Annotated in this window: 116 protein-coding genes and 3 pseudogenes (1 of these 119 only partly in view); 68 read left to right on the forward strand and 51 right to left on the reverse strand. The window is 69.6% G+C overall.

What is annotated here, in order from left to right; translation table 11 throughout:
- A pseudogene (locus tag ACFOWZ_RS03135) lies at nt 1–211 on the reverse strand (hypothetical protein); the annotation flags it as partial.
- Between the two features lie 543 nt (nt 212–754).
- On the opposite strand from ACFOWZ_RS03135, the gene ACFOWZ_RS03140 reads away from it, so the two are divergent.
- From ACFOWZ_RS03140 to ACFOWZ_RS03155, 4 genes are read left to right on the forward strand one after another with little or no spacing between them, the layout of a single operon-like run.
- Nucleotides 755–1,675: a TIGR01777 family oxidoreductase gene (locus ACFOWZ_RS03140; RefSeq protein ID WP_382368314.1), complete on the forward strand. Its 921-nt coding sequence runs from the start codon at nt 755–757 to the stop codon at nt 1,673–1,675.
- Between the two features lies 1 nt (nt 1,676).
- Nucleotides 1,677–1,928: a hypothetical protein gene (locus ACFOWZ_RS03145; RefSeq protein ID WP_382368317.1), complete on the forward strand. Its 252-nt coding sequence runs from the start codon at nt 1,677–1,679 to the stop codon at nt 1,926–1,928.
- Nucleotides 1,921–2,184: an SH3-like domain-containing protein gene (locus tag ACFOWZ_RS03150; RefSeq protein ID WP_382368320.1), complete on the forward strand. Its 264-nt coding sequence runs from the start codon at nt 1,921–1,923 to the stop codon at nt 2,182–2,184. The genes ACFOWZ_RS03145 and ACFOWZ_RS03150 overlap by 8 nt, the downstream gene beginning before the upstream one ends.
- On the forward strand, nt 2,177–2,767 hold the full coding sequence (locus ACFOWZ_RS03155; RefSeq protein ID WP_382368323.1) for a nitrile hydratase subunit alpha: 591 nt from the start codon (nt 2,177–2,179) through the stop codon (nt 2,765–2,767). Before ACFOWZ_RS03150 ends, ACFOWZ_RS03155 begins: the two co-directional genes overlap by 8 nt.
- Before the next feature lie 26 nt (nt 2,768–2,793).
- On the opposite strand, the gene ACFOWZ_RS03160 is transcribed toward ACFOWZ_RS03155, so the two are convergent.
- The 3 genes from ACFOWZ_RS03160 to ACFOWZ_RS03170 form a co-directional block, all read right to left on the reverse strand.
- On the reverse strand, nt 2,794–4,200 hold the full coding sequence (locus ACFOWZ_RS03160; RefSeq protein WP_382368326.1) for a serine hydrolase: 1,407 nt from the start codon (nt 4,198–4,200) through the stop codon (nt 2,794–2,796).
- 124 nt (nt 4,201–4,324) lie between these two features.
- Nucleotides 4,325–4,786 (reverse strand): hypothetical protein, encoded by a 462-nt coding sequence (locus ACFOWZ_RS03165; protein ID WP_382368329.1) that lies wholly within the window; start codon nt 4,784–4,786, stop codon nt 4,325–4,327.
- 58 nt (nt 4,787–4,844) lie between these two features.
- On the reverse strand, nt 4,845–6,530 hold the full coding sequence (locus ACFOWZ_RS03170) for a peroxidase family protein (RefSeq protein ID WP_382368332.1): 1,686 nt from the start codon (nt 6,528–6,530) through the stop codon (nt 4,845–4,847).
- A gap of 295 nt (nt 6,531–6,825) precedes the next feature.
- Here ACFOWZ_RS03170 and ACFOWZ_RS03175 point away from each other — a divergent pair, with 295 nt between their 5' ends.
- Nucleotides 6,826–7,149, forward strand: a complete 324-nt coding sequence (locus ACFOWZ_RS03175) for an STAS domain-containing protein (RefSeq protein ID WP_382368335.1) — start codon at nt 6,826–6,828, stop codon at nt 7,147–7,149.
- On the opposite strand, the gene ACFOWZ_RS03180 is transcribed toward ACFOWZ_RS03175, so the two are convergent.
- Nucleotides 7,146–7,697 carry a chorismate mutase gene (locus ACFOWZ_RS03180; protein WP_382368338.1) on the reverse strand — a complete coding sequence of 184 codons (552 nt, stop codon included), beginning with the start codon at nt 7,695–7,697 and terminating at the stop codon, nt 7,146–7,148. The genes ACFOWZ_RS03175 and ACFOWZ_RS03180 overlap by 4 nt on opposite strands.
- A 9-nt stretch (nt 7,698–7,706) precedes the next feature.
- Here ACFOWZ_RS03180 and ACFOWZ_RS03185 point away from each other — a divergent pair, with 9 nt between their 5' ends.
- Entirely contained in the window at nt 7,707–8,063 is a 357-nt protein-coding gene (locus tag ACFOWZ_RS03185; RefSeq protein WP_030473424.1) for an RNA-binding S4 domain-containing protein, read from the forward strand.
- Here the strand turns inward: ACFOWZ_RS03185 and ACFOWZ_RS03190 are convergent.
- Both ACFOWZ_RS03190 and ACFOWZ_RS03195 read right to left on the reverse strand, forming a co-directional pair.
- On the reverse strand, nt 8,052–8,918 hold the full coding sequence (locus ACFOWZ_RS03190; RefSeq protein ID WP_382368342.1) for an NAD-dependent protein deacetylase: 867 nt from the start codon (nt 8,916–8,918) through the stop codon (nt 8,052–8,054). The two genes, ACFOWZ_RS03185 and ACFOWZ_RS03190, sit on opposite strands and share 12 nt — an antisense overlap.
- A 1-nt stretch (nt 8,919) precedes the next feature.
- A complete protein-coding gene (locus ACFOWZ_RS03195; protein ID WP_382368345.1) occupies nt 8,920–10,617 on the reverse strand; it encodes a cellulase family glycosylhydrolase in 1,698 nt (565 codons plus the stop codon).
- 115 nt (nt 10,618–10,732) lie between these two features.
- Here ACFOWZ_RS03195 and ACFOWZ_RS03200 point away from each other — a divergent pair, with 115 nt between their 5' ends.
- Nucleotides 10,733–11,119 carry a GyrI-like domain-containing protein gene (locus tag ACFOWZ_RS03200; protein WP_382368348.1) on the forward strand — a complete coding sequence of 129 codons (387 nt, stop codon included), beginning with the start codon at nt 10,733–10,735 and terminating at the stop codon, nt 11,117–11,119.
- Here the strand turns inward: ACFOWZ_RS03200 and bla are convergent.
- Nucleotides 11,116–11,994: a class A beta-lactamase gene (gene bla, locus ACFOWZ_RS03205; RefSeq protein ID WP_382368351.1), complete on the reverse strand. Its 879-nt coding sequence runs from the start codon at nt 11,992–11,994 to the stop codon at nt 11,116–11,118. The two genes, ACFOWZ_RS03200 and bla, sit on opposite strands and share 4 nt — an antisense overlap.
- A 66-nt stretch (nt 11,995–12,060) precedes the next feature.
- Here bla and ACFOWZ_RS03210 point away from each other — a divergent pair, with 66 nt between their 5' ends.
- Together ACFOWZ_RS03210 and ACFOWZ_RS03215 are read left to right on the forward strand one after the other, a co-directional pair.
- Nucleotides 12,061–12,276: a hypothetical protein gene (locus ACFOWZ_RS03210; RefSeq protein WP_382368354.1), complete on the forward strand. Its 216-nt coding sequence runs from the start codon at nt 12,061–12,063 to the stop codon at nt 12,274–12,276.
- A gap of 27 nt (nt 12,277–12,303) precedes the next feature.
- Complete coding sequence (locus ACFOWZ_RS03215; protein WP_382368357.1) at nt 12,304–12,447, forward strand: hypothetical protein; 144 nt, start codon at nt 12,304–12,306, stop codon at nt 12,445–12,447.
- A 2-nt stretch (nt 12,448–12,449) separates the two neighbouring features.
- On the opposite strand, the gene ACFOWZ_RS03220 is transcribed toward ACFOWZ_RS03215, so the two are convergent.
- Nucleotides 12,450–12,839, reverse strand: coding sequence for a hypothetical protein (locus ACFOWZ_RS03220; RefSeq protein WP_382368360.1), 390 nt, complete (start codon nt 12,837–12,839; stop codon nt 12,450–12,452).
- A gap of 131 nt (nt 12,840–12,970) precedes the next feature.
- Between ACFOWZ_RS03220 and ACFOWZ_RS03225 the strand changes: the two genes are divergently transcribed.
- Both ACFOWZ_RS03225 and ACFOWZ_RS03230 read left to right on the forward strand, forming a co-directional pair.
- Nucleotides 12,971–13,762 (forward strand): class II glutamine amidotransferase, encoded by a 792-nt coding sequence (locus ACFOWZ_RS03225; RefSeq protein WP_382368363.1) that lies wholly within the window; start codon nt 12,971–12,973, stop codon nt 13,760–13,762.
- An 87-nt stretch (nt 13,763–13,849) separates the two neighbouring features.
- Nucleotides 13,850–14,437, forward strand: a complete 588-nt coding sequence (locus ACFOWZ_RS03230; protein WP_382368366.1) for a DUF4360 domain-containing protein — start codon at nt 13,850–13,852, stop codon at nt 14,435–14,437.
- Here ACFOWZ_RS03230 and ACFOWZ_RS03235 read toward each other — a convergent pair.
- Nucleotides 14,382–15,662: a glycosyltransferase 87 family protein gene (locus ACFOWZ_RS03235; RefSeq protein WP_382368369.1), complete on the reverse strand. Its 1,281-nt coding sequence runs from the start codon at nt 15,660–15,662 to the stop codon at nt 14,382–14,384. The genes ACFOWZ_RS03230 and ACFOWZ_RS03235 overlap by 56 nt on opposite strands.
- A gap of 141 nt (nt 15,663–15,803) precedes the next feature.
- Here ACFOWZ_RS03235 and ACFOWZ_RS03240 point away from each other — a divergent pair, with 141 nt between their 5' ends.
- Both ACFOWZ_RS03240 and ACFOWZ_RS03245 read left to right on the forward strand, forming a co-directional pair.
- Nucleotides 15,804–16,340 carry an RNA polymerase sigma factor gene (locus ACFOWZ_RS03240; protein ID WP_382368372.1) on the forward strand — a complete coding sequence of 179 codons (537 nt, stop codon included), beginning with the start codon at nt 15,804–15,806 and terminating at the stop codon, nt 16,338–16,340.
- A complete protein-coding gene (locus ACFOWZ_RS03245; protein WP_382368375.1) occupies nt 16,333–17,346 on the forward strand; it encodes a CU044_5270 family protein in 1,014 nt (337 codons plus the stop codon). The genes ACFOWZ_RS03240 and ACFOWZ_RS03245 overlap by 8 nt, the downstream gene beginning before the upstream one ends.
- On the opposite strand, the gene ACFOWZ_RS03250 is transcribed toward ACFOWZ_RS03245, so the two are convergent.
- Nucleotides 17,347–18,153 (reverse strand): hypothetical protein, encoded by an 807-nt coding sequence (locus tag ACFOWZ_RS03250; protein WP_382368378.1) that lies wholly within the window; start codon nt 18,151–18,153, stop codon nt 17,347–17,349.
- A 64-nt stretch (nt 18,154–18,217) separates the two neighbouring features.
- Between ACFOWZ_RS03250 and ACFOWZ_RS03255 the strand changes: the two genes are divergently transcribed.
- Complete coding sequence (locus ACFOWZ_RS03255) at nt 18,218–18,598, forward strand: cupin domain-containing protein (RefSeq protein ID WP_382368381.1); 381 nt, start codon at nt 18,218–18,220, stop codon at nt 18,596–18,598.
- A 33-nt stretch (nt 18,599–18,631) separates the two neighbouring features.
- Here the strand turns inward: ACFOWZ_RS03255 and ACFOWZ_RS03260 are convergent, their stop codons facing one another.
- Nucleotides 18,632–19,006 carry a hypothetical protein gene (locus tag ACFOWZ_RS03260; protein WP_382368384.1) on the reverse strand — a complete coding sequence of 125 codons (375 nt, stop codon included), beginning with the start codon at nt 19,004–19,006 and terminating at the stop codon, nt 18,632–18,634.
- The gene (locus tag ACFOWZ_RS03265; RefSeq protein WP_382368387.1) at nt 19,003–19,440 is read right to left on the reverse strand and encodes an FAD-dependent oxidoreductase; all 438 of its coding nucleotides are present in this window, start codon (nt 19,438–19,440) and stop codon (nt 19,003–19,005) included. The genes ACFOWZ_RS03260 and ACFOWZ_RS03265 overlap by 4 nt, the downstream gene beginning before the upstream one ends.
- Before the next feature lie 75 nt (nt 19,441–19,515).
- On the opposite strand from ACFOWZ_RS03265, the gene ACFOWZ_RS03270 reads away from it, so the two are divergent.
- The gene (locus ACFOWZ_RS03270) at nt 19,516–20,118 is read left to right on the forward strand and encodes a phosphoribosylanthranilate isomerase (RefSeq protein ID WP_382368390.1); all 603 of its coding nucleotides are present in this window, start codon (nt 19,516–19,518) and stop codon (nt 20,116–20,118) included.
- On the opposite strand, the gene ACFOWZ_RS03275 is transcribed toward ACFOWZ_RS03270, so the two are convergent.
- On the reverse strand, nt 20,106–20,465 hold the full coding sequence (locus ACFOWZ_RS03275) for a hypothetical protein (RefSeq protein WP_030473436.1): 360 nt from the start codon (nt 20,463–20,465) through the stop codon (nt 20,106–20,108). The two genes, ACFOWZ_RS03270 and ACFOWZ_RS03275, sit on opposite strands and share 13 nt — an antisense overlap.
- A 49-nt stretch (nt 20,466–20,514) precedes the next feature.
- Between ACFOWZ_RS03275 and ACFOWZ_RS03280 the strand changes: the two genes are divergently transcribed.
- The gene (locus tag ACFOWZ_RS03280) at nt 20,515–21,255 is read left to right on the forward strand and encodes a DeoR/GlpR family DNA-binding transcription regulator (protein ID WP_382368393.1); all 741 of its coding nucleotides are present in this window, start codon (nt 20,515–20,517) and stop codon (nt 21,253–21,255) included.
- Here ACFOWZ_RS03280 and ACFOWZ_RS03285 read toward each other — a convergent pair.
- Nucleotides 21,252–22,388 (reverse strand): HEAT repeat domain-containing protein, encoded by a 1,137-nt coding sequence (locus ACFOWZ_RS03285; protein WP_382368396.1) that lies wholly within the window; start codon nt 22,386–22,388, stop codon nt 21,252–21,254. The two genes, ACFOWZ_RS03280 and ACFOWZ_RS03285, sit on opposite strands and share 4 nt — an antisense overlap.
- A 60-nt stretch (nt 22,389–22,448) precedes the next feature.
- Here ACFOWZ_RS03285 and ACFOWZ_RS03290 point away from each other — a divergent pair, with 60 nt between their 5' ends.
- The gene (locus ACFOWZ_RS03290) at nt 22,449–23,756 is read left to right on the forward strand and encodes a cytochrome P450 (RefSeq protein WP_382368399.1); all 1,308 of its coding nucleotides are present in this window, start codon (nt 22,449–22,451) and stop codon (nt 23,754–23,756) included.
- A gap of 186 nt (nt 23,757–23,942) precedes the next feature.
- On the opposite strand, the gene ACFOWZ_RS03295 is transcribed toward ACFOWZ_RS03290, so the two are convergent.
- From ACFOWZ_RS03295 to ACFOWZ_RS03315, 5 genes are all read right to left on the reverse strand, one after another.
- Nucleotides 23,943–24,473 (reverse strand): MauE/DoxX family redox-associated membrane protein, encoded by a 531-nt coding sequence (locus ACFOWZ_RS03295; protein WP_382368402.1) that lies wholly within the window; start codon nt 24,471–24,473, stop codon nt 23,943–23,945.
- Between the two features lie 4 nt (nt 24,474–24,477).
- On the reverse strand, nt 24,478–24,897 hold the full coding sequence (locus ACFOWZ_RS03300; protein WP_382368410.1) for a S26 family signal peptidase: 420 nt from the start codon (nt 24,895–24,897) through the stop codon (nt 24,478–24,480).
- Entirely contained in the window at nt 24,894–26,726 is a 1,833-nt protein-coding gene (locus tag ACFOWZ_RS03305) for an ABC transporter ATP-binding protein (protein ID WP_382368413.1), read from the reverse strand. Before ACFOWZ_RS03305 ends, ACFOWZ_RS03300 begins: the two co-directional genes overlap by 4 nt.
- Nucleotides 26,723–27,238: a TlpA family protein disulfide reductase gene (locus tag ACFOWZ_RS03310; RefSeq protein ID WP_382368416.1), complete on the reverse strand. Its 516-nt coding sequence runs from the start codon at nt 27,236–27,238 to the stop codon at nt 26,723–26,725. Before ACFOWZ_RS03310 ends, ACFOWZ_RS03305 begins: the two co-directional genes overlap by 4 nt.
- Before the next feature lie 70 nt (nt 27,239–27,308).
- A complete protein-coding gene (locus tag ACFOWZ_RS03315; RefSeq protein WP_382368419.1) occupies nt 27,309–27,515 on the reverse strand; it encodes a hypothetical protein in 207 nt (68 codons plus the stop codon).
- A gap of 149 nt (nt 27,516–27,664) precedes the next feature.
- Between ACFOWZ_RS03315 and ACFOWZ_RS03320 the strand changes: the two genes are divergently transcribed.
- A complete protein-coding gene (locus tag ACFOWZ_RS03320) occupies nt 27,665–29,419 on the forward strand; it encodes an AfsR/SARP family transcriptional regulator (RefSeq protein WP_382368422.1) in 1,755 nt (584 codons plus the stop codon).
- Here the strand turns inward: ACFOWZ_RS03320 and ACFOWZ_RS03325 are convergent.
- Nucleotides 29,396–29,872, reverse strand: coding sequence for an amidohydrolase family protein (locus ACFOWZ_RS03325; protein ID WP_382368425.1), 477 nt, complete (start codon nt 29,870–29,872; stop codon nt 29,396–29,398). The genes ACFOWZ_RS03320 and ACFOWZ_RS03325 overlap by 24 nt on opposite strands.
- Nucleotides 29,873–29,948: 76 nt before the next feature.
- On the opposite strand from ACFOWZ_RS03325, the gene ACFOWZ_RS03330 reads away from it, so the two are divergent.
- The 7 genes from ACFOWZ_RS03330 (at nt 29,949) to ACFOWZ_RS03360 (ending at nt 38,598) form a co-directional block, all read left to right on the forward strand.
- Entirely contained in the window at nt 29,949–30,968 is a 1,020-nt protein-coding gene (locus ACFOWZ_RS03330) for an alpha/beta hydrolase (RefSeq protein WP_382368428.1), read from the forward strand.
- Between the two features lie 451 nt (nt 30,969–31,419).
- Nucleotides 31,420–32,616 (forward strand): HNH endonuclease signature motif containing protein, encoded by a 1,197-nt coding sequence (locus ACFOWZ_RS03335; RefSeq protein ID WP_382368431.1) that lies wholly within the window; start codon nt 31,420–31,422, stop codon nt 32,614–32,616.
- 954 nt (nt 32,617–33,570) lie between these two features.
- Entirely contained in the window at nt 33,571–35,286 is a 1,716-nt protein-coding gene (locus ACFOWZ_RS03340) for a S8 family peptidase (protein WP_382368434.1), read from the forward strand.
- A gap of 82 nt (nt 35,287–35,368) precedes the next feature.
- A complete protein-coding gene (locus tag ACFOWZ_RS03345) occupies nt 35,369–36,271 on the forward strand; it encodes a LysR family transcriptional regulator (protein WP_382368437.1) in 903 nt (300 codons plus the stop codon).
- A 76-nt stretch (nt 36,272–36,347) separates the two neighbouring features.
- Nucleotides 36,348–37,343, forward strand: coding sequence for a YeiH family protein (locus ACFOWZ_RS03350; protein ID WP_382368440.1), 996 nt, complete (start codon nt 36,348–36,350; stop codon nt 37,341–37,343).
- 17 nt (nt 37,344–37,360) lie between these two features.
- On the forward strand, nt 37,361–37,888 hold the full coding sequence (locus ACFOWZ_RS03355; protein WP_382368443.1) for a cysteine dioxygenase family protein: 528 nt from the start codon (nt 37,361–37,363) through the stop codon (nt 37,886–37,888).
- Between the two features lie 68 nt (nt 37,889–37,956).
- Nucleotides 37,957–38,598, forward strand: a complete 642-nt coding sequence (locus tag ACFOWZ_RS03360; protein WP_382368446.1) for a hypothetical protein — start codon at nt 37,957–37,959, stop codon at nt 38,596–38,598.
- On the opposite strand, the gene ACFOWZ_RS03365 is transcribed toward ACFOWZ_RS03360, so the two are convergent.
- Entirely contained in the window at nt 38,585–39,202 is a 618-nt protein-coding gene (locus ACFOWZ_RS03365) for a TetR/AcrR family transcriptional regulator (RefSeq protein ID WP_382368449.1), read from the reverse strand. The genes ACFOWZ_RS03360 and ACFOWZ_RS03365 overlap by 14 nt on opposite strands.
- Nucleotides 39,203–39,275: 73 nt before the next feature.
- Between ACFOWZ_RS03365 and ACFOWZ_RS03370 the strand changes: the two genes are divergently transcribed.
- From ACFOWZ_RS03370 to ACFOWZ_RS03400, 7 genes are read left to right on the forward strand one after another with little or no spacing between them, the layout of a single operon-like run.
- Nucleotides 39,276–39,941, forward strand: coding sequence for a 3'(2'),5'-bisphosphate nucleotidase CysQ (locus ACFOWZ_RS03370; protein WP_382368452.1), 666 nt, complete (start codon nt 39,276–39,278; stop codon nt 39,939–39,941).
- The gene (cysD, locus tag ACFOWZ_RS03375) at nt 39,938–40,825 is read left to right on the forward strand and encodes a sulfate adenylyltransferase subunit CysD (protein WP_382368455.1); all 888 of its coding nucleotides are present in this window, start codon (nt 39,938–39,940) and stop codon (nt 40,823–40,825) included. Before ACFOWZ_RS03370 ends, cysD begins: the two co-directional genes overlap by 4 nt.
- Entirely contained in the window at nt 40,825–42,600 is a 1,776-nt protein-coding gene (gene cysC, locus ACFOWZ_RS03380) for an adenylyl-sulfate kinase (RefSeq protein WP_382368458.1), read from the forward strand. Before cysD ends, cysC begins: the two co-directional genes overlap by 1 nt.
- 58 nt (nt 42,601–42,658) lie before the next feature.
- Nucleotides 42,659–43,714 carry a DUF1214 domain-containing protein gene (locus ACFOWZ_RS03385; RefSeq protein ID WP_382368461.1) on the forward strand — a complete coding sequence of 352 codons (1,056 nt, stop codon included), beginning with the start codon at nt 42,659–42,661 and terminating at the stop codon, nt 43,712–43,714.
- Nucleotides 43,711–44,859, forward strand: coding sequence for a sulfotransferase family protein (locus ACFOWZ_RS03390; RefSeq protein WP_382368464.1), 1,149 nt, complete (start codon nt 43,711–43,713; stop codon nt 44,857–44,859). The genes ACFOWZ_RS03385 and ACFOWZ_RS03390 overlap by 4 nt, the downstream gene beginning before the upstream one ends.
- Nucleotides 44,859–45,638 carry an SDR family oxidoreductase gene (locus ACFOWZ_RS03395; protein WP_382369093.1) on the forward strand — a complete coding sequence of 260 codons (780 nt, stop codon included), beginning with the start codon at nt 44,859–44,861 and terminating at the stop codon, nt 45,636–45,638. Before ACFOWZ_RS03390 ends, ACFOWZ_RS03395 begins: the two co-directional genes overlap by 1 nt.
- A complete protein-coding gene (locus tag ACFOWZ_RS03400) occupies nt 45,635–46,084 on the forward strand; it encodes an SRPBCC family protein (protein WP_382368467.1) in 450 nt (149 codons plus the stop codon). Before ACFOWZ_RS03395 ends, ACFOWZ_RS03400 begins: the two co-directional genes overlap by 4 nt.
- Before the next feature lie 76 nt (nt 46,085–46,160).
- On the opposite strand, the gene ACFOWZ_RS03405 is transcribed toward ACFOWZ_RS03400, so the two are convergent.
- From ACFOWZ_RS03405 to ACFOWZ_RS03415, 3 genes are all read right to left on the reverse strand, one after another.
- Nucleotides 46,161–46,490 carry a hypothetical protein gene (locus ACFOWZ_RS03405; protein WP_382368470.1) on the reverse strand — a complete coding sequence of 110 codons (330 nt, stop codon included), beginning with the start codon at nt 46,488–46,490 and terminating at the stop codon, nt 46,161–46,163.
- Between the two features lie 68 nt (nt 46,491–46,558).
- On the reverse strand, nt 46,559–47,212 hold the full coding sequence (locus ACFOWZ_RS03410) for a Crp/Fnr family transcriptional regulator (protein WP_382368473.1): 654 nt from the start codon (nt 47,210–47,212) through the stop codon (nt 46,559–46,561).
- 93 nt (nt 47,213–47,305) lie between these two features.
- Nucleotides 47,306–47,587: an acyl-CoA-like ligand-binding transcription factor gene (locus ACFOWZ_RS03415; RefSeq protein ID WP_382369096.1), complete on the reverse strand. Its 282-nt coding sequence runs from the start codon at nt 47,585–47,587 to the stop codon at nt 47,306–47,308.
- Between ACFOWZ_RS03415 and ACFOWZ_RS03420 the strand changes: the two are divergent.
- Nucleotides 47,588–47,863: pseudogene (locus ACFOWZ_RS03420) on the forward strand (tannase/feruloyl esterase family alpha/beta hydrolase); the annotation flags it as partial.
- A gap of 39 nt (nt 47,864–47,902) precedes the next feature.
- On the opposite strand, the gene ACFOWZ_RS03425 reads toward ACFOWZ_RS03420, so the two are convergent.
- Nucleotides 47,903–48,457: an EF-hand domain-containing protein gene (locus ACFOWZ_RS03425; RefSeq protein ID WP_382368476.1), complete on the reverse strand. Its 555-nt coding sequence runs from the start codon at nt 48,455–48,457 to the stop codon at nt 47,903–47,905.
- Nucleotides 48,458–48,581: 124 nt separating this feature from the next.
- Here ACFOWZ_RS03425 and map point away from each other — a divergent pair, with 124 nt between their 5' ends.
- Nucleotides 48,582–49,397 carry a type I methionyl aminopeptidase gene (gene map / locus ACFOWZ_RS03430; protein ID WP_382368479.1) on the forward strand — a complete coding sequence of 272 codons (816 nt, stop codon included), beginning with the start codon at nt 48,582–48,584 and terminating at the stop codon, nt 49,395–49,397.
- A gap of 58 nt (nt 49,398–49,455) precedes the next feature.
- Nucleotides 49,456–49,755 (forward strand): helix-turn-helix domain-containing protein, encoded by a 300-nt coding sequence (locus ACFOWZ_RS03435; RefSeq protein ID WP_382368482.1) that lies wholly within the window; start codon nt 49,456–49,458, stop codon nt 49,753–49,755.
- On the opposite strand, the gene ACFOWZ_RS03440 is transcribed toward ACFOWZ_RS03435, so the two are convergent.
- The 4 genes from ACFOWZ_RS03440 to ACFOWZ_RS03455 are packed head-to-tail and all read right to left on the reverse strand — an operon-like array spanning nt 49,687 to nt 52,961.
- Nucleotides 49,687–50,019: a S26 family signal peptidase gene (locus ACFOWZ_RS03440; RefSeq protein ID WP_382368485.1), complete on the reverse strand. Its 333-nt coding sequence runs from the start codon at nt 50,017–50,019 to the stop codon at nt 49,687–49,689. The two genes, ACFOWZ_RS03435 and ACFOWZ_RS03440, sit on opposite strands and share 69 nt — an antisense overlap.
- Complete coding sequence (locus tag ACFOWZ_RS03445) at nt 50,019–51,803, reverse strand: ABC transporter ATP-binding protein (protein ID WP_382368488.1); 1,785 nt, start codon at nt 51,801–51,803, stop codon at nt 50,019–50,021. Before ACFOWZ_RS03445 ends, ACFOWZ_RS03440 begins: the two co-directional genes overlap by 1 nt.
- Nucleotides 51,800–52,753, reverse strand: a complete 954-nt coding sequence (locus ACFOWZ_RS03450; RefSeq protein WP_382368491.1) for a TlpA family protein disulfide reductase — start codon at nt 52,751–52,753, stop codon at nt 51,800–51,802. The genes ACFOWZ_RS03445 and ACFOWZ_RS03450 overlap by 4 nt, the downstream gene beginning before the upstream one ends.
- A gap of 46 nt (nt 52,754–52,799) precedes the next feature.
- Nucleotides 52,800–52,961 (reverse strand): hypothetical protein, encoded by a 162-nt coding sequence (locus ACFOWZ_RS03455; protein ID WP_382368494.1) that lies wholly within the window; start codon nt 52,959–52,961, stop codon nt 52,800–52,802.
- A gap of 166 nt (nt 52,962–53,127) precedes the next feature.
- Between ACFOWZ_RS03455 and ACFOWZ_RS03460 the strand changes: the two genes are divergently transcribed.
- The gene (locus ACFOWZ_RS03460; RefSeq protein ID WP_382368497.1) at nt 53,128–55,584 is read left to right on the forward strand and encodes a tetratricopeptide repeat protein; all 2,457 of its coding nucleotides are present in this window, start codon (nt 53,128–53,130) and stop codon (nt 55,582–55,584) included.
- Here ACFOWZ_RS03460 and wecB read toward each other — a convergent pair.
- Complete coding sequence (wecB, locus tag ACFOWZ_RS03465; protein WP_382368500.1) at nt 55,581–56,702, reverse strand: non-hydrolyzing UDP-N-acetylglucosamine 2-epimerase; 1,122 nt, start codon at nt 56,700–56,702, stop codon at nt 55,581–55,583. The genes ACFOWZ_RS03460 and wecB overlap by 4 nt on opposite strands.
- 182 nt (nt 56,703–56,884) lie before the next feature.
- On the opposite strand from wecB, the gene ACFOWZ_RS03470 reads away from it, so the two are divergent.
- The 9 genes from ACFOWZ_RS03470 to ACFOWZ_RS03510 all read left to right on the forward strand — a co-directional run bounded on the left by ACFOWZ_RS03470 (nt 56,885) and on the right by ACFOWZ_RS03510 (nt 66,643).
- Nucleotides 56,885–57,712 (forward strand): hypothetical protein, encoded by an 828-nt coding sequence (locus ACFOWZ_RS03470; RefSeq protein WP_382368503.1) that lies wholly within the window; start codon nt 56,885–56,887, stop codon nt 57,710–57,712.
- A complete protein-coding gene (locus tag ACFOWZ_RS03475) occupies nt 57,709–58,653 on the forward strand; it encodes a polysaccharide deacetylase family protein (protein ID WP_382368506.1) in 945 nt (314 codons plus the stop codon). Before ACFOWZ_RS03470 ends, ACFOWZ_RS03475 begins: the two co-directional genes overlap by 4 nt.
- Nucleotides 58,644–59,807, forward strand: coding sequence for an O-antigen ligase family protein (locus ACFOWZ_RS03480; protein ID WP_382368509.1), 1,164 nt, complete (start codon nt 58,644–58,646; stop codon nt 59,805–59,807). The genes ACFOWZ_RS03475 and ACFOWZ_RS03480 overlap by 10 nt, the downstream gene beginning before the upstream one ends.
- Nucleotides 59,789–60,820, forward strand: coding sequence for a glycosyltransferase (locus ACFOWZ_RS03485; RefSeq protein ID WP_382368512.1), 1,032 nt, complete (start codon nt 59,789–59,791; stop codon nt 60,818–60,820). Before ACFOWZ_RS03480 ends, ACFOWZ_RS03485 begins: the two co-directional genes overlap by 19 nt.
- Nucleotides 60,817–61,665 (forward strand): hypothetical protein, encoded by an 849-nt coding sequence (locus tag ACFOWZ_RS03490; RefSeq protein WP_382368515.1) that lies wholly within the window; start codon nt 60,817–60,819, stop codon nt 61,663–61,665. Before ACFOWZ_RS03485 ends, ACFOWZ_RS03490 begins: the two co-directional genes overlap by 4 nt.
- Before the next feature lie 190 nt (nt 61,666–61,855).
- Nucleotides 61,856–63,097, forward strand: coding sequence for a glycosyltransferase family 87 protein (locus ACFOWZ_RS03495; protein WP_382368518.1), 1,242 nt, complete (start codon nt 61,856–61,858; stop codon nt 63,095–63,097).
- Complete coding sequence (locus ACFOWZ_RS03500) at nt 63,094–64,488, forward strand: oligosaccharide flippase family protein (RefSeq protein ID WP_382368521.1); 1,395 nt, start codon at nt 63,094–63,096, stop codon at nt 64,486–64,488. The genes ACFOWZ_RS03495 and ACFOWZ_RS03500 overlap by 4 nt, the downstream gene beginning before the upstream one ends.
- On the forward strand, nt 64,485–65,552 hold the full coding sequence (locus ACFOWZ_RS03505) for a glycosyltransferase (RefSeq protein ID WP_382368524.1): 1,068 nt from the start codon (nt 64,485–64,487) through the stop codon (nt 65,550–65,552). Before ACFOWZ_RS03500 ends, ACFOWZ_RS03505 begins: the two co-directional genes overlap by 4 nt.
- Entirely contained in the window at nt 65,549–66,643 is a 1,095-nt protein-coding gene (locus tag ACFOWZ_RS03510) for a glycosyltransferase family 4 protein (protein WP_382368527.1), read from the forward strand. Before ACFOWZ_RS03505 ends, ACFOWZ_RS03510 begins: the two co-directional genes overlap by 4 nt.
- On the opposite strand, the gene ACFOWZ_RS03515 is transcribed toward ACFOWZ_RS03510, so the two are convergent.
- The gene (locus ACFOWZ_RS03515; RefSeq protein WP_382368530.1) at nt 66,627–67,856 is read right to left on the reverse strand and encodes a putative glycoside hydrolase family 15 protein; all 1,230 of its coding nucleotides are present in this window, start codon (nt 67,854–67,856) and stop codon (nt 66,627–66,629) included. The two genes, ACFOWZ_RS03510 and ACFOWZ_RS03515, sit on opposite strands and share 17 nt — an antisense overlap.
- On the reverse strand, nt 67,838–69,157 hold the full coding sequence (locus ACFOWZ_RS03520) for a sugar transferase (protein WP_382368533.1): 1,320 nt from the start codon (nt 69,155–69,157) through the stop codon (nt 67,838–67,840). Before ACFOWZ_RS03520 ends, ACFOWZ_RS03515 begins: the two co-directional genes overlap by 19 nt.
- A 361-nt stretch (nt 69,158–69,518) precedes the next feature.
- Between ACFOWZ_RS03520 and ACFOWZ_RS03525 the strand changes: the two genes are divergently transcribed.
- The 5 genes from ACFOWZ_RS03525 (at nt 69,519) to ACFOWZ_RS03545 (ending at nt 75,438) form a co-directional block, all read left to right on the forward strand.
- Nucleotides 69,519–70,331: a glycosyltransferase gene (locus tag ACFOWZ_RS03525; protein WP_382368536.1), complete on the forward strand. Its 813-nt coding sequence runs from the start codon at nt 69,519–69,521 to the stop codon at nt 70,329–70,331.
- On the forward strand, nt 70,331–71,665 hold the full coding sequence (locus tag ACFOWZ_RS03530) for an NAD(P)/FAD-dependent oxidoreductase (RefSeq protein WP_382368539.1): 1,335 nt from the start codon (nt 70,331–70,333) through the stop codon (nt 71,663–71,665). The genes ACFOWZ_RS03525 and ACFOWZ_RS03530 overlap by 1 nt, the downstream gene beginning before the upstream one ends.
- Nucleotides 71,641–72,594 (forward strand): lysyl oxidase family protein, encoded by a 954-nt coding sequence (locus ACFOWZ_RS03535; RefSeq protein ID WP_382368542.1) that lies wholly within the window; start codon nt 71,641–71,643, stop codon nt 72,592–72,594. The genes ACFOWZ_RS03530 and ACFOWZ_RS03535 overlap by 25 nt, the downstream gene beginning before the upstream one ends.
- A 372-nt stretch (nt 72,595–72,966) precedes the next feature.
- A complete protein-coding gene (locus tag ACFOWZ_RS03540) occupies nt 72,967–74,067 on the forward strand; it encodes a tryptophan dimethylallyltransferase family protein (protein WP_382368545.1) in 1,101 nt (366 codons plus the stop codon).
- Nucleotides 74,068–74,079: 12 nt separating this feature from the next.
- Nucleotides 74,080–75,438: a tryptophanase gene (locus ACFOWZ_RS03545; protein ID WP_382368548.1), complete on the forward strand. Its 1,359-nt coding sequence runs from the start codon at nt 74,080–74,082 to the stop codon at nt 75,436–75,438.
- A 57-nt stretch (nt 75,439–75,495) separates the two neighbouring features.
- On the opposite strand, the gene ACFOWZ_RS03550 is transcribed toward ACFOWZ_RS03545, so the two are convergent.
- The 5 genes from ACFOWZ_RS03550 to ACFOWZ_RS03570 form a co-directional block, all read right to left on the reverse strand.
- The gene (locus ACFOWZ_RS03550; RefSeq protein WP_382368551.1) at nt 75,496–76,089 is read right to left on the reverse strand and encodes a GTP-binding protein; all 594 of its coding nucleotides are present in this window, start codon (nt 76,087–76,089) and stop codon (nt 75,496–75,498) included.
- A complete protein-coding gene (locus ACFOWZ_RS03555; protein ID WP_382368554.1) occupies nt 76,070–76,450 on the reverse strand; it encodes a DUF742 domain-containing protein in 381 nt (126 codons plus the stop codon). The genes ACFOWZ_RS03550 and ACFOWZ_RS03555 overlap by 20 nt, the downstream gene beginning before the upstream one ends.
- Complete coding sequence (locus ACFOWZ_RS03560; RefSeq protein WP_030468456.1) at nt 76,447–76,884, reverse strand: roadblock/LC7 domain-containing protein; 438 nt, start codon at nt 76,882–76,884, stop codon at nt 76,447–76,449. Before ACFOWZ_RS03560 ends, ACFOWZ_RS03555 begins: the two co-directional genes overlap by 4 nt.
- Nucleotides 76,885–76,913: 29 nt before the next feature.
- Complete coding sequence (locus tag ACFOWZ_RS03565) at nt 76,914–79,262, reverse strand: sensor histidine kinase (RefSeq protein WP_382368558.1); 2,349 nt, start codon at nt 79,260–79,262, stop codon at nt 76,914–76,916.
- A 387-nt stretch (nt 79,263–79,649) separates the two neighbouring features.
- Nucleotides 79,650–80,216, reverse strand: coding sequence for a GlxA family transcriptional regulator (locus ACFOWZ_RS03570; RefSeq protein ID WP_382368561.1), 567 nt, complete (start codon nt 80,214–80,216; stop codon nt 79,650–79,652).
- A 244-nt stretch (nt 80,217–80,460) separates the two neighbouring features.
- On the opposite strand from ACFOWZ_RS03570, the gene ACFOWZ_RS03575 reads away from it, so the two are divergent.
- From ACFOWZ_RS03575 to ACFOWZ_RS03600, 6 genes are all read left to right on the forward strand, one after another.
- Nucleotides 80,461–80,778, forward strand: a complete 318-nt coding sequence (locus ACFOWZ_RS03575) for a Rid family hydrolase (protein ID WP_382368564.1) — start codon at nt 80,461–80,463, stop codon at nt 80,776–80,778.
- A 20-nt stretch (nt 80,779–80,798) separates the two neighbouring features.
- Nucleotides 80,799–81,737, forward strand: a complete 939-nt coding sequence (locus ACFOWZ_RS03580) for an AraC family transcriptional regulator (RefSeq protein ID WP_382368567.1) — start codon at nt 80,799–80,801, stop codon at nt 81,735–81,737.
- A 38-nt stretch (nt 81,738–81,775) separates the two neighbouring features.
- The gene (locus ACFOWZ_RS03585) at nt 81,776–83,578 is read left to right on the forward strand and encodes an FAD-dependent oxidoreductase (protein WP_382368570.1); all 1,803 of its coding nucleotides are present in this window, start codon (nt 81,776–81,778) and stop codon (nt 83,576–83,578) included.
- Nucleotides 83,575–84,600: a maleylacetate reductase gene (locus tag ACFOWZ_RS03590; protein ID WP_382368573.1), complete on the forward strand. Its 1,026-nt coding sequence runs from the start codon at nt 83,575–83,577 to the stop codon at nt 84,598–84,600. Before ACFOWZ_RS03585 ends, ACFOWZ_RS03590 begins: the two co-directional genes overlap by 4 nt.
- The gene (locus ACFOWZ_RS03595) at nt 84,597–85,478 is read left to right on the forward strand and encodes a dioxygenase family protein (RefSeq protein ID WP_382368576.1); all 882 of its coding nucleotides are present in this window, start codon (nt 84,597–84,599) and stop codon (nt 85,476–85,478) included. Before ACFOWZ_RS03590 ends, ACFOWZ_RS03595 begins: the two co-directional genes overlap by 4 nt.
- A 183-nt stretch (nt 85,479–85,661) precedes the next feature.
- Entirely contained in the window at nt 85,662–86,669 is a 1,008-nt protein-coding gene (locus ACFOWZ_RS03600) for a LacI family DNA-binding transcriptional regulator (protein ID WP_382368579.1), read from the forward strand.
- Between the two features lie 118 nt (nt 86,670–86,787).
- Here the strand turns inward: ACFOWZ_RS03600 and ACFOWZ_RS03605 are convergent.
- Nucleotides 86,788–87,030 (reverse strand): annotated as a pseudogene (locus ACFOWZ_RS03605) (GntR family transcriptional regulator); the annotation flags it as partial.
- A 104-nt stretch (nt 87,031–87,134) separates the two neighbouring features.
- Here ACFOWZ_RS03605 and ACFOWZ_RS03610 point away from each other — a divergent pair.
- Both ACFOWZ_RS03610 and ACFOWZ_RS03615 read left to right on the forward strand, forming a co-directional pair.
- Nucleotides 87,135–88,526 (forward strand): fatty acid desaturase, encoded by a 1,392-nt coding sequence (locus ACFOWZ_RS03610; protein WP_382368582.1) that lies wholly within the window; start codon nt 87,135–87,137, stop codon nt 88,524–88,526.
- Nucleotides 88,523–89,080, forward strand: coding sequence for a TetR/AcrR family transcriptional regulator (locus tag ACFOWZ_RS03615; RefSeq protein ID WP_382368585.1), 558 nt, complete (start codon nt 88,523–88,525; stop codon nt 89,078–89,080). The genes ACFOWZ_RS03610 and ACFOWZ_RS03615 overlap by 4 nt, the downstream gene beginning before the upstream one ends.
- On the opposite strand, the gene ACFOWZ_RS03620 is transcribed toward ACFOWZ_RS03615, so the two are convergent.
- Nucleotides 89,077–89,487, reverse strand: coding sequence for a MarR family winged helix-turn-helix transcriptional regulator (locus ACFOWZ_RS03620; RefSeq protein ID WP_382368588.1), 411 nt, complete (start codon nt 89,485–89,487; stop codon nt 89,077–89,079). The genes ACFOWZ_RS03615 and ACFOWZ_RS03620 overlap by 4 nt on opposite strands.
- Nucleotides 89,488–89,542: 55 nt before the next feature.
- Between ACFOWZ_RS03620 and ACFOWZ_RS03625 the strand changes: the two genes are divergently transcribed.
- A complete protein-coding gene (locus tag ACFOWZ_RS03625; RefSeq protein WP_382368591.1) occupies nt 89,543–90,214 on the forward strand; it encodes an alpha/beta fold hydrolase in 672 nt (223 codons plus the stop codon).
- Here the strand turns inward: ACFOWZ_RS03625 and ACFOWZ_RS03630 are convergent.
- The 3 genes from ACFOWZ_RS03630 to ACFOWZ_RS03640 all read right to left on the reverse strand — a co-directional run bounded on the left by ACFOWZ_RS03630 (nt 90,211) and on the right by ACFOWZ_RS03640 (nt 93,206).
- Nucleotides 90,211–90,603 (reverse strand): hypothetical protein, encoded by a 393-nt coding sequence (locus ACFOWZ_RS03630; RefSeq protein WP_382368594.1) that lies wholly within the window; start codon nt 90,601–90,603, stop codon nt 90,211–90,213. The two genes, ACFOWZ_RS03625 and ACFOWZ_RS03630, sit on opposite strands and share 4 nt — an antisense overlap.
- Nucleotides 90,604–90,670: 67 nt before the next feature.
- Entirely contained in the window at nt 90,671–92,131 is a 1,461-nt protein-coding gene (gene crtI, locus ACFOWZ_RS03635; RefSeq protein WP_382369100.1) for a phytoene desaturase family protein, read from the reverse strand.
- Nucleotides 92,132–92,144: 13 nt separating this feature from the next.
- Complete coding sequence (locus ACFOWZ_RS03640) at nt 92,145–93,206, reverse strand: polyprenyl synthetase family protein (RefSeq protein ID WP_382369103.1); 1,062 nt, start codon at nt 93,204–93,206, stop codon at nt 92,145–92,147.
- Nucleotides 93,207–93,298: 92 nt separating this feature from the next.
- Between ACFOWZ_RS03640 and ACFOWZ_RS03645 the strand changes: the two genes are divergently transcribed.
- The 4 genes from ACFOWZ_RS03645 to ACFOWZ_RS03660 all read left to right on the forward strand — a co-directional run bounded on the left by ACFOWZ_RS03645 (nt 93,299) and on the right by ACFOWZ_RS03660 (nt 96,415).
- Nucleotides 93,299–94,225: a phytoene/squalene synthase family protein gene (locus tag ACFOWZ_RS03645; RefSeq protein WP_382368597.1), complete on the forward strand. Its 927-nt coding sequence runs from the start codon at nt 93,299–93,301 to the stop codon at nt 94,223–94,225.
- Between the two features lie 10 nt (nt 94,226–94,235).
- Nucleotides 94,236–95,192 carry a DUF5914 domain-containing protein gene (locus ACFOWZ_RS03650; RefSeq protein ID WP_382368600.1) on the forward strand — a complete coding sequence of 319 codons (957 nt, stop codon included), beginning with the start codon at nt 94,236–94,238 and terminating at the stop codon, nt 95,190–95,192.
- 81 nt (nt 95,193–95,273) lie between these two features.
- Nucleotides 95,274–95,561, forward strand: a complete 288-nt coding sequence (locus tag ACFOWZ_RS03655; RefSeq protein ID WP_030468480.1) for a WhiB family transcriptional regulator — start codon at nt 95,274–95,276, stop codon at nt 95,559–95,561.
- Nucleotides 95,558–96,415 (forward strand): MerR family transcriptional regulator, encoded by an 858-nt coding sequence (locus tag ACFOWZ_RS03660; RefSeq protein WP_382368603.1) that lies wholly within the window; start codon nt 95,558–95,560, stop codon nt 96,413–96,415. Before ACFOWZ_RS03655 ends, ACFOWZ_RS03660 begins: the two co-directional genes overlap by 4 nt.
- Here ACFOWZ_RS03660 and ACFOWZ_RS03665 read toward each other — a convergent pair.
- Genes ACFOWZ_RS03665 through ACFOWZ_RS03690 form a run of 6 tightly spaced genes read right to left on the reverse strand, consistent with a single transcriptional unit; the run spans nt 96,412 to nt 101,914 of the window.
- Nucleotides 96,412–97,854 (reverse strand): cryptochrome/photolyase family protein, encoded by a 1,443-nt coding sequence (locus ACFOWZ_RS03665; protein WP_382368606.1) that lies wholly within the window; start codon nt 97,852–97,854, stop codon nt 96,412–96,414. The genes ACFOWZ_RS03660 and ACFOWZ_RS03665 overlap by 4 nt on opposite strands.
- Nucleotides 97,851–99,050, reverse strand: coding sequence for an NAD(P)/FAD-dependent oxidoreductase (locus tag ACFOWZ_RS03670; RefSeq protein WP_382368609.1), 1,200 nt, complete (start codon nt 99,048–99,050; stop codon nt 97,851–97,853). The genes ACFOWZ_RS03665 and ACFOWZ_RS03670 overlap by 4 nt, the downstream gene beginning before the upstream one ends.
- 37 nt (nt 99,051–99,087) lie before the next feature.
- Nucleotides 99,088–100,611 (reverse strand): FAD-dependent oxidoreductase, encoded by a 1,524-nt coding sequence (locus tag ACFOWZ_RS03675; protein ID WP_382368612.1) that lies wholly within the window; start codon nt 100,609–100,611, stop codon nt 99,088–99,090.
- Nucleotides 100,608–101,291, reverse strand: a complete 684-nt coding sequence (locus ACFOWZ_RS03680; RefSeq protein ID WP_382368615.1) for a class I SAM-dependent methyltransferase — start codon at nt 101,289–101,291, stop codon at nt 100,608–100,610. Before ACFOWZ_RS03680 ends, ACFOWZ_RS03675 begins: the two co-directional genes overlap by 4 nt.
- Nucleotides 101,278–101,595: a lycopene cyclase domain-containing protein gene (locus ACFOWZ_RS03685; RefSeq protein WP_382368618.1), complete on the reverse strand. Its 318-nt coding sequence runs from the start codon at nt 101,593–101,595 to the stop codon at nt 101,278–101,280. Before ACFOWZ_RS03685 ends, ACFOWZ_RS03680 begins: the two co-directional genes overlap by 14 nt.
- Complete coding sequence (locus ACFOWZ_RS03690; RefSeq protein ID WP_382368621.1) at nt 101,588–101,914, reverse strand: lycopene cyclase domain-containing protein; 327 nt, start codon at nt 101,912–101,914, stop codon at nt 101,588–101,590. The genes ACFOWZ_RS03685 and ACFOWZ_RS03690 overlap by 8 nt, the downstream gene beginning before the upstream one ends.
- A gap of 184 nt (nt 101,915–102,098) precedes the next feature.
- On the opposite strand from ACFOWZ_RS03690, the gene ACFOWZ_RS03695 reads away from it, so the two are divergent.
- On the forward strand, nt 102,099–103,463 hold the full coding sequence (locus tag ACFOWZ_RS03695; protein WP_382368624.1) for an alpha-amylase: 1,365 nt from the start codon (nt 102,099–102,101) through the stop codon (nt 103,461–103,463).
- 62 nt (nt 103,464–103,525) lie between these two features.
- Here ACFOWZ_RS03695 and ACFOWZ_RS03700 read toward each other — a convergent pair whose 3' ends face one another.
- Entirely contained in the window at nt 103,526–104,557 is a 1,032-nt protein-coding gene (locus ACFOWZ_RS03700) for a LacI family DNA-binding transcriptional regulator (protein WP_382368627.1), read from the reverse strand.
- Between the two features lie 235 nt (nt 104,558–104,792).
- Here ACFOWZ_RS03700 and ACFOWZ_RS03705 point away from each other — a divergent pair, with 235 nt between their 5' ends.
- From ACFOWZ_RS03705 to ACFOWZ_RS03720, 4 genes are read left to right on the forward strand one after another with little or no spacing between them, the layout of a single operon-like run.
- On the forward strand, nt 104,793–106,049 hold the full coding sequence (locus ACFOWZ_RS03705) for an ABC transporter substrate-binding protein (protein ID WP_382368630.1): 1,257 nt from the start codon (nt 104,793–104,795) through the stop codon (nt 106,047–106,049).
- Between the two features lie 9 nt (nt 106,050–106,058).
- A complete protein-coding gene (locus tag ACFOWZ_RS03710) occupies nt 106,059–106,979 on the forward strand; it encodes a carbohydrate ABC transporter permease (protein WP_030468491.1) in 921 nt (306 codons plus the stop codon).
- 9 nt (nt 106,980–106,988) lie between these two features.
- The gene (locus ACFOWZ_RS03715) at nt 106,989–107,876 is read left to right on the forward strand and encodes a carbohydrate ABC transporter permease (RefSeq protein WP_382368633.1); all 888 of its coding nucleotides are present in this window, start codon (nt 106,989–106,991) and stop codon (nt 107,874–107,876) included.
- Nucleotides 107,877–107,895: 19 nt separating this feature from the next.
- Nucleotides 107,896–109,245 (forward strand): GH1 family beta-glucosidase, encoded by a 1,350-nt coding sequence (locus tag ACFOWZ_RS03720; RefSeq protein ID WP_382368636.1) that lies wholly within the window; start codon nt 107,896–107,898, stop codon nt 109,243–109,245.
- On the opposite strand, the gene ACFOWZ_RS03725 is transcribed toward ACFOWZ_RS03720, so the two are convergent.
- Nucleotides 109,223–110,118: the 3' portion of an SDR family NAD(P)-dependent oxidoreductase gene (locus tag ACFOWZ_RS03725; RefSeq protein ID WP_382368639.1), read on the reverse strand. 70 nt of this gene lie beyond the right edge of the window; only the last 896 of its 966 coding nucleotides appear in the window; its start codon lies beyond the right edge, outside the window — the gene reads right to left on this strand; its stop codon occupies nt 109,223–109,225. The genes ACFOWZ_RS03720 and ACFOWZ_RS03725 overlap by 23 nt on opposite strands.

Genomic DNA, 110,118 nt, shown 5'->3' on the forward strand with positions numbered 1-110,118 from the left:
CGATCCACCGCGTGGCGACATGCAGATCCCAGCGGACAACATGCCGCAACACCTGCGGCAGATTCCTGTACCCGAGTTCGCTCGCGGCCCCACGCCGATCCAATTCGGCGACGATCTGCAACGCGGCATTCTCCCGAACCCGGATTTCCGCCACCTCGTCGACGAGGCTGCGGAGCAGCTCGTCGGTGGAGAGGAGTCGGGTTTCGATCACGTGTTCTAATCTACCGCAAGATCACGAAAAGATAACGGGCAAAGCGGAACACGATAGGGTGAACAACCCAGCCGAGCAACGTGATCCCGCGAAGCCGCAGGCAAGCGGCGAGGGCGAAGCCGAGCCGAATCGGGCAATGCGAACGCGGGAAAGCGGTAATGAGGTGAGCCGACCAACAAACGCGACCACGCACGCGTGCGATTGGGGCTTGACTTTGGGTGCGAGGTGCTACGCTGGTTGGATCGGCCGGGCTCTTATTGCCCGGCTTTTTAAGGCCGATGAGCGCCTCGCAAGGGCCCCGAAGTCAAGCCCCAATCGCAATCGTCGCGAAGCGGCGATGAAATGACCCGGCTCGTCAGGACCTACGCAACCACCAACCCAAGGCGACACGACCAGCACAAGGTGACCACCCCGCTGGAACCCGCGCCGAACCACCTCAAGCCGACCCGCGCACGCCAACCCGCACACCCCAACGCACCCCCACCCCGCCAACCTGAAGCAACTCTCAGCAACCTCGCGGTTAGCTTCACGCGAGGGGGCGACATGAAGATCGTGATTCCAGGCGGCACCGGCCAGATCGGCACCGTGCTCCACCGCGCACTCACCGCAGCAGGCCACGAAGTGGTGATCATCAGCAGACACCAGGGCGTGCACTGGGACGGCAGGACGCTGGGCCCGTGGGCGGACGAGATCAACGGCGCCGACGTCGTGATCAACCTGGCCGGACGCAGCGTGAGCTGCCGGTACACGGCCGAGAACCTCCAGCAGATGATGCGTTCACGCATCGATTCGGCGAGGGTGGTGGGCGAGGCCATCGCAAAGGCGGAAACACCGCCCAAGGTCTGGCTGCAGATGAGCACGGCCACGATCTACGCGCATCGGTTCGACGCCGCGAACGACGAAGCCACAGGCGTCATCGGCGGCAGGGAAAAAGACGTGCCGGGGTACTGGGCGTACAGCGTCGAGATCGCCAAGCGCTGGGAGGCCGAGCTGAACGCGGCCGTCACGCCGCAGACTCGCAAGGTCGCGATGAGGGCGGCGATCGTGATGAGTCCTGATCGGGGTGGCGCGTTCGACTACCTGTCGTGGCTCGCGCGCCTCGGGCTCGGCGGGGCGGTTGCGGGTGGGCGGCAGTACGTGTCGTGGATTCACGACGACGACTTCGTGCGGGCGGTGGCCATGTTGATCAGGGAACCGGTTGAGGGGGCGGTCAACCTCGCTGCGCCCAATCCGTTGCCGCAGAGGGAGTTCATGCGGGAGTTGCGGAGGGCCTGGCGCAGGCCCGTCGGGTTGCCGGCCACCGCGTGGATGGCGGAGGTCGGGGCGTTCGCGATCAGGAGTGACACCGAGTTGCTGCTCAAGAGCCGGCGGGTGGTTCCTGGCAAGCTCACACGGGCCGGGTTCGAGTTCCACTTCCCGAACTGGCGGGAGGCGGCGCAGAATCTGGCTGAGCGCAGGAGGTGAGATGCCGAGGATCAACGACGTCGGCGGGGTGGACGGGTTCGGGCCGGTCGAGCAGGAGTTGGACGAGCCCGGGTTTCACGCTGACTGGGAGGCGCACGTGTTCGCCATGAACCGGGCGCTGATCGGGCGCGGCCTCTACAACCTGGACGAGTTCCGGGACGCCGTCGAGCGGACGATGTCGCACGAGTCGTCGTACTACGAGAACTGGTTCCGGGCCATTCAGACGCTGCTCACGGAGAAGGGCCATGTCTGAGCGCCGGAGAGGCGATCGAGTTCGGACGTCCACTGTGGACCCCGATCACCACACTCGGCTGCCTGCCTACGCGCGCGGGAAGACCGGCGTGGTCATCGGAACCGATGGTGTGCATCCGCTGGCGGATCTGAGAGCGCGGGGAATCGAGCAGCCGCAGCAGGTCTACCTGGTGCGGTTCACCGCGCAGGAGCTGTTCGGGCAGGGCGACCACAGCGTGACGCTGTCCCTTTGGGAGGAATACCTCAGCGATGAGTGACGACCACGACGACGCCCCGATCGCCGCGCGCGTGCGGGAGCTGGAAGCGATCCTCGAGGAGAAGGGGTTGCTCGACGCGGCCGAGCTGGACCGCGCGCTGGAGGCCTTCGCGCACAAGGCGAGCCCGGCCAACGGGTTCCGCGTGGTCGCGCGGGCGTGGGTCGACGACGACTTCAAGGCGAAGCTGCTGGAGAACGCGAACGAAGCGTTGCCCGCGGTCGGGTTGTCGATGGGCGGTGGGCTTCAGGTGCAACGGCTGCACGTCGTGGAGAACACGGAAAGCGTGCACAACGTCGTCGTGTGCACGCTCTGCAGCTGCTACCCGATCGCCCTGCTCGGGCCGTCTCCCACCTGGTACAAGAGCACGGCCTACCGGTCGAAGGTGGTGAGCCACCCGCGGGAGGTGCTGGAGCAGTTCGGGCTGGAGTTGCCCGCCGGCACGGAGATCCGGGTGTGGGACGCGAACGCCGAGTCGCGGTACATGGTGCTGCCGCGCAGGCCCGAGGGCACCGAGCACCTGAGCGAGGACGAACTCGCGAAAAGGGTGACGCGCAACGGGTTGATCGGCACCGCGGCCGTGTAGCACGACCGCGGTGCCGCAAACCCGAACTAGATGTTCTTCATGATGTTGTCGATCGCCTTGCCGAGCTGCGCGTACTTCTGCGTGTACAGCACCGGGTACACGCCGGGCGGGTCGGCCGGGCGGTTCGCGTCGACGTAGTCGGTGCCGAGGTTGCAGAACACCACGACGATGTAGTTGCGCTTGTCCTTGCCGCGGAACGACTTCACGATGCCCGCGTCGGAACCCGTGGTGTCGACCCAGCCGGTCTTGTGCGCGAAGGTCACCTCGGCGGCCTCGTTGCACGGGCGGACGTCGCGGTCGTAGACGGCGTCACCGACGGTCACGGTGCCGTCCGGCTTGATCCAGCGCGCCGGCACCTGCTGCGGGAGGCCCTGCACCGGGTAGTCGCGGCCGCACCAGTTCGGCGTGGACAGCATCTCGTTGTGGCCCTGGTCCGCCAGCGTGTCCTGGAAGAACTTCCGCGACGAGTACGAGAGCTCGTTGCGCGTGACCTGCTTGCCGCCGTCGGTCGTCCACAGCACGCCCGCGCCGCCGTTGACCAGCAGCAGGAGCTTCGCGGTGTCGAGACCGCTCATGTTCGAGCCGATCCAGCGGCCGCCGTTGCCCGGGATGGTGCCGGTGACCATCAGGGTGGGCATGCCGAGGTCGACGAACGTCTGGTTGACGTGGTCCCACGCGTTGAGGTCGTGGATCATCTTGATCAGCGCGCAGGTGGACTCGTTCTGCGACTTCGTGATCATCTCGTCGAAGTGCTGCCGGATCTTCTTCACCGACGGCCCGCCGCACGCCGCACGCACCGGGTTCGGGTCGTACACGTAGTCGGCGTCGAGGTCGACCTTGCCCTCGTCCGCGAGGCGCAGCACGCCGAAGCCCACCATCAGCTTCAGGACGGACGCCGGGTACGGCGAGGAGAAGTCGATCGCGGCGTTCTCGCGGCCGGCGAGCACGTCACGCGTGCCCTTGCCGCCGTTGGCGTCCCACTCGTCGTCGTCCCACCAGCGGTAGCGCACCTGGTCGGTGGACAGGCCCTTGTGCTTGACCGGCACCACCACACCGTTCGGGTACTGCGGGCTGAGCAGCACGTTCGCCACGGTCTTGGGCCGGCCGACCGGGTCGAGCTCGATGATCGCGGCGTCCATGTTCGGCGTCTGGTGCAACGGCTTGCCCGCGGCCAGTGCCATCCGCGCACGAGCCTTGTTCATCAGCTCGGCCGGCGACGCGTCGTACTTCTCCCGCGGACCCGCCGACCGCAGAGCGGCACCGCTCGCGGGCGGCGTCAGGTCGATCACGTCCTTGAAGTTCTGCGCGACGATCGCTTCGCGCAGACGTTCGGCCAGCCGGTGGGTGCCCTCTTCCGAGGCCACGGCCGGCGCCACGGCGGCACCCGTCAACGTGAGCGCCGTGCACAGCACGGTGAAACGCTTGAGTTTCATTGACTTCCCCAGTCGAAGTTGATCTGGCGAGAAGTTACCAGTGGCCCGTCCAGGGGTGAGAAAGCGCTCTCCACCGACCGTACGAAGGCGGGAGCCGCCCGACCCCGAGTCGAGCGGCTCCCGGTCATCGCACCCTCGGGTGCGATGAGGCGATGACCACCGCGGCGGCGACGGTCACCAGGTTCTTCAGGATGTACTGGGCTTCGAACGACGCCAGCAGCGGTCCGGACCACATCTCACCGGGGAACAACACCAGCGGTGTCGACACCAGCACGACGTGGCCGATCAGCAGGACCGCGCACGACCGGGGTGCGCGAAAACTCAGCAGAACCAGTGCGATCCCGATTTCGGTGATCGCGGCACTCAGTCTCGCCAAATCCCCGTGGACGATCCCGAACGTCAGCGCGGAAACCGTGCGTTCGACGAGATCCTGGGCAGGGCTGCCACCGGGAAAGAGCTTCAACACGCCGAACCAGAGGTACACGATCCCCAGTCCGATGCGCAGCAGCGGAATTCCCGCGCCACCCGCGAAACGGGTGAGGCGTTCTTCCGTGCTTTCGCGGCGCGTGGTTTCTGGACGCAACATCGATCTCCCTCTCCTGTCTGGCTGCCACCACCCAGCCAGACAGGAGGAACGAGAGAGATCAGTTGCCGGTCTGCGGGTCCCCGAGCGGGTTCAGCAGGTCGGCCTTGCCCTCGAACGCGAACAGCAGCAGGTCGACCATGCGGAACGTGCTGGAGTCCGGGCCGAGCGTCGGCCTCCAGTACGGCGAGCGCACGATCGAGATCCGGCTGCCCTCCATCGCGCGGTGGAAGACCTCCGCGGTGATCCGCCCGCCGACCGGGCCCATGCGTCCGTCGCCGAGCTCGGCCTCGCGCAGGATGTAGAACCACAACGGCGTCGCCTCGACGAGCCGGGCCTTCTGCTCCTCCGACAGACCGTCGAGGACGGCGCCACCGTTGCCGACGAGGATCTGCTCGGCGGTGAGCGGCTCGACGCCGAACAGCTCGGCGATCTGCTGCCCCGACGCGAGCTCCATCATCGAGGCCCTGGTCAGGTTCCGGAACGCGAGATTGCGCTGGATCTCCGGGAACTGCGTGCCGCGCCCGCCGAACGTGCCGGCCGGCAGCCTCGTCAGCGGGTCGACCAGCAGCGTGTCGATCCGCTTGGTGACGTTGCCGCCGTCGAACTCCGCCGGTGCGGCCAGGTCGTCCCGGTCCGCCTCGGTGAAGTCGTAGAGCCTGCGGAAGTCCGCGATCCAGTTGCTGGGCAACGTGAAGAAGTCGCCCCTGGTCACGTCGTCCAGGTCCGCCGGAAGCGCCGACGACGGGTCGAAGTTGCCGCTCACCCCGGTGAAGGTGAAGAGCTGGAACAACGACGCCGGCGCCTGGACCGGTCCGCCGCTGCGGAACACGCGGTTCCACTGGTACTCACCGCGGACCTGGCTGTGCCCGAAGCGGTACGACGCGACCGAGAACTCGATCGGCATGGTCGGCGAGTTGTCGCGGCGGTAGCAGCTGCCGGGCACCTCGAAGAACCTGCGGCCGTTGGTGAAGACGTCGTCCACGATCGCCGGGTCGATGATCCGCGGCAGGTGGTCGGTCTTCAGCATCCACTGGTAGTGCCGGACCGCGAGCTCCTTGGCGGCGCGGAACAGCCGCTCACCCGTGAGACCGGTGAGCGCGAGCTCGTCGACCACGCGGTTGTGGAAGCGGATGAACGCGAGGTGCGTCTGCGCCACCACGAGGTTCTCGTCGTTGCGCGGGTCCGGGATCAGCGGGAGCCGCCGATCCGCCGCCGTGCCGGCCGTCCCACCGCGCCGCGGCAGGTCGAAGCCCTCGAACGGGACGTTGGTGCCCTCGTCCGGGAACGGCACCGGCGTCGTGGTGCCGACCTTGAGCTTCACGCCGTCCTGGGCGTAGAAGGCCTGGTCGTCCTTGTCGCGCGGGCCGCGGCCGTAGACCGAGTCGAGGTCCAGCGCCGGCGAGCGGCCCTGCAGCAGCTCGTCGAGGTTGACGTCCTGGCCGAGCTGCGACTCGGTGCGGTCCATCGTCAGGTCGTGGTCGACGAACTGGCCGAGGTAGGTGAACCCCGCCGGGACGGCCGGGTCCGCCGAGTCGGGCTGCGCGACGTTCGCGGTGATCGCGGCCGCCAGGGCGACGCGCGTCTCCTCGTCCGTCCGCGGGCCTTTCGGTCCCAGTCGTGAGAACCGGAACCTGCGCAACTCCTCCGCCGTGGAGGGCTGACGCGTGACGGCTCCACCTTCGCCGTCGAATTCCAGCACACCTTCGCCCACGACGAAGAAACTGTCGCGCACGTGCCTCTTCATGTGATCCCCCTGTTTCCCCTCTACCAGGCGACCTGTTCTCCCCAACAAGCACCTGCCCCGACACCAGTCTCCATACGGTCGAAATTTCCGTCGAAGCTTTTGGTCACGACCAAAACGTCGTCACACAGCGGATACGAGGTGGTCCGGAATATTCGTGAAATCCGGGAGTGCAGCGATCTTCGTCGCTTTCGGATCTTGATTTCGAGCGGCGTTGCGGCACTCCGGCGGTGGGCACTCCCACAGCTGTCTTCGAGGGACCGGTTTCCGGGCGCCCCGGAGCGGGTACCACTGCGAAATGCTCGAAGTCACGGTGACCGAGTCGTCGCCTGCCTCCACCCTGCTCACCGTCTCCGGTGAACTCTCCGGCTCCGGCTCGGAACGACTCCTGGCCAAACTCGACCGCCTCCTCGACCAGGGCCACCGGTACGTGGTGCTGGACCTGTCCGCGGTGAGCTTCTGCGACTCCAGCGGGGTGAGCGCTCTCGTGCGCGGACACGCCCGCGCCTCCGCTGCGGCCGGCGGACTGCGGCTCGCCGCGGCCTCCGAACAGGTGACCCGCGTGCTCGAACTGTCGGGGCTCGCCAGAATGCTCGGACTCAAGTCCACAGTGGAGCTCTAAAAACACACTCCGCGCATCGCCTCGCTCAACGCGTTCTCGTGCAACCGGTCCAGGCGGTGCAGCACGACCGCGGACCGTTCCGCGATCGTCGCGTGGACCTCGCACCTCAGCGTGGGACGGCGGATCTGCTCGGTGTCCTTGAGCTCCGCCAGGATGTCCGTCGTCAGCCGGTCGAGGATCGGGCGGACCTCGGTGCCGAGGTCGGGCCGGTGCTGCGGAACCTCCTCGGGGTGCTCGGTCCAGCGCGCGTAGAGGCCGCGCTGCACGAGCTTGTTCGCCTCGATCTGGGCGCGGAAGAAACGTGCCGCGTTCTCGGGGTCGAGGCCGAGCTCCGCGGACCTGGTGCGCACGCCGTCGAGGACCTGCTTCTCGCGGGCGGGGTCGTCGATGGGCTGGGTGGTGCCGAACTTGGCCGCCGCCACCAGGTCCGCGACCTGGACGCGCTTCACGGCGAGGTCGGTGAGCTCACCGAGCGGGCCGACGGGGTGCAACGACGCGGCAAGGGTGAGAGCTACCGCAAGGGTCTTCATGATCTCCGAGAGTGCCATGATGGCGGGGTGGAGTCCACGCGCATCGACCGTTGGCTGTGGGCGGTCCGGCTGACCAAGACCCGCCCGGACGCCGCCCAGGCGTGCCGGGGCGGCCACGTGCGCATCAACGACAAGCCCGCGAAGCCGTCCACGACGGTGGTGCCCGGCGACCAGGTCCGTGCCCGCGTCGGCGACAAGACGCGGATCGTCGAGGTGGTCAGGGTGATCCAGAAACGGGTCGGCGCGGCGGACGCGGCCACGTGCTTCATCGACCGCACTCCCCCGCCACCGCCGGACATCCCGATCGCGCGGCGCGACCGGGGCGCCGGGCGGCCCACGAAGCGCGAGCGGCGCGTGCTGGACCAGTTCAGGTCACAGAACTAGCTCGGCCAGCTCCGTGAGGGAGGTGCCGAGCGGCAGGTCGACCCGCAGCGAGGCGAACTGGTCGCCGCGGGTCTCACCGCGGTTGATGATCACGACCGGCAGGCCCGCACCGGCCGCGCGCCGCACGAACCTGAGGCCGGACATGACCGTCAGCGAGGAGCCGAGGACGAGCAGGGACCGGGCGCCGTCGACGAGTGAGTAGCACTGCTCGACGCGCGGGCGCGGGACGTTCTCGCCGAAGAACACGACGTCCGGCTTGAGCACGCCACCGCACTCCAGGCAGCCGACGACCTCGAAGCCCCGCACCGCCTCCTCCGGCAGGAACACGTCACCGTCGGGGTTGATCTCGTCGGTGGTCGCGGCGAAGTCCGGATTCGCCTCGCGCAGGCGGCGGTCCAGTTCGACGCGCGGCGAGAGCAGGCGGCAGTCCAGGCAGATCACGCGGTCGAGGCCGCCGTGCAGCTCCACGACGTTCCCGGTGCCGGCGGCCTGGTGCAGGCCGTCGACGTTCTGCGTGATGACGCCGGACAGCTTCGACGACAACCGCGTCACCGCGTGATGGCCCGCGTTCGGACGTGCGCGGGCAATGGTGCGCCAGCCGACGTGGCTGCGGGCCCAGTAGCGCTGCCGGCCCGCCTGGCTGGTGGTGAACTCCTCGTACGTCATCGGGGTGTGCTTGCGCAGGGACCCGCCTTCGCCGCGGTAGTCGGGGATGCCGGACTCCGTGGACAGGCCCGCGCCGCTGAGCACCACCACACCGCCCTGCGCCACGATCGGGACGACGTCGGTGAGAGTGGAGGTGCGCGGCAGCGACGGGCCCGACGACGACCAGCTCAGAGTGGGCCTAGTTCGCACTTCACCAGCTTACGTACCAGTTCCGCAGTTCGGCCTCCGCCGCCGACGTGTTGCCGCCCGACGAAGCCGTGACCAGCGCGAACTGCCGTCCGGAACCACCGCGCAGCAGCAGCTTGTCACCCTGCACGGTCGACGACGCCGAGCTCACCACGAGCGGCGAGCGCAACGACTCCGGCAGGTGCACCTCGGTCGGCGCGGCACCACCGTTGGAGTCCCACACGAGCACGGCGAACGGCGCCGAGCCCACCAGCGCGCGGACGTTCGGCAGCGGGATCTGCTGCCACGTCTGGTAGGCACGGTCCTCGTAGGTGAACGCGAGCGTGGTGCCCGCGACGGCCTGCGGGTAGACGCGGTCGACGAGGGCGCGTTCGATGGTGAGCACCGGGTTGCCCGCGGCGTCCAGCTTCACCGCCGAGAAGTGCTCCTCGTTCATGGCGTCGCCCTCGGTCATCACCTTGTTCGGGTTGTCGTTCATCAGCTCGCGGTGACGGCCGTAGTTGGTGTCCCAGTGCCACTGGCTGCCCGAGACCACGGTCCCGCGCGGCGCCGACCACCAGCGCGCACCCGGCGAGGTCGAGTCGAGGCCCTGGTAGATCCCCTTGAGCACCGACGAGAGCTTGTCGGAGGTGTTGCCGGAGACCGGGTGGCCGAACTCGGAGACGATCGCGGCGGTGCCGAGCGCCTTCGCGCGTTCACGGATCGTGCCGAACGCCTGGGTGTACTGCCCGTCGCCCGCCTTGCCCGGCATCAGCAGGCCGGACTGGGCCTTGCCGTCGTAGAAGTGGGCGTTGAAGACGAACCGCTCCCCCAGCGTCGGCACGAGCGCGAGGCCGCCGGGTTCGGCGAAGAAGTCGACGTTCTGGTTCCAGAACACGAGCGGCTCGACGAACGCGGGCTTCGAGGTCCACCCCGCCTGGTCCATCTTGGTCCGGAAGCGCTGGTAGAACGGCATCAGGAGATCGCGCTCCCACTGCTGGGAGTTCTGGCCGCTGTCGTACTTGCCCGCGTAGGGCTCGTTCAGCGGGTCGACGCCGACGACGAGCTTGAACTCGTTGGCGGGCAACGCTTCCCGGACGTGCTTGAGCGCCTCGCCCGCCGCGTTCAGGAACGAGTCCTGGACCCCGTTGCGGTTGTGCCAGAAGTCGTAGGTGGCGGCCGTGACGGCGTTGTTGCTCTTCATGTTCTGCCCCCAGTGGAAGCAGAGGCCGCACGACTCCTTGGGGTACCCGCTCGCGGCCCACGCGGGGGCGCCGTCGCCGGTGTACCAGCTGTCCTTGTTGAACAGGTAACGCGAGTACAGGTCCTGGTGGAAGTCCAGGTACACGCGGATTCCCTGGTCGGTGAACGTGCGCAGCTGCTCGGTCACCTTGGCGAGGTAGGCGTGGTCGATCTGGCCGCGCTGCGGTTCGATCCAGGCCCAGGTGAGCAGGAACCGCACCGCGTTGGCGCCGGTCAGCTGCTTCATCGCGAGCGCCGACTTGCGCGCGTCGGCCGTGGACGCGAACGGCAGGCCGCGGTACTCGGCGAGCTTCGCCGTGCCGGAGACGTTGAAGCCGCGCAACACGACCTCGCGGCCGTGCTCGTCGCGGAACACCCCTCCCGACACGCGCAGCTCGGAGCCGTCGAACGACTCCGCGTGCACGGGGGTGATCACCCACGCGAACAGGAACAGGACTGTCAGGAGCACCGCTCGCCGCATCGCCGCCGCCTTCGAGAACGTGAATGAGATTCGCGTTGCACGCTAGCCGGTGAATTCCTGGCGGGCTAGAGTCGGTTGAGCGCGTTCGACGCCGTTCGACGATTTTCCTGGGGGCGTGGTGGATCTGATCACCCGTGACGACGTCGAGGTGCTGGAGCACACCGTCGCCGACGAGCTCACCGCGGTGAGCGAGGCGTGGGACTGGTTCGAGAACCTGGTGGGCCTTCGCGGCCGCAGGATGTTCGCCCGCGTCGACGAGGCCGCCGGCACCTACACGGTCTGCACGCCGCGCAAGCCCGCGGACTCGTTCGACCTGACCGTGGGCGTGCTGCCGGGCGGGCGGTACCGGCGCACGGTGCTGGAGGGTGAGCCGCCGGAGCTGTACGAGCGGGTCGGACCGGCCATGGAAGAGCTCAAGGCCTCGGGGCCCTGGGACTCCTCCCGGCCGCTCGTCGAGTTCTACCGGCGGCACACCGTGATCGAGCTGTGGGTGCCGGTCTAGAGAACGCCCGCCACGATCCGGGCGGCCTCGACCAGCAGCGGTTCGTCGGCCGGCGCGTCCTTGTCCGAGGGCTTCGTCGACAGCACGGCCACCACGATCGGCGAGCGTCCTGGCGGGAACGCGATGCCGACGTCGTTGGTGGTGCCGTACTTGCCGGTGCCCGTCTTGTCGCCCCAGCGCCAGTCCGCGGGCAGCCCGGCCCGGATGCGGTGGTCGCCGGTCGTGTTGGCCAGCAACCACTTCGTGAGCTGGTCGGCGTCGGCGCGGTTGAGGGCGTGGCCCAGCGTCAGGCGCGCGTAGCTCTGACCGATGGCGCGCGGCGAGGTCGTGTCGGTGACGCGACCGGGCTCAGCCGAGTTCAGGTCCGGTTCCCAGCGGTCCAGGCGCGTCACGGGGTCGCCGATCGAGCGGCTGAACCGGGTGACGGCGGTGGGGCCACCGAGCTCACGCATCAGCAGGTTGGCCGCGCAGTTGTCGCTGAAGGTGATGGTCGCGTCGCACAGGGCCGAGACGGTCATGCCGTTAGCGATGTTCTCCTTCTGCTCGGTGATCTTGGCGTAGCCGGACTTGATGCAGTCGTCCTCGGTGTAGCGGATCACCTTGTTCAGCAACGAACCGTCCTGGTCGCGACGCAGAATCGCCGCGGCCACGAGGGTCTTGAAGGTCGAGACCATCGGGAAGAGCTCGTCCGCCCTGTGCAGCACCGTGCGACCGGTACCGGTGTCCGTGGCGAACACACCCAGGCGTGCGTTGTGCTGCCGTTCGAGTTCGCGCAGCTTGCCGGTGACCGGCGAAGCCTGTGCCTGTGCGGGCACGGCCACGGCCAGCGCTGCTCCGGCGCCCAGTGCCAGCACCGCACGTCGGTCAACACTCAACGTCCTGCTCCCCTCTGAGGAAACCTCTCCACGAGACAGGACGCGCCGGAGATCAACTGGTTGTCAATGAATCCTGCGCTCGGCGCGGCGCCGGAGGACCTGAGGGCGATCGCCCGCACGGCCGCCTTCGACGCGCTGTTCTCCGCCCTCTGCTTCCTCGACGACCCCGGCGACGAGGAGGTGCCCGGCCTGCCCGGCTGGGCGCTGGTCGAGACGTCCGGCGGTGAGCCGACCGGACGGCTGGTTCGAGGCCGCCACGAGGACCTGAACCCGGAACGCTGACCACCAGAGCTCTAGATCCTGATCAGCTTGCGTTCCACGGCCGTCGTCACCGCCGCCGTCCGCGTCTCCACGCCCAGCTTCGCGAAGATCGCGGACATCGGGGTCGGCGGCGCGCCGAGCGGTGACCTGGACGAGAAGTACGCGACGACGGGTCTGGCGACCCTCAAGTGACGCTAAACGGACCGGCGCCGGTCGGTCGTGTTCCAGTTCTGAGGAACGCGCTCGGTGGCCTCGGGGTCGATGGCGTGCCGCGCCACGTGCCGGCCCGGCTTCGGCTTCTGCTGCTTCTTGGCCATGAGCATGAGGACCACGGACACGATCAACCCGACCGTGGCCAGCCCGGCGGCGACGGTGCGGGCCGCGGGGTGGTCGAGGACCAGCGAGCTGACCGTCAGGGCGAGCACGAGGGCCGCGAGCGGGCCGATGACGGCGAGGTCCTGGCGTTCCTCACGCGTTTCGACGGTCTCGGTGGGCGCGACCGGGACGACCGGCGTCCGCACTTCGATGGTCTCGAAGTTCCCGCGCTCGTAGGGCGGGGGACGTAAGCCGGGAGGGACGGTCACACCCAGCATGCTGCCTGAGAAGGACGCGCCGCTGCAAACCTCGCATTTCACGTGCGGTACGTGTTCCCATGTAGCGCTGGGTGGAAGAGAGGTCCGTCGTGTGCCGGTGGCTAGCTTATTCCGGTTCGCCGGTGCTGTTGGAGGAACTGCTCTACGCGCCGGAGAACTCGCTCGTCATGCAGTCCAAGCACGCGCGGCTGGGCGCCACGGCGGTCAACGGTGACGGGTTCGGCATCGGCTGGTACGGCAGCGCGAGCACGCCCGGCCTGTTCCTGAGCACCGAACCGGCGTGGAACGACCGCAACCTGCGGGAACTGTCCGCCCAGATCACCGTCGACCGGGTGTTCGCGCACGTGCGGGCGTCGACCGGCGGCGCGGTCCAGCGGTCCAACTGCCACCCGTTCCGGCACGGCACCTGGCTGTGGATGCACAACGGCCTCATCGCGAAGTTCTCACGGGTGCGGCGCGAGCTGATGCTGGCGGTCGACCCCGAACTGTTCCCGCTGATCGAGGGCTCGACGGACTCCGAGATCATGTTCTACCTCGCGATCAGCTTCGGGCTGGAGCAGGACCCGCCGGCCGCCGTCGCGCGGATGGTCGGGTTCGTCGAGGACGTCGGCAGGCGCGCGGGCGTCGAGTATCCGGTCCAGATGACCGTCGCGGTCACGGACGGCTCGACCACCTGGGCGTTCCGCTACTCGAGCCGCGGGAAGTCGCGGACGCTCTTCCACAGCACCGACGTGTCGACGCTGCGGCGTCAGTACCCGGACAACCCGGCGCTGCACGACCTCGCCGACGACTCGCGGCTCGTCGTGTCCGAACCGCTGGGTGACCTGGTCGGGGCGTGGCAGGAGGTGCCGGAGTCGACGTGCGTGATCGTGCGGCCGGGAGTCGAGGAGGAACTGGTGGCGTTCAAGCCGTGAATCGTCAGGCAACCGTCAGGTAAGGCCGGGGTTTCGTCACTACCGTCTGGTGCTGCCACCGCCACGGACCCCTCGGAGAGGTTCCTCATGCTGACTACGGCAGCGGCAGCACTCATCGCCCTATCCGTCCTCGCCCCGGCAGAAGAGCCGGAAGAGCCCGCCCCCGCGCTCGAGGTCGTGACCGTCAACGGTTCCGGTTGCCCGGCCGGTGACGCCGACGTCCGCACCGACGGCAGAACCTTCACCATCGGCTACCACACGTTCCTGGCACGGGCGGGTGGTGGATCGTCACCGGTGGACATGCGGAAGAACTGCCAGATCAACCTCCGCGTCAACGTGCCGCAGGGCTACACCTACGGCCTGGCCCGCACCACCTACGAGGGCTACGCGCACCTGCAACCGGGCGCGACCGGCGTGAGCCGGATCAGCACCTACCTGCAGGGCACCTCGCCCACCGCGGTGGTCAGCCAGACGTTCACCGGGCCGTTCAGCGACAGCTGGGAGACCCAGTACCGCCCGAGCGCCGCGGACATCCAGTGGGCGCCGTGCGGCTCACCCCGCAACATCAACATCAACGGCGAGGTGCGCGTCACGCTCGGCTCGGCGGACCCGGACAAGCTCAACTTCGTGATCGTGGAGTCCAGCCGCGGAACCGTGCGGGTGCGGCGCTGCTGAGCCCCGGCCTGGTGGTGGCGAGGGCTACGAGCAGGCCGATCGCGACCCACGTGTAGGCGTCCCCGTAGACGTGCTGCCACCAGGTCCACGTCATCTCCTTGTCGCCGGTGCTCGGCAACCACGTGAAGGGCTGGACGAAGAACACCACGAGCAACGCCGCGAGTGTCCCCCAGTTCCGGCGTGCGAAACCCAGCGCCAGGAACCCCGGCACGCACCAGACCCAGTGGTGCGACCACGAGACCGGTGAGACGAGCAGACCGGCGGTCGCGATCGCGGTGAGCGCCACGACGTCGTTGCGGGCCCGCTGTGCGGCCACGACCGCGAGCACCACGACGACCGCGGACAAACCGAGCCACAGCAGCGTTTCCGTCGGCTGGCCGGGGTTGATCCGGTGCAGCACCCCGCGCAACGACTGGTTCGCCATGTACGCCAGACCGCCCGCACGGCTCGGGTCGAGCAGCGCGTGGAACCAGTACTCGGCGGAATCCTCGGCAGCGAACAGGAATCCGGCCGCGGCCAGGCCGAGGAACGTCACCATCGACGTGATCGCCGCCCGCCAGTCCCTGCGCACCAGGAAGTACAGCAGGAAGATCAGCGGCGTCAGCTTGATCGCGGCGGCCAGCCCGACCAGCACACCGCGCAAGCGTGGATCGCGCACGGCCAGGCAGTCCACCACCACGAGCGCCATCAGCACCAGGTTGATCTGTCCGAAGAGGAACGTCGAGATCACCGGTTCCAGTGCGGTACCGGCGATCGCGACGGCGGGCGCGACGGTCCAGACGACGTTCGGCCGTGCCGTGAGCCGCCGGGTGACCAGGAAGCTCACCAGCGACAGGCACAGGAAGTTCACGATGACGACGAGCGCGTTCGCCGCCCACACCGGCACGACCGTGAGCACGCTGAAGATCACGGCGGCGATGGGTGGATAGGTGAACGGCAGCTGCGGACCGTCCAGCTCGCCGGGGAAGTCGACGTAGAGCGGAAGTCCTTGCAGCCACGCCGTTCCACCCGTCCGGTACACCTGGAGGTCGAGGTAGGAGACGCCGGTGGAGGCCAGGACGAGCGGCACCGCGGCGAGCGTCACGAACCACAGCACGCGCAGGACGCGGCGCGCGGCGACCCAGCGGTGCCGGGTCAGCAGTCGTTTCCGCCCGGACTCGAACGCCTCGGCGGACATGGGCGGCACGTCGTCGGCGAGCCGGCTGATCAACGCGATCTCGTTCACGCCCTCTTCTTGACCGCCGGCCGCATCGGCGTTCCCGGGGCGCACGTCACACCGTCCATCTGGGAATGCGGCCGGCCCCATCGACCAATAGGTTCCGTGAGCACCGAGACAGCGCCACCGGCGCGAACAGGAGGACCGGGGGTGACGAAGCCTCTGGACCGGGACGCCTGGGTCGAGCTGTACGACCGGCACGCCCGTGACCTGCACCGCTACCTGGCGCTGCGGGTGGACGCCGCGATCGCGGACGATCTGGTGTCCGAGGCGTTCCTCATCGCCTGGGAACGCCGTGAGACCTTCGACCCGGCCCGCGCGAGCGTCAAGGCGTGGTTGTTCGGGATCGGGACGAACCTGCTGCGCCAGCACGTGCGCGCCGAGGGCAGGCGCCTGCGGGCGTGGGCGCGCGAGCACGGCAGACGCGCGGTGACCGACCACGTCGACGACCGCACGGCGGCCGCGGTGGACGCGAAGTCGTTGATGGGCGACCTCAGCGAGGTGCTCGCGGACCTGCGGCCGGAGGAACGGGACGTGCTGCTCATGGTGGCGTGGGCCGATCTGAGCGCGGCCGAGGTGGCCGAGGTGACCGAGACGCCGGTGGCGACGGTCCGGACGCGGTTGTTCCGGGCGCGGGCCAAGCTGCGGGCGAAGATCAACGGGCAGGAGGGCGACGACGATGCGTGACGAGACGCGCCAGGTCGAGGACGAGACCGTCAAGTGGGCGATGGCGGACGTCGCCCCGATGAGCGACGAGGCGTTCGAGCGGGGCCGCGTGGCACTGCTGGCGCGCATCGACGCCGAGGAGTCCGGGAAGGTGGTCCCGCTCCGGCGCCGCCGCCGCATCCCGCTGGTCGCCGCGGCCGCCGCGATGGTCGTGATCGCCGGCGCCGCACTGCTCGCGCCGTCGCTGGTCTCGCAGGACAAGGGGCCGAACGTGGCCGCGGCCGACGTGCTCGAGCAGGCCGCGAACCTCACCGGTGACGCGAAGCTGCAGCCGGGGCAGTACCTGCACGTGCTGCAGAAGGCCACCTGGTCGATGACCGACTACGACCACAGGTGGATGTACCTGCAGGGCCAGACCTCGCAGACGTGGATCCCCGCCGACCGCAAGGGAACCTGGTTGTACAGGCACACCAGAGCAGGCGGCAGGCAGTGGCTCATCGGGTCCGAAAAGGACCTTCCGGCCGGCTTCGAGTCACCGATCGACAGCGAGGGCGAGTACACGTCCGAGGGAGGCCCCGCGCTGCACGACAAGATCGAGGCCAGCTTCCGCGACCCGTCCCCCGAGTACCTCGCCACGCTCCCGCTCGACCCGCGCGAGCTCTACCGGAAGCTCCGCGACGAGGTGTCGGGCAACGAGGGCCTGGTCTTCCTCCAGATGATCAACGACGGTCTGGACTCCGGCGTGTACCCGGCCGCGGTGCGGTCCGCGGTCTACCAGGCGCTGACCTACCTGCCGAAGCTGGAGGTCGTCGACCAGGCCGCCACGATCGGTGGCAGGACCGGCACCGCGCTGGGCGTCACCGAGAACGAGACGACCGAGCAGATCGTCGTCGACCAGGCGACCGGCGAGTACCTCGGGTCCCGCACGCTGCTGGCGAAGGACGCGTGGGGCCTGAAGAAGGGTCAGGTGATCGGTGTCTCGTCGGTGACCACGACCGTCGTTTCCGGTGCGGGACAAGGGTCCTAGTCAGCTGCGGAACGGGGCTCGGTGTAGCACCACCCAGATCTCGCCGGGCCGCTCCACCGCGCCGGGGAGCCACCCCGGCGCGACGGCGTCGGCCAGCTCCTCGGCGCGGTCGAGCAGGGTCCTGACCGCCGGCTCACCGACGACGATCACCGCCGACCAGTCGACGTGGGCCATCACGAAGTCCTGGGTGACACCGAACTTCTCCTCCAGCACGACCATCAGCTCGTGCCCGGTGTCCGGGCCCGCGTCGACCTCGCTGACGTCCGGAACCTCTTGTTCCACAACGTCTTCTTCGTCTTCGTCGTCATCTTCCTCGTCGTCGTGGTACTCCGACCAGACGTGTTTGCTGATCGAGTAGATGCGGGAGATCATGTCGTCGGTCTGCTCCTCGGTCATGACGAGCTCGACCGTGCGGCCCTCGGTCAGCGTGAAGGTCAGCTCGACCTCCGGCTCGGCGTCCGTGCCGGGAACCGCCTCGACGTTGCCGGCCACCTCCCCGAACACCCAGGAATCCGCGGGACTTTCCGCACCCATGCGCATCGACGGCAGGTTCGCGGCCATGTCGACGACGAGCCGCGCGGCGGTGAAGAAGTCGTCCTTGCTGTTGAACTCCTTGCGGCTGCGGGTGAGCGTGCGCCCGATGCCGATCGGCTCGACGCGGGCCTCGACCACGCCGCTGCGCTCCTCGCCGTCCCATCTCGCGGACACCGTGATGCCGTTGGCCAAGCGCTTGCGGTAGTTCTCGTGGTGGCCGTGGCGGGCGAGCTCCCACCCTGCCACGGACTCGGGCCAGTCCTCGTCGTACAACGGTTTTCCTCTCGGTGGGGAATTCACGTTGTCACAGAACGGCCCGCTGCGTGGTCCTTTTGGCATGAGCGAAGTGAAAGTCGAGATCCTCGCCGAGTCACCGGGCGTCGCACCGGTCCCGTCAAGCCTGGTGGCGCGCACGATCCTGGTCACCCTGCCGCCGGGCAGCCCCGGCGCGCCGCCGCACCGCCACCCCGGCCCGATCTACGCCTACGTGTTGAAGGGCGCCATCACGTTCGAGCTCGAAGGCTCGCCGGAGTGCGTGATCCGGGCCGGTGAGGCGTTCTTCGAGCCGGGTGGAGACGTGATCCACTACAAGGGCGCGAACCACCTCGACGACGAGGAGTCCGCGCTCGTCGCGACGATGATCTGCGCGCCGGGGCTGCCGGTGCTCACCGTCGTGAGTCAGGAAGAACTGGAGGCGCGCAAGCACCTGCGGGCGTGACGGGTGGGGGCGGGAACCCCCGCCCCTCTCCGATCACTCGACCAGCTTGCCCTCCGTGTCGACCTCCCTCATCAGCGACGCGATCTCCTGCGGCACCGGAGGAATCTCCTCCCGCTCGACCTGCCCCGGCCCCGCCCACACGAGGTTCACCTGCTGCGCGGGATCCAGGCCCGGGTAGTCCGACCGGTTGTGACAACCGCGCGTTTCGCGACGTTCGAGCGCGCACTCCAGGGTCGCGCGGGCGGACATAGCCGACGCCAGCAGGTCGAACGCGTGCGCGAGGTCCTGGTAGCCGGCGAGATCGGGGTGCACGCCGACGTCGCGGATGCGGCCCTCCAGCTCGTCGAGCTCGGCGAGGCCCTTGCGCAGGCCCGCCTCGTCGCGGACGACGCCCGCGTGCTCGGTCATCGCGTGCGCTGGATCTCCAGACCCGTGTAGTCGCCGGCGAACGAGGTGCGGCGGTAGGTGTGCGCGCCGAAGAACCGTTGCGAGATGCGGCCGTCGGTCTCGCGGGCGAACGGCATGCCCCACCGTTCGAGGTCGGCGATGCCGCGCGGCGCCTGTTCGGCCACGATCCGGACGATGTCCGGGTTCGCGAGGAGGTAGCTCTCCTTGATGGTGTCGGCCGCGTGCTGCTGCCACGTGTCGGCGGGGTCCATCGTCGCCAGCGCGGCGTTGATCCCACCGGCGGCGAGGGCGGTGTGCGCGTCGGACTTCGGGCGCTTGCCGACGACCAGCACGTCGACCCCGCGTTCGGCGAGTTCGACGGCGGCGCGCAGCCCCGCGCCGCCGGTACCGATCACGAGCACCGAGGTGGCTGTCTGGTGTTCCGGTTGCGTCATACCTGTAGGACCACGCAGCGCCGCGGGATGTGACTGTTAGCCCGGCGACACCAGTGCCGCACTAGGATCAGTGGTGTGTTCGTGAAGCTCTGCGGTCTGCGCACCGAGTCCGATGTCGCCGTCGCCGTCGAAACCGGTGCTGACGCCGTCGGTTTCGTGCTGACCGCCAGCCCCCGCCAGATCGACCTCGACCTGGCCGGGAGGCTCGTCGCGGACGTGCCGGCGGACGTGCTCACCGTCGCCGTGGTGCGCGGCATCACAGCCGCCGAAGCCGGTGAGATGGCGCTGAAGACGGGCGTGCGCGCGTTGCAGCTGCACGGCGACTACCCGAAGGACGCGTTCGACGAGCTCGCGGACCTGCCGTTCCAGCTCGTCCGCGCCACCGCGCTCGGGCCGGACACCGACGTGCGGACCGGCGCGTTCGGCGAGGAGCTGCTGCTGATCGACTCCCCCGTCGCCGGATCCGGTGAGCAGTGGGACATCACGCGGCTCGACGAGAACCGCCCGTCGGGCAAGTGGGTGCTCGCGGGCGGACTGTCGCCCGAGACGGTCGCCGGGGCGATCAGCGTGGCACGGCCGTGGGGCGTCGACGTGTCCAGCGGCATCGAGTCGAGCCGCGGCGTGAAGGACCACGGCCGGATGCGCGAGTTCGTCGCCGCCGCACGTCAGGCCGCGTAACCCGGGATGTCCTCCACCCGCTCGTAGACCGGCAGGCCGCGTTCGCGGGCGATCCGCACGTCCTCGTCCGCGCCGGTCGACTCGCCGGGCAGCCGCAGCACCGCGTCGCAGTGCCTGAGCAGGCGTTCCGCGGTCGGATACATGATCTCCGAGGCGATGGGATCCGCCGGCGAGCTGCCGCCCGCGCCGCGCAGCACCGGCAACGCGACCCATTCACCGATCATCGGCACGTGACCGCTGCGGAAGATCGGCCACGCCGCCTCCTCCAGCCGTTCGAGGTTGCGCGCCATCAGTGCGGGGTCGTCCCCGGTGCCGGATCGGTAGGGCCCCGCGATGAGAATCAGCATGCGATCGACCATAATGTGCAAGACTCGGCAAAAACAAGGAGAAACGTGCATGCTGGCTGCCCAACGCCGTGACCTGCTGCTCGAACGCCTGCGCACCGACGGCCGGATCGTCGCCAAGGACCTCGCCACCGAAGTCGGCATCTCCGAGGACACGATCCGTCGTGACCTGCGCGATCTCGCGGCGGCGGGACTGTGCCAACGCGTGTACGGCGGCGCACTGCCCGTTTCGCCGGCCATCGCCGACTACGCCACACGTCAGGGCGTGCAGGTCGATGGCAAGCAACGGGTCGCACGAGCAGCAGCGGCGTTGATCGAGCCCGGCAGCACGGTGATCCTCGACGGCGGGACGACCACCCTCGCTCTCGTACGCGCGCTACCGCTCGATCTGCACGCAACAGTCGTCACGCACAGTCCGACGATCGCGAGCGCGTTGGAAGAGCATCGGGACGTAGAGGTCTATGTGATCGGTGGACGACTCTTCAAGCACTCGATGGTCGCGTGTGGTGCCGCCGCCGTGGAGGCCGCACGGGGCGTGCACGCAGACCTCTTCTTCCTCGGCGTCACAGGCGTGCACCCCGAAACAGGCCTCACGACCGGCGACGCGGACGAGGCCGCGATGAAACGCGCACTCGCGCATCAGGCCGCCGACACCTACGTGCTGGCCAGCTCGGAGAAGATCGGCACGGCGTCGAGGTTCTCGGTGCTGCCGTTCGCCGAGGTCGCCGGAGTGATCACGGACGCGGACAACGCGATCGTGCGAGCGTTGGAGGTGCCGGTCGTCCCTGCCTAGATTTGCAGGAAACCCTTGGGAGAGCCGTAGGTCCGGCCGCACTGCGTCAACGCGAGCACGCCGTGGCCCTCGACGTCGCCCTCGAAGTACGTGGGGTCGACCGACAGCTCCTCCGCGACCTCGGTCGCCCAGATGTCCTCCAGGTCGTCGTTCTCGTCGCTCCAGTCGTGCGGCAGGCCCCTGCCGTCCTCCACGTCGAGCTCGCCGATCTGGTCCTCCGCCTTGAACGCGTCGTAGTAGCGGACGACCTCGCCGCCCTCCGCGATGCACCACGCCGTCCAGCCGTCGCCGCAGCTCATGCCGTAGTAGTGCGCCTCGCCGAACACCGCGCTCAGCACCGCGCAGATCTCCGTGACGCTGCGGGTTCCGTGCGCGAACGGCTCGCCGAACACGAGCGTCCAGCCGTCCCACGCGCCCGTCACGTAGACCCTGGCGCACTGGACGTGCTCGTCGTCCTTCGACCACGCGTGATGGTCGTTGTTCCACGCAGACGCGCCGAGAACTTTGGTGACCGGCACCGGATCCTGGAGTCCGCAGACCCCGAGGACGGCGTTCTGGTCGTCGGTCCTGATCGCGTACCAGCCGCCGCAGAGGTGCATCTCCTCGGTGCCGTACATCTCGTCTTCGATCTTGACGCCGATGAACCGCTCGATCATCTTCCGGTCCTGCGGCGACATCGCGTCCGGCCCGGCGACCTCGACGATCCCCACCAGCGCGGCCCTGCGCACCGCGCCCTTGGCCGTTCTCCGCGTCTCGTGCAGCAACGGCAGGACGTCCGGCCCCATGGTCCCGAACGCCCACAACGCTTCCCGTTGCGCGTGGTGGTCCTCGTCCGCCAGCAGCGGCAGGAGTTCCCTGGCGTGCTTCAACGCGTGCTCGCCCCGGAACATGCTCGCGGCTTCCCTGCGGACGGCGTGGTGCGGGTGCCGCGACGCCGCGAGGTAGACCTCGTCACCGGCCCGCAGCAAGGAGAACGCCCGGCACGCCTGCCGCACGACCTGACCGTCCTGTGAGGTCGCGATCAGCTCCGCTATTTGGTCAAAGACCGTGATGCCCTGCTCCCGCACGAAGTCCTCGACCTCGCGTCTGAAGTCGTCGCGGTCCACGCGGTCGAGCAGCGCCCGGATCTCCATGGCGCGGCAGGATACGCGTGCCTTGACTCGCCGCCGCGCACTCGGCAGTCTGCGGAACTGATGAGTACCTCGAATTTGGCAGAGGAGCACGTCAAACCGGCGGTGCGCTGGGGAATCGGCCACGCGCTGCCACGGGCGGTGCTGCGTCTCGCCGCGCGCCGCGGCGACCTCCAGGGTCGCATCACCGTCGAGGCCTCCACGGGCGCCGACCTGACCGGCCTGTTCGACGAGATCCGCGCCCGCGGCCCGCTCGCCGCCACGAAGGTCGGCCACACCACCACCCGTCACGAGGTCGTCAAGGCGGTCCTGGGCAACGACGCGTTCATCACCGCCCGTCCGCGTTTCGGCGCCGGCGTCCTCGGCAAGCTCGCCGCGTGGTCCGCCACGAACGTGATGCACCCGGTCCAGCCACCGTCGCTGCTGGCCGTCGAACCGCCGTCGCACACCCGCTACCGCAAGCTCGTCACGCGGGTCTTCACCGCCCGCGCGGTCGAGCAGCTGCGCGTGCGCACCCAGCAGATCACCGACGAGCTGCTCGACGACCTCGATCCCACGAACCCGGTCGACCTGATCGAGGCCTACTGCGGCCTGTTGCCGGTCACGGTCATCAGCGAGATCCTCGGCGTGCCACCGGAGGAACGCGCCACCGTCCTGGCCCTGGGCGGAGCCGCCGCCCCGAGCCTCGACCTGGGCCTGTCGTGGCGCGTCTTCCGCGACGTCGAAGCCGGCCTGACCACGTTCGACGCCTGGCTCACCCGCCACCTCGACGCCCTGCGCGCCAATCCCGGCGACAACCTGTTCAGCCGCCTGATCACCGCCCGCGAGGACGGCGTCGGCCTCACCGAACGCGAGCTCAAGGCCACCGCGGGCCTGGTGCTGGCGGCGGGCTTCGAGACCACGGTCAACCTGCTGGGCAACGGCATCGCGTTGCTGACCAGGCACCCCGAGCAGCTCGCACTGCTGCGCTCGAAGCCGGAACTGTGGGCCAACGCCGTCGACGAGGTGCTCCGGTTCGACCCGCCGGTCCTGCTGACCGGCCGCATGTGCGCGCAGGACACCACAGTCGCGGGCATTCCCGTGCGGCGCGGCCAGATCGTCACGACCGTGCTCGCAGGTGCCAACCGCGACCCGTCCGTGTTCTCCGACCCCGGCACGTTCGACGTGACCCGCCCGAACGCCCGCGACCACGTGTCGTTCGGCGCGGGCCGCCACTACTGCCTGGGCGCGCAGCTCGCGCGCATGGAGGGCGAGATCGGCCTGCGCACGATCTTCGACCGCTTCCCCGGCCTGCGGCTGGCGGCGGGCGCCCGACGCCGTCCCACCCGCATCCTGCGCGGCTTCGAACGCCTGCCCGCCCAGCTCTCATGAGGTGACCAAGCCCCCTGTCCGCACCGTCGCTGCCCGGTTTTGGCGCGAAAAGCACGTTCGGGCCGCTAGATCGCCCGAACGTCACGTTCGCTCCCCAGGCCCGTTTGGCGCGAACGTGACATTGGGGCCGATAGATGGCCCGAACGTGCTTTTCGCGCCAAACAGCAGCAGTAGCGGACAGGACGCTTAGGCCGGGCCCGCGACGAGGTCGGCGAGGTCGTCGAACCGCACCACCAGCACCGCACCGATCGCACCGACGACGACCGCGAGCGCCATGGCGGCCGTGGTGACCTCGGCGTCCACGAAGAACGAGCCGAGCCCGAACACGGCGATGCCCAGCAGCGAGGCGTTGCGCACGACGTGGCGGTGCGTGAGCTTGGTGCTGGTCCGGCCGAAGCACCGGCACACCGCACCGGACCGTTGTGCCACCGCACGCCACACCGCCGCGGTCAGCACACCGAACAGGCCCGTCGCCAGCACCAGACCGGCGATGGCCGACCACGAACCGACGATCGCGGACGCGAGCAGCAGCGCGGCGATCACGAACTCCGCCACCACGGTCGCCACGGCGAACAGGCGCGTCCAGCGCGCCGGGATCCCGAAGGCCGGCACCGACGCGACGAACTCCGCGTAGTCGGTGCGGCTGCGCACCTTGCTGACGGCGGAGACCAGCAGGACGAGTCCACAAAGGACTGTGGACACCACGCTCAGCACCATCACGTCACCTCTGACCGATCGGGCGGACCACGACGCCGATCAGCGCGTCCGCGTGGAGGTAGCCCAGCCGACGGGAATCGTTGCTGCGCTGGAGGTTGTCACCGAGCACGAGCAGGCTGTCGACCGGCACGCGCGGGCCGGGCACCGGGATCTGCGGCGGCACGGGATCACCGGGCACCGCCACCGCGCGTTTCACCATCCGGCCGCCCGTCGGGTCGCTCGGCGCGGCACCGTCGATCTGCACCACGACGACCTGGCCGGCACGGACGCGGCGGAGTTTGACCCGGCGGACCAGCAGGCGGTCGCCGGAGTGGTAGGTCGGTTCCATGCTCACGCCGTGCACCGTCACCACCAGCAAACGGCTGCGCAGCACGAGCAGCCAGGCCACCAGGGCCAACGCGAGCACGACCACGCCCCAGATCACCCGGTCACCACCTCGTCATAACCAGAAGCCTGCAGGCGGAAGAGCCTCGCGTACTCGCCGCCGCCGGCCATCAACTCTTCGTGCGTGCCCCGCTCGGCGACCTGGCCGCCGGCGAGCACGGCGATCACGTCCGCGTCCCGGACCGTCCCGAGACGGTGCGAGATCAGCACGCTCGTCGCCCCCTCGCGGTGCCGCCGCAGACTGCTGTGCACCTCGTGCTCCGCCTGGGCGTCCAGCCCGGAGCTCGGCTCGTCCAGGATCATCAGGTCCCTGCGGTCGCGCAGGAACGCCCGCGCCAGGGCGAGCCGTTGCCACTGACCACCGGACAGCAGCACGCCGGTCTCGGGGTCCTCGCGGTCCGCCTCGTCGAAGTACAGGCGCGACAGCAACGTGTCGTAGCCGCGCGGCAACGCGGTCACCACGTCGTGCGCTCCGGCCCGGTGCGCCGCCGCGACGACGCGCTCTCGATCGTCCATTGAGGACACGTCGCCCAGGCCGATGTTCTCGGCCGCACTGAGGTCGTACCGCATGTAGTCCTGGAACACCGCGCCGATGCGGGCGCGCAGGTCCTCGACCGGGAGCGAACGCAGGTCGGCGCCGTCCCAGAGGATCGCGCCGCGGCACGGGTCGTAGAACCGGCACAGCAGCTTGACGATCGTCGACTTCCCGGCGCCGTTCAGCCCGACCAGGGCGAGCGAGGTGCCGTGCGGGATCGTCAGGTTCACACCGCGCAGCACCCACGGCTGGTCGTCGGCGTAGCGGAACCAGACGTCGCGCAGCTCGATGCCGGACCGCAACGCCGGAATCTCCGCGGGAGCAACGGCGACCGGCAGGTCCGTTGGTTGTTCCTCGATCTCCCGGTAGTGGTGGAACAACAGCACCGAGTGGTGCGCGGAGGCGAGGTTGTGCACCAGGCTCTGCGACGCGCTCTGCACCCCGGCGACCGCGGCCACGAACATCGCCACGTCACCGATCGACAGCGATCCCGCCGCCGCCAGCCACACCGACCAGACCAGGCCGGCCGCCGACACCAGCGCGGTCAGCCCGGCGAGCAGGCCCTGCGCCCGCGCGTCACGCCGGTCCTGGCCCTCCACCACGGCGTGCGCGGCGGTCAGCTCGACGAGCATCCGGCGCCGGAAGAGGTCGCCGAGCCCGAGCAGGCGGAGTTCCTTCGCCGCGTCCAGGCTCGACAGCAGCTCGGCGTAGAAGGCTTCACGCCGCTCGGCCGGGGTGATCGACCACATGACCTCGGCCCTCGCCCTGCTGAGGCGGAGGTGGGCGATCAGCGCAGGGACGGCCGCGAGCAGCACGATCACCGCCATGCCTGTGTTCAGCACCAGCAACGTGGCGAGGAATCCGCCCGTGGTGATGGCCGCCTGCACCGCGCCCAGACCGTCGTCGACGAGCCTGCCGGGACCGTTGCGGCCGGTCTGCTGCGCGAGCTGGAGCTTGTCGCGGAACCGGGGGTCCTCCATGCGCGCCAGCCCGGTGAGCCTGTCCATCGCCCGGTACAGGCGGTCCATGGTCAGCACCGCGACGGAGCGGTCGAGGCGTTGCCGCAGGTACTGCGACGCCACCGGAAGCAGGCCGCTGACCAGGCCCGTCGCCGCCAGTACGACCGCCCACGGCACCAGCGCCGCCCAGGCCGTGCCCGCGGCCAGGCCGTCCAGCAGGATCTTGGTGCACCACGCCGCCGCGAGCGGCACGACGCCGCCGAGCAGGCCCAGCACCACGTACGCCGGGGTACCCGCCCGCGCGGCCCGGTAGGTCAGGCCGAACGCGCTGACCAGGAGCGCGAGCACCCGGCGGGCACCGAGCGAGGTGGTCACCTCGCCGCCGGCACCAGCGTCGGCAGCGCGGACATCTCCCACCCGCTCGCGACGACGACCCCGTCGTCGCCGATGATCGCGACTGCGGGATAGCCCGTGGCACCGAGCGCCGTGTGCAACGGGTCGCCGATGTCCTCGACGAAGACCTCCGCCACCTCACCGAGGCGTGCGACGATGTCGGCGGTCTCCTCGGCACCGCCCGCGGCGACGGCGATGACCTTGCCGCTGTAGCGGGTGGCGTACTCGATGAACTGGGGCATCCGTTCCTTGCACGGTTCGCAGTTCGGCGAGAAGAAGCCGACCAGCGCCCCGCTGACGTCCACATCGGACAGTGCGCCCACCTGCGCACCGGCGGGCAGCATGATGTCCGGCTCTGCCGCCGACTGCTTCTCCCGCAGGTCGCGGAGCGCCTCGTTCTGCTCGCGCAACCGCCGGATGATGCCGAAGCTCAGCAACAGGTCCAGCACGCACAGGATTCCGACGACCACGACCGCGGCGGTCAGCACTGACATGGGAAGACTCCGAAGGTAGGAAGAAGGGACGCCGTGAGTGGCGAGACGCGTCGCCACTCACGGCGGATGATCACGAGCCGCAGATCCGGAAGGCCTGGCAGGGACCGCAGTACTCCTTGCAGGCACCGTTCTGCGTACAGCGCCGGCGGAAGTCACTGCGCTCACGGCAGTAGCAGTGCTTGTAGTACGGGTCCGGCGTGCAGGCCGCGCCCACGTCGACCTTGGCCACGAACATGCCGAGCAGCTTGTCGCTCAGCGTCTCCAACGTCCTGCGCATGTGTCGCGCTCCCTCACTTCCTCCGCGCCGGGTGGCGTCGGTGGCGCAAACGTAGGAAAAGCGGGTACACAGCCGCGCTCAGCGCAGATACACGGGCGCGTGTATGCCGTGTCGGCGGTGTGTCAGCGGCCACAGCCAAGATCGCCGGTGTGTCAGTCGAGTTCAGGGTCCTGGGGAGGATCGAGGTGCGGGCCTGCGGCACGAGCGTGGCGCTCGGCTCGCTCAAGCAACGCCTCCTGCTCGCCACACTGCTGCTCAACCCCGGCCGGACCGTGCCGATCCGCAGGCTGGTCCGCGTGCTGTGGGGAGACGAGCCACCGATGTCCGCGGTCGCGAACCTGCGCACCTACGCCAACCGCCTGCGCCAGGTGCTGCCGGACGGCGCACGACGCCTCGCCGGCAAGCAGGCGGGGTACGAGCTCCTGCTCCAGCCGGGAGAGCTGGACCTGCACTTGTTCACCGAACGCGCCGACGCGGGCAGGACGGCGCTGGCCTGTGGTGATCACGCCGCGGCCGTGCGGCACCTCGGCGAGGCGCTCTCGGCGTGCCGGGGCGCCGTGCTCGAGGACCTCACCGACTGCGAGGCGCTCGCCGCGTCGATCGCGCAGGTCGAGGAGCTGCGGCTCACGGTGGTCGAGGACCACCTCGACGCGCGGCTGGGGCTGGGCGAGCACCGCGAGGTGATCACACCGCTGCGCGAGTTCGCCGCCGAACACCCGTTGCGGGAACGGCCGCGAGCCCACCTGATGACCGCGCTGTACCGGTCGGGCGACCTGGCGGGAGCTCTCTCCGTCTACGCCGACTACCGCAGGGTGATCGCCGACCGACTCGGCCTGGAACCCTCGCCGGATCTGGTGAAACTGCACCAGTCCGTGCTCGACCGCGATCCGGGGCTGACCGCGGTCGTCACCGCGCGCACTTCCCTGCACGCGCCCAGAGAGCTCCCGGCGCGCTGCCGGTCGTTCACCGGCCGCGACGCCGAGGTGGCGCGGTTGCAGGCGGTGCTGGCCTGCAACGAACCCGCGGTCGCCGTGGTGCACGGGCCGTGCGGTGCCGGCAAGAGCGCGCTGGCGCTGGAGGTCGCGCACCGGGCCGCTCCGGTGTTCCCCGACGGCCAGCTCTACATCGACCTCCGCCACGAAACCCGTGTCGCGCACCGGTTGCTGCGACACCTGGGCGTTGCCGACGTGCCGCACGCGGTGGACGAGACAGCCGCCCTGCTGCGGTCCAGGCTCGCCGATCGGGCGGTGCTCGTGGTGCTCGACGGCGCGACCGATCCCGCACCGTTGCGCGATCTGCTGCCCGCGACCGGCCCGTGCGCGGTGCTGATCACCAGCCGGTCGCCGTTGCTGCTGGACGGCGCTCGGCACGTCCGGATCGGGCCCCTGTCCGATGTGGACGGACTGGAGCTGCTGACGCGGCTCGCACCGGTCGCGGCGTCCGAACCCGCCGCCGCGGCCAGGATCGCGCGGTACTGCCACGGAATTCCGCTGGCGCTGCACATCGCGGGCGCGATCCTCGCCCACCGCCCCGGACGCTCCGCGTCGTGGCTCGCGGACCGCCTGGCGTCCGACCGGCGCAGGTTGTCCGAGCTGAGCTTCGGCGGCGAGTCGGTCCGCGCCGCCTGCGCCACCGCGTTCGGTGCCGTCACCGACCCGCTGGCCGCGACCGCGTTCCGGTTCCTCGGCCGCAGTGACACGTGCGACGCCGCCACCGCCGCCCTCGCGCTGGGCACGGGCCTGCTGGAAACCGAGGCCGCGCTGGACCAGCTCGTCGACCTCGGACTCGCCGAGTGGGGTGACGGCGACACCTACCGCCTGCCCGGCCTGATGCGACTCTTCGCCGCCGAACTGGGTCCGCCGCGGTGCCGCACTACCGCGTCAAGCCTTCGGCGGCATGCCTGACGGCGCGGCCACGTCCTGTTGGCGGATTTCCACACCGCCCACGAACACCCCCTCGACGTTGCCGGGATGGGCCGCCGTGACGACCGCGGCGATCGGGTTGCGGGTGCCGAGCAGGTTGATGTCGGAGGCGCGCAGCACCACCAGGTCCGCGTGCTTGCCCGGGGCGAGCGACCCGACGCGGTCGGCCATGCCGAGGGCCACGGCGCCCTCGACGGTCGCCATCCGCAGCAGGTCGGCGGGCGTGACGTGCACGGCCTCGCTCAGGTGCGCGGACAGCAGGGTGGCGAGCATCAGCGAGGGCGTGCACGTCACGCCGGTCACCGAGTCGACGCCGAGACCGGTCGGCACGCTCGCACCGGCCTCGGCGATCAGCTTCAGCTCGTCGTCGGGAAGACCGTTGCCGCGGACGTGCTCGACCGCGCCACGTCCGCGCTCCGCGACCTCTTTTCGCACCTTCCAGGCTGATCAGGCCACAAATGGCCGGTTACTGGCCTGTTCCATCTGCGCGGGCGGACACCATGATCGAGCCATGATCCGTTTCCTGGCCGCGGTGATCGCCACGACGGCGTTGTCCGCCCCCGCTCCCCCACCTCCCGTTTTCACCGACGGGTTCGGCCTCGTCGTGACGAGCCAGCCTCGTTGGGTGGACGAGAACCACCGCACGTTCGTCTTCAGCGTCTCCACCGACCAGGTGCCGGCCCCGACTTTGTTGCCAGGCCAGGAACCAGGCAGGCACGCGATCGTCGTGACACTGCCCACGGGATACGACGCCACGACCCGCTACCCGGTGCAGTACTACCTGCACGGCCACCCGGACCGCCCGGACGCGGCGTGGAACCAGCGGGTCGTGGAGAACGCAACGCGCGACGTGCCGCTGATCACCGTGCAGCCCAACGGCAGCGGCCGCGGCTGGTACTCGAACTGGGTCAACCCGGGCGTCTATCCGCAGAACTGGGAGACCTTCCACCTGGAGCAGGTGATCCCGTTCGTCGACGCCAACCTCAGCACAATCGCTGGACGGGACGGGCGCGCGATCGTCGGGCACTCCATGGGAGGCTTCGGCGCGTTCCACTACGCCGAGCACCGGCCCGACCTCTTCCACTACGTGGGCAGCTTCTCCGGGGGCCTCGACCTGCAGAACTCCGAGGTCCGCGCCGCCGTGGTGGCCAGCTCGGTGAACCCCGGCTCCGGATCTCCGGTTGTTGGCGCGGACGCGATCTTCGGGCCGCCGGTGTGGCCGTTCGACAGCGTTTGGAACGCTCAGAGCCCTGCCCAGCACGTGGCTTCGTTGCGCGGGATGGGAGTGGCGCTGTACACCGGCAACGGTGGTGACCTTGCCGTCAACCCGATCCAGGCGGTGCTGGAGAACCGGGCTCGGGAAACTGCTCTGGTGACCGCTGCGCACCTTCGTGCTGCTGGGATTCCGTTCCACTTCTCCGACTACGGCGATGGGAGCGGGTGGGCGGCGGGGTGTACCGGGAAGCACGCCGAGGAGGCTTGCGTGCAGGCCGACATGAACCACTTCGTTGGGCTGTTCATGGGGCGGTGACGTTGGGGTGAGCGTGGGTCGGCTTGGGGTGGTTCGGCTCGGGTTCCAGCGGGGTTGGTCACCTTCTGCTGGTCTGGTCGCCTTGGGCTGGTGGTTGCGTGGGCCGTATGACGAGCTTTGGTTGCGTCATCGCCGCTTCGCGACGATTTCGATTGGGGCTTGACTTCGGGGCCCTTGCGAGGCGCTGTGTCGGGCGGAAAAGGCCGGATGCTTCGCACCCGCCCGATCCGAAAAGGCTAGCACCTCGCTCCCAAAGTCAAGCCTCAATCGCAAGCGTGCGTGGTTGCGTTTGTTATTCGTCTTACGTCATTACCGCTTGCCTGCGTTCGCACAGGTCTGTTCGGCTCGCCTTCGGCATCGCGTTCCCGGTTGGGTGGCCGTCGGGTGATTCACTCGATCGTGTCCGACTTTTCCCGTTATCTTGTTGTGATCTTGCGGTAGATTAGAACACGTGATCGAAACCCGACTCCTCCCCACCGACGAGCTGCTTCGCAGTGTCGTCAGCAAGGTGACGGAGATTCGGGTGCGCGAGCACGAGCTGATGCAGGAAATCGCCGAGTTGGATCGGCGCGGAGCCGCCACCGAGCTGGGTTACAAGGATTTGGCTCAGGTGTTGCGGCACGCGGTCCGCTGGGATCTCACCACCGCCAAGAAATGGGTCGCCACCGCCGCGCGGCTCAGCGGAGCGATCACTCCGACCGGCAGCGAGCTCCAGCCCGAACTGCCCGCTACTGCCGTGGCGGTGGCGGAGGGCGCGTTGTCGATCGAGCACGTCGCCGTGGTCGCCAAGGCCATGGAAACGCTGCCCGCGGAAGCCGAAGCGCCCTTGGTCGACTACGCCCGCGACCACGAGCCCAACGAAGTGCGCAAGTTCGGCGAAGACCTGCTCTACCGGCTCTACCAGAACGACCCGGCACCCGGTGACACCGAGCCCGCGCCGCCCGGCAACGAACACATCATGCGGTGGAAGAACGGACGGCTGGAGATCCGCGCGAAGCTGGACAAGGTCACCGGCGCCAAGTACGAGGCACTGATCGACCCCTTGGCCAAGCCCCGCCCGAACACCGCCGACGAAGGCCCGGACCTGCGCAGCCGCGAGCAACGCGAAGGCGACGCCCTCGCCGACCTGATCGACCTGATGCTGCGCGCCGACCAGCTGCCCGAACACGGCGGCGAACCAGTCACCCTCACCCTGACCATGCCCTACGAGGACCTCGCCAACCAGGTCGGCCACGCCACCCTGGACAACGGCGATCGTGTCCCGGCCGAGCAGGTGCGTCAGTTCGCCTGCAACGCGGGGATCATCCCGATGGTCCTGGGCGGAGCGGGCCAGCCACTGGACGTCGGCCGCAAGACCCGTACCTTCCCGGCCGCGATCCGCCGGATCCTGGTGACCAGGGATCGGGGCTGTGCCTTCCCCGGTTGCGGCAGACCGCCCAGACAGTGCGACGCCCACCACATCCGCCACTGGGCCGACGGCGGCGACACCTCCGTCGACAACGCGGTGCTGCTCTGCCGCCACCACCACACCCTGATCCACCAGAGCAAGTGGGAAGTCAAGCTGGTCACCGGGATCCCGACGTTCTACCCGCCAGCCTGGCTCGACCCGCAACAAAGACCCAGACGCAACCTGATCAACACCGCCTGACCCCGGCCACGCGGTGGCGATGGAGGCAGCCTGGCTACGGGGGAGGCTGTGTTGATGAAGGCCGCCAGGCTGTGGGAGGGGAGGCGGTGTTGATGGAGGCCGTTTCTTCTTCCCGCGAGCTAATCCCGCGAGGCATCCAGCGCAGCTAATCTTCCGAACCCCGAACCCCGAAGCCCAACGGCAATGGCGAAGCCGAGCCGAACCTCCCCTACCAACGCCACGACGGCGAAGCCGAGCACCCCGCCAACCGCGATGGCGAAGCCGAGCCGGACAGGGCAATGCGTCATCGGAAAAGCGGTAATGAGGTGAGCCGACCAACAAACGCGACCACGCACGTTTGCGATTGGGGCTTGACTTTGGGTGCGAGGTGCTACGCTGGTTGGATCGGCCGGGCTCTTATTGCCCGGCTTTTCAAGGCCGATGAGCGCCTCGCAAGGGCCCCGAAGTCAAGCCCCAATCGCAATTGTCGCGAAGCGGCGATGAAATGACCTGGCTCGTCATACGACCCAAAGCGACAACCAGCAAAAGGCGACAACCAGCAAAAGGCGACCACCCCGCTGGAACCCGTGCCGAACCGCCAAAGCCGACCCGCACACGCCCCAACGCAACCCGCCCCTGCAAGCCCGACTCGCGCAACGCCACCGAGCACAGCAACGCCACCGGGCACGCTCCCACCCAAGCCGACCTCGCAACGCCCCGCTCCAATCCGCGCCGCCCAACACCACCCGGCACGCCTCCATCCCAACCCCACAACGCACCGGTACCCCCGACCCGCCCCCCAAACCACACCCCACCTCCCTGCCCCCATGACCTGCGACGTTCGGCGTGAACCGAACGGAGCATTTCTGAAACCGCGCGTCCCGAACGCGCCCCCACCTCCTCTAATGCCGTGACGGGCCCCTGCACCCGCGCGACACGCGTGGGCATCGCCCGCTAGGGAGTGTTGGAGGAACAGTGTTCTTGCGTTCACGTTCTCGCCTGCGCACTGCGGCCATCGCCGCGGTCGTGGGCGCAGGCGTTCTGACGGCGGCGACCCCCGCCGCCGCGGCGCCTCTCGCGGGCACACGGGCGTACCTGGTCATCACGGCGCCCGGTGCCACGGGAAGTGCTGTGTCGGCTGTCGCGAGCAACAGTGGCACTGTGTGGACGACCTACGACGCCATTGGTGTCATCGTTGCTCACTCCGGGGCCGCTGACTTCGCGAGCCGCATGCGTGCGGTTTCCGGAGTGCAGAAGGTTGGTGCCACCCGCACCACTGACGTTCCCGCCGAGGCGGCCAACCCGCCGATTCCCACCGCGCCCTCGCAGGCTGCGCCGGCCACGTCCGAGCCTCTGCGCTCGGACATGACGCAGATCGGTGCCGACAAGGCGTGGGCGGTCAACAAGGGTTCGGCCAGCGTCACCGTTGGTGTGCTCGACACCGGTGTTGACGACCTGCACGACGACCTCAAGGCGAACTTCGACGCTGCCAACTCCGCGTCGTGTGCCTACGGCAAGCTCGACACTCGCTCCGGGTCGTGGCGCGACACCGACACGCACGGCACGCACGTGGCCGGGACGATCGCTGCGGCCAAGAACAACCGCGGCATGGTCGGGGTCGCGCCTGGTGTGAAGATCGCCTCGGTGCGCATCGCGGAGAAGCCGAGCGGGCTGTTCTTCGCGGAGAACACCATCTGTGCCATGGTCTTCTCCGGTGACCGCGGTTTCGAGGTGACCAACAACAGCTACTACACCGACCCGTGGCTGTTCAACTGCCCTGACAACGCCGACCAGGACGCGATCCTCGAGGGCGTCAAGCGGGCCGTGGCCTACGCCGAGGGCAAGGGCGTGCTGAACGTGGCCGCTGCGGGCAACGAGAACTACAACCTCGCGGCCAAGAGCAGTGACGCGACCAGCCCCAACGACTCGACGCCGGCGACTCGCACGGTCACCAACGCGTGCCTGAGCGTTCCCACCGAGGTCTCCGGTGTTGTCAGCGTCGCGTCGATCACCTCGACGAACGGCAAGTCGTCGTTCTCCAACTACGGCACGGACAAGATCCACATCGCCGCGCCCGGTGACAGCGTCTACTCGACGGTTCCCGGTGGTCGCTACGGCACCAAGTCCGGCACGTCGATGGCCTCCCCGCACGTCGCGGGCGTCGCCGCGCTGCTGAAGTCGGCCAACCCCACGGCCACTCCTGCCCAGCTGCGCCAGCTGCTGGCCACCCAGGCCGACGACCTGCGCTGCTCCGACAGCCGGTGCTCCGGGACCACCGCGAAGAACAACTTCTTCGGTGAGGGGCGCGTCGACGCGTTCGCCGCGGTCGACACCGGCACGCCGCCCGGCACCACGTTCGAGAACACCGCTGACGTGAACATCCCGGACAACGGTGCCGCTGTGACCAGCCCGATCATCGTCTCCGGCATCACGGGCAACGCCCCGGCCGCGCTCAAGGTCGGCGTCGACATCGTGCACACCTACCGCGGTGACCTGGTCATCGACCTGATCGCCCCGGACGGCACGGCGTTCCGGCTGCAGAACTCGAGCAACGACAGCGGTGACAACATCGTGCAGACCTACACGGTCGACGCGTCCGCCAAGGCTGCGAACGGCACGTGGAAGCTGCAGGTGAAGGACGTCGCGCAGGCCGACACCGGCTACATCAACTCCTGGAAGCTGACCTTCTAGGAGCGTCGTCGATGAAGGGAATCTTCCTCCACCTGACGTGGATGAAGGTTCCCTTCATCGCAAGCAGGCATATGGTGCGAAAGTGTTCGATACCCGCCAGCTAGAGGTGTTCGCGACCGTCGCCAGGACCGGCTCGTTCAGCGCGGCCGCGCGGGAGCTGCACTGCACCCAGCCGGCGATCAGCCAGCAGATGCGTGCACTGGAACGGCAGGTCGGAGGGCCGTTGTTCGTGCGCACCGGCCGCGGGCTGACCCTCACCGAGGCCGGTCGCATCCTCGCCGAGCGCGGCACGGCGCTGCTCGACGAGCTGGCGGCGACGCACCAGCAGATCAGCGCGATCGCCACGCACGACATCGGCACCATCCGCATCTGCGCGTTTCCCAGCGCCACCGTCTCGCTCGTGCCGGCGGCCGCCGCGATCCTCGCCAAGGAACGGCCCCACCTGCGGCTCGAACTGGTCGAGGGCGAGCCTCCCGACTCGTTCTCCCTGCTGCGGCGCGGCGCCACGGACCTCCTGGTCAGCTTCAGCTACGAGGGCGAACCCCAGGACGAGACCGCGGTCGCCGGGATGCTGCGCGTGCCGCTGATGCACGAACCGCTCGCGTTGCTCGTGCCCACCGGCCACCGGCTGGCCGGTCGCGAACGCGTGTCGATGGCCGAGACCGAGCAGGAGCGCTGGATCGCGGGCTGTCCGCGGTGCCGGCACGCCCTCGACGAGGCCTGCGCCGAAGCCGGGTTCACGCCCGACATCACCTGCTCCACCGACGACAACCTGGCGATCCAGAGCCTCGTCGCCGCCGGGCTCGGCATCGCGCTCGTGCCGCGGCTGGTCCTGTCGTTCCTCAAACACCCCGGCCTGACCACTGTCGACGTGGAATCGTGCGCCCAGCGGCACACCGCGCTCTACACGTGGCCCGACCTGATCCGGCTGCCGATCGTGCGCGCCACGGTGGACGCGCTGGTCAGCGCCGCCTCGAGGGCCTGACGTATAACGCGGGCTTATGAGTCCCCAAGAGATCGGGATCTTCTGCCCATAGGTCAAGGCGCCCATCGTGGTTGTCATGGGCAGCATCCGGACAACGCCGCGCGCGACCGACTCACCGGTACCCGGTCTGACCGTGGTCGCCGGCGGTGTCGCGGTCGCGATGATCGCCGCCTGGGTGCTGCCCTCCGTCAGCGCGCTGACCGTGGCGGTGCTGCTCGGCGCCGTCGTCGCCAACGTCGTGACGCTCCCGCCGTCGCTCGCGCCCGGGATCAAGCTCGCCGGACGACGCCTGCTGCGTCTCGGCATCGTGCTGCTCGGGTTCAAGCTCGTCATCCGTGACGTGCTCGCGCTCGGCTACGAGGTGCTGGCGCTGGCAATCGTCGCCGTGGTCGTCACGTTCGTCGTGACGCGCTGGCTCGGCCGGGTGCTCGGGGTGAGCGAAGGTCTGTCGTTGCTGATCGCGACCGGGTTCTCGATCTGCGGCGCGTCGGCCGTCGCCGCCATGAACGGTGTGCGCGAGCAGGACGAGGAGGACGTCGCCAAGGCGCTCGGCCTGGTCACCCTCTTCGGCACCGTGGCGATGTTCAGCCTGCCGGCGTTGTACCCGCTCACCGGCCTGTCCCCCGCCGGGTACGGCGTGTGGGCGGGCGGCAGCGTGCACGAGGTCGCCCAGGTGGTCGCCGCCGCCGGGCCGGTCACCGGTGCGCTCGCCATCGCGGTGGCCGTGAAGCTGACCAGGGTCGTGCTGCTGGCCCCGATGCTCGCCGCGGTGAGCGTCGCCGAACGCCGCAGGTTCCCCGACGCCGGCACGCGCCCGCCGCTCGTGCCGTTGTTCGTCGTGGGGTTCCTGGTCGCGGCGGGTGTGCGCGCCACCGGTCTCCTGCCCGACGTCGTCCTCTCCGCCGCAACGTTCGTCGACAACCTGCTGCTGGCCGCCGGCATGTTCGCCCTGGGCACCGCCGTGCGCCTGCGTTCCCTCGTCCGCTCCGGCCTGCCCGCTCTGACCCTGGGTCTGCTCTCCACCGTCCTGATCGCCGTGGTGGCACTGACCGGCGCTTTGTTGATCATGTGAGCGAAGGAGTCACCGCCATGCCTCGTCTGCTCTCCCCCGCCGCCGCACTCCTGGTCGGCGACGTCCGCACCGCCGTGGTGACCGGAGGCGACGACCACGCCGTCGCCGCACGGGTGGCCAGGGCGCTGACCGGCCACCTGGCCGACCCGCTGCTGCTCGACCCCGAGCACCGCGAACCGGACCCGGACCACTACCGCCAGCACGTCCTGCACGTGGAACCCGACGGCAGCTTCTCGGTCGTCGCCCTGGTCTGGCTGCCTGGTCAGGAAACGTGCATCCACGACCACGTGTCGTGGTGCGTGGTCGGCACGTACGTCGGCGAAGAAGAAGAAACCACCTATCGGCTCGTGGGCGATCGTCTGGTGCAGAGGGGCATCAACCGCACTCCGCAGGGCGTGGCGTCGTACCTGGTGCCGCCCGGCGACATCCACAAGGTGTGCAACAGCTCGGACTCGGTGGCCATCTCGATCCACGTCTACGGCGCGGACATCGGCCTGCTCGGCACGAGCATTCGGCGCAGGTACGACCTTCCGGTCGCACACTGATCGAACCGTTAAGACCAACATCGGCTTCGCGGCTAACCCAGGTCCCCTCCTGCAGCGATAGCAGGAACGTGGAACCCGATCTGTGGTCGGCGGCCGCCGCGGCCCTCGACGAGCACGAGCACGACCAGGTGATGGCACGACTGGCGGGCACCGTCGTGCAGCCCGGCCAGACCGAGCGGCTCGCCAGGGGTGAGCGCGACGTCGTGTTCCTGCTGCCCGACCGGCTGGTGCTCGTGCGGCCGGAGCCGTTCTGGACGGGAACGTACGAGCGCGGACAGGTCGTGCGGATCATCTTCGCCGCGGGGCACGTCCAGTTCGACCTCGTCGGGGGCGACAGCCTCGAGTTCTGGATCGACGCGGACCTCACCCCGGCCGAGCCGTTCGTCGAGCAGGCGGAGACGTGGCTCGCGCCGCGGAAGAGCTCCTCGGGCGGCGCAGCCATCGCGTTCGGTCTCGCGATCCTGGTGGCGCTGCTGTTCGTGTTCGGGCCGGTGGACCTGATGCCGCAGGACGACCGGCTCACCGTCCGCTCGACGTGCAGCGACTTCCTCCGGGTCGGCGTGGACGAGCAGCTGGAACTGCTCAGGCGCCTGTTCGGTCAGGCCGGCCAGCAGGACGAGGCGGACAAGCCCGCCACGCTCGACGCGTCACGCCGGCACTGCGGAGAGCACGGAGGCGCGACGCTGGACTCGCTCGTCACCGGGAAATGATCCCGCGTTCGATCGCACCCGTCGCGAACTCGACGAGCGCGGCGGGTTTCACCCTGTTCGCCCGCGCGCCCTGCAACAGCAGGTCGTCCGCGAGCCCGATCAGCGAGTCCCACACCCAGTGCGGCAGCGCCGGGTCGTCGAGGAGCGTCTGACCGCACTGCTGCGCGGTCTCGGCCAGCGCCTTCGCGAGCGCCCTGATCGTCTTGCGGTAGTCCTGCGCGGACCCGGCGACCTCCTTGCCCCTGCGGCCACCGGAGAGCACCTTCGCCTCCCACTGCGCGGCCGAGCGCCCGAACCGGCGCCACAGCTCGGTGACCTGGGGTTCGATCTCGCGCAGCACCCCGGCGATGCCGAGGCCGCGGTCGACGGTCGCGAGGGTGCGCTGCAGCTCGTCGAGACGGCGTTCCATGAGCGCCGCGAACACGTCCTCCTTGCCGGAGAAGTACTGGTACACGGTGCCGGAGCTGACGCCCGCCCCCACCGCGATCGCGCGCATGGTCAGGCCGGCGTAACCCTGCTCTTCCAGGATCAGCTCGGCCGACGACAGGATGTCGCGCCGCCTGCCCTCTGCGTCACCCCAGGCGGTGGTCTGCTCGGTGCTCACGAGCCGCAGCCTACTTTGAACAACGTTCAAAAGCATATTGAACGTTGTTCGGTTTCACCCTACTGTCGAGTGCATGGCGGAGACCGACGGCGAGTTGGCAAGACGGCTGGCCACCGAGACGGGCAGGCTGCTGGTCAGCGTCCGGCCGGGCGACGGCGATCGCACCGCGCAGAACTTCCTGGCGGCGCAACTGGAGGAGCACCGGCCGAACGACGCGGTGCTGTCCGAGGAGGCCCCGGACGACCCCCGCCGGCTCACCGCCGATCGGGTGTGGATCATCGATCCGCTCGACGGCAGCCGCGAGTTCGCCGAGCCCGGCCGCACCGACTGGGCCGTGCACGTGGCGCTGTGGGAACGGGGTGAGCTCGTCGCGGGAGCGGTCGCACTGCCCGCGTTCCAGCGGATCTCCCGGGTTCCGCACCGCCGCCCCAGGATCGTGGTGAGCCGCACCCGGCCGCCCGAGTGCGCGGAGCGGGTGGCGGCAGCGATCAACGCCGTCCTGGTGCCCATGGGCAGCGCGGGGGCGAAGACGATGGCCGTGGTGCGTGGTGAGGCCGACGCCTACCTGCACGCGGGCGGCATGTACGAGTGGGACTCGGCCGCACCGGTCTTCGTGGCGCGCGCGGCCGGGTTGCACGCCTCCCGCGCCGACGGGCGTCCGCTCGTCTACAACCAGCCCGATCCGTGGCTGCCGGACCTGCTGATCTGCCGCCAGGAACTCGCGGAGGTGCTCACGTGAACCACCTCGACCGGCTCGAAGCCGACAGCATCGACATCTTCCGCGAGGCGGTCGCGGAGAGCGAGCGGCCGGTGCTGCTGTACTCGATCGGCAAGGACAGCTCGGTGCTGCTCCACCTGGCGCGCAAGGCTTTCCACCCGTCGAAGCCGCCGTTTCCGCTGCTGCACGTGGACACCACGTGGAAGTTCCGCGAGATGATCGAGTTCCGCGACCGGACGGCGGCCGAGCTGGGCCTGGAGCTGATCGTGCACCGCAACCCGGACTGCGTGGCGATGGGCATCAACCCGTTCGACCACGGTTCCGCGCGGCACACCGACCTGTGGAAGACCCAGGGACTGCGCCAAGCTCTCGACAAGCACCGGTTCGATCTGGCGTTCGGCGGTGCCCGGCGGGACGAGGAAGCCTCTCGTGCCAAGGAAAGGGTGTTCTCGTTCCGCACCGCGCAGCACCAGTGGGACCCGAAGAACCAGCGGCCGGAGCTGTGGCGGCTGTACAACACGCGGGTCGCGCCCGGCGAGAGCATCAGGGTGTTCCCGCTGTCGAACTGGACCGAGCTCGACGTGTGGCGGTACGTCGAACGCGAGCGGATTCCCGTGGTACCGCTGTACTTCGCGGCACCGCGGCCGGTCGTCGACCGCGACGGCCTGCTGATCATGGTGGACGACGACCGCATGCCGCTGCACGAGGAACCGCGTCAGGAGCTGGTCCGGTTCCGCACGCTGGGGTGTTACCCGCTGACCGGCGCGGTGCGCAGCGAGGCGCGGACGGTGGCGCAGATCGTCGAGGAGATGCGGACCGCCACCACGTCCGAACGGCAGGGCAGGGCGATCGACCACGACCAGAGCGGGTCGATGGAGCGCAAGAAGCGGGAGGGCTACTTCTGATGGAGCTTCTGCGGTTCATCACCTGCGGCAGCGTCGACGACGGCAAGAGCACGCTGATCGGCAGGCTGCTGTACGAGTCGAAGCTGTTGTACGCCGACCACCTCGCCGCGCTGGAGGCCGACTCCCGCCGCGTCGGCACCCGAGGCGGTGAACTGGACTTCGCGCTGCTGGTCGACGGGCTGGCCGCGGAACGCGAGCAGGGCATCACGATCGACGTCGCGTACCGGTTCTTCGCCACCGAGGCACGGCGGTTCATCGTCGCGGACACGCCGGGCCACGAGCAGTACACGCGCAACATGGTGACGGGCGCGTCCACCGCCGAGGCCGCCGTGATTCTGCTGGACGCGCGCAAAGGCGTGCTCAGCCAGACCCGGCGGCACGCGCGGATCGTGTCCCTGCTGGGCATCCGACACGTCGCCGTGGCCGTGAACAAGCTCGACCTGCTGGACTACTCGCAGGAGGCGTTCGACGCGGTCGCCGCGCAGTTCGCCGAGTTCGCCGCCGAGCTGGACTTCGCCGAGATCACGTGCGTGCCGATGTCCGCGACCGAGGGCGTGAACGTGATCGGCCACAGCGAGCTGACCCCGTGGTACGACGGGCCGACCCTGTTGCAGTGGCTGGAGACCGTGGACGCGGGCTCGGCCCAGGACGGCCCGTCGCGGTTCCTCGTGCAGTGGGTGAACCGGCCTGACTCGACGTTCCGCGGGTTGTCCGGCCGGGTGCTGCGCGGCACGCTCCGCCAGGGCGACGCGGTGTCCACCGGCGGGCGAACCTCCACTGTGGACAGGATCGTCACGATGGACGGGGATCTGGCCGAGGCGCCTGCCGGGTCGTCGGTCACCGTGGTGCTCGCCGACGACGTGGACGCGAGCCGCGGTGACGTGCTGGGTGACGCCGCCGACCCGCCGGGCGTCGCCGACTCGTTCCAGGCGCACCTGGTCTGGTTGAACGAGACCGGTTTGCTGCCCGGCAGGCAGTACCTCGCGAAGATCGGCGCCCGCACGGTCGGGTTCACCGCGACGAAGGCGTTGCAGCTCAACGAGATCGGCGTCGACAAGGTGCACTTCGACGCCCCCGTGCCGTTCGAGGGCTACCGCACGAACCGCGACCTGGGCTCGTTCGTCGTACTCGACCGGCTCTCCAACGCCACCGTCGGCGCCGGGATGATCGATTTCGCGTTGAGCCCGGCGAACGTGCGCTGGCAGACGCTCACCGTCGACAAGCAGGCGCGGATCGCCCGCAACGGGCACCGGCCGTGCGTGGTGTGGCTGACCGGGCTGTCTGGCGCGGGCAAGTCCACCATCGCCGACCTGGTAGAGAAGGCGCTGCACGCGGAGGGCAGGCACACGTTCCTGCTGGACGGCGACAACGTCCGCCACGGCCTCAACTCCGACCTCGGGTTCACCGACGCCGATCGCGTGGAGAACATCCGGCGCATCGCCGAGGTCGCCGCGCTGATGGTCGACGCCGGCCTGATCGTGCTCGTCTCGTTCATCTCGCCGTTCCGGGCCGAGCGGGCGCTGGCACGCGGGCTCGTCGGCGAGAACGAGTTCTGTGAGGTCTTCGTGGACACGCCACTCGAGGTGGCAGAGCTTCGCGACCCGAAGGGCCTCTACCGCAAGGCCCGGCGGGGTGAGCTGGCGAACTTCACCGGGATCGACTCACCCTACGAACCGCCGGAAGAGCCGGAGATCAGGCTCGACACGACGACGATGAGCCCGGAGGCGGCGGCCGCGGCCGTGGTGGCGAGGCTGCGCACGCTCGGCGTCTGTTGAACGTTGTCCAGAATCAGGTATGTTCAGCTAGAACACGTTCTAAATTCTGGAGGCTGTGGTGCCGGATCAGGCGTGGTCGCAGTTCTGCCGGGCGTTGGAGAAGGCCGGCGAGGTGGTCCTGTCGGACCAGGCACCGGACACCCCGCTCGACCGCGCGGAGGGCTACCGGTACCTCGCGAGGCTCACGCGCGAGATGCTCTACTCCTGCCTGGACAACGCCGATCCCGACTTCCCGCGCTTCCACGAGCTGGACCTCGTGAAGATCGGCGCGGACAACCCGGACAACGTCTACCTGTCCGCGAACATCCGCGGCGACAGGACGTACCGGATCACCGGGACCCGCGGCACCATCGCGTACTTCAGCATCGGTTCCAAGGCCAACCGGTACGCCAAGGACGGCACGATGGCGTCCACCGGTGAGCTGTCCGACTCCGATCTCGTCATCGCGCCCGACGGCACGGTGGAGATCATCGCGAGCGCCGATCCGCACGACGGGAACTGGCTGCCGCTCGCGCCCGACTCCACCGGACTCGTGGTGCGCCAGACATATCTCGACCGCGAGACCGAGATTCCCGGCCGGTGGCACATCGAGCAGGTCGGCGGTCCGGCCGAACCCGCCCAGCTCACACCGGAGTTCCTGGCGAAGGCGTTGCAGCGGGCGGCCTTGTCGGTGCACGGCACCGCGGCCACGTTCGCGCACTGGACTCGTACGTTCATGAAGCGCCCCAACGAACTGCCCGACTTCGGCCAGGAGATGTTCCAGCGCGCGGGCGGTGACCCGGAGATCTTCTACCTGCACGGGTACTGGTCGCTCGAGCCCGGTGAGGCGTGGATGATCGAGACCGACGTGCCGGACTGCCCGTACTGGAACTTCCAGCTCGACAACTGGTGGATGGAGTCGCTCGACCACCGGCGCCGGATCACGGTCAACAAGCACACCGCGACGCTGGTCGACGGCCGCCTCACGATCGTGGTGGCGGAACGGGATCCGGGTGTCGGCAACTGGATCGACACCTGCGGCCACAGCTCGGGCACCGCGTTGCTGCGCTGGCTCGGCGCCACCGACCACCCGGTTCCGAAGTGCCGCGTCGTTTCGCTGGAGGAGGTTCGATGACGGTCACGACCGAGCTGAACGTGCCGGAACTGCTCGACGCCGCGTCGGCGAAGACCGGACTGTCGGACTACGGCGACGACTGGTTCCGCGAGCCGCTCGACGTCCTCGTGACGGCCCTCAACACCGAGGCCGCGCTGTCACCGCTGGGCCACGAGCTGACCAAGCGCCGGCTGACCGCCCTGCTGTCCGACCGGCTGCGGCTGCGCGCGTTGCAGCGCGAAAACCCGTCGGTGCTCGACGTCGAGGTGCGCGTCGCGGCCGAGATCTGCGGTCTGCCGCGCACCGGCTCGACCCTGCTGCACCGGCTGCTGGCCGCGTCACCCCAGGTCACGTCGACGCTGTCGTGGGAGGTCGCCTACCCGATCCCGTTCCCCGGCGAGGGGCCTGGGGCTCCGGAGCGCAAACGCCGTGCGCAGGAACGCATGCAGATGATGTCGCAGCTCCCTCCCGGCTTCGGCGACCTGCACACGGTGGTGTGGGACGGGCCGGAGGAGGACGTGATCCTGCTGGACCGCACGTTCGTCTCGATGAGCTTCGACTCGTTCTACTGGGTGCCCTCGTACGGCGACTGGCTGCGGTCCGCCGACCAGGGTCCCGCCTACCGCGAGCTGCGCGAGTGGCTGCAGGTGCTGCAGTGGCAGAACCCCTCTCGCGCGTTGCCCTGGGTGCTGAAGTCGCCGCACCACCTGACGGCCGTGGACACCGTGCTGGACGAGTTCGCCGACTGCAAGATCGTCATGACCCACCGTTCACCGGTCAACGCCGTGCCCTCGTACGCGTCGATGGTCAGCGCGATCTCTTCGCAGTACAGCGCGGACGTCGACCCGGTCCGAATTGGACGGTACTGGTCCCGGCGGTTTGCGAAGACCCTGAAGGGCTTCGCCTCCGCCCGCGCCGCACGCCCGGACCGTTTCGTGGACGTGCGGTTCGCCGACACCGTCGCCAAACCGGTGGAGGTCGCCCGCGAGGTGCTCGACGCGCTGGGGCTGCCCGCGGGTCCGGCCGACGACGCGGCGTTCGAGGCCTACCTGGAACAGAACCGCACCGAACGGCACGGCTCGCACTCCTACGCGCCACCGGACTTCGGACTCTCCGAGGACCAGCTGCGGCGCGACTTCGCCTTCTACTCGGAGGTCTACCTGTGATGCTCCAGGACGAGGTCGTTCTGATCACCGGCGTCGGTCCCGGCCTGGGCTCGAAGCTGGCCGTCCGCGCGGCCGCCGAAGGCGCGAAGGTGGTCATGGCCGCCCGCTCCGCCGACGTGATGAAGCAGGTGGAGAAGGACGTCGCCGCCGCGGGAGGCGAGGCCGTCGGCGTGCAGTGCGACGTGCGCAGGCCCGACGAGGTCGCCCGCCTGGTGGAAACCGCGGTCGACCGGTTCGGCACGATCACCGGTCTGGTCAACTCGGCGTTCGGGCATCCGGGTTTCTTCGACCTGCTGGACACCCCGGAGAAGGCGATCCGGCGGTCGGTCGACATCATCCTGTACGGCGCGCTGAACGTGACCCGCGAGGTCGTGCCGCACATGAAGGCGGCGGGGCGGGGGTCGATCGTCAACATCGGCACCATGGCCACGCGCACACCGTTGCGGGGCGAGGGCGGCTACGCGGTGGCGAAGGCGGCGATGGCGACCGCGACCAAGTTCCTGGCGCTGGAGCTGGGCGAGCACGGCATCCGCGCGAACCAGGCCGTGCTGGGCTGGCTGGACGGACCGGGCGTGCGGTTCTACCTCAAGCTCACCGCCGACAGCCGCGGTGTCAGCGAACAGGACGTCTACAACGAGATCGCGGCCCGCAACCCGTTGGGCCGCATTCCCGCCGACGACGCCTGCGCCGGCGCGGTGCTGTTCCTGCTGTCACGTCACGCGTCCGAGGTGACGGGTGCGGTGCTGGACGTCAACGGTGGGGAGTACATGCCGTCATGAGCTACGTCATCGAGTCCGTCACGGTGGAGATTCCCGCTCCCGCGTCGTTCGTGTGGGACGTTCTGCTCGACTACCCCGACTATCCACAGTGGAATCCGTACACCCTGTCCGTGGACACGACTCTCGCCGTCGACTCGCCGATCGACCTCACCCTGCCGAAGCCGGACGGCAGCGAGGGCACGTGGGTGAGCCGCGAGTACATCCGCGTCGTCGAGCCGCCCCGCCTGCTGCGTTATGACACGGGAGACACGTTCCCCGGACTGCTCGGCGTCCGTGACCAGCTGATCACGCCGCTGAGCGACGACCGGTGCAGCTACCACACGTTCGAGACGTTCACCGGCAAGTACGCGGAGGCGGTGTTCACGGCGCAGGGTGCGTACGTCAAGAAGGGCTTCGACTCGGTCGCGCACGCCCTGCGTGATCGGGTCAAGGAGCTGACCGGCTGAACGGGCGAATCCGGAACCTCAGGTCAGCCTGGACAGCACGGTGTGGCCGCACCCCCTGGCCACGGCCACACCGGCATCAGAGCCGCAGCAGACTCGACGGTGGACGCTCCGGTTCCATCGCCTCCTCCGCCGCGGGAAGCGTCTCGGGCAACCACGCGCGCAGCGCTCGCCCGAACATGAGCAGCGTGCGCCAGGTGTCCCACAGAGCGATGAGCGCCGCCGACAGGACGATCGACACGGCCACCGCGAGCACGCCACCACCGTCGAACAACACGACGACGGCCACGATCGCCCACAGCTCGACGACGGTGAAGATCACGGCGAACACGACCCGTTCCGTGTACTTGCGGCGAGCCCGCAACACCTCCGCGCGAGAGTGGGGGTCGGGGAGTGAGTTGCGCTTCATGACGGCTCCTGGTGCGACTCGGCGAACTGTGCCTCCGAGGAAACCGCGAGGGCCTTGACATGTCTGCGTCAGATGCCACACAACGCGCGCAATTCTTCCTCGCGGAGAATTTCTATGCCATTGCGCCGGGTCAGGATGATTCCCGCGTCCCGCAGGACTTTCAACGTCCGCGCGAGCGTCTCGCGGGAAATCCCCACAATGCCCGCGAGCTCGCGCTGCGTGAGAGGCACCGTGGCGATCAGGTCGTCGGCGCCGCGGTGCGCGAGGTCGAGCAACATCGCACCCACACGGTGCAACGAGGGCCCCGTCCGCAGGTCCTGCTGGTCGACCATGGCCCGCTGACGTGACGCGACGACCCGCAGCATCGCCCAGGTGATCCCCGGCCGCACCCGGCAGAGCGCCTCCAGGGCACGGGCGGTGATCACCATGCCACACACGGAATCCACCGCCGTCAACGTCGCGGAACGGCGCCTGCCGTCCACGGCTGAGAGCTCGCCGATGATCTCGCCGGGACCGCGGACGGCGAGCACGGTCTCCTCCCCGCTCAACGCGAACCGGCTCACCCGGACCCGGCCGCGCGAGACCACCAACACGTTCCGCGACAGGTCACCCTGGTGGCAGATCACCGATCCGGGCGCAAATTCGACGCAGGTCGCCGAACCTCGCAACGCTGTGCGATCGGCGGCGTCGAGCAACCCCCAGAAAGACCTGTCAATCCCCATGCCTCTCATGATTCAGGCAAGCGCACGCCGCACATTGCCCCGATCGATCTAAATCAAAGCGGGAATACACCAAGGGATTCCCGCCAGCAAGGACTACCGCGGCTGGGACAGGCCGCGCAGCACCCGGTTCACCGCGCTGGCCATCTGCTCGCGGTGGCGTTCCAGGGTTTCCGTCGTGACGCCCTCGACCGCCGCCTGGGCGACGTCGTCGGTGGCCACCCTGAGCACCGCGCTCATGGCCGCGGCCTGCACCCGGACCTCGATCGCGTCGGCGGGCTGGCCCAGTCGGCGGGCGAGGACCTCGGCCAGGGCGTCTTCCGCTCGCTCGCGCAGGACCAGGTAGGCGGCGCGCAACGCCGGTTCGTCGTGGGTCAGGCGCACCACGACCAGGTCGAGCGGCGCATGGGGTACGTGAACGACTTCTACCGTCTGTTCACCGCACCGGGCGTCGACCACTGCTTCGGCGGCAACAGCCCGCAGCCGACCAACCCGCTCGGCCAGCTGGTCGGCTGGGTCGAGCACGGCAAGGCTCCCGCGACGCTGACTGCGGCGACGGCCGACACCACGCGACACCTGTGCCCGTACCCACAGGTGTCGCGGTACCTGCACGGTGACCCGAAGGTCGCTTCCAGCTACCGCTGCATCCGCTAGAAACGGTTCGGGGGACGGCTTTCGTCGTCCCCCACTTCGTCAGGCGTGCTGCAACGCCTTGGGGTACAGCCAGCTGCCGGGCGTGTCCTCGGCGGGATTCGTGTAGTAGTCCCGGACCGCCGCGACGTACTCGTCCACGCTGATCGCGCCATCACCGTCGGTGTCGAGGTGCGCGAACGCCATCCCGCACTCCTCTTCGGACAGGCCGCGCGCCTTGAGCAGCACCCCGAACTCGGCCGCGTCGACCCGCCCGTCGGAGTTCGTGTCCGCGATGTCCAGCAACGACTGCACGATCTCGAGGAACTCCGCCTCGAACGGCCCGCCGTCCACGAACGCCTCGATCATCGCCTCGCGGTACTCCTCCGGCCCGATCCTGCCGTCGCGGTCGGTGTCGCAGAGCTCGGCCAGCACCTCCCAGAACCTGTCGTACGCCTCCACGAGGTCGCGGCCCCGCTCCGACGACGCGGGCTCTCCGAACGCCCGCAGCAGCCTGTTGGCCAGGGCGTAGATGTCCGCGAGCTCGATGACGCCGTTGCCGTTGACGTCGTAGTGGGCGAAGGTCGAGTCGATCCTGTGGTGCAGCACCTGCTTCATGCCCAGGCACTGTGCTGACGCGACGGTGCTTCGCGCAACGCGCGTCCCCCGCCTGGGTGGTGTTGTTCAGCCGTCTCCGCGACGCCGGTATAGTTATACCGGAACCAGCACACGGAGGAACACGTTGATCGAGCTCAAGTCGCCTGCGGAGATCGCGCGCATGCACGTCACCGGTCAGTTCATCGCGGAGGTGCTCGACGAGCTCTCCGCGAGAGCGGCGGTCGGCGTCAACCTGGTCGATCTCGAACTGCACGCGCGCCGCATGATCGAGGAGCGCGGCGCGGTGTCGTGCTACTGGGACTACTCGCCGTCGTTCGGCCGCGGCCCGTTCCGCAACGTCATCTGCCTGTCGGTCAACGACGCGGTGCTGCACGGCCTGCCCAAGAGCTACGTCCTGCAGGACGGCGACCTGCTGACCATGGACATCGCCGTCGGCATCGACGGCTGGGTGGCGGACTCGGCGGTCTCGATCATCGTCGGCACGCCCCGCGACGAGGACCAGCGCCTGATCCGTGCCACCGAGGTCGCCCTGGAGGCCGCGATCGACGCCGCGCGCGTCGGCAACCGCCTCGGCGACATCTCCGCGTCGATCGGTGAGGTGGCGGCGGACTTCGGCTACACGTGCAACCTGGAGTTCGGCGGGCACGGGCTCGGCCGCACCATGCACGAGGCGCCGCACGTGGCGAACAACGGCAGGCGCGGACACGGCATGAAGCTCAAGCCCGGCCTCACCATCGCGATCGAGCCGTGGCTCGCCGCGACCACCGACAAGATCATCTTCGACGAGGACGGCTGGACGCTGCGGTCGGCCGACGGCTCCCGCACGGCGCACTCGGAGCACACCGTCGCGATCACCGCGGACGGGCCGCTGGTGCTGACGCGCCGACGTTCGGAGAAGGCCGTGACCAGCACTGTGGCGAATTCCGACGGCCTCGGGTAACCATGCAGGTGGGCTGAAGAGGAGAGGGAACGGAGGACCGACAACACCGGGAGTCTGAATGACCACAGGGGGCAAGGCAGAGCTCGGCCACGACCTGGACGAGCTGCGTCTGCTGGTGGGCATGTCCTATCGGGAACTGGCACGGCGCACCGGCTGTGCCCGCAGCACGTTGCACGACGCGTTGACCGGCCGCCGGTTTCCCCGGCTGGACACGGTTCTGGCGATCGTGCGGGCGTGCGGCGGGGACATCGCGCGTTGGAGGTTGCGGTGGGTCGCCGCGTGCAAGCGTTCACCTGCCGCGCACTGCACCCACGACGTCGCCGCAGTCGATCAAGCCGAGCTGACGGGAGTCCTGTGAACGCGGGTTGTCCCCTGCCACGGCGACGAATCCGTCGGGCACGCGTGCCACCCCGGGCAGCGCCGGTGCGAGCCACTCCGGCACCGGGTCTCCTGCGACGGCCGCCACCCTCTTGACCCGGTGCGGCAGTTCGGGGTCGGGCACCCGGAACACGATCACCTCGTGGCGGTGCGGGTCGCGGAAGAGCTTGCGCGCCAGGAGCTTCTGACCGTCGTGCAAGGTGGGCGACATGCTGTTGCCCCGCACGGTGACCCTGATCCACATCAGCTGATCCTCACGTCCTGGTAGCCGTCGGCCTGGAGCCGGAACAGCCGGGCGTACTCGCCACCGGCGTCCATCAGTTCGTCGTGGTCACCCTGCTCGGCGATCCGCCCGCCGGCCAGGGTGACGATGAGGTCGGCGCCGCGCAGCGCGGCCATCCGGTGGGAGATCAGCAACCGCGTCCGGCCCTGCGCGTGCCGTCTCACCGTCTCGTGCACCCGTTGTTCCCCTTCGGCGTCCAGCCCGGACGTCGGCTCGTCGAGGATCATCAGGCCCGCATCGGTGCGCATCAGGCACCGCGCCAGCGCCACGCGCTGCCACTGCCCGCCGGACAGCGTCACGCCCGTCCGTTCCTCGTCCGCGTGGGTCCTGGACAGCACCGTGTCGTACCCGTGCGGCAACGCTTCCAGCACGTCGGCGACGCGGGCCGTCCGTGCCGCCTCGACGATCCGCCCCCTGTCACCGAGCTGGTCCGGCTGCCCGATGCCGATGTTCTCCGCCGCGGTCAGGTCGTAGGCCATGAACTCCTGGAACACCACACCGATCCGCCTGCGCAGCTGCGTGACGTCGAGCTCGCGGAGGTCCACCCCGTTCCACGTGATCGAGCCCCGCTGCGGGTCGTAGAACCGGCACAGCAGCTTCACCAGCGTGCTCTTGCCGGCGCCGTTGACCCCGACCAGCCCGACAGCCGCGCCCGCGGGGATCGTCAGGTTCACCCCGCGCAGGACCCAAGGGCCGTCGTCCGAGTACCGGAACCAGACGTCCCGCAGCTCGATCGCCGCCGTGTCCGAGGGCGTGCCCGTGCCGGCGGGCAGGTCGTCGTGCGTGCCGACGACGTCGAGGTAGTGACCGAACAACCGCACCGCGCGCCCGGCCTCGCCGAGCTGGAGCACGACGCCCGACAGCCCGGTCTGGACTCCGGCGACCGCCCCCAGGAACAGCACCAGGTCACCGACGGACGACCGTCCTGCCGCGACGTTGAGCGCCACCACGACCGTGCCCGCGCCGGCCACCACGGCACTGAGCAGCGCCAGCGCGCTCTGCACGACGGTGCCCCTGCGCTGCGCCGCGAGCCGTGCACCGGAGACCGTCGCGAGCGAGCCGACCATCCTGGTGTGCAACAACTCCCCCAGGCCGAACAGCCGGATCTCCTTGGCCGCCCGCACATCCGTGAGCAGCGCCCGGTAGAACAGCCGCCGCCGGTCCGTCGCCACCCACGCTTCCTCCGTCGCGGCCTCCCGCCGCGCCGTCGCCAGCCGTGCGACCACAGCGGTCACCACCGATGCCAGCAGCAGCAACGTCATCGGTGGCCACACCACCAGCAACGCGCCGGTGAAGCTCGCCAGCAGCACGACCGAACGGACCAGCTCCTGCACGAACTGCGAGATCGTGCCGGGAGCCTCCTGCGCCGCCTCCTCCGCGAGCCGCAGCCGGTCGTGGAACACCGGATCCTCGATCCGCGCCAGCCCCGGCAACGTCGCGATCCGGCGGAACAGGTTGCTCTCCACGGTCAGCGCGACCCGTTGCCGCACCACCTCCCCGAGATACCCGCAGAGGTAGAGCAACGCGATGGCGGCCCCGCCGACCAGTGCGGACGCCACCGCCAGGAACGCCGCCCGGCCGGGACCCGCCGCGCCGGACGTGAGCTCGTCGACCAGCAGCATCGTCAACCAGGCACCGGCCGCCGGCGCGGCACCCGCGAGCACGGTGAGCGCGAGGGTCACCCCGGCGATCACCGGCGCGGCGCGGAAGGGCAACGCCAGCGCCGCCCCGGCGTTGCGGATCACGCCACCGGCGCCGGGACGCCGGCGAAGTCGCTGAGCTTGATCCCGGAAGCCGTCACCACACCGCCGTGCGTGTAGAGCAACGTCGGGAACGCCATGACCTCGAACGCCGACAGGATCGGGTCGTCGGTGCCGACCACCGCCACGCGACCGAGCGGGCTGACCTTCTCGACCAGCCGTGCCGTCGCCTCGGGATCGCTCGGGTCACCGTCCACAACGGACACGAACCGTGCGGCGGGCGGGTCGGCGAGCAGTGCGTCGGTGAGCGTCCGGCACGGCCCGCACCCGACGGAGAAGAACCCGACCTGCACCGGCCCGTCGAGGTCGGCCTCGGTGAACGGGAGACCGTCGGTGCCGGTGACCTCGAACGGCCGGATCACCGTGCCGGGTTGCGGAAGATTGGTGCTGCGCGGCGGACCGGAGCGTTCCTGGAGCTCCCGGACCCTCGTGACCAGCCCGAACGTGAACAGCACGTGCAGCGCCACCACGACGGCGAGCAGCACGACGGCAATCGTGAGCAGGGTCAACGGTTCCTCCCAGGACACAGGTGTCGGCACGAACGCACCGGCGACGGCAACGGCGGCCAGCGACCCGTTGCGCACGAGGTGCTTGGGCCCCAGCACGTCGCCGCCGGCACCGAAACACTTGCAGCGCACGTTCTGCCTGCTGGTGATCGCTCGCACGATCACTCCGCAGAACACCGCGAGCAGAGTCAGGACGGCCAAGTAGCCGAGCCGGGTGCCGGGAACGGCGAGCAGCACGACGGCGACGGCCTCGCCCGCGAGGACCGCCACGGCGACCGGCTGCGCGGGCAGCCGCGGTGCGAGAGCGGCGATCGAGTCGCGGAACTCGGCGAACGCCTGCCGGGTCCGCACCTTGCCGGTGAGCGCGGCGAGGAACACCACGGCGAGCAGCACACGAGCGAACAGGTCGAGCACTTCTGCCTCCGGCAACGAGTGCGGGGTGCCGGCGAGACGCGCTCGCCGGCACCCCGTGGTGTCACTTGCAGGTGCTGCTCTTCGACGAGCAGATGCCGTTGCAGTTGAAGCGGTAACCCTTCTTGCAACACTGCCCGTGCTCCGGCACGCAGGCACCGGCATCGATCTTCGGCAGCACGAGTCCGACGAGCCGCTCACCGGCCAGCTGTGCGAAACGCTTCACGGGTCCGCTCCTCCCAGTAGATCAACAACAACGGTGTCCACGCTCGCTCGCCGCGGCCGCGATCGGAAGACAGGTCGGACGAAGTCGGACGGGGTCGGACAGCCGCCTGCAACACATCCGCACGGCCGCGCGATGACCAGGTGACCGGCAGAGATTGGGGTGGCGAATGGCGCGGCGCGTGTTCATCTCCTACGCGCAGGAGTCCGATGAACACCGTGCCGTGGTGCGGGAGTTGTGGGCGTTCCTGCGGGCGAACGGGATCGACGCCGTGTTCGACCAGGTCGCCGCCGGTCAGCGGCAGGACTGGTCGCTGTGGATGGCCGACCGGATCCGGGAAGCGGACGTGGTGCTGTGCGTGGCCTCCGAGCAGTACAAGCTGCGCGCGGAGAGCCGGACCTCGCAGGACGTCGGAAGGGGCGTGCAGTGGGAGGCGCGGCTGATCCGCGACGCCTTCTACGACGCCCAGCAGGACCTGCAAAAATTCGTGCCGGTGGTGGTGCCAGGACAGTCCGCCGGCGGGGTCCCCGACTTCCTCGCCCCGGCCACGACGACGGTGTACGTCGTCGAGGACTTCACCCTGCCCGGCGCGGAGGACCTCCTCCGCTTCCTGCTGGGAAAGCCCGAGCTGCCCGAGATTCCACTGGGCAGGGAACCGGAGCTGCCCGCCTGGACCCCGTCGCCCGCTCGTTCCTCCGCCGGGGTGGTGTCCCCGCAGATCGCGGGCATGGCGGAAGTCGTCGGCCGTGAGCAGGAACTCGCCGACCTGCGCGCGGCGTTCACCGCCCAGCGCAAGAGCCGAACCCCCGTGATCCAGATCCTCACCGGCATGGGAGGCGTCGGCAAGACCAGCCTCGCCCGCGCCTACGCCCAGCGCCACCTCGACGACTACGGCGTGGTCTGGTGGGTCCGCGCCGAGGACCCCACGACGGTCGACGGCGAGTACCGCAGCCTGCTGGAACTGGTCCACTCAGCCGACGAGGCCAAGCTGGTCCGCGACGCCGTGCAACGCGCCAACGTCTGGCTTTCCGAGCAAAAACAACCGTGGCTGCTCGTCCTGGACAACCTCCCGGACGCCGCCGCGCTGCGCGGCCTCTTCCCCGCCAAGGGAAACGGCCACGTCCTCGTCACCAGCCAGGCCGGCCGCTGGCCCAACCCCGGCGCCGTCCACCACATCGCCCCGCTCGGCACGGACGCCGCGGTCGAGCTGCTCTCGGCGATGTCGCTGGACCCGGACGCCGAGGCCGCGACGAAACTGGCCGCGGAGCTCGACGGACTTCCCCTGGCGCTGACCCAGGCCGCGTCCTTCACCGCGGCCAACGGCATCGACCTCGCGACCTACCTGCGGTTCTACCAGGACCGGAGCGCCGAACTGCACGCGGACGGGCAGCCCGACGACTACCCGCACACCGTTGCCACCACCTGGGTCCTGGCCATCGAGAAGATGTCGGCGTCGGCCCGGTTGATCCTCGACACGATCGCTTACTTCGCCCCGGACTCGATCCCGGTGTCGGTGCTGCACCCGTTGATGGACGACGAGCTCGCGTTGACCCGAGCCATCGGGGAACTGCTCTCGCACAGTCTGGTGACGCGGGGCGCGGAGGGCACGATCACCGTGCACCGGTTGATCCAGGCCGTCACGCGGCATCGGCTCGGCGACGTGCCCGACCACGCTGCCCGAGCCCGCGACCTCATCGCCACCGCACTGCCGAAGCGGCCTCTCAACATTCAGGGCATCGCCACGTGGCGGCAGCTCCGCAGCCACATCCTGACCGTCGTGGATCACCTACCGAACGACCCTCAGACCTTTGACCTGCGCTATGACCAGGCATTCCTGCACGGAGACATGGGCGACATGCACACCGCGGCGACGCTGTTGAAGGTGCTGGTCGATGACATGTCTCCCCTGCTCGGATTCGAGAACGAGCGCGTGCTGCGCGCACGGCACGGGTTCGCGTTCTGGATCGACATCTTCGACACACAGCAGGCCAACAAGCTGCTGAATGAACTGCTGGAAGCACAGATCCGGGTGCTGGGCGAGGAGCACCCCGACACCTTGATCACCCGGCACGACCTGGCCAACACCCTCCTGCTCATGGGTGAGCCTGATCGTGCCCTGCAACTATTTGAGGAACTACTACCCGTACGCGTGCGAGTCCTTGGCGCCAACCACAAATACACGCTGCTCACTCGCGGGCGTCGCGCGGTCGCCCTTTCCCAACTCGGCCGGATGGATGAGGCAATGACCATCCAGCAGGACCTGATAGCCGCCGCCACCGCCGAGTTCGGCCCGTTGAGCCTTACCACGACGGAGTACCAGATCGAGTACGCCGACACACTCGGCCGAGCCGGTTCCGCAGCCGCTGCGCGTGACCTCTCCAAGATCGTCGTCGAGCAGTACATCGCCCAGCGAGGCCCTTATGACAGGTACACGCTCTTGGCCCACATTCCACTGGCGATGTGGACCGCGGCGGCAGGGAATCCTCAGTCAGCCACTCACACGCTTCTCCGGATGCTCATCCGGATGAGAAAGAGCCTGGGCAAGAACAACTCGCTCGTGGAGAGCTTCGAGAATGCCCTGGACAGCATCCGGGGCCACAGCAACCAGATCCCGCGCAAGCGTTAGATCCCCGCGGCCACCGGCTCCCCCACCGGCGCCAGCATCGCGCGCACCGCCGACGCGATCAGCTCCGACGGCGACCCCGTCCCGTACGGCGACGCGATCTCCCGCAACGCAACCCGATGGCCGGACACGTCCTCGAGCCACGGCAGCACCGCAGCACACACGAGCGGACCGGGAGGAACGAGCGTCCCGAACGTGCCCTCGATCTCCGGCCGTTCGGTGCTCCGCCGGACGACGACCACGGGCCGCTTCAGCACGCTCACCTCCTCCTGGATGCCACCGGAGTCCGACACGATCACCGCGGAACCGTGTGCCAGGGCCAGGAAAGTCCGGTACGGCTGGGGTTCGATCACGCGCAACCCGTGCAGCAGACCCGAAAGCCCGAACGCGGCGATGCGTTGCGCGGTCCGCGGGTGCAAGGGCAGCACCACCGGGAGCGGGAGGCGGCCCAGTTCGCGCAGGATCGTTTCGAGGTTGTCCGCGTCGTCCACGTTCTCCGGGCGGTGGATCGTCGCCAGCACGTAGTGGTCGCTGGTCAGGCCGAAGCCCGACAGTGCCGCGCTTTCCTCGTCGGCTGACGGCAGGGCGTGGGCCAGCGCCTCGACGACGGTGTTGCCGGTGACCACGATGCGGGCGTCCGCGATGCCCTCGGCGAGGAGGTTGTGGCGGTTCAGCGGTGTCGGGGCGCAGCACAGGTCTGCCAGGTGGTCGATGAGGACGCGGTTGTGCTCCTCCGGCATCGCGCGGTCGTAGCTGCGCAGGCCCGCCTCGACGTGCACCAGCGGCACGTCGCAGGCGTTGGCCGCGAGTGCTCCCGCCAGTGCTGAGGTCGTGTCGCCCTGGACGATGACGGCTCCCGGGCGTTCCGCGGCCAGCACCTCGTCCACCGCCGCGACCGCACGGCCCAGCTGGCCGCCCCGGCGCAGGCCGCCGAGGCGCAGCTCGTGGAAGCCGCCCGGTTCCGGCACATCACGGCGGATGAGCGAATACATCGAACGGTCGTAGTGCTGGCCGGTGTAGATCATGGTGCACGCGCTGCCGAAGTGTTCGACGAGCGGTGCCAGTTTGATCAGTTCGGGCCTGGTGCCGCAGACGATCGTCACCGTGTTCGTTTCCCGCACCGCGGCAAGGTACTTCATCGATTCGGGCAAAACGGGGGAGATCACGCTGACGTTCACCCGAAAGCGTTGCGTGGGATATCGCTCGAAAGTGTTGCGGCACAGGCGTGTCGTAGTGTGCGCGGTCACCTGAGTCTGAGGCGCGCGCCGACGCGTGTTTCGCCGAAACCTACGGAGAGTCCCGCGTGTCCGGTCATCTGGCGCTTGCTGTGTCCACTGTGCTGTACGGGCTGGGGATAGTCGCGCAGACCGTCGCCGCGCGCAGGGCCGACGAACGTCCCGGCGCCGGGCTGGGTCTGCTCGCCCGCCTGGCCGCCGATCGGTTGTACCTGCTGGGTTTCAGCTGCCAGTGCGGCGGTTTCGGGTTCGCGTTCCTCGCCCGCGAGGAACTGCCGCTCTACCTGGTGCAGGCCGGTTCCTCGTGCGCGGTCGGGCTCGCGACGGTGATCGGTGTGCTGGCGCTCGGCTGGCGGGTGCGGCGCGTCGAGATCGCGGTGCTGCTGGTGATGGCGTGCGGTCTGCTGCTGCTCACGGGAGCGGCGGCACCGTCGACGGCGCGCGAACTGCCGCTGGTGCCGGCGCTGGTCGTGCTGGGGATCCTGACGCTCGCGGTGCTTCCGCTGGCGCGCACGTGGAAGGCCGCGACGCCGGTGCTGGCGGGCATCGCGTTCGCGGTGGTCGCGGTGGCCGCGAGGAACGTGGCCGGCAAGCCGCTCGTCGAGATCCTGCTGCACCCGCTGACCTGGCTCATGGTGATCGCCGCGTTCGTCGGCCAGGCGTGCATCGCGACGGCGTTGCAACGTGTTTCGGCCACGTCCGCGGTGGCGTCGATGGACGCGACGACCGTGGTGATCGGCTCGATCGCGGGTCTCGCGCTGATGGGCGACCAGATCACGCCGGGACGTGAGTGGTGGGTCGCTCTGGGCGGGCTGCTCGTGGTGGGCGGGGTGCTGGTGCTGGGGTCCGTGACGAAGCCCGCGCCGGACCTGGTCGCGGCCGGAGCCGGGCGGTGAAGCCCGTCGCCAGCGTGTCGCTGGACCTCGACAACCTCTGGGCGTACCTCCGGACGCACGGCGACCCGAGGTGGGAGAGCAGACCGAGCTTCCTGCCGTCCGCGGTGCCCCGGCTGCTGGACGTGTTCGGCGAACACCGTTTGACCACAACGGTTTTCGTCGTCGGAGCGGACGCGGAACGCGACGACGGCGCTCAAGCCGTCGCGGCCGTGACCGCGGCCGGGCATGAGGTCGCGAACCACTCGTTCTGGCACCAGCCGTGGCTGCACAGGTTCTCCGAGGCCGAGGTCGAAGCCGAGGTGACGCGCGCGGAAGAGGCGATCGTGGCCGCCGGAGCACCGCGCCCGGTCGGGTTCCGCGGCCCGGGCTACAGCGTCACGCCGCAGCTGCTCGACGTGCTCGACCGGCGCGGATACCGTTACGACGCCAGCGTTCTGCCCACCTGGATCGGCCCGCTGGCCCGCGCCTACCACAACCGCACGGCCGGCTCGACCGACGGCGGGGCCGACCTGTTCGGCGGGTTCGGCAAGGTGAAGGCCCCGAACAGCGCGTACCGCTGGCGCGGCAACGGTCTGGTCGAGCTGCCGGTCACCACCATGCCGCTGCTGAGGGTGCCGATCCACGGCGCCTACCTGTTGCAGCTGCACCAGGTCTCGCCCGGGCTCGCCCGCGGCTACTTCCGCACGGCGCTGCGGTTGTGCCTGGCCCGCAAGGTCTCTCCGTCGTTGTTGCTGCACCCCACGGACGTGCTCTCGGGTGCCGAGGCGCCCGGCATGGAGTTCTTCCCCGGCATGGCGGTGCCGGGACGGGAGAAGGTGGAGCTGCTGGGCTGGGTGCTGTCGTCGCTGCGTCAGCACTTCGACGTCGTCGGCACCGGTGAGCACGTGGCCCGTCTCGCGGCTTCCGTTCTGCCGGAACGGGATCCGGTCGCATGTGGCTGACCCGTGTCCTCGCCTGCGGGACGGTGGCGCTGGCCCCGCTGGAGGGCTACCTGCTGCAGGTGCACGGTCAGCTGGCCAAGGTCATGCCCGCCGCGCTGATCGGCGTGTGGGTCGGGTCGCTGGTCCGGCAACGGAGACTGCCCGCACCGCATCCGCTGCACCTGGTGGTCGCGCTGCTCGCGGTCGTGCTGCTCACCACGTCGGCGGTGCACGAGGCCGAGCCGTTCACCCTGGAGTACCTGGTGCGGTGGGTGCCGTTCCTGGTGATCACGGTGGTGCTCGCCGACGTGGCCGCGCGCGAGGTGCCGGTGCCGGCGCTGCTCGCCGCCGCCGTCGCGGGGGCGGTCGTGGCCGCGGTGGGCGGGTTGCTGAGCCTCGTCGGCGGGTCGTTGCGCGCCACCGGGCCGTTGGAGGATCCCAACGACCTCGCGTTCTTCCTCGTGGCGGCGTTGCCGTTGCTGGTCGCGATCCCCGCGAAGGGCCGGTCGCGGGTGGTGTTGTTGTTGCTGGGCGCGGTGTTGGTGGCGGGAACGGCGGCCACGTTCTCCCGCGGCGGTGGGATCGCGCTGGCCTGCGCGTTGGTGTGGCTGGTCGCACGGCGGGGCCTGCCGGTCCGCGCGGTGCTCGTCACCGCGGCCGTCACGGGGGTGGCGGCGCTGGTGTTCGCGCAGGCGGCTCACGCGGAGCTGTCGCGGGCGTTGCAGGAGAAGAGCCACATCGCGGGCACCAACGCCGACACCAGGATGCTGCGCTGGCAGGCGGCCGCGCGGATGCTGTCCGACTCGCCGGTGCTCGGCGTCGGGCCCGGCGGTTTCCGCCAGCAGTACGCGGCGGCGTCGCACAACGCGGAGATCGACGAGCAGACCCCGGTGGCGCACAACCTGTTCCTGGAGGTCGCCGCGGAGCTCGGGCTGCCGGGGTTCGCGTTGCTGATCGGGTTCGTGGCGATCGGGTTCGTCGCTTCGGAACGGGCGTTGCGTGCTGGGGCTCGTCGTGAGGCCGTGGCCGTGCAGGCGGCGCTGATCGCCGTGCTGATCGCCTCGATCTTCCTGTCCGAGCAGTACTACCTGCCCCTGTGGTCGCTCGTCGCCATCGCCGTCGCGATCGAGCAGCGAACGCGAAAGGAGCGTGGACCGTGCGCGTTCTCCACGTGATCAGCGAGATGGGCGCGGGCGGCGCGGAGTCGCTCGTCGCCGGGATGGCGCTCGCGGGAGGTGACGTCGGCTGGGAGTCGGCGGTCGCGAGCGGTGGTGGTTTCCGCGCCGATGCGTTGCGCGACGCCGGTTTGCCCGTGTTCGACGTGCCGGTGGCGCGCCGGTCTTTGAGCGGAGTGCTGCGTGCGGCTTGGGCGACGCGTTCGGCCGTGCGCCGGTTCCAGCCGGATGTCGTGGTGGCGCACAACGTGTCCGCGAGCCTGACTGCGCGGATCGCGGCGCCGCGACGGCCGCTGGTGACGGTGTTCCACGGGGTGGCCGACGCGGACGTCGCCGGTGCCGTCCGGGTGCTTTCGCGCGTGTCGTCCGTCGTCGTCACCGTGGCCTCCGCCGCTGCGTCGCGGCTGCGCGAGGCCGGGCTGGAGTCGGTGGTGATCCCGAACGCGGTCTTCCCGACCGCTCCTTCGGCGGATCGCGCTTCGGTGCGCGCCAGGATCGGAGCCGGGCCGGACGTGCCCGTCGCGTTGTGCCCCGCCCGGCTGGAACCGCAGAAACGGCACGACGTGCTGCTCGACGCGTGGGCTCTCGTCCCCGGCGACGCCGAGCTGTGGCTGGCCGGCGACGGCAGCCTGCGTGGTGCTTTGGAGGCCCGCGGCGTCGACCGCGTCCGGTTCCTCGGCACGCGCACCGACGTGCGCGACCTGCTGGAGGCGGCGGACGTCACCGTGCTCACCAGCGACTGGGAGGGCATGCCGATCGCGCTGCTGGAGTCGCTGGCCGCCGGACGCCCCGTGGTCGCGTCCGATGTGGACGGTGTGCGCGAGGTGTTGTCCGGCGGTGGCGGCGTCCTGGTGCCGCGCCGCAGCCCCGAGCAGACCGCTCGTGCGTTGCGCAGCCTGCTCTACTCGCCGGTCGCGCGTTCGGTCGCCGCCTCACGTGACGGCGGACCCGACGCGCACACGTTGATGAAGTCCTACGACGAACTGCTTCGCACCGTCCTGGAGGGACGATGAAAGTTCCCAGAGCTCTTGTGGAGGGCGTGCTGGCCGCCGTTGCCGTCGGCACGCTCGTGCTGCTGGCGGTCTCGATGCGCGACGGGGTGAGCGAGGGCAGGCTCACCCTGCTGGCCACACCGTCCACACCGGACAGTGCCCAGTTCGGCGAGGTCACCTCACTGGCCGCGCCGGCGGTGGTGCAACTGGTCCGCAGCCCGTCGGTCCTGGACGTGGCGGCCAAGGCGGCTGGCACGACCCCGGACCGCCTGGCCGACGCCATCGCGGTGGAACTGGTGCCCGCGTCGGGCGTCGCCCGGATCTCGGTGCGCGCGGACACTGCGGAGCACGCGTCCTGGGCGGTGTCGGCCGTGGCGAAGGCGGTGATCGAGGCCGACCTCCTCGCCCCCGCAGCCAGGTTCCGCCTGGTGGACGACCAGCCCGAGACCGCGCGGGTGTCACCGGACTGGCGCCTGGCCACCGGCCTGGCCCTGACCGCCGCGGTGATCGCGGGCGTAGCCGTGGCAGCGCTGCGACGCCTGCGCGGCAACAACGTTCGCACCGCCCTCGCGGCCGCGGGCATCAGCCACCCGGTGGTGGTCGCACGCGACGACGACCCCGGCCTGGCAGAGCGGCTGACGGCGTTGTGCGTGGCGGCGGCGCGGCCGGTGAAGGTGCTGGCGGTCAGCCCGTGGCTGGTGGAACGCGCGGAGGAGCTGGCGCGGACATTGCCGGACAAGGCCTCGGAGCCCGCGGAGGGGACCGCGGTGATCGCGGTGGCGGGGAAGGACCGGCGGAGTGACCTGGCGACGGCGCTGGCGGTGCTGCCGGCGTCTTCGGTGTTGGTGGCGGTGGTGCTGGCGTGACGGTGACAACGCCCAGGCCCCACACCAAAGCCAGGCATACCGGACATATTTTTTGGCGCGAAAAGCACGTTCGGGCCATCTATCGGCCCGAACGTGCTTTTCGCGCCAAACAGCAGGCGGGTGGTGCTGGCGACATCAGCGTGACGACGCGTGCCAAGTCACCGAGCACCTCCACGACGGCGGTGGCGGCGTGATCACCACGACCAACCGGTCCGCCCTCGCCAAGACCGTCCTGACCGCCCTCGTCGCCCTGGCCGGCACCCTCAGCGCGGTCCGCGCGCTGCGCCCCTCCTGGGAAGCGCCCCTCCCCACCCCGCAGAACCTGCCAGAAGAACGCATGCAGGACTTCCGGGACGCGCTCTACTTCCCCGTCCGCGAGTTCCTCAACGGCGGCAACCCCTACGACCCCGCCGTGATGTTCGCGCACTGGCCCGTGCGCCAGAACTTCAACCTCTACCAGCCCTACCACCTCGTGCTGCACCTGCCGTTCGCGCTGCCGGACTACCGGGTCGGCGCGGTGGCGTTCGCACTGGCATGTCTGGTGCTGCTCATCGTCCTCGCGACGATGGCCGCCGGGCGGGCCGGGCTGCCGCTCGTCGCCGGGACCGTCGTTGTCGCCACGTTGCTGGTGACCAGTCAGGTCGGCAAGGCGCAGATGTACGTCGGGCAGGTCAACCCGTTGATCGCGGTCGGGGCGGCCGGGGCGTTGCTGTTGCGTACCAGGAGTCCTGGGTGGGCTTCGGCGGCGTTGGCGCTGGCGTGGCTCAAGCCGCAGTTCGGGTTGCCGCTGGCGTTGCTGATGTTCATCAGGGGTGATCGGAAGGTAGCGCTGCTGGGCACCGGGATCGCTGCTGCGGCCAGCCTTCCCGTGGTGGTGATCCTCGTCCTCAGGACCAGTGTCAGGGAGTTTCTCGACGTGATCTCCCGCAACCTCGCCCACGCGAGCCACACCGGGTACGGCGCGGTCGACTCCATGACCGCGCAACGGGTCGACCTGGCCGCCGTGTTCTTCCGGACGACGGGGTGGTTGCCGCCCGCCGCGGAACTGCTGGCGCTGGGCGGGGTTCTCGCGGTCACGGCGGTGCTCGTCCGCAGGCTCGACCGCACGAGCAGCGAGGCCGCGGACGTTCTCACGTGCCTCGGGGTCGTGGTGGCGCTCGTGCACCAGCCGGGCGACGTGCTGATCGCGGTGCCGGCCCTCGTCGCTCTGGCGGTCACCTGCTGGCGGAACAGGAAGGAACGTCACTGGAAGCTGGCCGCCGCCGCGACACTCCTCGTCACAGTCCCCTTCGCGCACCTGTACTTCGTCGACACGGCGATCAAGGAGCTGCTCGGGGCGCGCGCGAGCGTCACGCTGGACGGGCTCGCCGTCGTTGCGGCGTGGGGTGTGCTCGTCGTGTTCGCGATCAGGCTCACCGGGCGCCGCGCATGACCGACGTGGCGGTGCGGGGTTCGTTGTGGCTCTTCGCGGTCAACCTGGTGAGCAAGAGCAGCCAGATCGTCGTGACACTGGCACTCGCCCTGTTCCTCACGGAGACCGACCTCGGTGCGGTGGCGCTGGTGGTGTCGGTGGTCAACATCGGTCAGGTCGTGCAGGCGATGGGCGTCTACGACATCGTCAGCCGCACCGAGCTCGACCCGCTGCGCACGGCGGGCACCGTGCTCACCATGAGCGTCGCGACCGGTGCCGTCCTCGCCGCAACGCTGGCAGCAACAGCAAGCCCGATCGCCGCAGCACTCGGTGCACCAGAGGGGCTGCTGCGGCTCGCAGCGCTCACGTTGCCGTTCACGGCGGCGGGCGGGGTGCAGATGGCGTTGATGCACCGCGACCTCGACTTCCGGCGCCGCATGCTGCCCGACGCCGGTGGCATGGTGCTCGGGGCCGTGGTCACGGTGGCGCTGGCGGCACGCGGCGCCGGGCCCACGGCGGTGGTGCTGGGACTGCTCTGCACGGCCGTCGCGCAACCGGTGCTCGCGGTGATCGCGGGCGCACGGATCCGCCCCACCTGGGACCGCCGGGCCGCGAAGGAAGCGGCGTCGTGGATCGCGGTCGTCGGGCCCGGTGCGTTGATCGCGGTGATGCTGATCAACGTCGACTACCTCGCGCTCGGGCACGTGCTCGGGCCCGAGGCGGTGGGCGGGTACTCGCTCGCGTTCCGGATCGCCTGGGTGCCCTACATCATGATCGCGGTCGTCCTCGGCGGTGTGCTGTTCCCGATCTGCGCCCAGCTGGTCCGAAGTGGACAAAAGAACAAGCTCCCGGAGACGGCGGGCCGGTTCACCGTGGCGACGCTGGTGATCACCGGCGGGCTGTACCTCGCGATCGCGCTCAGGGCGGACGGCATCGTCGTGCTCGGGGAGCAGTGGGCGGACGCGGCACGGATCCTCGTGCTGCTGTGCGGCTACGGGCTCGGGCTGAGCCTGCTGCACGTCTGGTACCAGGCGATCAGGGCCGCCGGGCACGCGCGGCAGTACCTCGCCCTCGAGGCCGCCCACCTCGCCGCGCTGCTGACCGCACTGGTCTTCGCCACCCGGCACGGCCCCGTCGCGGTCGCCGTCACGCAGGTCACCGTCGTGTGGCTGCTGGTGCCGATCACCTGGCTGGTGCTCGTCCGCAACGGTCTCGCGTCGTCCCAACCGGCCCGTGCGGCCGTCACGGTCGTCGCCGGCGGACTGGTCAGCCTCGGCGTGAACCGGTTCCTGCCCGAGAGCGACACCGTCGTGAGTCTCATCGTCACCGGGGCAACCGTGCTCGCGGTCTACTGCGCGGTCGTGCTGCCGCTCAACCGCACCGTCCTCATCGGACTGAAGGAGCGGACGTGAAGGTCGTCCACGTGACGCAGCCCGTCGAGGCCGGGGTCGCGGTCGTGGTGCTCGAACTGGCCCGAGCGCAGCAGCAACGCGGCTGGGACGTCAGCATCGCCTGTCCGCCAACGGGGTGGCTCGCCGAACGGGCCCGCGAAGCCGGAATCCCGGTGCACGCCTGGCACGCGACACGTTCCCCCGGCCCGCGCACCGCCCTGGAACTCCGCGCCCTCCGCACAACGCTCAACACCCAGCGACCGGACGTCGTCCACCTGCACAGCTCCAAGGCCGGGCTCGCCAGGCTCGTGCTGCGCGGCCGCGTCCCGACGCTGTTCCAGCCGCACCTGTGGTCGTTCCGCATCGCCGACGGTCTGCTGAGCCGCGCCTGCCGCGTCTGGGAGGCACGCGCCTCCCGCTGGACCCACTTGCTCGTGTGCGTCAGCGACGACGAACTCGAAACCGGCCGCACCGCGGGAGTGACCGCACCAGCCGAGATCGTGTGCAACGGCGTCGACACCCGCCGCCTCACCCCGCAGCCCAAACCGTCCGACGTCCCGACCGCGGTGTGCGTCGGCCGGATCGCCCACCAGAAGGGCCAGGACCTGCTGCTCCAGGCTTGGCCCGAGGTCCTCGGCAAGGTCCCGGACGCCCGGCTGGTCGTGGTCGGCGACGGTCCCATGGCACAGGAACTGCGCGCCACCGACCATCCGAACGTGCACTGGCACGGGCACAGCGACGCACCGGCCGAGTTCTACACCCAGGCGGACGTCGTGGTCCTGCCGTCACGCGCCGAGGGCATGGCTTTGGTGCCGCTGGAAGCCATGGCCTGCGGACGTCCGGTCGTCGCATTCGACGTCGAGGGCGTGCGGCAGAGCATCGGCGACGCGGGCGAGGTCGTGCCCGCACAGGACGTCGCAGCACTGGCGCAAGCGATTGCGACCCGGCTCGCGGACCCGGAACTCGCGGCTGCAGAAGGAAAACGCGGCCGGGTGCGCGCCGAGACCCTGTTCGACCGCGACCGCATGACCGACCAGATCGTGACGCTCACCGAGAAACTGGTCTCCCAGAGAGGACCACGATGACACGGATCGCCTACCTGCTCACCCAGGACAGCGGTGGGCCGGTGGACGTCACCGTCCGCCTCGCCGCCGCGCTGGCCAAGACCGACAGCGCCGAGGTGCGCGTGTTCGGCCCCCGACCCCGCCGGGGCGCCGAGCTGGTCGACCCGTACTTCGAGGAGATCCTCGTGCCGCGCAAGGGGGACGTGCGCGCCGCACGGCTGGCGCGGGCCGCGCTCAGGACGTGGCGGCCGGACGTCGTGCACGCCCAGGACCGGCGGTCCGGCCTGGTGAGCGCGGGCCTCGCGACCACGGGCACCAAGATCGTGCACACCTACCACGGCGTGCCCGACGACGTGGAAGAGCCGTGGTTCCGCGGCGTGCGGGGCGCGGCGCCACCACCGGCGTACACGCGCGCCGTGCTCGCCGCCGACGCCGCCGTCGCCCGTGTCGTGCACCGGACCGTGGTTCCCGCCAGGGAGATGGGCAGGTTCCTGCGCGACCGGCTCTACGTGCCGCCGCACCGCATGACCCACATCGACAACTGCGTCGACGTCGGTGCCGCGAACCCGCCGGCCGGTCCGGTGCGCAAGCTGGTGTTCGTCGGCCTGCTGGTGGAGCGCAAAGGTTTGCTCACCCTGCTGGACGCGCTGGAGACCACGATGCCGGAGGACGCGACGCTCACCGTCGTGGGCGACGGTCCGCAGAGGATGCAGGCGGAAGGCCGGGTGTCCCGCCGCAACCTCGGTGACCGCGTGCGGTTCCTCGGGTTCCGGTCAGACGTCCCGGAACTGCTGCTGGAGCACGACGCGCTGGTGCTGCCGTCCACAATGGAGCAGCAGCCGCTCGTGGTCGCGGAAGCCATGGCTGCGGGCAAACCGGTGATCGCCACGGACACCGGCGGCGTGGCCGACATGTTGGGCGTTCCCGGTGCCGACCTCCCGCGGCCCGGTGACGTGGCGGCACTCGCGGCACGGCTGCGCGACCTGTTCGCCGACCCCGATCCCGCCGGAACGGGCGAGAAGCTGGCGATCAGGGCCAGGGAGCGGTTCACCGCCGAGGTGTGCGCGCGGCGGCACCTCGACCTCTACCGCAAGCTCACTTCGGGCCGTTGACGAACACGACCGCGTCCGCCGGTGCCAGGTCGAGCTGCGCCGGCACCGGTTCACCCCGCAGCGTGCGCAGGCCCGCGGGCGGGGTGAGCAGGACGGAGGTTTTCGTGGGGTTCACCGCCACCCAGCCGTTGCTGTAGCGGCGGTTCCACACCCCGCTCGGGAGGCGGTTGGCCGTCTCGACCGCCTCCCCGAGCCGCGCGTCCTGGTACAGCGACCAGTACGGGTTCTTGTAGTCGGGATCGGCCCTCGTCCAGCACGTGTGAGGGCTCGCGAGCAGCGCGGCCGACGCGTACCCGACGCGCTCCTCCTGCTCCGACTTGGTGTGCGTGACCAGCAGCAACCAGGACTCGCCGAGCGCGGCCTGGGCCCGCTGCTCCTTGAACTGGTTGCCCTGGAACGTGATCAGCTCGCCGGTGCCGTCGTCGCCGCGCAGGCCGAAGTTCTCCTCCATCGCACCCGCGTACCGGGAGTGCGCCGACCACCGGCCCGGCGTCAGCTGGGACTCCGACACGTTGGGCACCAGCATCTTCCCGGACTTCTCCAGGGCGTCACCGGCGAGCGCGAGCATGCCGTCGAGGCCGTCGCGCAGCAGCCGGTCGGTCCCCGCCGTGTCGGCGGTGCCCGCGATCACCGCGGGCGAGTAGTACTTGAGCGAGCTGAAGTCGTTGTCCGCCAGCACGCCGTCCCAGCCCTCGCGGAGCACCTCGGCGACGACGGCGTCCGCCCACGACTTCTGGTAGGCCGGGTCCCACACCGTCATCTGCCAGTGCTTCGGGTACCCGGCCCACTCGATGCGCTGCCCCTTCGTGTCGATCGCGAACCACTCGGGGTGCTGCTGTTCCGCCGCGAAGTACCCGACCCCGGTGGGCAGGTACTTCGCGTCCCGGCCGGCCACGATCGCGCCCTCGTAGTTGCGGGCGCTGGAGAAGTCCTTGTACACCAGGACCTTCATCTTGGGGTTCAGCTCGTGGAGCTTGCGCATGGCCGCCGTCTCCCACGCGTTCAGCACCACCACGTCGTAGTGCTTCGCGGCGGCCTTGAGCTCCCAGGAGGACGGCGAGTCGCCGATGCCGTACCACCACGCGCACGGCGCCAGCGGTTTCGGCACCGGCCCCGTGACGATGGGCTCGGTCGCCTCGCTGACCGTGCACGCGCTCGAAAGGAGTACGAACGCGACAGCGGCGAATCGGCGGATCAGCGATTTCTGCGCCAACACAACTCCCCTGCTGTCATCAAGAGAATCCTCAGGTCCAGCCACAACGACCAATTCGCGATGTAGTAGTTGTCGTATCGAGACCTGTCGGCGATTGAAGTGTCACCTCGCAACCCGTGCACCTGGGCGAGCCCTGTCAGGCCGGTCGGAACGCGATGGCGAGCCCAATATAGCTCGTGAATTGCCGAAAACTCGCGAACGAAACCCGGGCGTTCCGGGCGGGGCCCCACCACGCACATGTCGCCGCGCAGCACGTTCCACAGCTGGGGCAGCTCGTCGATCGACGTGCGGCGCAGGAACCTGCCCACCGGACCGACCCGCGAGTCGCCCTCGACCGACCACTTCACCTGCGAGTCGTCCTCGCCGGACTGCCGCACGCTGCGGATCTTGTAGAGGACGAACGTGCGGTCGTCCATGCCGACGCGGACCTGGCGGAAGAAGAGCGGCCGGCCGCTCTCGACCAGCACCGCGAGCGCGCACAGGCCGATCACCGGCGACAGCACCACGAGCGCGACCGCCGCGAGCAGGAGGTCGGCCGCGCGCTTGATCCACCAGGTCGGTCTGCTGGTCGGGGCGGTGCCGAGGCGCATCAGCGGGTAGCTGCGCAGCCGTTCGATGCCGGGGCCGTCGGGGTGCAGCTCGAACATGCGCGGCACGACGAGCGTCGAGCAGCCGAGCCGGTGGGCCGTGATGGCCGCGTCGACCAGCGGTGAGTCGCGGGTGTGCGAGAACGCGAGCACCACGGTGCCCGCCCGCAGCCGCACGATGGCGTCCGCGAGGTCGCCGTCGACGATCTCCAGCACCGGCGGCTGCCGGTCGGGATCGGGGCCGGAGTCGGCGAACGCGACAGGTCGCAGACCGAACTCGGGGTGCTCCAGCATCGTGCGCGCGAGGTTCACGCCGACCTCGCCCGCGCCGACGATGATCGTGCGGTCGCAGCGGTCGAACCGCCTGCGGCACCAGCGGCCGAACGCGAACACGAACCACCTGACCGGCTCGATGACCAGCGCGAACGTGATCATCGCCCACTGCACCGCGGCCACGTCCTGCTGCGCCGCGCCGCCGACCAGGCCGATGCCGGCGAGCAGCGCGAACGCCAGCGCCGTGCTCGCCGCGGACCGGGGCAGGTCCTGCAGCCAGGACAGCCACAGACGCCTGCGGTACAGGCGCCAGGATCCCCTGATCGTGAGCACCGCGGCCGCGACCGCACCGCCCCAGACCCAGCCGAGTTCGCGGTGCAGGGACACCGCCACGAGCGTCGCGCAGTCGACGAGGACCAGCAGCACCGCGACGGCGTTCACCCGGCTGAGCAGGTCACGGCGACCCCCGGGCTGTCTGACGCCGGGCTGGACGGGGCGTCCGGGATCAGCCTCCCGAGCCGGGAGTGGTGCGGCTGGAACGGCAACCGCCGAGAATCGCCTCATTAGAAGATCATCCGATCGAAGGAGTTTTGACCACGGGACCGCTCGAAAGAGTGAATGTGCGATGAGAAATCATCTCTTCGGGTGTCAACATTCCCTCTTTGGTGTCCCGACCCAACGCAGTTGGTGAGGTTTCGACATAGTTGCTGCCCTGAAGTCGCCCAGGGCCGTCTCAAAGCTTTAGCACGCCGTGTCAATAATTCACGCCACCAACCGCGAGCCACCGAAGAGGGGGCATTGAGTGAGAGTCGACGAACACGGGATCCGGCATTCTGCCGGGGACCCCGCCGCGGTCGTGCAGCACACGACCCACGTGCACGTCGTCCTGCCCGCCTACAACGAGGCGGCCGCGCTCCCGCGGTTGCTGCGCCGCACCGCCGAGGTCGAGCTCGACGGCCGGATCACGGTCTGGGTGGTCGACGACGGGTCGTCCGACGGCACCGGCGACTGTGTGGCCGGAGTGCGCGGCCTCGACGTCCGCCTGGTGCGTCACCCGGAGAACCTCGGCCTCGGCCAGGCCGTCCAGTCAGGACTCAGGGCGGTGCTCGCGGAAGCGGCGCCGGACCACGTCCTGGTCGTGATGGACGCCGACGACACGCACGATCCCGGCGTGATTCCCGCGCTGCTGAAGGAGATCTCAGCCGGCGCGGACATCGTGATCTGCTCCCGGTTCGTCGACGGCGGTGACGACTCGACGGCGCCGCGCTGGCGCCGGTTGTTGTCCCGCGGCGCCACCGTCGTGCTGCGCAGGGCGCTCGAGGTCGAGGGCGTGCAGGACTTCACCAGCGGGTTCCGCGCCTACCGGGTGAGCCTGCTGCGCCGCGCCGCCGCGCACTGGGGCGAGCGGCTGGTCGAGGAACGCGGGTTCGCCTGCATGGTCGAGCTGCTGCTGAAGCTGCGGCACTGCGCGCCGGTGGTCAGCGAGATCCCGCTGAAGCTGCGCTACGACCGCAAGCCCACCCCCAGCAAGCTCAAGCTCGGCCGGACGCTGAGGCAGTACCTGCTGTTGCTCACGCGTGACCGGCTCGCGCCCGTTCCGTTCAGGAAGCTCTGATGTCATCCCGCGTCGTCGTCATCGGCGGAGGCATCTGCGGCCTCGCCACCGCGCACCGGCTCGTCCGCGCAGGACTGCCCGTGACGCTGCTCGAGGCCAGCGACCAGCTCGGCGGCCTCGGCACGTTCTTCTCGTCGCAGGACCGGTGGGTGGAGCGCTTCTACCACTGCGTGATGCCGAGCGACGACGCGCTGCTCGCCCTGCTCGACGAGGTGGGGTTGACCGACGGCGTCGGCTGGCGCCCCACCCGGATGGGCATGGTCGTCGACGGCGTGCACCGCTCGTTCAACTCCGCGCTGGACCTGCTGCGGTTCACGCCGCTGAGCCTCGCCGACCGGATCCGGTTCGGCGTGATCTCGTTGCTGCTGCGCAGGCTCGGCAAGGGCAAGGACCTCGACCGGATGCGCACCGAGGACTGGTTGCGCGGCCTGTACGGCGACAAGGTCTGGAGCACGCTGCTCGCGCCGATGTTCGGCGCCAAGTTCGGCTCGGCGTTCGGTGACGTGCCGGCGCTGTACCTGTGGCAGCGGCTCGGCCGGGAGAGCAACGACTCCGTGCGCGGCTACCCCGCCGGCGGCTACAAGAGCGTGATCGACGCCCTGCGCGCGTCCATCGAGGCGGGCGGCGGCGAGGTCCGCACGTCCGCGCCCGTGAGCCGCGTGGAGACCGCACCGGACCGGGTGCTCGTCACGCTGGCCGACGGCGACACGATCGAGGCGGACCACGCCGTCTCCACCGTGCCGCTGCCCGCGTTGCGGGGCATCGCGGACGAGGACCTGGCGCGACGGCTGCCCGAGGTGCGTCTGCCCTACCAGGGCGTCGTGAACACGTTGTTCTTCCTCCGCAAGCCGTTGTCCGGGCACTACTGGGCGCCGGTGCTGCGCTCGGGCACGGACTTCGACGGCGTGATCGAGATGACGCCGCTGACCGGCACCGAGCGGTACGGCGACAGGCACCTCGTGTACGTCATGCGCTACACCGACCGCGAGTCCGCGCTGTACCGCGAGGACGACGCGAGCATCGCCGAGAGGTGGACCGAGCAGCTGCTGAGCCTCCACGAAGGACTGGCGCCGGAGGACGTCGACGAGGTGCGCGTGTTCAAAGCGCCGTTCGTCGAACCGGTGTACCCGCTCGGGTACCTGTCCCAGCGCCCCGCCGTCGAGGTGCCCGGCACCCGCCTGATGCTCGCCACCACGGCCCACGTCTACCCCAACGTCACGAGCTGGAACTCGAGCGTCGAGCTCGCGAACTCCGTGACGGACCTGCTCCTGCGCGACGCCAGGAGATCATCGACCCAGGAGAACACCGCATGGCCCGCAGAATCGGCGCGGTGATCGCCGCACTCACGATCACCGCGGTCAACCTCGTTTCCTCACAGGACGTCCAGGCCGATCCGTCGCCCCTGCTGCCCGACCTGAGGCAGGCGCCCATCGGCTGCCCCGGCGGCTTCTCCGGCAGCCCGGTCACGTGCCGCGCCTGGGACGTGTGCCCGGTGGAACACGCCTCGGAGCCGCGGGGCAAGTGCGTGTACGGCGACGGACCGGTCGAAGCGGTCCGGCTGCGGTTCACCACCTCGATCGACAACATCGGCGACGGCCCGTTGCTGCTGCACGCGCACCGCGACAGCACCGACGTGCCCACGATGAAGGTCCGCCAGGCGATCCAGTCCGGTGTGGACGGTTCGATCGCGGGCTCGTTCGCCGAGGCGCGGCGCGAGACCCGGTCCAGCGCCTACTACGAGCCCGCACCGACGCACGAGCACTGGCACCTGCTCAGCTTCGAGTACTTCCAGCTGCGTACCCCCGACGGCGGTGTCGTCGTGACGGACCGCAAGAACGGCTTCTGCATCGGTGACCGCTACACGGTCCGCGACGACCTCGACCACCGGCCCGCCGACCCGGAGAGTCCCGCCGGGCAGCTGGCGGGCCGCCTGGACGGTCACATGTGCGAACACCACAACCCGTCCGCTCTGGACGTGATGTTCGGGATCTCCGTCGGTGCCGGTGACGACTACAAGCACGAGGTCGACTTCCAATGGCTGGATCTCACCCGCGTGCCGTCCGGGATCTACGACGTCGTCAACGTCGTGAACTCCGACAGGGCGTTGCTGGAGAAGAACTACGACAACAACGCGTCGTCGATCGCGATCTCCGTGCAGTGGCCGCGCGGTGCGGCGAACCCGCCTGCCACGATCGAGACGCCGCCGACCGTGCGCATGATCCGCAGCTGTCCCGGCAAGGAACGGTGCGCGAAGGGCCGCTGAACCGAGCCACCGTCAATACTTCACGAACGGGGTGTGTCCGCAGTTGCGGACACACCCCGTTCCTTTTGTGCCGAGACAAACGGTCAGCAATCGGGCGTCTATCACAGTCCCCATTGGAAAAGCAATCCATCACTCTTCGGAACCGAATTCGATCACACATAGCACACGTGCAGGCAGCCGCACAATTCCTCCCTGCAACAACAAACTCGCGATCAAGTCAATAGGCCAAGCAGTGCAACGTTGATCACAGCCCAGAGTGTCTTAGGCAACCCCCTTGGACCTTGACCTGGGCATGTGGTGGGTTGAGAGAATTCAGCTCGCGATTCCACCCCGTCAGGATTGCGATCCGACCCTGATTCCCCCCGATCAGGAGTGCCCACCTTGAGCACGCCAGCCGTCTCATTACGCGATTTCGTCCTAGGCCAACTACGAAACCTCCTGCGAGCTGTCGGTTTGGCGAAGTCCGCAGAAAGAGCGACGAATCTGCTGGGTGAGGCATTGGGCCCCGGTAGCCTTCAGCCCCTCTCCGCGGTTCCGAGCTGGTCCTCTTTCGTCGCCGACGACCACACCCCGGTCGAATTCTCGGTGGCTTTGGCCCGAAACGAACCGCCCACCGTCCGCATGATCGTGGAGTCGCTCGCCGAACAGCCCGGCACGCGAGCGAACCTCGCCGAGGCCCTCGAGGTGCTCGACCGGCTGACCGCGCAGCACCAGCTGGACCTCGGGCAGCTGGACCGGGTGCGGGACCTCTTCCTCCCGGACGACCCGCAGGGCGCGTTCGCGTTCTGGTACTCGCTGATCGTCGGGCCCGACGCGCCCGCGATCAAGGTCTACCTCAACCCCGAGGTGCGCGGGCGTGAGAGCGCGACCAGGTTGGTGGGCGAGGCGTTGGATCGGCTCGGTCTGAGCGCGGTGCTCCCCGCGATCACCGAGCACGCGTTGCGCAGGGAGGGCCTGGACCGGTTCTCGTTCTTCGCGATCGACCTGACGGACTCCAGCCGGGCTCGGGTGAAGACCTACGTGTCCCACGAGGACGCCGTGGTGCAGAACGTGGTGCGGGCCGCGTCGGCGGTAGCGGACGTGGACCTGGAACTCCTGGCGGACGTCACGGAACTGGCCTGCGGCGGCACGGGACCGTTCACCGGCCGCCCGCTGATGTCGAGCTACACCTTCATGGCCGGCGACACGGACCGGCCGAGCGGCTACTCCCTCTACATCCCGGTGCGGGACTACGTGCAGGACGACCTCGAAGCGTGTGAGCGCGTTCTCGCGATCATGACGAGGTGCGGGCTCGACACGGCACCGTTCGTCATGGCTCTCGCGAGCATCGTCCGGCGGCCGCTGGGCGAGGGCGTCGGACTCATCGCCCACGTGTCGCTGCGGCTCGGCAGGCCGCGGCCAGGAGTCACGGTCTACCTGTCTTCGGAGGCGTACGCCGTCACGCCTCCGCGCACCGAAGCACTGTCCGCCTAGAAAGGCACGTCCGTGGAGCCGTACCGCATCAAGGTCGTCGAACCCATTCCCATCACCACTCGCGAGTACCGGGAACGCGTGTACGCCGCCGCCGGGTACAACCAGTTCAACCTCACCGCGGACGACGTGACGATCGACCTGCTCAGCGACTCCGGCACCGGTGCGCTGTCCGCCGAGCAGCAGGCCGCCGGCATGCGCGGCGACGAGACCTACGCGGGCGCGCGGTCGTGGTTCCGGTTCCGCGAGGTGGCCGAGGACCTGACGGGTTACCGGCACATCTACCCGGTGCACCAGGGCCGTGCCGCGGAACGGATCCTGTTCACCGCGTTGCTCGAGCCGGGGCAGGTCTCGCTCAGCAACACGCACTTCGACACCACGCGCGCGAACGTGGAACTGGTGGGAGCCGTGGCGCGGGACATCCCGTGCCCGGCGGCGAAAGACCTCGACAGCGACGAGCCGTTCAAGGGCGACATCGACCTCGTCGCGCTCGAAGAGGCGTTGAGCGGCCCTGACGACGTCGGCCAGGTGCTGATGACGATCACCAACAACGGCGGCGGCGGCCAGCCGGTCTCCATGGCGAACATCAAGGCGGCCAGCAAGTTGTGCCGCAAGCACGGGGTGCCGTTCATCCTCGACGCGGCCAGGTTCGCCGAGAACGCGTGGCTCGTGACCCAGCGGGAGAAGAAGTACCAGGACCGCAGCCCGCGCGACGTCGCGAAGAAGGCGTTCCGGCTGGCCGACGGTTGCGTGCTCAGCCTGAAGAAGGACGGCATCGTCCACATCGGAGGGATGCTCGCGCTCAACGACCCGGATCTGGCCAAGCAGTGCGAACTCCTGCTGATCGCCACCGAGGGGTTCCGCACCTACGGCGGGCTCTCCGGGCGCGATCTCGACATGTGCGCGCAGGGCCTGGTCGAGGTGACCGACCCGCTGTACCTGCGGGAGCGGGCCGAGGCGACCGCGTACCTCGCGGACTGCGCGCGCGAGGCCGGGGTGGACAGCGTGCGGCCGACCGGTGTCCACGCCGTCTACCTCAACGCGGCCAGGCTGCTGCCGCACGTCCCGCCGAGCAGGTTCACCGGTCACGCGCTCGCGTCGGAGCTGTACCTGGCGGGCGGAATCCGGTGTGCCGAGGTGGGTTCGCTCTACCTCGGGGAGATCGACTCCTCGGGAGAGCTGGTCACGCCGGCGCCGTTCGAGCTCGTGCGCCTGGCGATCCCGCGGCGCGTCTACACCCGCAGCCACCTGGAGTACGTGGCGGAGACGCTCGCGGGGATCGCCAAGAACCCGGAGAAGGTTCCCGGCTACCGGCTAACGGAAGCACCGGCGATGCTGCGCCCGTTCCGCTGCCGCCTGGAGCAAGTTCGCTGACGATGAACGGCGCATTCGTTCACCTCAGGTGGACAAATGCGCCGTTCATCCAGGTCGTCAGGCCATCACGTCGAGCTTGTTCATCGCGTGCTCGATCACGCGCACCAGCACGGCCTTGCACGACTCGCGGTCACGGGCGTCGCACAGCACCAGCGGCACCGTGTCCGCGACGTCGAGCGCGGCGCGCATCTCGTCCGTCGTGTAGGAGTGGCTGCCCTCGAAGCAGTTCACGGCCACCACGAACGGGATGCCGCGGCGCTCGAAGAAGTCGATCGCGCCGAACCCCGCGTCCAGCCTGCGGGTGTCGACGAGCACGACCGCGCCGATCGCGCCCATCGACAGCTCGTCCCACATGAACCAGAAGCGGTCCTGGCCGGGCGTGCCGAACAGGTAGAGCACGAGCTCCGGGTTGATCGTGATGCGGCCGAAGTCGAGTGCGACAGTGGTGGTGTTCTTGCCCTCCACACCGGCGAGGTCGTCGATCTCCTCGCCGGCCTCGGTGAGCAGCTCCTCGGTCCGCAGCGGGGTGATCTCGCTGACCGCGCCGACCATCGTGGTCTTGCCGACGCCGAACCCGCCCGCGACCACGATCTTGACCGAGGAGGGGACGAGCAGCTCTTCGCGCCGCTGCTCAGATTGCACGGACACCATCGAGCACCTTCTGGAGTAGGTTCAGGTCGACCGGGACCGCCGTTCTCGACGGGTCCCGGGTGATGACGTCACCGCGCTGGATGAGGTCGCTCAGCAACACCTTCACGACCACGAGCGGCGCGTGCAGGTAGGCGGCGACCTCGGCGACGGACAGCGGTTTCCGGCACAGTTTGATGATTTCGAGGTGCTCGACCGAGAGCGAGGTGTGGTCGGACGACGTCCGCAGCGCTCGCACCTGGGTCGTGAGGGTCAGTTCCTCGCCCGCGGGCTTGGGCCTGGTGCGACCGCTCACCATCGCGTAGGGGCGGACCAGGGGGCCCGCCGCCTCGTCGTACCACCAGTCCGCCGAGTGCTGGCTCATGACAGGCCCAGTGCGTTCGGCAACCGGGGCGATGCCAGTGTTCTCGGCGCTGAGGAGAGGTACGCGCCCACGCGCTTCACGAGCATGTTCATCTCGTAGGCGATCATGCCCATGTCGGCGTCCTCGTCACCGACGACGGCGAGGCAGGCGCCCTGCCCCGCGGCGGTGACGAACAGGTGCGCGCGCTCCATCTCCACGATGGTCTGCCGGACCTGCCCGCCCCCGAAGTGCCGTCCGGTGCCCCGAGCGAGGCTCTGGAACGCCGACGCCATCGCCGAGAGGTGATCGGAGTCGTCCTTGGACAGTTCGGGAGAGCGGGCGAGCAGCAGACCGTCCGCCGAGAGCACGACCGCGTGCCGGGCACCGACCACTCTGGCGACGAGGTCTTCCAGCAGCCAGTTGAGCTCGGGGTGCCCGCCGGTCAGGTCGTCCACGGAAATAGCCCTTTCGGTGTTAGGCGTGATCACGGTTCCACGACGTCGTCCGCCTGGCGGGCGTTGCGCGTGCCCTGCTGGAAGGCGGACATGCCGTCGCGGGTTCGTTCAGCCCGTTCCTCCGAGTGGAGCTCGGTGAGATCGGGCACAGGCCGGAGGTCGTCGTTGGCCAGTTGCGGCACCAGGTGCTGCTGCCGCCTCCGGCGCGGCAGCTCGGGCCGGGTGTCCTGACGGGTCTGGTCACCTTCCGCGGGGTCGTCGGCCGGCCACTCCCCTGCCAGGTGGCCTTCCCGCGGCAGTTCGAGGCGGCCGCTGATCTCCGGCTCCCTCGGGTGGACGGGGGCGTGGCCTTTTCCCGCGCCTGCCCAGAACTCGTCCAGCTGGAAGGACTCGGTGGGCCTGGCGTCGTGCACCAGGTCGCCCTGCATCGCCATCGGGGCCGCGGCCTGCTGCAGGGTCTGCTGCCGGAACGTCGGCTTGGGCAGCTGGGTCGCGTCGACGGGATCGGCCGCGCCCGCCTCACCGATGATCAGCTCGGACGGGATGAGCACCAGCGCGATCGTTCCGCCGGACGGGCAGTCGCGCAGCTCGACGCGGACGTGGCGGCGGGCCGCCAGCCGTGCGACGACGAACAGGCCGAGGCGGGACTCGCCGCGCAGCCTCATGGCCTCGAAGTCCGGCGGTGCGGCCAGCATCTTGTTGTGCTGCTCGCGGTCCTCCGGCTTGATGCCGAGGCCGTGGTCCTCGATCTCGATCACGAGTCCCTGCGGCACCTCGCTGCTGTGCACCTCGACCTGCGAGCGGGGCGAGGAGAACGAGGTCGCGTTGTCGACCAGCTCGGCGATCAGGTGGATGATGTCCGCCACCGCGGCGCCGGCCAGCGCCACCTCGGGCACCGGGTTGACCTTCACGCGGGCGTACTGCTCGGTCTCCGCGACGGCCGCGCGAACGACGTCGAGCATGCGCACGGGCTTGCGCCACTGCCGTCCCGGCTGCTCGCCGGTGAGGATGATCAGGTTCTCGGCGTTGCGGCGTGCGCGCGTGGCGAGGTGGTCGAGCTGGAAGAACGCGTCGAGGTGGTCGGGGTTCTCCTCCTCGCGCTCCAGCTTGTCGAGGATCTTGAGCTGGCGGTGCACCAGACCCTGGTTGCGGCGGGCGATGTCGAGGAAGACCCGGTTCACGCCTTCACGCGTCTGGGACTCCTTCACGGCCGCGGCGACGGCGGTGTACTGCGCGGCGTTGAACGCGTCGGCCACCTGGCCGATCTCGTCGTTGCCGTAGTCGAGCGCGGGCACCTCGGCCGCAACGTCGACGTGCTTGCCCTCGCGCAACCGCTCGACGATGTCCGGCAGGCGTTCGTGCGCGAGCTTGAGCGAGTCGCTCTTCAGGCTCGTCAACCGGACGATCAACGCCTTGTTCACGAGGCGGCTCGACACGCGCACGGCGACGAAGATGCCGATGATGACGGCGATCAGCGCGATGAGGCTGCCGATCAGCACCGTCGTGAACTTCTCCTTGCCGTTGCCCATGGCGACGTTCACCGTGCCGCTGGACTGCTTCTCGACCAGCGAGACCAGTTCGGCCGACACCGCGCGGTCCGCGGTCTCCCAGTCGGTGAGCCCGACCGACGAGCCGATGGGCCGTTCCGCGGTCTGCAGCAGGCGGTTCTCCATGGAGACGAGCTGCTGCCACTGAGGGCTGCCGGTGAGCTGCTTGTAGGCCTCACGGGTTTCCGGCAGGGCGTAGGTCTCGTTCGCGGTGAGGTACGAGTGGTACGCGCCGACGAGGTTGACGAACTCGCGGTGCTCGTCCGGCGTGAACTTGCCCGCCGCCACCGCGCCGGAGGCGATCGAACCGGCCCGCGACATCGAGTCGGCGGCCTGGAAGTACTGGATGCCGACGAGCGCGTGCTGCGTCGTCTCGGCGTCCGGAACGATGCGGGCCTGCGTGTTGAACATCGAGAGACCCGCGTCCAGCACGCTGTTGTAGTAGCGGTAGGTCTCGGGCTTGGACGCGGTGCCCGCCTCGAGCCGCGCCCGCTGGTCTGGGAGCTGGTCCAGCAGACCGCTCAGCTTGTTGATCCCGTCGACGATCTCCTTCGGCGCCGAGGAGGCCAGCTCGGTGAACGCCGTCCGCATCTTGCCGACCGCGACGTCGGTCTCCTGCTGCTGTTTGAGCAACGCGGTCGTGCTCGAGCCCGGCTTGCTCAGGCTCGTCATGGTGAGCTCGCGTTCCTTCTGCAGCGACGCGAACGACTGGATGGCCGGAATCGACGCGTCTCGCACACCCGTGGCGACCAGCTGAAGGTACAGCCCCTCGAAGACGGTGTACGACGAGAACAGGGCCCACATCACCAGGAGGACGATGCTGGGAACCACCACAACACCAGTGAGCCGTGAACGAATTGTCTTGTAATTCGTATCAGGCACGTTCTTCAGCTTCACAACTCTCCACGACCACCCGAATTGGCGACGGAAAGATAGCATCGCTTGATCAACAGCGATGATCTTGGGGGTGGCATGCAGCGTACTCAGTCGAGTGCAGTGCGCAACACCCCCGATCCGAGGTTCGGTACTGGCGTGTGACCTGCGCTTGTGATGCGTGAACACGCTCTCCGAAGTAGAACGGTCACCGAAGTACTCCACACCTGCGGGTACTCCGAACTGGCCTTTCCCGAACTGACCACGGGAAACGCACCGGTTAATGAGCGTGTACTTGACAGAACGCGCGAAATCTTCTAAGCGGAGACGGAGTGCAACCGTCCGTCACCGTTGGTTGTTCGTGAATTCGCACGCGGAACTCGCGTACGTCTTGCGGTACGTGCTCGGTGACGTGCCGACCTCGCGCCGGAAGACGGTGCGGAAGTTCGCGCCCGTGCCGAACCCGGTAGCTGCCGCGATGCGGTCGACGGACCAGTCGGAGGTCTCCAGCAACCGACGAGCGCTCAGAATTCGCTGCAACACCACCCAGCGCATCTGCGGCATCCCGGTCTCGCGCTCGAAGTGGCGGATGAAGGTCCGGCGGCCGAGGTTGGCGCGCTCGGCGAGCAGGTCGACCGTGATCGTGTCGCCGAGGTGCGCCATCACCCACGACCGCACCGGTGACAGGTCCGCGCGGACCGGGCTCAGCACGTCGACGTACTGGGGCTGTGCCCCGTCGCGGGCGGGAGACGCGACGACGTCCTTACCCGCCTCGTTCGCGGCCAGGACACCGAAGTCCGTGCGGATCAGGTGCAGGCACGCGTCGATGCCCGCACCTCCGCCGGCCGAGGTGAGAACGTTGCCATCCTGGACGAACAGCCCGTTCCGGACAACGCATAAGGATCGTGACACCGCGGGTGGTGTCACGGTGTCACGATCCTGGCGTTGCCCGACGTGATCCCCCTCGACCTCAGCATCCCGGCCGCGGGTGTCCTCGACGGACGCGACGCGACCACGCGCTGGCGGTACCTCGACCAGTTGCGCGCGCTGCACCCGTCGGCGAAGGTGCTGGAAGGCGCCAAATCCGGTGGAGTCCACGCGGGAGGTTCGCGAGGCTCTTTCCCACGGGAAACACCACTGAGGACTGGGGCGTGCCGTGGGAAAGCGCCTACGGCTACGTGCAGGCCGTCAAGCACGGCGACACCATCTACGTCTCCGGCCAGCTGTCGCACGACGGCGCCGGACCTACGCCAACGCGGCCGAGCTGCCCGGCAGGTTCGGAGCTTCCTTGGACAACGTGGTCGAGGAGGTCGTGTACGTGCTCGACATCCCGGCCGCGTTCGAGGTGGCGGGCAAGGTGCGGAAGGAGGCGTACGGGCGGCCTGATCCGCAGGTGGCCAGCACGCTGGTCGGCATCACGGCGCTCGCGTTCCCCGAACAGCTGGTGGAGATCAAGTTCGTCGCGCGGGTCTGAAAGGGCGTTACCGTTGTCGGATGGCATCCGTGCACCCGCCCGGCCTGACCAGGTTCCGGACGCACGACCTGCCCGGCTCCCGCAGGCTGGCCGGGTGGGAGGAGCACAACGCCCGCGCGCTGGTCGGCCTGCGGGCTCAGCCCTTCGGTGACCGGCCCTTCGACGGCACCGAGGTCAACCTCACCCTGCCCCGCCTGCAGCTCGCGCGGGTGACCGGGTCGCCGCACGCCGTCGAGCGGGACGTCCGGCAGATCGCCACGCACCCCGCCGACGGTGTGATCGTCTACTTCGCACTGGCCGGTGACGCCCGCTTCCACCACCGCGGGGGAAGCGGGCTGATCGTGCCGGGGCAGGGGCTCGTGCTGGACGGGGACCAGCCGTTCCAGCGGTCGTTCGACGGCGGTCTCACCGAGCTCGTGCTGAAGGCGCCGCGGGCTGTGCTGCGCGAGATCCGGCGCGGGCCTGTAAAGCCTCGGGTGTTCGACGCACGGGACGACGCGCACGCACGGGCGTTGGTGAGCACGCTCTCCAACGCGCTGCGTGGTGGCACTGACTGGGACGGGCTGGAGGACGTCGCGACCGGGCTGCTCGGCAGGCTGCTCGGGGGTGAGTGCTCTGCCGCCGCAGACCTGGCCGCCGCGCACGCGTTCATCACCGCCCACCTGTCCGAGCAGGACCTGTCCGCGAGCCGGATCGCCGCCGCCATCGGGTATTCGGAACGGCACCTCTCCCGGCTGTTCTCGAAGTCCGGGCAGAGCGTGCCGCAGGCGATCCTGACGGCACGGCTCGACGCCGCCCGGCGCATGCTCGCCGAGCCCGTCACGCTGGCCGAGGTCGCCGCGCGGAACGGTTTCGTCTCGCAGGCGCACTTTTCCCGCACCTACCGGGCGCGGTTCGGCACCACGCCGCGGCAGGACCGGCGCGAGTTTTTGCCTTTTTCCGCCACGTCCGGGCGCTGAGGCTCCGCGGCGGCAGCGGGCGGGTCACCGTTTCCGGCATGGTGACCTTCCACGACGGCCTCGCCGACACCGCCCCACCGACGCACGCCGCGGTCGAGACCGACGTGCTGATCGTCGGATCGGGTCCGGCGGGCGCCTCCGCAGCGCTGTTCCTGTCCACGCTGGGCGTCCCGAACATCATGATCACCAAGTACCGCTGGACCGCGAACACACCGCGGGCGCACATCACCAACCAGCGGACGATGGAGATCTTCCGCGACCTCGGCATCGAGGACCAGGTGCTCGCGGACGCCACGCCGCACCACCTGATCGGCGACACGGTGTTCTGCACGTCGATCACCGGTGAGGAGATCGGCCGCATCCTCACGTGGGGCAACCACCCCGCGCGGCACGCCGACCACGAGCTCGCCTCGCCGTCGCTCAACTGCGACATCCCGCAGACCTACCTGGAGCCCATCCTGGTCCGCAACGCGACCGCGCGCGGCACGCAGACCCAGTTCAGCACCGAATACCTGAGTCACGAGCAGGACGACGACGGCGTGACAGTGCGGGTGCTGAACCGGCTGACGGGCGCCGAGTACACGATCCGCGCGAAGTACCTCATCGGCGCAGACGGTGCGCGGTCCGCGGTGGCCGCCGACCTCGACCTGCCCTACGAGGGCGCGATGGACGTCGCCGGGTCCATGAACATCACGTTCAAGGCGGACCTGTCCGAACTCTGCCGGCACCGTCCTTCGGTGCTGTACTGGGTGATCCAGCCCGGCGCGAACGTCGGCGGGATCGGCGCGGGGCTCGTGCGGATGGTCCGGCCGTGGCACGAGTGGCTCATCGTCTGGGGCTTCGACCTCGCCCAGGGCGTGCCCGAGGTGACCGAGGACGACGCCCTGCAGATCGTGCGCAACCTCGTCGGCGACCCGGCCCTCGACGCGGAGATCACCGGGATCTCGTTGTGGGGCAACAACGAGCAGTACGCCACCAGCCTGCACCGCGGGCGGGTGTTCTGCGCGGGGGACGCGGTCCACAAGCACCCGCCGAGCAACGGACTGGGGTCCAACACCTCCATCCAGGACTCCTACAACCTCGCGTGGAAGATCGCCGCCGTCCTGAACGGGCAGGCAGGCGCCGAACTGCTGGACACCTACACCGCCGAACGCGCTCCCGTCGCCCGGCAGATCGTGTTGCGGGCCAACAAGTCCGCCCGCGAGTTCGGCGCGTTGTTCGAGGCGCTCGGCCTCGACGCGGCCGAGTCACCGGAGCAGATGCACGCGCAGATCGAGGAACGCAAGGACGTCAGCGCGGCGGGAGCGGCCAAACGTGCTGCTGTGCGTGAGGCGATGGAGCTCAAGAACTACGAGTTCAACGCGCACGGCGTGGAGATGGGCCAGTCGTACGTGTCCAGCGCGGTCGTTGCCGACGGCACCACCCGTCCGGAGCCGGCGCGTGATCCGGAGCTCTACTACGAACCGTCGACCTGGCCGGGAGCCCGGTTGCCGCACGCGTGGGTCGGTGACAGCAGGAGCAAGCTCTCCACCCACGACCTCGTGCCGTACGGGCGGTTCACGCTGCTGACGGGGATCACCGGCGAGGCGTGGGTGAACGCGGCGCAGAAGGCCGCCGACCGGCTCGGCGTGCCGGTCGAGACCGTCGTCATCGGTCCGGGACGTGCGGTGACGGACCTCTACTTCGACTGGTCACGACTGTCCGGTGTGGACGAAGACGGCGCCGTGCTGGTGCGTCCGGACAAGCACGTCGCCTGGCGCAGCCACTCGCTGCCCGCCGACCCCGAGGCGGAACTGATGGCGGTCCTGACCGCGGTCCTGAGCCGGGAGGAGAGCGCGTGAGCCGGCAGTTCGAGCACGTCACGCTCGGGCAGCGGGTCCGGTTCGGCACCGGACAGGCGGCCGTCAACCTCGCCGCGGAGGTCGAACGGCTCGGTGCGCGCCGGGTCCTGCTGATCGCGGAGGACGCCACCGAGGTGACCTCGAAGATCACCGTGGCGGCTCACTGCACGGACGTGGCACCGCACGTTCCGGTCCAGAACGCCGAACGCGCCCGGAAGCTCGCTTCGGAGTCCGAGGCGGACCTGCTGGTGAGCGTCGGCGGCGGATCCACGACCGGGCTGGCCAAGGCCGTCGCGCTGACCACCGGCCTGCCGATCGTCGCCGTGCCCACCACGTACGCGGGCTCCGAGGCGACCAACGTGTGGGGCCTGACCGAGGACGCCCGCAAGACCACCGGCAGCGACGACCGCGTCCTGCCCGTGACCGTCATCTACGACGCAGCGCTCACCGAGTCGCTGCCGCCGGAGCTCGCGGTCGCCTCCGGCTGCAACGCCCTGGCGCACTGCGTCGACTCGATGTGGGCCCCGCGCGCCGACCCGATCAACCAGGCGCTGGCGGTGGAAGGGATTCGGGCGCTGAGCCGCGGTCTCAGGCTGATCGGGGACGTGGAGGGGCGCGAGATGACGCTCTACGGCGCCTACCTGGCCGCCGTGGCGTTCGCCTCCGCCGGTTCCGGGCTGCACCACAAGATCTGCCACGTCCTGGGCGGCGCCTACAACCTCCCGCACGCGGCCACGCACACCGCGGTCCTCCCGTACGTGCTGGCGTTCAACGGACCTGCCGCTCCGGAGGCCGCCGCCAGGATCACCGAAGTGCTCGGCACCGGCGGCCTCACCGGCCTGTACGAGGACATCGGCGCCTCCCACGTGCTGCGGGGCGTGACCGACCCGGCGGAAGCCGCCCGTCTCGTGCTGCCCTCGGTTCCGCCGTCGAACCCCCGCCCGGTCACCGAGGACGACCTGACCGCACTGCTCGCCGCCGCCTCGGCGGGCCTGGATCCCACCGAGTGGAGCCGAGCATGACCACCCAGGAGCGCATCGAGGAAAGCCTGACCGCCGAGGTCGTCGCCTCGTTCGCCGGCACTGCGGACCCGCGGCTGAAAGAACTGCTGGAGGCCCTGACCCGGCACCTGCACGCGTTCATCCGGGAGGTGCGCCTCACCGAGGACGAGTGGACGCGGGCCATCGAGTTCCTGACCGCCGTCGGGCACATCACCGACGAGAGGCGGCAGGAGTTCATCCTGCTCTCCGACGTGCTGGGCGCGTCGATGCAGACCATCGCGGTGAACAACGAGGCGTACGGGAACGCCACGGAGGCAACGGTCTTCGGCCCGTTCTTCGTGGAGGAGTCGCCGCTGGCAGGAGACGGCGGCGACATCGCGGCGGGCGCGGCCGGAACCCCGTGCTGGGTCGAGGGAACCGTGCGCGACACCGACGGCAACCCGGTGCCGGGCGCCAGGATCGAGGTCTGGGAGGCCGACGAGGACGGCTTCTACGACGTGCAGTACACCGACGACCGGGTGGCGGGCCGCGGTCACCTGTTCTCCGAGGCCGACGGCAGCTTCCGCTTCTGGTGCGTCACGCCCACGCCGTACCCGATCCCGCACGACGGACCGGTGGGAGCACTGCTGAAGGCGGCCGGCCGCTCCCCCATGCGTGCCGCGCACCTGCACTTCATGGTGTCCGCCAACGACTTCCGCACGCTCGTCACGCACATCTTCGTCGAGGGCGATCCACAGCTGGAGATCGGCGACTCCGTGTTCGGGGTCAAGGAGTCACTCGTCAAGAAGTTCGAGGAACAACCGGCGGGCACACCGGCACCGGACGGGCGCGCGCTCGGCGACAAGCCGTGGGCGCGCGCCCGGTTCGACGTCGTGCTGGCGCCGGCTGATCTGCGGTGAAACCGGCGCTTTCACCTCGCCTGTCCTCAGCGGACGCATGACCCCGAGGGGCAGTACGACCTACCGGGTGTTGCGCGTCGTTGCCGCACAACGCACTCTGGAGGTCGAAAACGGTTTCGACCATGCGCCATCAGGAGCAGAGAGGATCGAATATCCAGTCGAATCTCATTCGAAAGGATTTCGATGGGCAGGCGACGGGCGGAAGCGGTCACCCTCGGGGACGTGGCCAAGCGGGCAGGCGTGTCCATCGCCACCGCGTCCAAAGCGATCAACGACCGCGGCGAGGTGGCCATGGCCACCAGAGCCCGCGTACTGCGCGCGGCGGCCGAGTTGTCCTTCCGCCCCAACGTTCTCGCGCAGGGCCTGGTCGCCGGCCGCACCAGGGCGATCGGCCTGCTCACCGACGAGCTGGACGGCCGCTTCGCCATCCCGATCCTGCTCGGCGCCGAGAACGTCCTGTCGGACCAGGAGATGTCGATCCTGCTGTGCGACACGCGCGGCGACGCCATCCGCCGCAACCACCACCTCCGCGCACTTCTGGCTCGCCAGGTGGACGGTTTCATCGTCGTGGGCGACAGCAACGACGTCCGCGCGTCCCTGGCCGACCTCCCGGTCCCCGCGGTGTACGTGTACTGCCGCTCCACCAACCCGTCCGACCTGAGCCTGGTCTCCGACGACGAGGGCGGCGCCAGACTCGCGATCGAGCACCTGATCACGTTGCGCCGCAGGAACATCGCCCACATCACCGGCCCGCAGTCCTACCGCGCCGCCCGCGACCGCGCCACCACCGTGCGCACGGTCCTGTCCGAACACGGCCTCCTCCTCGCCGGCGGGCAACCCCTGCACGGCGAGTGGTCGCAGCGCTGGGGCAGGCACGCCGCCCGGCTGCTGACCACCACCGCACCCGAGGTCGACGCCATCTTCTGCGGCAACGACCAGATCGCGAGCGGAGTGACCCAGGCCCTCACCGAGCTGGGGCGGCGCGTGCCGGACGACATCGCGATCGTCGGCTACGACAACTGGGAGATCTTCGCCGCCGACTGCAAACCGCCGCTCACGACGATCGATCTCAACCTCCAGGAGCTGGGCGCGACGGCGGTGGCTCACTTGTTCGCCGCGATGGAGGGCACTCCTGCGGCGGGGGTGGTGCGGCAGGCGTGCCGGCTCGTCGTTCGCGAGTCCAGTGCGTGAGCTCGACCCGAAAGTCGTCCGGCTGCTGATCACCAGCCGAAGTACCGCAGGAGCGCGACCCCGGCCTCGTCCGCGCGTCCGGCGTCGGCGAGCACGAGGCTCCGCTCGTGCGGAGTCCTCCCCTGCCGTGCTCGTGCACCAGCAACCGCTCACGCGTCAGCAGCCTGAACGCCTCCCGCAGCGTGTTGCGCGAGATCCCGAGCGCCGTGCGGAGGGCTTCCTCGGACAGGCGGGTGCCGGGGAGAAGATCGCCGTTCATGACGCGGGTGCGCACGAAGTCGGCCACGCGTTCCGCTGTGCTCACCCTCCCCAGGGCGACACCTTCAGCGGTCAGCGACGCAAGCCAGTCCCCGCTCGTCATGCGAACAGCTCATGACCGGACGAGCACTTTACATATCACGCCCACTTGTCAAGTCGCTTTACATCTCCTACGGTTTTGTCAAACAGGCCGACGGGAGGATCGAGATGACAGGCACTGTCACGCCCGGCTCCACCGAGCAGTGGAAGGACCACAAGCGCTACCTGTGGCTGATCGGCCTGGTGGTCCCGTCGCTCGCCTTCGTCGCACTGGGCCTGCACGCCCTGACCGGGTGGAGCGTGTGGCTGTGGATCGGCCCGATCGTCGTGCTGGTGATCGTCCCCGCCATCGACCTGATCGCGGGCCTCGACCGCTCGAACCCGCCTGACGAGCTCATCGAGGCGCTGGAGCAGGACCGCTACTACCGGTGGATCACGTTCCTGTTCCTGCCCGTCCAGTACGCCGGTTTCACCGCAGCGTTCTGGGTGATCGCGCACGGCGGACTGTCCGTTGTGGACAAGATCGGTCTCGCGGTGTCGATCGGCTGCATCGGCGGCATCGGCATCAACACCGCGCACGAGCTGGGACACAAGAAGGAGAGCCACGAGCGCTGGTTGTCCAAGATCGCGCTCGCGCAGAGCTTCTACGGCCACTTCTACATCGAGCACAACCGCGGTCACCACGTCCGCGTCGCGACGCCGGAGGACCCGGCCAGCGCACGCGTTGGCGAGAGCTTCTACCGGTTCTGGCCACGCACCGTCGTCGGGTCGGTGAAGAGCGCGTGGCGGTTGGAGAAGAAGCGTTACGGCCGCCGCGACCGGCACCCGTACCGGATCGGCAACGACGTGCTCAACGCGTGGCTGATGTCGGCCGTGCTGTGGGGCGCGATGATCTGGTGGCTAGGCGTCGGGATCCTGCCGTACCTCGTCCTGCAGGCCGTGGTGGGCTTCTCGTTGCTGGAGATCGTGAACTACATGGAGCACTACGGCATGCTGCGGCAGAAGGTCGGCGTGCCGGGCCGCGTCCGGTACGAGCGGGTGAATCCCAGCCACAGCTGGAACTCCAACAACATCGCCACCAACGTCCTGCTGTACCACCTGCAACGGCACAGCGACCACCACGCCAACCCCGTGCGGCGCTACCAGACCCTGCGGGACTTCGAGGAGTCCCCCGTGCTGCCCACCGGGTACGCCGGGATGATCCTGCTCGCGCTGGTGCCGCCGTTGTGGCGCCGGGTCATGGATCCGCGCGTGCTCAACCACTTCGGCGGTGACATCAGCCTCGCGAACATCCACCCGCCTGCTCGGGCGAAGGTGCTGGCCCGCTACCCGGTGCCGCCCGCGAGGGCCGAGCAGACCCGGCCGGACACGATCACGCTCACCGAGGACGCCGGAGGTGGCCGGTGCCCGGGATGCGGCTACGTTTACGACGCCGCGGTCGGCGCTCCTCGCGAGGGCTTCCCCGCGGGAACGCCGTGGTCGGCGGTGCCGGACTCCTGGTGCTGCCCGGACTGCGGTGTGCGCGAAAAGGTCGACTTCGTTTCCATCGGAGCTCCATGACACCCCTGCGGGACGCGATCCTGACGGTCACCGCCAAGCTCATCACCGACCAGGGCTGGCAGGCGGTCACCATGGCACGGCTGGCCGCCGAGCTGGGCGTGAGCAGGCAGACCGTCTACAACGAGGTGGGCGCCAAGCCCCAGCTGGCGGAGGCGGTCGTGCTCGCGGAGCTCGACCGCTTCCTCACGGTGGTGACCGCCGCGTTCGACGACCACCCCGCCGACGTGCTCGACGCCATCCACGCCGCCGTGCACGACGTGCTGGACCTGGCGCGCGGCAACGCTTTGCTGCACGCCGTGGTCTCCGCGACGCACGGCGCGAACACCGAGTTGCTGCCCCTGCTCACCACCCACACGGACGGGTTGCTGGAGGCGGCGAAGGCCGTGGTGGTGCGGTGCCTGAGCGGGTACGAGCTGTCACTCGGACCGGCTGAGCTGGCGATCGCGGTCGACCTGGTCGTCCGGCACGTGCTCAGCCACGTGATGCAGCCGTCGAGCTCACCCTCCGGCACCGCCGACGCGGTGCGGTGGGCAGCGGCGAAGCTGCTGGCCTAGGACTCGAGAGCGACGGCGAGCAGGTCGCCCAGCCGGTCGAGCTCCTCGGCCGAGAGCGCGCTGAACGACGACTCGACGACGCCGTCGACCAGGTCCTGACCCTCCGCCCGCAACCGGGCTCCCTCCTCGGTGAGCCGGTGACGCACCGCCCTGCCCGGCCCCTGCACCCGTTCGATGAGCCCGCGCTCGGCCATGCGCACCGCCAGCGAGCCGAACGACTGGTCGGTCTGGAACGTCAGCACCGCGAGGTCGTGCAGCGAGGCGTCGGGCTGCCGGTGCAGGTGGCGCAGGGTGTCCCACTGGACGAGGGACAGCCCCAGCGGGGCCAGCGCCTGGCTCAGCGCGCGGTGGTGACGGTGCTGCAGGCGCTTCACGGAGAGCGCGACGTCGGCGGGGCGGTGCTTCACAACCGGAATCCTAACCATCTTGCTTAGATAAGGAACCTTATCTAAGGTTCCTTACATGACCACTCACCTGCTCCTCCACGGCGGAGGCGGCGTTCAGACGATGAAGGCGTTCGCGGACCTGCTGGCCGAACGCACGGGTGCCCAGGTGCTCTTACCGACGCATCCCGGGTTCGGCGGCACGCCCAGGCCCGCGGAACTGACCGGCGTGCGCGAGCTCGCGCGCCACTACGTGACGATGCTCGACGAGCACGACCTCACTGACGTGACGGTGATCGGCAACTCGTTCGGCGGCTGGCTGGCCGCCGAGATCGCCCTGGCCGCGAGCCCTCGCGTCAGCGCGGCCGTGATCGTGAACGGGATCGGCATCGAGGTTCCCGGCCATCCCATGACCGACATCAGCGGCTTCACGCTCGCCGAGATCCAGGCGCACTCGTGGCACGACCCGAGCAAGGCACCCACACCGACCGCAACGGGTCCGAGCCCGGACGTGCTGGCGCTCATCGGCTACACCGGCCCGTCGATGACCGACCCCGGCCTGGCCGCACGGCTCGGCGACGTGCAGATCCCCGTCCGCGTGCTGTGGGGCGAGAGCGACCGCATCGTCACCCCCGAGTACGGCAAGGCCTACGCCGCCGCGATCCCGTCGGCGACGTTCACCCTGCTTCCCCGCACCGGGCACCTGCCGCAGCTGGAGACGCCGCAGCAGCTGCTCGACGCAGTGCTTTAGAAGTCGTCACCGCTCGTCAGCTCGTGCTCCATCGCGTCGGCACGGGCGACCAGCAGGGTGAGCGGGCGCTCGAACTCCTCGCGGACGCTCATGTCCTCCAGCGGGACCATGTGCCTGAGCAGCGCGAGTCCGTCGACGACCGCCGCTGCGCCGACCTCCGGCGCGCCCGCCAGTTCGAGGAAGCGGCGCAGGTCGACCTCGTCGGCACGGCCCACGGGCGAGGAGATCTCCACCCACTCGGCGCCGTCCAGGTCGGGGAGGTGGTGCAGGGTCACCTGCTGGGTCCGTTCCCCGGAGGTGCCGAGCCGGAAGCGCAGCCAGTCGCCCGTCTCCTCCAGCACCTCGTACCGCAGCCGGACATAGTTGATCACTTCGATCCACGACGTCACGCCAGGTCCCGCCCCTCACGCCGGTTTCGCCGCTCTGCCGGTGACCACCGTAGAGCCACGAGCCGCCTCAGCGGTGCAGACGCCCCGCTGCGAGCCTGCCGGAGATGAGGACCGGCGGGATGCCGACGCCGGGGGTGGTGCCGCTGCCCGCCAGCACGACGTTGCCGTCGCGGAACGGCAGGTTGCTCGGGCGGAACGGGCCGGTCTGGGCGAACGTGTGGGCCGCGGAGAACGGGGTGCCGGCGGCCTGGCCGTCCCTGGCCCAGTCGTCCGGCGTCACCACGGCGAGCGGTTCCGCGTCGGTGACGAGCTTGCGCGCCGTCATCTCGGCGACCAGCTCGTCGGCGTAGCGGTGCGCCACCGCCTCCCAGCGGATCGGCGCGCGGTCGAGGTTCGGGCACGGTGCCAGCAGGTACTGGAGGTGCCTGCCGGACGGCGCGAGCGAGGGGTCGGTCAACGTCGGCGTGGTCAGGAGCAACGACGGATCGCTCATCAGCTCGCCGCGCCGGATGATCTCGTCGAACGTGCTGTCCCACGCACCGCCGAAGGAGATCGTGTGGTGGGCGAGGTCGTCCACCACACGGGAAGCGCTGAGGTGCACCACCACCGCAGACGGCGACCACCGCAGCGGCGTGATCCGGCGCGGTTCGCCGCGCAGCAGCCGTGTGCTCTGAGCGGGGCCACAAGCGAGCACGACTGCGTCGCACGGGAAACGCGCGTCGGCGGTGCGTACGGCAGACACGTGGTGGCGCGCGCGTTCGAGCTGTTCGACCTCCACGCCGTACTCGAACCGCACGCCCGCGTTCGCCGCCGCGTCGGCGAGGGCCTGAGGCACGGCACGCATTCCGCCGCGGGGGAACCACACGCCGGCGACGGTGTCCATGTAGGCGATGACGGCGTAGGCGGCGAGTGCGTCTCGCGGAGCGACGCCGGCGTAGAGCGACTGGAAGGTGAAGACCCGCCGCAACCGGTCGTCGTGCAGGAACCGGCCGACGGCCTTGGCGAGCGAGCCGAACCCGCCGAGCCGGGTCAGCGTGAGCAGCTCTGGCCCGAGCAGGTCGAGCGGTGAGTCGAAGCTCGCGCCGATGAACTTCTCGCGTTCGGCCTCGTAGAGCCGGTGCAGCCACGCCCGCAGCTCGCGGTAGCCCTGCGCCTCGCTGCCACCGGCGAAGTCGCGGACCTCCTGCTCCATGCGGGCCGCGTCGGTGTGCACGTCGAGCGCGCTGCCGTCGGCGAACGTCGCCCGGTAGGCCGGGTGCAGCGGCAGCAGCTCGAGGTGGTCCTCCCGCCGTGCACCCACCGCCGCGAACGCCTCGTCCAGCAGCTCCGGCATGGTGAGCACGGTCGGGCCGGTGTCGATCAGGTGGCCGGCCACGTCGAGCCTGCCCGCCAGGCCGCCGGGGTGCGGGTGCCGTTCGAGCACGGTCACCTCGTGCCCCGCCCCGCGCAGGTGCAGCGCGGCCGACAGCCCCGAGAGTCCCGCGCCCACCACGACCACGCGGTCCGTGCGGCCTTTCACGACGTGCACCACGAAGATCTCCTCAGGTCGTCCGCGTCACGGCGCGGTTCGCGAGACGGACCAGCGCCCGGCGTGCGTCGTCCTCGATCACGGCACGCTCCAGCGCGGCGAGCCCGGAGGCCGCGAGCAGCTCGATGTGCTCCTCGACGGCGGCGACAGCGCCCAGCTCCACCAGCACCGCGAGCACCTCGTCCACACTGACCGGCCCGCCGTCGAGACAGCGCCGCAGGAGTCTCAGCGCAGCCGGTCTGTCCTGCGCGCGGGAGAGCGCGATCGCCATCAACGGCGTCCGCTTGCCCTCCCTGATGTCCTCGGCGACGGGCTTGCCCGTTACCGCGCTGTCGCCGAACGCGCCGATCAGGTCGTCGCGCAGCTGGAACGCCACCCCGATGTCGTGGCCGAACTCCCGCAGGCACTCGACGACCTCGGGGCAGGCACCCGCGAGCGCGGCGCCGAGGTGCAGCGGCCGTTCCACGGTGTACGCGGCGGTCTTCAGCGCGGCCACCCGGATCGCGTGCTCCAGCGACTCGTCGCGCCGGGCCACGGCCAGCAGGTCGAGGTGCTGACCCACGATCATCTCCGTGCGCATGGCCTGCCACGCCTCCCACGCGCGGAGCAGCGCGTCCGCGGGCAGACCGGCGGTCACCAGCGCGTCGTCGGCCCACGCCAGCGCGAGGTCACCGACCAGCACGGCCGCCGAGTCGCCGTACTGGCGGGCACTCCCGGCCCAGCGCTCCCGCCGGTGCCGCGCGGCGTACACCTCGTGCACGGACGGCCTGCCGCGGCGGGTCGGCGAGCGGTCCATCACGTCGTCGTGCACCAGCGCACAGCATTGGAGCAGCTCCAACGCTACGAGCGCGCGCACCACGGCGTCCGCCCTGTGCGCGCCTCCCGCGGCACGCCAGCCCCACCACGCGAACGTCGGACGGATCCTCTTGCCGCCCGCCAGCACCATCCCGCGGAGCTCGTCGGCGAGCTCGGGCGCGTGGTCGTGCCTCGTGCTCAGGAAGTCGTGCAACGCCCTGTCGAAGAGGACGGCGAAGTCGTCCACCTGTGACGTGTGAGCGTCCACGCTGGTCAGCATCGACATTCTTCGAGCTAAGCAGCGCCCGGGGAGGTCTGCACGATGAGTGGCGCCGTTGTGCGGAAGGCAACTCACCGACTTAGCGTGGAGGAATGTCGGCTGAGCGCGAACTGGACGCCGCGGGCGTCACCGCACCCGCACTGCGTGAGGCGTACCGGCGCTGCCGTGCGCTCAACGCCGAGCACGGGCGAACCTATTACCTCGCAACGAAGTTGCTCAGTGCGGAGCAACGGCCCGCCGTCCACGCGCTGTACGGGTTCGCCCGCTGGGTGGACGACATCGTCGACAACGTCCACAGTGGACTCGACCAGAAGGTCACCGCGATCGACGGCATCGACGCGCGGCTCAACGCCGCGTTGACCACTGGGACGACGGACGACCCGGTGCTCGCCGCGTTGCTCGACACCGTGCACCGCTACGACATCCCGGCGGTGCACTTCCACGACTTCATGGCCTCGATGCGGATGGACCTGACCGTCACCGACTACCCCACCTACGCCGACCTCGAACGCTACGTGCACGGATCGGCCGCGGTGATCGGGTTGCAGGTGCTGCCGGTGCTCGGCACGAGCGCGCCCCGCGAGGAGGCGGAGCCCGCCGCCGCGGCGCTCGGCATCGCCTTCCAGCTCACCAACTTCATCCGCGACGTCGGCGAGGACCTCGACCGGGGCCGGGTCTACCTGCCCGCGGACGAGCTGGCCGCGTTCGGCGTCGACCGGGAACGGCTGCTGCACGCGCGGGCGTCCGGACGTGCCGACGACAGGGTGCGCGCGGCGCTGCGCGACCAGGTCCGGCGCGCGCGGGACGTGTACACGCGGGCGTGGCCGGGTATCGCGATGCTCGCACCGCGGTCCCGTCCGTGCGTCATGACCGCGTACCGGCTGTACGGACGCATTCTCAACCTCGTCGAGAACGCCGACTGCGACGTGCTTTCCCGCCGTGTCGTCGTCTCCAACGGCAGGCGGCTCGCCGTCGCCCTGCCCGCTCTCGCCAGGGCGGTTCTCGCCCGAACCGCGTGAAAGGACCCCCATGCGCTTTCCGTTGCGGATCTACTCCAGCCCTCCGTGGCGCGAGCAGCGGCCGACGTGGCAGGACGCGAAACCCGCGCTGATCGAGGCCGCCCTGAAACGCGCCACCGCCCGGCCGTCCGGCAACTGGTTCGTCGCCGGGGCGAGCAGGGACGTGGTGCGCGGCAAGGTGTGCGGCCGCACGATCGCGGGCCGGGAGGTCGTGCTGTGGCGCGGTCCGCACGACGTGCTGATGGCGGGTTCGGGGTCGTGCCCGCACCTCGGCGCGCCGCTGTGCGACGGCGCGGTGGCCGGCGGCGAGCTGATCTGCCGCTGGCACGGGCTGGCGTTGAACGGCGAGCGTTTCGGTTCGTGGACGCCCTATCCCGCGCACGACGACGGCGTGCTCGTGTGGGTCCGGCTGGACGAGGTCGGCGGCGAGGACCCGCTGCCCGCACCGGTGCTGCCCGCGCGGCCGCCGGAGGGCGCGATCGACGCGGTCGCCACGCTGATCGGCCGCTGCGACCCCGAGGACGTGGTCGCGAACCGGCTCGACCCGTGGCACGGCGCGTGGTTCCACCCGTACTCGTTCGCGAACCTGCGCGTGCTGGAGACGCCGGTCGAGGAGCTGGACCGCTTCCTGGTCGAGGTCACGTTCCGAGTGGCGGGCCGCGTCGGCGTGCCCGTCGTCGCCGCGTTCACCTGCCCGGAGCCCCGGACCGTGGTGATGCACATCGTCGAAGGCGAGGGCGAGGGCAGCGTCGTCGAGACGCACGCGACGCCGATCCGCGAGGGCAGGACCGCGGTGGTCGAGGCGACCATCGCGCACTCCGACCGTCGCGGGTTCGCGCTCGCCAGGCCCGCCGCCGGGGCGTTGCGGCCGGTGATGCGGTGGGCGGCCGCCCGGTTGTGGCGCGACGACCTCGCCTACGCCGAACGCCGGTACGCCCTGCGGCGCAGTGGCCGGTTCCCCGATTGAGCGAGTCGAGTTGAAACGATTTTGAATCGATTTTAGGATGGGTCACGTCAGCGGGGTCCGACTCGACCAAGGACGTGCGTCATGCCTGAACTGTCCCGTTTGCCACGACCAGTCACGGAGTCCTGGGACTGGCAGCTGTCCGGCCTGTGCCGGGGCATGAACAGCTCTGCCTTCTTCCACACGCCGAACGAACGCGGCGCCGCGCGCGACGCGCGGGAGGCGGCGGCGAAGGCGATCTGCCAGCGCTGCCCGGTCATGCAGCAGTGCCGCGCGCACGCGTTGGAGGTGCACGAGACGTTCGGCATCTGGGGCGGTCTCGGCGAGAGCGAACTGCGGGCGATGCTCGCCGAGCGTGCCCGCGAGTCGTGACCTACGCGCCCCGCGCGGTCGCCGCGATGCTCGGTGTCTCCCCTGTCACGCTGAGAACGTGGGACCAGCGCTACGGCCTCGGTCCTTCGGTTCGCACGGAGGGTGGTCACCGCCGCTACGAGGACTCGGAAGTCGAGGTCCTGCGGCGGATGGTCGCGTTGACGGGTCAGGGCGTCGCACCGGCCGCGGCCGCCGAGCTGGCGCGCCAGGAACCAGTTGCCCGGCAGGCGGTCCAGCGCATCCCGGTGGACGACGCCGGGTCAGCTCAGCGAGGATTCCTCGCTGCCGCCAAGCGGCTCGACGAGCCGTTGATGATGGACCTCGCGGCCAAGCTCGTCACCGACCACGGCGTGGTCTCCGCGTGGGAGTCGGTGTTCGTGCCGTGCCTGGTGGAACTCGGCGACCTGGTCACCGGTCGTGGCCGCGGTGTCGAGGTGGAGCACCTGGCCAGCGCGAGCGTGCTGCACGCGTTGCGTGGTGTACAGCGCTCCAGCAGACCGGGTGTGCTCGCGGCGTTGCTGTCGTGCGCGCCCGACGAGCAGCACGTGCTGGCGTTGGAGGCGCTGGGAGCGGCACTGTCCGAAGAGGACTGCCTGTGGCGCAGTCTGGGCGCGAGGGTGCCGGCCGAGGCGTTGTGCGACGCGGTGGTGCGGTTGCGTCCCGCGGTCGCGTTGATCTGGGCGCACCGGGCGGATCTCGCCGAACGGGTGCCGCTGGAGGATCTGCACAGTTCTTCGGACGCACTGCTCGCCGTCGCGGGACCCGGCTGGACCGGTCTGTCGCTGCCGTCGTTCGTGCGACGGCCGGGCACGCTGCCCGAAGCGGTCAGCGTCGTGCTCAGCCGCGTTCGCTAGAAGATCTCGCGGTGGCGTTCGGCCTCGCGGACCTCGTCGAGGTCGGCGAGGCGGTGCAGTCCCTGCACGGCGCGTGCCATGCGGTGGTTGCCGCGCATCCGTTCCCGGTTCCGGTCGAGCCACGCCCAGTAGCCCGCGGTGAACGGGCACGCGCGCTCGCCCGTGCGCCGCTTGGGATCGAACCAGCAGGTGCCGCAGTGGTCGGTCATGCGGTTGAGGTAGGCACCGCCGCTGAGGTAGGGCTTGGTCGCGATCACGCCGCCGTCCGCGTGCTGGCTCATGCCGATCACGTTCACCGGCATCACCCACGGGAACCCGTCGACGAACGACGTGATGAACCAGTCGTTGAGCGCGGCGGGGTCGTAGCCTCGTTGCAACGCGTGGTTGCCCAACACCATCAACCGCTGGATGTGGTGCACCCAGCCGTGGTCGCGCACGCCCTCCAGCGCGGTTCTGAGACAGGCCGCGCGGATGGCCCCCGGACGTAGCTCCGCCCACCACTGCGGCAGCGGGTTCTTGGCGTCGAAATCGTTGCAGTGCCGATATTCCGCGCCGAGGTGCCAGTACAGGTGCCACACGTACTCACGCCATCCCAGCACCTGCCTGATGAACCCCTCGACGCTGGCCAGTGGCGCGTCGCCGGACCGGTAGGCGTCCTCCGCCGCGTAGACGACCTCCAGCGGGTGGAGCAGGCCGTGGTTGAGCGGCACGGACAACAGCGAATGCGCCATCGTCCAGTCTTTCGTGAGCACGGCGTCCTCGTGCGGACCGAAGTGCGGCAGCCGGTCGAGCACGAAGGTCTCCAACGCGCTCAACGCTTCCGCCCGCGTGATGGCGAACCGACGCGGGCCGTCCTTGCCGACCGTCGGCAGGTTCATCGCATCGAGATCCTTGCGCACCTGCGCGTCGATGGCGTCCTCCTCCGGCCACCACGGTGCCGGCACGCCGAGCTTCGCGCGTTTGGGTGGTGGTTCGCGGTTCTCGGCGTCGAAGTTCCACCTGCCGCCCACCGGGTCGGCGCCGTCCATCAGCACGTCGAAGCGAATGCGCTGGTAGTGGTAGAAGTCCTCCATCAGGAACCGCTCGCGCCCTCCTGCCCAGGCGGTGAACTCCTGGCGTGAGAGGGCGAACGCGTTCGTGGGCCGGACTTGCACGCCGAGTTCGCACAGCATCCGTTGAGCGGCGAACGAGCCGGGTTGGTAGGCGGTGAGGGGCCTGTTGAGATCACGGATCGCTTCGCGGTAGCTGCTGGCGCGCACCAGCGTGACGCGGTCGGGGAACTCGGCGGCGAGATGACGCATGCCGGACAGCACGAGGTGCAGCTTCTGCCGATGGTAACGCTTGCGGCGCAACGCTGCCGCGGACTCGATCAGCACGATCTCGTCGTGCCCGGTGTGGAAGTGCGGGCCGAGCTGGTCGCCGAACAGCAACAGCGTCATCGTCTGAGGTCCGCGAGCACAGCACGCGCCGCCCGGCGACCCGAGTGCAGCGCGCCCTGGATGGAGCTGGTGTCGCGGTGGTCACCACACACGTACCGTCGTGCGCCCGCGCGAACGGACTGCTTCAGTCGGTGAGGTGCGTCCATCGCCGGCAGCGCGTGCGGGATCTCGTATCGCCGCAACACTTCCCATCGACTGGTGTCGGTGCCGTAGAGGCGGTTCAGGTGCGCGCGCACGTCCTGTTCGCCGGCGTCTTCTATGACGGAAGCCTGCACCAGCGGCGCCTTCGGTGAGTACGGGCGCGACACCTCGGACATCACTGCGGTGTTGACGACCGGGCCTCTCTGAGCGTCTACGACGAGGCATCCGTCTCGCAGTGGTGACCGCTCCGGCCTGAAGTACCAGGTGGTGACGCCGTGCCAGCGGGGTTCGGCCAGCCCCGGCAGCAGCCGTGCCGCGGTGGTGCCGTCCGTGGCGACCACGACCGCCTCGGCGGTGATCCTTTGGCCGTCTTCCAGGTCGACACCGTGGTCGTGCACGGCTTTGACGGCGGTTTCCAACTGGATGGTGCCTTGTGGCAGGCGTTCCGCCATGGCCTTGGGCAGTTCGCCCATGCCGAGCGCGGGCACGGCGGCGCCACCCCGCGCGAAGCTGCGCCACACCAGGTGGAAGAACCGGGACGAGGTTCTGAGCTCAGGTTCGAGGAACACGCCGGAGAGGAACGGCCGCAACACCTTCTCCACGGCACTGTCGGTGACGCCGAGGTGCCGCAGCTCGTCGCGGGTGGTGCGGTCGGGCGCGCTGAGCCGCACCGGCCCGAAGGCGTCCTGCGCGGAGAACCTGGACACCGCCGCCAGATCCCGTGCGCTCAGGACGTGCTGACGCATCAGGCCGTCCCACGCGCTGCGCCCGCTGCGGGGATCGGCGAGGAGGTCGTGTCGTCCGTCGTCGTGCACGAACACGCCGGGACGCAGGTGCCGCAGCGGGAACGGGTCGAGCGCCAGCCGCTGCAGTTCGGGGTAGGCGGGCAGGAGGATCTGGAAGCCGCGGTCGAACCGGACGCCGTCCACGACGTCGGTGCGCACACGGCCGCCGACCTCGTCCGCGGCTTCGAGGACGGTGACCTCGGCACCGGCTGCGGTGAGTTCGAGGGCGGCGTTGAGGCCCGCGAGGCCTGCGCCTACGACGACGATCACAGCGCACGCTCCTCGGCTGGCGCCTGCCAGACAGCGATCACAACGTCCTCCACCGACGCGCCACCGACCGCAACACCGGCACACGCCCCTCCACCGGCACCGACCACAGATCGACTCCCGCGACACCCCACCGTTTCAACAGCTCGTTGGCCGCCGCGAAGCCCGTGGTGGCCGCCCGTTCCATCAACGCCACCGGCAGGTCGATCCGCGCCAGGTCTCCCGCCACCACCAGGAAGTCGTCCGGCGTGCGCACGCCGGGCCTGTCCGCGTACCCGCCCGCCGGGAACAACGGGCAGTCCTCCCGCAGCTCGTGCCGCTCGTCGACCACCTCGGCGCGCTTGGTCTCCGGGTACACCTCGGTGAGCTGTTCCCACAGGCGCCGGCGTGCGCCGGTCGAGTCCACATCGGACGGTAGTGCGTAGCCGTGCAGCTCCACGACGGATCCGCCGGTGCGTGCCGCCCACGCCCGCGCCTCGTGCTCGTAGTGGTCGAGCACGCTGATGTTGTCGAGCAGGTCGAACCCGCTGGTGCCGACGAAGCCCGGCCGGTCGGCGTCCACCGGGCGGTCGAGCCAGTACCGCGACACCAGGAACCTCGGAGCGGTCTGCAAAGAAGAGACCTGGTCCCGCCACGTCGCGTCGCCGAGGGTGGGCGAAGCGGAGACGACGGTGCGCAGGCCGCGCACGTCCGCGGCGAGCACCACGGCGTCGGCCTCGATCGCGCCGCTGCCGATCGTGACGGAGAACCGCTTCTCCTCGCCCGGCAGGACCGATCCGACCTCGACGCCGGTGCAGATCGTCGCGCCCAGCTGGGCGAGGTGGCGTCCCAGCGGGTCCCACAGGCCGTGCGGGAACGGGTCCGCCGCCACGTCGAACAGCAGGCCCTCGCTGGAACCGAGGAAGTAGATGTGGAACATCACCGCGAGCTCGGCGGCCGACATCCGGCTGGTGTGGGCGAAGAAGCTGCGGGAGAACACTTCGAACGCGAGCGCGTGCGCGGCCTGGGGGAACCGCAGGTTTTCCAGGTAAGTGGCAGCGTCGATGCCGTCGAGCTCGGCGTACACGCGCGGCACCGACACGTCCAGCAGCGACAGCGCGGCCCGTGCGTCGACGTCGGGCAGATCGCGCCAGCGGAACGTGGGGCTGCGGCGCAGGAACGCCAAAGCGTTGCGCGGCACGGCGGTCGGGAGACCGGCGAACGAGTCGCGGTGCCCGGAGGCGTGCCACAGCGGGTAGTCCGGCAGGGCGGTCAGCGCGCGGCCGGACGGGTCGACCCGGCGCAGCAGCGCCCGCAGGTTGTAGTACTGCCGGAAGAACGCGTGGAAACCGCGGGTCATGGTGACTTCGCTGCCGTCGGCGAGCCTGGTGCTCCACCCGCCGACGCGTCCGCCGAGGTAGTCCTCGCGTTCGCACAGCACGACCCGGGCCCCGCGCTCGGCGAGCGGGGTCGCCGCGGCGAGGCCCGCGATCCCGCCGCCCACCACGACGACCACGGGCGCGTCGCCCGAGAACTGTGCGCGTCCGGCAGGCGCGGGAGTCCGCACCGCTCTGGGATCTCTCACCGCTGCGGCTCCTGACCGGTGAAGGTGTGCACGACGCCGAGCTGAAGACCCGGCACGGGTGCGCTGCGCACGCCGACGAAACCGTTGCGTCGCAGCCGGTCCCGCAACGCGCTCGCGCCGTCGAAGTCGATCACGCTGCGCCACAGGTAGGTGTAGAGCGACCGGTCACCGGTCACGAGCCAGCCGATCGGCACGATCACTGCGCACAGCACCGTCCACAACGCCGTGCTGAGCCACGAGTCGCGCACCGAGTACTCGTGCAGCACCAGTGGCGCACCGGGTTTCATGAGCCTGCGCACGTGCTGCAACGTGGCGTCCGGGTCCGGCAGGTTGCGCACCAGGTAGGCGGCGAACACCGCGTCGAACTGGCCCTCGTCGACGTCCTCGGCACGACTGCGCACGAACCGGACGGTCGAAGGCCAGCGCTTCCGGCGTGCCCGCGAGAGCATTCCTTCCGACGCGTCCACCGCGACGACCTCCAGGCCGGGCACGGCCGCGACCAGCGCCGCGGTGGAGGCACCGGTGCCGCAGCCGAGGTCGAGCACCCTCATGCCCGGCCGCAGCCCGAGCGCGCGTGCCGACCGGCGCAACGCCTGGTGGTAGCCGGGGTTGAGCCCGACGAGCAGGTCGTAGCCGCGCGCGGCCCGGTCGAACTTCCCCGGCACCTCAAGCTTGTTCACGTGCCGTCCTCCCCCGCTCCCACAGGAGCAGCACCGCGGTGATCATGGCGAAGCCGTAGAGGAAGTCCTCGACGGGTATGTCCCACGGCGCGCGCACGCCGCTGATGGCCCAGTCCGCGTACAGCACCACCGGCGCGTCGAGCTTCGTCAGCCACCCGTCCACCGGGACCTGGAACCCGAGCACGATCACCATCGTGATCCAGTACGCGGGCCGCCGGAACAACCCGGTGCGCAGCACGCACAGCTCCAGCAGCACGACGACGACGGCCGCGGCGGACGCGGCGACCAGGTACTCCTCAACCATTCGGCAACCAACGTTCCGAACGTTCCCGCACCGCCTCGTAGGTCAGCAGCGCGCAGATCGGGATCGCCACGAAGAACAGCACCTCCTCGATCGGCAGCACGCCACCGATCTCCACGCCCGTGGTCGCCTCGGGGTGGAAACTCCAGTGCCCACGCATGATCGCGACGACGTCCCACACCACGAGCACGGCCAGCACGGGTGTGACCGCCCGCACCAGCTCGTTCCCGCGCCGGTACACGCCGCGGCCCATCCACTCCAGCGGCATCGTGATGAGCAGGCACACACCCAGTACCGCCAGGTACTCGTACTGGCTTCGCATCGCCGACCTCCTGCCACGACCGTATGGGTGCCGCGGCAGGTCTGCACAACGGCGCGAAAAGGACCACAGAGGACTGAGACGTACGCTCCACGGACGAATTCGGCGCGAAACTTCTTGCAACGCTTCCCGATACAACCCGCCGACTGGTACGACCGGGTGAACAACCCTGCATCAAGGAGACAACGTGGTTTCCTCGGCTCTTCGCGTCCTGCTCCTGTCCGTGCTGGTCGCCGCCGTGTGCACACCCGTGCAAAGTTTTGCGGCGCCACCGGGCAACAAGGACGTCACCGTCACCCTGTTCCAGTGGCCGTTCGCTCGCGTGGCCTCGGAGTGCACCAGCGTGCTGGGCCCCAAGGGCTACGGCTACGTGGAGGTCTCGCCTGCCACCGAGCACGTCCAGGGTCCCCAGTGGTGGACCTCCTACCAACCCGTCAGCTACCGCATCGCGGGCCGACTCGGCGACGAGACCGCCTTCCGCAACATGATCACCACCTGCCACAACGCGGGCGTCAAGGTGATCGCTGACGCCGTGATCAACCACATGAGCGCGGGTTCGGGCACCGGCACCGGCGGCTCCGGCTACTCCAAGTACAACTACCCGGGCCTGTACAGCGACTGGGACTTCCACTCGTGCCGTTCGGCGATCAGCAACTACCAGGACCGCTCCAACGTCCAGAACTGCGAGCTCGTCAACCTGTCCGATCTGGACACCGGCAGCGACTACGTGCGCGGCGCCATCGCCGGGTATCTCAACCGCCTCATCGGCATGGGCGTGGACGGGTTCCGGATCGACGCGGCCAAGCACATCGCCGCCGCCGACATGTCCGCGATCAAGGCCAAGCTGACCAACCCGAACGTCTTCTGGGTGCACGAGGTCATCTATGGCGCGGGCGAGGCCGTCGGGCCCGGCGAGTACACCGGCTCCGGTGACGTGGACGAGTTCCGCTACGCCTACGACCTCAAGCGGATCTTCCAGCACGAGAACCTCGCGTACCTGCGCACCTTCGGCCAGTCCTGGGGCTTCCTGCCGAGCGGCCAGGCCAGGCCGTTCGTGGACAACTGGGACACCGAGCGCAACGGCTCGACGTTGTCGTACAAGGACAACTCGACCTACACGCTGGCCAACGTCTTCATGCTCGCCTGGAACTACGGCGCGCCGCAGGTGTACTCGGGCTACGAGTTCAGCGACTCCGACGCGGGCCCGCCCGGCAACTCCGTCTGCTTCAGCGGCTGGAAGTGCCAGCACCTGTGGACGCAGATCGCGAACATGGTCGCGTTCCGCAACACCGTCGCCGGCACGGACGTGAACAACTGGTGGGACAACGGCTACGACGCCATCGCGTTCGGCCGCGGCAGCAAGGGTTTCGTCGCGATCAACCGGGAGACGTTCGCGGTGACGCAGACGTTCCAGACCGCGCTGCCCGCCGGGACCTACTGCAACGTCCAGGAGAACGGCTGCGTCCGCGTGACCGTCGACTCGTCCGGCAGGTTCACCGCGACGCTCGGCGCAGGCACCGCGCTAGCACTGCACACGAACGCACGCCCCTGACCAGGCCCGGCCTCACACGATGAACGGCGCTTTCGTCCACCTGACGTGGACAAAAGCGCCGTTCATCCACCGCAGGAGCCCCTCACTACCAGCCTGGTCGGCAGGATCACCGGTTCCTCCTGCCCGGCCCCCGTGATCATGGCCATGATCGCCTTGGCCGCCGCCACCCCGAACCCCGGCTTGTCCTGCGCCACCGTGGTCAGCGCGGGATCGACCACGGCCGCGATCTCGATGTCGTCGAACCCGACGATCGCCAGGTCCTGCGGCACGCGCAACCCCGCGGCACGGGCGGCGAGCAACGCGCCGACGGCCATCTCGTCGCTGGCCGCGAACACCGCGGTGGGCTGCTCGTCCAGTGCGAGAAGTCGTTGCGCCGCAGCGGTTCCGCTCGGCCGGTAGAAGTCGCCGGCGACGACGTACTCGTCCCGGAGCGCCAGCCCCGCCTGCAGCATCCCCTTGCGGTAACCCGAAACGCGGGCTTCGGAGGGCTGGTTGCCCGGCGGTCCGGTGATCGTGGCGATACGGGTGTGGCCGAGGCCGACCAGGTGTCGCACCGCCGACTGGGCACCGCCCGCGTTGTCCGACGTGACGTAGGTGGCTCGGGGGCCGTCGACGGCGACGTCCAGCGCTACGCACGGAACTCCTGACTGCGCAAAGGCTTCGAAGGCCTCGGCGTCGGAGCCGCTGTCGATCAGGACCAGGCCGCCGAGGTGGTGGCGGCGGGTCATGTTCACGTAGGCGACCGGATCCGCCAAAGACGCGCCGACCTCGCGGGCGTCACCGCTCGTCGCCAGCATCAGCAGGTGGTAGCCGTGTGCGCTGAGGGCGGACTTCAGGCCGATCAGCAGGTCCTGCAGGTACGGGTGCCGCCAGCCGGGCCTGCGGTGGTCGGTGTCCCAGACCAGTCCGATCATCGTGGACTGCTTGGTCGACAACGCCCGCGCCGACTCGTTGGGCTGGTAGCCCAGCTCGTTCGCGACCCGCAGCACACGGTCGCGCGTCTCCTCGTTCACCGTTTCCGGCTGGTTGAAGACACGCGACACCGTCGCCACGGACACACCGCAGAGCTGGGCGATCTCTCGCCCGGTCGCCATTCGGCCTCCGTTTCACCGTAAGCGGTTACATAGACCCTACGAGCAGCACTTCTGCTAGTCAAACGGGTGCGTGAGTTGATCTGTTTATCGTTTTGTTACTTGACGGACACACCGTGATCCCGTTGTCATTGGCGCCACACCTTCCGGCCCGTCGTTCGTCACGGCGCCGGTTCACCCGCTCTCGAAGACCAGCTCTTCTGCTTCAGCGCGCCCAAAAAACGACGGAGGCACTCGAATGCGCCCCAAAGCACTCGCCATCGGCTCCGCAGCCCTGGCGACCGCCCTGGTGCTCAGCGGTTGCGGCAGCGACACCGCGTCCGGCGGCAAGACCAAGCTGACCATCGGCTTGTTCGGCAACTTCGGCTACGCCGAGCTGCTCGAGGAGTACGCGAGCACGCACCCCGACGTCGAGATCACCGACCGCACCGCCTCCTACTCCGACCACCACAAGAACCTCGCCGCACACCTCGCCACGAACAACGGCGCGGCGGACATCGAGGCGGTCGACACGGGTTACGTCAACCAGTTCAAGGCCACGCCGGACAAGTTCGTGGACCTCAACACCAAGGGCGGTGACCAGCTCAAGGACCGCTGGCTGCCGTGGAAGTGGGAGGGCTCGCTGTCCAAGGACGGCAAGCAGATCGGCTACGGCACCGACATCGGCGGCCTCGCCATCTGCTACCGCCGCGACCTGCTGCAGAACGCCGGCCTGCCCGCCGACCGCGAGCAGGTCGCGGCGCTGTGGCCGACGTGGCAGGACTTCATGGCCGCGGGCAAGAGGTTCCAGGAGAAGGCGCCCGACGGCGTGAAGTGGTTCGACGGCGGACCGACCGTGCTCAACGCGATCGTCGGCCAGGCGCCGGTCGGTTACTACGACAAGTCCGACAAGATCGTCGTGGGCGAGAACAAGGACGTCAAGGCGGGGTGGGACCTCGTCGTCGACGGCGTCCAGTCGGGCCTGTCGGCGAAGCTGCTGTACTCCACGCCGGTCTGGAACACCGGGTTCAAGCAGGGCCAGTTCGCGACCGTGACCTGCCCGGCGTGGCAGATGGCCAAGATCAAGGATCAGGCCGGGCCCGACGCCGCGGGCAAGTGGGACGTCACGTCCGTGCCCGGCGGTGGCGGCAACTGGGGCGGCTCGTACCTCACGGTTCCCAAGCAGGGCAAGAACGTCGACAAGGCCGTGGAGCTCGCCGCGTGGCTGACCGCGCCCGAGCAGCAGGCCAAGGTGTTCAAGAGCTCCGGCCTGCTGCCGTCGATCCCGAAGCTCTACGACGACCCGTCGATCGTCGACTACAAGAACCCGTACTTCAACGACGCGCCGATCGGCAAGCTGTTCACCGACGCCGCGAAGAAGCTGAACCCGCAGTACCAGGGCCCGAAGGCCGGCGACATCCAGACCGCCATCGGCAACGCGATGCAACGCGTCGAGCAGGGCAAGCAGAACGGCGAGGACTCGTGGCGCCAGTTCGTCGGCGACGTCCAGAAGTGACGACCTGACATGGCTCTGATCGACAAGGCGGCCAGAAGGCACCGGTGGGACACGAAGTTCGCGCCGTACGGGTACGTGACGCCGTACTTCCTGATCTTCGGTGTCTTCGGGCTGTTCCCCTTGCTGTACACCATCTGGGTCTCGCTGCAACACCGCAACCTGCTCGACGAAGGTGGCGCGTACGTCGTCTGGTTCGCCAACTACGCGAAGCTGCTCGCGGACCCGTACTTCTGGAACGCCATGGGCAACACGCTGAGCCTGTGGCTGCTGACGACGGTGCCGCAGATCCTGTTCGCGCTCGGCATCGCGGCCCTGCTCAACCGCAAGGTCAGGACGCGCACGCTGTTCCGGATGGGCGTGATCCTGCCGAACATCACCTCGGTGGCCGCGGTGACGATCATCTTCGCCCAGCTGTTCGGCCGCGACTTCGGCCTGGTCAACTGGGTGCTGGACCTGTTCGGCGCCGGGCAGATCGACTGGCAGGCCGGCACCGCCACCTCGCACATCGCGATCGCGGTGATGGTGGTGTGGCGCTGGACCGGCTACCACGCGCTGATCTTCCTGGCCTCCATGCAGGCGATCTCGCCCAGCCTGTACGAGGCGGCCACCCTGGACGGTGCGAGCGGCTGGCAGCAGTTCTGGCGGATCACGGTTCCGTTGCTGCGGCCGCAGATCATCTTCACGACGATCATCGCGACCACCGGCAACATGCGCCTGCTCGCCGAACCGCTGCTGTTCAACCCCGGCGCGGCGGCCGCGACCGGTGGCTCGGACCGGCAGTTCCAGACCGCCGCCCTGTACCTGTACGAGCAGGGCTTCACCAACTACGACTTCGGCTACAGCTCGGCGATCGCGGTCGTGCTGGCGATCGCCACGATCATCGTCGCCGGTCTCGGTTACCTGGTGACCAAACGGATCCAGACGGAGTGAGGACTTCAGATGACCGCTGTGCTGGACCGGCCGGCGCCGGTGCGACCCACCGGCCCGGCGCTGCGGGTGCGCAGGCTCGCCAGGCGCGTGGCCGGGCCGTGGACGTACGCCGCCCTGATCGCCGTGCTCGCCGGGTCCGCCTTCCCCGTGTACTGGTCGTTCGTGGTGTCCTCGCAGACACCGGACGCGATCGACAGCGTGCCGCCGGTCCTGGTGCCCGGCGGCCACCTCTTCGCCAACATCGCCCGCGTCTTCGACACCACCGACTTCGCGCTGGCGATGATGAACTCGATCGTGGTGGCGGGCACGGTCACCGTGTCGGTGGTGTTCTTCTCCACCCTCGCGGGATTCGCGTTCGCCAAGCTGAAGTTCCGCGGCCGCAACGTCCTGCTGCTGCTGATCATCGGCACGCAGGCGATCCCGACCGAGCTCGGCATCATCCCGCTCTACATGATGATGAGCGAGTTCGGCTGGGCCGGGCAGATCCACGCCGTGATCGTGCCGGGGCTGGTGACCGCGTTCGGCGTGTTCTTCATGCGGCAGTACTTCGAGCGGGCGATCCCGGACGAGCTGCTCGAGGCGGGCCGGATGGACGGGTGCCACTCGCTGCGGCTGTTCTGGCACGTCGCGCTGCCCGCGGCACGACCGGCGGCGGCGGTGCTCGGGCTGTTCACGTTCATGCAGGCGTGGAACGACTTCTTCTGGCCGCTCGTGGTGCTCGTACCGGAGAACCCGACCGTGCAGACCGCTCTGTCCACTTTGGCCTCCGGCTACACGACCGACTACACGCTCGTGCTGACCGCGGCGACGATCGGCACCGTGCCGGTGCTGGCCGTGTTCCTGTTGTTCGGCCGCCAGATCGTCGGCGGCATCATGTCGGGCGCCGTCAAGGGCTGACCTCGCAGAGGAGAACGTTGTGAGCTTTCCGGCCGGCTTCCGCTGGGGTGTGGCGACCTCGGCCTACCAGATCGAAGGGGCGGCACGAACCGACGGTCGTGGACCGTCCATCTGGGACACCTTCGCGACCGTGCCCGGCGCGGTCGCGAACGGCGACACCGGCGACGTGGCGGCGGACCACTACCACCGCTGGGCAGAGGACGTGCGCCTGCTCGCCGACCTCGGCGTCGACGCCTACCGGTTCTCGCTGTCGTGGTCGAGGATCCTGCCGGACGGCCGCGGCCGGGTCGAGCAGCGCGGCCTCGACTTCTACCGGCGGCTCGTCGAGGCGTTGCTGGGCAAGGGGATCGAGCCGTTCATCACGCTGTACCACTGGGACCTGCCACAGGCGCTGGAGGACGAGGGCGGCTGGCGCAACCGCGACACCGCCCACCGGTTCGCCGACTACGCCGCCCTCGTGCACGAGTCCCTCGGCGACGTCGTGCGGAACTGGACCACGCTGAACGAGCCGTACTGCTCCTCGATCGTCGGCTACGGCGAAGGCCGCCACGCCCCCGGTGCACGCGAGGGCCACGGCGCGCTGGCGGCGGCGCACCACCTGCTGCTCGGCCACGGCCTGGCCGTGCGGGCGATGCGCGCCAACGCGTTGGCCGAGCAGGAGTTCGGCATCGTGCTCAACCAGTCCCCCACCGTGCCGGTGACGGACTCTCCCGCCGACGTGGCCGCGGCGAGCCGTCAGGACTGCCTGCTGCGCCGGCAGTTCACCGACCCGTTGTTCGGCTCGGCGTACCCCGACGAGCTGACGTCGATGTTCGGTGACATCACCGACTTCTCGTTCCGGCTCGCCGACGACCTGGCGATCATCGGCGAGCCGCTGGACTACGTCGGCCTCAACTACTACTACCGCCTGCACGTCGCCGACGCGCCTCACCGCGAGCCGGACCCGGCCAAGCGCACCGCCCACGACATCGGCGTCGACACGACCCGGTTGCCCGACGTCCCCCGCACCGGCATGGGCTGGCCGGTGGAACCCGCCGGTCTCACCACCGCGCTGACGGACCTCAAGGCGCGCCACCCGGACCTGCCGCCCGTGTACGTCACGGAGAACGGCTGCGTCTACCCGGACGTGGAAGGGTTCGAGGACACCGAACGCATCTCGTACCTGCGGGACCACATCGCCGCCGCGGCCGAGGCCACCGGTGTGGATCTCCGCGGGTACTTCTGCTGGTCGCTGCTCGACAACTTCGAGTGGGCACACGGGTACAAGCACCGGTTCGGCCTGGTCCACGTCGACTACGAGACCCAGCAGCGGACGCCGCGAGCCAGTTACCACTGGTACCGCTCGTTCATCTCGGAGGCACGCCGGTGATGTTCGTGCAGTACGACCAGAACGCGCTGACGTCACCGCGTTTTCGGTTGGCAGGCAGGTAGTGAGTCGGCCGCTCCCGCCGGTCGTGCCAGAAGCGGCCGGTGGGAGGTGCGGGGCTGGTCGCGGACAGCCACACGACGGTGTCCGCGCCCTCCTCCGCACTGCGCAGCAACGACCTGGCCAGCCGGTGGAACCCCGGCAACGACCCGGCCACGCCCGGCGTGTCGGCCCAGCCGGGGTGCATTCCGTGCACACCCACGCCTTCTGACGCGTACCGGTCGGCCAGCAGAGGCACGAGCGCGACCTGCATGCGTTTGGTGCGGGCGTACGCGGTCGCGCCGCGGTACTCGCCCTCGCGGTACTCCGGATCGTCCGAACGCAGGCGCTGGGTGTACATGCCGCCGGAGGACACGAGAACCACCCTGGGGTCCGGCGACGCGGCCAGCAGCGAGCGCAGCAGGTCCGTCATCAGCAACGGGCCGAGCACGTGCGTGGCGAACGTCAGCTCGTACCCCTCCGCACTGGTCGTGCGCTGCGGTGGCAGGGTGCCGGCGTTGTGCACCAGGACGTCGACGCGCTCGAACTCCTCCAACATCCCGCTGGCGAAGCGGCGCACGGACGCCAAGCTCGAGACGTCGCAGTGGCGGACGAAGACGACGGCGCCGGGCACCGCGGCGATGATCTCGGCCCGAGCCGACTGCCCCTTGGCCTCGTCGCGCACCGCCAGCACCACGGCGGCACCGAGACGGGCGAGGCCCAGCGCGGTGGCCTTGCCGAGCCCCGAACCGGCCCCGGTCACGACGGCGAGCCCGCCGCGCAGGACACCGGGCTCGGGGTCTCCGGCGGGCCAGGTCCGCCTGCGCAGGCGGAATC

Origin of the sequence: Lentzea rhizosphaerae, assembly GCF_042649515.1 — a bacterium.
Taxonomy (GTDB): domain Bacteria; phylum Actinomycetota; class Actinomycetes; order Mycobacteriales; family Pseudonocardiaceae; genus Lentzea; species Lentzea aerocolonigenes.

What these genes read in the sequence shown, in the direction of transcription:
- ACFOWZ_RS03140 (WP_382368314.1), top strand. Translation starts at nt 755, where the DNA reads ATGAAGATCGTGATTCCAGGCGGCACCGGCCAGATCGGCACCGTGCTC.
- ACFOWZ_RS03145 (WP_382368317.1), top strand. Translation starts at nt 1,677, where the DNA reads ATGCCGAGGATCAACGACGTCGGCGGGGTGGACGGGTTCGGGCCGGTC.
- ACFOWZ_RS03150 (WP_382368320.1), top strand. Translation starts at nt 1,921, where the DNA reads ATGTCTGAGCGCCGGAGAGGCGATCGAGTTCGGACGTCCACTGTGGAC.
- ACFOWZ_RS03155 (WP_382368323.1), top strand. Translation starts at nt 2,177, where the DNA reads ATGAGTGACGACCACGACGACGCCCCGATCGCCGCGCGCGTGCGGGAG.
- ACFOWZ_RS03160 (WP_382368326.1), bottom strand. Translation starts at nt 4,200, where the DNA reads ATGAAACTCAAGCGTTTCACCGTGCTGTGCACGGCGCTCACGTTGACG.
- ACFOWZ_RS03165 (WP_382368329.1), bottom strand. Translation starts at nt 4,786, where the DNA reads ATGTTGCGTCCAGAAACCACGCGCCGCGAAAGCACGGAAGAACGCCTC.
- ACFOWZ_RS03170 (WP_382368332.1), bottom strand. Translation starts at nt 6,530, where the DNA reads ATGAAGAGGCACGTGCGCGACAGTTTCTTCGTCGTGGGCGAAGGTGTG.
- ACFOWZ_RS03175 (WP_382368335.1), top strand. Translation starts at nt 6,826, where the DNA reads ATGCTCGAAGTCACGGTGACCGAGTCGTCGCCTGCCTCCACCCTGCTC.
- ACFOWZ_RS03180 (WP_382368338.1), bottom strand. Translation starts at nt 7,697, where the DNA reads ATGGCACTCTCGGAGATCATGAAGACCCTTGCGGTAGCTCTCACCCTT.
- ACFOWZ_RS03195 (WP_382368345.1), bottom strand. Translation starts at nt 10,617, where the DNA reads ATGCGGCGAGCGGTGCTCCTGACAGTCCTGTTCCTGTTCGCGTGGGTG.
- ACFOWZ_RS03210 (WP_382368354.1), top strand. Translation starts at nt 12,061, where the DNA reads ATGAATCCTGCGCTCGGCGCGGCGCCGGAGGACCTGAGGGCGATCGCC.
- ACFOWZ_RS03230 (WP_382368366.1), top strand. Translation starts at nt 13,850, where the DNA reads ATGCTGACTACGGCAGCGGCAGCACTCATCGCCCTATCCGTCCTCGCC.
- ACFOWZ_RS03245 (WP_382368375.1), top strand. Translation starts at nt 16,333, where the DNA reads ATGCGTGACGAGACGCGCCAGGTCGAGGACGAGACCGTCAAGTGGGCG.
- ACFOWZ_RS03255 (WP_382368381.1), top strand. Translation starts at nt 18,218, where the DNA reads ATGAGCGAAGTGAAAGTCGAGATCCTCGCCGAGTCACCGGGCGTCGCA.
- ACFOWZ_RS03260 (WP_382368384.1), bottom strand. Translation starts at nt 19,006, where the DNA reads ATGACCGAGCACGCGGGCGTCGTCCGCGACGAGGCGGGCCTGCGCAAG.
- ACFOWZ_RS03265 (WP_382368387.1), bottom strand. Translation starts at nt 19,440, where the DNA reads ATGACGCAACCGGAACACCAGACAGCCACCTCGGTGCTCGTGATCGGT.
- ACFOWZ_RS03275 (WP_030473436.1), bottom strand. Translation starts at nt 20,465, where the DNA reads ATGCTGATTCTCATCGCGGGGCCCTACCGATCCGGCACCGGGGACGAC.
- ACFOWZ_RS03280 (WP_382368393.1), top strand. Translation starts at nt 20,515, where the DNA reads ATGCTGGCTGCCCAACGCCGTGACCTGCTGCTCGAACGCCTGCGCACC.
- ACFOWZ_RS03285 (WP_382368396.1), bottom strand. Translation starts at nt 22,388, where the DNA reads ATGGAGATCCGGGCGCTGCTCGACCGCGTGGACCGCGACGACTTCAGA.
- ACFOWZ_RS03290 (WP_382368399.1), top strand. Translation starts at nt 22,449, where the DNA reads ATGAGTACCTCGAATTTGGCAGAGGAGCACGTCAAACCGGCGGTGCGC.
- ACFOWZ_RS03295 (WP_382368402.1), bottom strand. Translation starts at nt 24,473, where the DNA reads ATGGTGCTGAGCGTGGTGTCCACAGTCCTTTGTGGACTCGTCCTGCTG.
- ACFOWZ_RS03310 (WP_382368416.1), bottom strand. Translation starts at nt 27,238, where the DNA reads ATGTCAGTGCTGACCGCCGCGGTCGTGGTCGTCGGAATCCTGTGCGTG.
- ACFOWZ_RS03315 (WP_382368419.1), bottom strand. Translation starts at nt 27,515, where the DNA reads ATGCGCAGGACGTTGGAGACGCTGAGCGACAAGCTGCTCGGCATGTTC.
- ACFOWZ_RS03330 (WP_382368428.1), top strand. Translation starts at nt 29,949, where the DNA reads ATGATCCGTTTCCTGGCCGCGGTGATCGCCACGACGGCGTTGTCCGCC.
- ACFOWZ_RS03350 (WP_382368440.1), top strand. Translation starts at nt 36,348, where the DNA reads ATGGGCAGCATCCGGACAACGCCGCGCGCGACCGACTCACCGGTACCC.
- ACFOWZ_RS03355 (WP_382368443.1), top strand. Translation starts at nt 37,361, where the DNA reads ATGCCTCGTCTGCTCTCCCCCGCCGCCGCACTCCTGGTCGGCGACGTC.
- ACFOWZ_RS03370 (WP_382368452.1), top strand. Translation starts at nt 39,276, where the DNA reads ATGGCGGAGACCGACGGCGAGTTGGCAAGACGGCTGGCCACCGAGACG.
- cysC (WP_382368458.1), top strand. Translation starts at nt 40,825, where the DNA reads ATGGAGCTTCTGCGGTTCATCACCTGCGGCAGCGTCGACGACGGCAAG.
- ACFOWZ_RS03390 (WP_382368464.1), top strand. Translation starts at nt 43,711, where the DNA reads ATGACGGTCACGACCGAGCTGAACGTGCCGGAACTGCTCGACGCCGCG.
- ACFOWZ_RS03395 (WP_382369093.1), top strand. Translation starts at nt 44,859, where the DNA reads ATGCTCCAGGACGAGGTCGTTCTGATCACCGGCGTCGGTCCCGGCCTG.
- ACFOWZ_RS03400 (WP_382368467.1), top strand. Translation starts at nt 45,635, where the DNA reads ATGAGCTACGTCATCGAGTCCGTCACGGTGGAGATTCCCGCTCCCGCG.
- ACFOWZ_RS03405 (WP_382368470.1), bottom strand. Translation starts at nt 46,490, where the DNA reads ATGAAGCGCAACTCACTCCCCGACCCCCACTCTCGCGCGGAGGTGTTG.
- ACFOWZ_RS03410 (WP_382368473.1), bottom strand. Translation starts at nt 47,212, where the DNA reads ATGGGGATTGACAGGTCTTTCTGGGGGTTGCTCGACGCCGCCGATCGC.
- ACFOWZ_RS03425 (WP_382368476.1), bottom strand. Translation starts at nt 48,457, where the DNA reads ATGAAGCAGGTGCTGCACCACAGGATCGACTCGACCTTCGCCCACTAC.
- ACFOWZ_RS03435 (WP_382368482.1), top strand. Translation starts at nt 49,456, where the DNA reads ATGACCACAGGGGGCAAGGCAGAGCTCGGCCACGACCTGGACGAGCTG.
- ACFOWZ_RS03440 (WP_382368485.1), bottom strand. Translation starts at nt 50,019, where the DNA reads ATGTGGATCAGGGTCACCGTGCGGGGCAACAGCATGTCGCCCACCTTG.
- ACFOWZ_RS03460 (WP_382368497.1), top strand. Translation starts at nt 53,128, where the DNA reads ATGGCGCGGCGCGTGTTCATCTCCTACGCGCAGGAGTCCGATGAACAC.
- ACFOWZ_RS03480 (WP_382368509.1), top strand. Translation starts at nt 58,644, where the DNA reads ATGTGGCTGACCCGTGTCCTCGCCTGCGGGACGGTGGCGCTGGCCCCG.
- ACFOWZ_RS03490 (WP_382368515.1), top strand. Translation starts at nt 60,817, where the DNA reads ATGAAAGTTCCCAGAGCTCTTGTGGAGGGCGTGCTGGCCGCCGTTGCC.
- ACFOWZ_RS03500 (WP_382368521.1), top strand. Translation starts at nt 63,094, where the DNA reads ATGACCGACGTGGCGGTGCGGGGTTCGTTGTGGCTCTTCGCGGTCAAC.
- ACFOWZ_RS03510 (WP_382368527.1), top strand. Translation starts at nt 65,549, where the DNA reads ATGACACGGATCGCCTACCTGCTCACCCAGGACAGCGGTGGGCCGGTG.
- ACFOWZ_RS03530 (WP_382368539.1), top strand. Translation starts at nt 70,331, where the DNA reads ATGTCATCCCGCGTCGTCGTCATCGGCGGAGGCATCTGCGGCCTCGCC.
- ACFOWZ_RS03535 (WP_382368542.1), top strand. Translation starts at nt 71,641, where the DNA reads ATGGCCCGCAGAATCGGCGCGGTGATCGCCGCACTCACGATCACCGCG.
- ACFOWZ_RS03550 (WP_382368551.1), bottom strand. Translation starts at nt 76,089, where the DNA reads ATGGTGTCCGTGCAATCTGAGCAGCGGCGCGAAGAGCTGCTCGTCCCC.
- ACFOWZ_RS03555 (WP_382368554.1), bottom strand. Translation starts at nt 76,450, where the DNA reads ATGAGCCAGCACTCGGCGGACTGGTGGTACGACGAGGCGGCGGGCCCC.
- ACFOWZ_RS03580 (WP_382368567.1), top strand. Translation starts at nt 80,799, where the DNA reads ATGGCATCCGTGCACCCGCCCGGCCTGACCAGGTTCCGGACGCACGAC.
- ACFOWZ_RS03585 (WP_382368570.1), top strand. Translation starts at nt 81,776, where the DNA reads ATGGTGACCTTCCACGACGGCCTCGCCGACACCGCCCCACCGACGCAC.
- ACFOWZ_RS03595 (WP_382368576.1), top strand. Translation starts at nt 84,597, where the DNA reads ATGACCACCCAGGAGCGCATCGAGGAAAGCCTGACCGCCGAGGTCGTC.
- ACFOWZ_RS03600 (WP_382368579.1), top strand. Translation starts at nt 85,662, where the DNA reads ATGGGCAGGCGACGGGCGGAAGCGGTCACCCTCGGGGACGTGGCCAAG.
- ACFOWZ_RS03610 (WP_382368582.1), top strand. Translation starts at nt 87,135, where the DNA reads ATGACAGGCACTGTCACGCCCGGCTCCACCGAGCAGTGGAAGGACCAC.
- ACFOWZ_RS03615 (WP_382368585.1), top strand. Translation starts at nt 88,523, where the DNA reads ATGACACCCCTGCGGGACGCGATCCTGACGGTCACCGCCAAGCTCATC.
- ACFOWZ_RS03625 (WP_382368591.1), top strand. Translation starts at nt 89,543, where the DNA reads ATGACCACTCACCTGCTCCTCCACGGCGGAGGCGGCGTTCAGACGATG.
- ACFOWZ_RS03640 (WP_382369103.1), bottom strand. Translation starts at nt 93,206, where the DNA reads ATGCTGACCAGCGTGGACGCTCACACGTCACAGGTGGACGACTTCGCC.
- ACFOWZ_RS03645 (WP_382368597.1), top strand. Translation starts at nt 93,299, where the DNA reads ATGTCGGCTGAGCGCGAACTGGACGCCGCGGGCGTCACCGCACCCGCA.
- ACFOWZ_RS03650 (WP_382368600.1), top strand. Translation starts at nt 94,236, where the DNA reads ATGCGCTTTCCGTTGCGGATCTACTCCAGCCCTCCGTGGCGCGAGCAG.
- ACFOWZ_RS03655 (WP_030468480.1), top strand. Translation starts at nt 95,274, where the DNA reads ATGCCTGAACTGTCCCGTTTGCCACGACCAGTCACGGAGTCCTGGGAC.
- ACFOWZ_RS03665 (WP_382368606.1), bottom strand. Translation starts at nt 97,854, where the DNA reads ATGACGCTGTTGCTGTTCGGCGACCAGCTCGGCCCGCACTTCCACACC.
- ACFOWZ_RS03685 (WP_382368618.1), bottom strand. Translation starts at nt 101,595, where the DNA reads ATGGTTGAGGAGTACCTGGTCGCCGCGTCCGCCGCGGCCGTCGTCGTC.
- ACFOWZ_RS03690 (WP_382368621.1), bottom strand. Translation starts at nt 101,914, where the DNA reads ATGCGAAGCCAGTACGAGTACCTGGCGGTACTGGGTGTGTGCCTGCTC.
- ACFOWZ_RS03700 (WP_382368627.1), bottom strand. Translation starts at nt 104,557, where the DNA reads ATGGCGACCGGGCGAGAGATCGCCCAGCTCTGCGGTGTGTCCGTGGCG.
- ACFOWZ_RS03705 (WP_382368630.1), top strand. Translation starts at nt 104,793, where the DNA reads ATGCGCCCCAAAGCACTCGCCATCGGCTCCGCAGCCCTGGCGACCGCC.
- ACFOWZ_RS03710 (WP_030468491.1), top strand. Translation starts at nt 106,059, where the DNA reads ATGGCTCTGATCGACAAGGCGGCCAGAAGGCACCGGTGGGACACGAAG.
- ACFOWZ_RS03715 (WP_382368633.1), top strand. Translation starts at nt 106,989, where the DNA reads ATGACCGCTGTGCTGGACCGGCCGGCGCCGGTGCGACCCACCGGCCCG.